We start from the raw sequence: 80,832 nt of genomic DNA on the forward strand, positions 1-80,832 counted from the left end.
CTTGTCCCTGCGGCCATCTCGGCGATCCTGAGAAGGAGTGCCTCTGCTCCCCTGTTTCAGTAGAGCGTTACCGCAACCGGATTTCAGGACCCCTGTGGGATCGGATGGATCTGCAGGTGTCAGTGACCCGCCCCGCATACAACGATCTTGTGGATTCTGCAAAAGTGCCTCCAGAAGGGGAGGAGAGTTCGGAGACCGTCTTGAACCGTGTGATCGAGGCCCGGAGGCGGCAGTGGCGTCGCAACCGGGCGCTATCACAGCGTCTGCCGCTGTTACAGATCCAACCGGCGGTCTGCAATGCCCACTTGGATGCGGGAGCGTTAAAAAAAGTTGCGGAACTTGACGGCGAAAGCGAGACATTGTTATCCCAGGCATACCGGCGTCTCGGACTGAGCGGCAGGGGGTTGCATCGCATCCTAAAGGTTGCCCGGACCATTGCCGACCTGGACAGCTCCGAGAGGATTGGCAAGATCCACTTGGCAGAGGCGTTGCGGTTTCGGCTGTAAGGGATCGAAGAAAGGGTCACTGCCCCACCGGAAAAAGAACAGATTCAGAATCTTTTGCAGGATTTAACCATTGTTTCGTCAAATTACGTCATTTAAGCAAAGAATGGTGGGGTGGTCGGGTATGGAAGAGAAAAACCTTGGCACTGCCGATTCAGCAATCGTTACATTACGTAAGCTGAGAAATCAGGTGTCTGGAGACGCCGAGTTAGCGCCGCTTTACACCGATGCATTGCTGGCCAAGAAGCGGGAACAGCGCCAGGCCTTGCGGGATGTTGCCGTTGCCGCCGCCAGGTTGGCCATGGATGTTCCTGAAAGCAAGGGCCAGTTCGTAACGATGAATATGCTAGATCTGGAGCGCTTGTGTGAGTCGCTCGTCGCTTTAAATCAGATTGATGAGGAACTGAACGCTGTCGGAGAAATGGAAGATTAGGCGGAATCAACCCCTCTGCCCCAAGCGGTAAAGAGGGGTTTTTTCATGACGAATTTTCCTATATATAATCGGAAAATGCGTTACGAGGACAAAAAGGAAATCTATCATTACAGTCGAATAAGTAGGCGATTTCATTGCCGATAAACATCCTATCCATACGCCGCAGCGCATCGCCTCCATGAAATCAACATGTTGTGAAGATGACCACAATTTTTCGGCGCTTTGCTTGACAGGGATTGGATAACCCGTTAATGTAGATATCGTTCGATGGTACGATTATCCAGACAGGTCAGGGAATCAGGGCGCCGGTGATGGAGAGGGGACGAGACCCATGACCCACCCTCCGGCTTTGACAGAGCGAGATAGTTGGATGGCTCTGTCCGCGCTGCCCGGTATCGGACCTCGGCGGTTTTACGCCCTCTTAGGGCATTTTGGCACGGCCCGCAACGCCTGGATGGCTGCTGATGAGCGCTGGGACGGTGTGGCCGGTCTAAGCCGGCAGGGTTGGGAGCGAACGTTGCAGGCGAGGCGACGCGCTGATCGGGTGACTGCGCTGTTGCGACGCCTTACCCAGGGTGACATCGCTGCCGTCCTCGTTACCGATGAACAATACCCCGCGCTGTTGCGCAATATCCCCGACCCGCCGCCCGTATTGTATGTGCGAGGAAAGCTTATGGCCGAGGATGAATCGGCCTTCGCCATCGTAGGCACCCGCAAGCCCTCCGCATACGGCGTGAAAGCCTGCGCTGCCATCGCCAGGGACCTGGCGCAACATAGACGGACGGTCGTCAGCGGCATGGCCCGCGGCATCGACGGAATCGCCCATCAAAGCGCCCTGGAGGCGGGGGGACGGACGATCGCCGTCCTAGCCGGCGGCGTCGACGTCATCTATCCGCCGGAACATGGCAAACTGGCCAGCCGTATCGTGGAACAGGGCGCTCTGGTAAGCGAATATCCGCCGGGGACGCGCCCCGAACCGGGCACTTTTCCGGCGCGCAACCGGATCATCTCGGGGCTCTCGAACGGTGTCATCGTTGTCGAGGCGGGGGAGAAGTCGGGTGCGTTGATCACCGCCGACCAGGCGTTAGAGCAGGGGCGCGATGTCTTTGCCGTGCCGGGGCCGATCACACTGCCGCAGAGCATGGGGACAAACCGTTTGATCCAGCAGGGCGCCAAGTTGATCATCACCGTCGAAGACATCCTCGATGAGGCCCAGCGTCAACTGAGCCTGCCCTTGTCAACGCATTCCGGGGCAGCACACCCTTCCGATGAACAGCTTTCGGAGAATTGCCTTTCGGCCGATCAGTCCGAGGCGGAGCGCCGGATCCTGGAAATCCTCGACTGGGAGCCGAGAAGCGCTGACGAGTTGGCCGCCCGGTTGGGCCTTTCCGGGTCGGAGGTGGCTGCGGCATTGACCCTGCTGGAATTGAAGGGACGCGTTCAAATGGAGCGGGGCGGCGGTTTTGTCGCCTGCTAGGTTATAATAGAACAAATGGATCCCGATTGAATGATCAGTATGGAATGGATCAGTTTTGATAGATAAGAGGTGACCTGGTTGTCCAACAAGGTGCTTGTCATCGTCGAATCGCCTGCCAAAGCGAAAACCATCAGCAAGTTTCTCGGCCGCCGCTACCAGGTGAAGGCCTCCATGGGCCATGTGCGCGATCTGCCCAAAAGCCAGTTTGGCGTCGATGTGGACGGGGGCTTCAATCCCAAGTACATCACCATCCGGGGCAAAGGAGAACTGTTAAAAGAACTCCGGACAGCCGCTAAAAAGTCGGACCAGATCCTGCTCGGGCCTGACCCGGATCGGGAGGGGGAAGCCATTGCCTGGCACCTGGCCCAAGTCCTTGGTGTCGACGAACATACACCCTGCCGCATCGAATTCAATGAGATCACCAAGTCGGCGATTCAAAACGCCGTCAAAAAGCCGCGGCCCATCGATACGAGCCGAGTGGAGGCCCAACAGGCCCGCCGTATCCTCGACCGGCTTGTCGGCTACAACCTCAGCCCCCTCCTCTGGCGCAAAATTCGCAAAGGCCTTTCCGCCGGACGGGTGCAGTCGGTGGCGGTGCGGCTGATCGGCGACAGGGAAGAGGAGATCAGCGATTTCACGCCTGAGGAGTACTGGTCCCTGACGGCGGAATTGAAAGCCGCCAAGGGGAACCTGCAGGCGCGGCTCGTCCGGCAGGATGAGAATAAGTTGGAGATCAAGAGCCGCGAAGAGATGGACCGGGTCCTGGGGGAACTGTCCGGGCAGGCCTTTGTCGTCAGCGAGGTCAAGCGGAAGGAAAAGCGCCGCAATCCGTCGCCGCCATTCACCACCAGTTCCTTGCAGCAGGAGGCCTATCGCAAACTCGGTTTTACGGCCCGCAAGACCATGATGATCGCCCAGCAATTGTATGAAGGCCTTGACCTGGGCAAAGAGGGCACCGTCGGTCTTGTCACCTACATCCGCACCGACTCGGTGCGCGTTTCCGACAGCGCCGTCGAAGAGGTCCGCCTGCACATCCAGACCCGTTTCGGCGCTGATTACCTGCCGGCAGAGCCGCGCGTCTACGAAAACAAGGGCAAAATCCAAAACGCCCACGAGGCGATCCGGCCCACCTCAGTAACCCGCGAACCGGAGACCTTGAAAGCGGTCGTGACCAACGACCAGTATAAATTATACAAATTGATCTATGAGCGCTTTGTTTCCAGCCAGATGAGTTCCGCCATCATGGATACGACGACGATCGAGATCAAGGCGGGAGCCTTCGGTTTCCGCGCCTCCGGCTCGGTGCTCAAGTTTCCCGGTTTCATGAAGGTCTACATCGAGGGGCGAGATGACGACAGCAAGGAAGAGGAGGGGTTGCTTCCCGAGGTGTCTGCCGAGGAAAAGCTGGACCTGCAGAAGATCGATCCGAAGCAGCATTTCACCCAGCCACCACCGCGCTACAGCGAAGCCACCCTCGTTCGGGCTTTGGAAGAACAGGGGATCGGCCGCCCCTCCACCTATGCGCCGATCATCGAGACCATCGTCGCCCGCGGTTATGTGGTCCGCGAGGATAAGCAGTTTTACCTGACCGAACTGGGCGAGGTCGTCGTCGATCTGCTGAAGGAGCATTTTCCCGACATCATTGATGTCGAATTTACGGCCGACATGGAAGCGAAGCTGGACGCCATCGAGGAAGGCGCCGCCGATTGGAAGCGCATCCTCCGTGATTTTTACGAACCCTTCCGGGAGACCCTGGAGGATGCCGAAGAGAAGATCGGCGAGATCGAGATCGCCGATGAGGTGACTGACCAACTGTGCGAAGTCTGCGGCGCCAACCTGGTCATCAAACAGGGGCGGTTTGGCCGCTTTTTGGCATGCCCCCGTTTCCCTGAATGCCGGTTCACCAAACCGCTGCTGGAGGAAATCGGTGTCCCCTGTCCCAAATGTGACGGCCATGTCGTCATCCGGCGAACAAAAAAAGGCCGCAAATTCTTCGGCTGCGCCAACTATCCTGAATGTGATTACGTCTCCTGGGAGCGGCCGACCAATGTGCCCTGTCCCCAGTGCGCCAAACCGCTGGTGCAAAAGGAGTCTAAAAAGTTGGGAACCCGCCGCGTCTGCACCACCGAGGGATGTGGCTATGAAGAGGCGGTCCCCGATGGGGAGAAGGGGGCTTCACCCGGATGGCCGGCTGGGGATCCCGACGAACAGGGGGAACCCGTTGAACGGCGTGAACTCACTGAACCCGGCGTGCCGGTGTAGCGAAGGACTGAATCATCCATAAGCGAAAATCGCAGAAGAACAGGTGACGATAGAGTGACAGTAACGATCATCGGGGCGGGGCTTGCCGGTGCAGAAGCAGCCTGGCAGATTGCCCGGCAGGGCGTGCCCGTCCAACTTTTCGAGATGCGCCCCACCGAGATGACGCCGGCCCACAAGACAGGCGATTTTGCCGAACTGGTCTGTTCCAACTCCTTGCGCGGGGCCGCTCTGGAGAACGCCGTCGGACTTTTAAAGGAAGAGATGCGCCGGCTCGGTTCGCTGATCATGGAAGCCGCCGATGCCCATGCGGTGCCTGCCGGCGGGGCGTTGGCCGTCGATCGGGAAGGCTTTTCCGCCTGTATCACGGAAAAGCTGGTCAACCATCCCCAGATCACCTTGCGCCGGGAGGAGATCCGGGAAATCCCCGCTGCCCGGCCCTTGATCATCGCGTCAGGCCCCTTGACCTCACCGGCCCTGTCCCAATCCATACAGGGTCTCACCGGCGAGGACTATTTCTACTTTTACGACGCCGCTGCGCCCATCGTCGACGCCGAATCGGTCGATCTGTCGGTGGCTTTCTGGGCCTCCCGTTATGACAAAGGCGACGCCGATTACCTCAACTGTCCCATGGATGAGAGTGAGTATGATCGGTTCTACGAAGCCCTCGTAACGGCTGAGGCCCATCCCCTAAAAGAGTTTGAAAAAGAGATCTACTTTGAGGGTTGCATGCCTGTCGAAGTGATGGCCAAAAGGGGAAAACAGACCCTCCTTTTCGGCCCCCTCAAACCGGTCGGCCTGACCGATCCGCGGACAGGCAGGCGCCCTTTTGCCGTCGTCCAGTTGCGCAAGGAGAATCGACAAGGGTCCATGTTCAATCTGGTCGGTTTTCAGACCCATCTCAAGTGGCCGGAACAGAAACGGGTCTTCCGCATGATCCCCGGATTGGAACAGGCGGAGTTCGTCCGCTACGGCGTCATGCACCGCAACACCTTCATCAACAGCCCCACGCTGTTGATGCCGACGTACCAACTCCGCAAGGATCCGTCTGTATTTTTCGCCGGCCAGATCACCGGGGTGGAAGGATATGTCGAATCAGCCGCCGCCGGTCTCGTGGCGGGATTAAACGCCGCCCGCCTCGTCCAGGGACGGACGCCGCTCCTATTCCCGCCGGAAACGGCTATCGGCGCTCTGTCGGCTTACATCACCACCGCCGAGGCCAAGCACTTTCAGCCGATGAACGTCACCTACGGACTTTTTCCTCCGTTGGTAGAAAAAGTGAAAGGCAAACGGCCCCGCCAGCAGGCCCATGCCCGCCGGGCGCTCGAGTCGTTGGAGCGGTTCATGGCGGAGAACCCTATTGCAAGCGAACCATAAAAAACGCCGGCAAAAGCAGTGAAAAGTCGGGTGAGACCATGGGTGAAAAAAACTGCGAGAAGGTCCAGAAGAGAGTCGATCAGGACAACAATCAGAATATCGCAGGGAACATCAATATTAGCGTCACTCAAAACACCCAGGAGCCAATCGCCGAATGGGACCGTTGGATCGATCGCTACCTGCGCCACCTCGCCGCCGAACGCAATCACTCCATCCACACCTGTGGCGCTTATGCCGGCGACTTGGCGCAACTGATCGAGCTGCTGGAACAGACCGGCTCCGGTGTGCCCCGTCTCCCTGAAGTAGCCGCCGATCGCCTGCGCCTCTGCATCACCCGCCTCTATGCAGTTGGGATGGAGCGATCGTCGCTGGCGCGAAAACTGGCCGCCTGGCGCGGCTTTTTTCGCTACCTGATACGGGAAGGCCAACTGACCAGCCACCCCATGAAACGGCTCAAGTCGCCCAAACTGGGCAGGCCGCTCCCTAAGACGCTAAGCGAATCGGAGGTTTCAGGCCTCCTCTCAGCTGCTGGGAGAACGGGCGATGAACCGTTGGCGTTGCGCAACCTGGCCATGGTGGAACTGTTTTACGCCTCTGGTTTGCGGGTGGCGGAACTGTGCGGGCTCGATCTGGGCAACGTCGACGCAAGCCTGGGCTATGTTCGCGTCCTTGGCAAGGGCGGAAAAGAACGGATCGTGCCTGTGGGAGAACAGGCGCTTGAGGCGATCAATCGCTACCTGAAGCAGGGACGGCCTGCGTTGGCCCGGCGGCAGCGCGAGGTGTCGCCGGCTCTCTTTTTAAACCACCGGGGACGGCGACTCAACGTGCGCGGCGCCCAGGACATCCTCTCCCGGATCACCGACGGCGCCGCATTACAGCGCGGGATCAGCCCCCACACGCTGCGACACACCTTCGCCACCCACCTGCTCGACGGCGGCGCCGACCTCCGTTCGGTGCAGGAGATGCTTGGCCATGCCAAACTTTCCACCACCCAAATTTATACCCATGTATCAGCCGAACGGCTGAAAGAGATATACCACAAAACCCATCCGCGGGCATAGGATCAATCGCGGGGTTGGAGAGGAGATGGGCCTGATGAAGATGATGGGAACGACAATCGTGGCGGTGAAACGGGGAAACCATGTGGCTGTTGCCGGTGACGGGCAGATCACCTTCGGCGATCGGACGATCATGAAAGCGACCGCCAAAAAGGTTCGTCGCCTCTATCAGGGAAAGGTCATCGCCGGCATCGCCGGCTCTGTCGCCGACGCCCTGACGTTACTAGATAAGTTGGAAAATAAAATCCAGGAGTTTCGCGGCAACCTGCTCCGCGCCTCTGTCGACCTGGCCAAGGAGTGGCGCACAGACCGATTCCTGCGCCGCCTGGAGGCGATGATTATCGCCGCCGACGCCGACCACCTGCTGGTCATCTCCGGCAATGGTGAGGTGATCGAACCTGATGATGGTGTCGTGGCCATCGGCTCCGGCGGACCCTACGCCCTGGCGGCAGCGCGCGCCCTGGCTCGCCACTCCGACCTGGCGCCGGGAGAGATCGCCCGGCAGGCGCTTGTCGTCGCTTCGGAGATCTGTGTCTTTACCAATGACCGAATCACCCTGGAAGAGATCGAAGGGACGGGTGAGAAATGACCGCCGTCAATCTGACACCGAAACATATCGTAGAAGAACTGGATCGCCATATCGTCGGCCAGCAGGCCGCCAAGAAAGCCGTAGCCATCGCGCTGCGCAACCGTTACCGCCGGCAGTTGCTGCCGGAAAACCTGCGCGATGAAGTGACCCCCAAAAACATCCTCATGATCGGGCCAACCGGGGTCGGCAAGACCGAGATCGCCCGACGCCTGGCCCGCCTCGTGCAGGCGCCCTTTATCAAGGTGGAAGCGACCAAATTTACAGAGGTAGGATATGTTGGTCGCGATGTGGAGTCGATGGTCCGCGATCTGGTGGAGACGGCCATCCGCATGGTCAAAGCGGAACGGATGGAGGAGGTTAAAACGCGGGCGGACCAGGAAGCGGAGGAACGCCTTGTCGAACTCCTTGTCCCACAACCGAAGGCCCCCAAAAACATGGCCAATCCCTTCGAAATGCTATTTGGAGGCGGGCAAGCAAACCAGCCGTCGCCCCCTTCCAATGATCCGGAATTGCGAGAAAAGCGGGCCATCATCCGCCAGAAGCTCAAACGTGTGGAATTGGAAGACGACTGGATTGAGATTGAAGTCGACGACAACGCCATGCCGCTCGGCGATATCTTTGCCGGCTCCGGGCTGGATGAGATGGGCGCCAACATCCAGAATATGCTGGGCCAGATCATCCCCCGGGGCAGGAAGAAACGGCGTGTCACCGTCCGTGAAGCTCGCCGGATCCTGGCGGTCCAGGAGGCGCAAAAGCTGATCGACATGGACGCCGTCACCCGTGAGGCCGTCGAGCGGGCCGAACAGTCCGGCATTATCTTCCTCGACGAGATCGACAAGATCGCATCGAGGGAAGGGGGGCAGGGACCCGATGTCTCCCGCGGCGGTGTGCAGCGCGATATCCTGCCCATCGTCGAAGGCTCCACCGTGATGACCAAATACGGTCCTGTCAAGACGGACCATGTCCTGTTCATCGCTGCCGGCGCCTTCCATGTGAGCAAGCCTTCCGACCTGATCCCAGAGTTGCAGGGAAGATTTCCCCTGCGTGTCGAACTGGAGGCGCTCAGCCAGCAGGACTTTCAGCGCATCCTCACAGAGCCGGAGGGTTCGTTGCTCAAACAGTATGTGGCGCTTCTATCGACAGAAGCGGTCGAACTGATCTTTAAGGAGGAAGCGATAGAAGCGATCGCCTCCATCGCCTATCGTGTCAATGCCCAGACAGAGAACATCGGCGCCCGCCGTTTGCACACCATCCTGGAGAAAGTCCTGGAGGATGTCTCCTTCGACGCCCCCGATCTTCTCGACAAAAAAGTAGTCATCGATAAGGAATATGTGGAATCCCGGCTAGAAGGAATCTTGCAGCGTGAAGATTTAAGTAGATATATTTTGTGAAAAGCGTTATAATAGACATCTAGATAGAATATTTCCGAATATTCGGCGTCATACACATCAAATAAGGGAGGTCTATTGGGGGAAAATGCGCACGCTGCTAGAAAAAACGCGTACAGTGAACCGTTTGATTCAAAAGTCTGCCGGGCATCCCGTCAACTTTGAAGAAATGGCCAAGATCACCAGCGAATTGATTAATGCCAACTGTTACATCATCGGCCGCCGCGGAAAAATCCTTGGCTTTAATTTCATGCCCCATTTTGCCTGTGACATCATGGCTGACATTGTCCACCATACGGAACGTTTCCCTGAAAGCTACAATCAGGATCTGCTCCGCATCAACGAAACACAGGCCAACTTTAGCCAGGTGTCGAACGCCTGTGTCTTCAACTATGGAGAAACGTGTTCTCATGGTCACAAACTCATGACCGTCACACCCATTCTGGGCGGCGGCCAGCGTCTCGGCACCCTCGTCCTGGCCAAATATAATGAGGAGTTTACCGATGAGGATCTGATCCTCGCCGAATATGCCGCTACCGTTGTCGGGATGGAGATCCTTCGGGCGAAGGCGGAGCGTATGGAAGAAGAGGCCCGCAAAAAAGCGGCCGTTCAGATCGCTATCGGCACCCTTTCCTACAGCGAACTGGAAGCGGTAGAACACATCTTCTCCGAACTGGAAGGGAACGAGGGCTTGCTGGTCGCCTCGAAGATCGCTGACCGCGTCGGCATCACCCGTTCCGTCATCGTCAACGCTTTGCGCAAGTTCGAGAGCGCCGGCGTGATCGAGTCCAAATCCTTGGGGATGAAGGGAACCTACATTCGCATCCTCAATGATAACTTAATGGAAGAACTGGAAAAACTGCGTCACTGATCAGATTTAATACGGTAAATTAATCCGGTTGCATAATTATTTGTACAATTTCAGATAAACAAGAAAAAATGAAGGCGCCTATTGGGTAAGCCTTCTTTTTTCGTTTTTTTTTTGCAGTGTTAGGAAAAGAGGATTTGTCAAAGGGACAGCGAAAATAGAGAGGCAGTATTGTGTGAGACCCCGGTGATGGATCGCCGGGATAAGTACGCCGTCCGCCGGAGGGCGGCATAGATCTGCGCCACGGAAGGCCCGATTTTTGCAGGATGAGGTGAAAGCATGGCAGGGTTTCTTGAAACGCCGATCCTTCGCAGTTTGGAAAAGGGGCTTGACGCGGCGTCGACGCGCCATCAGGTGATCGCCGACAACTTGGCCAACGTAGACACTCCCGGTTACAAACGAAAAGAGGTCCAATTTGAAGACGAACTGGCGGCAATCATCGACCGAGAGGCTTCCGGCATGACGGGAAAACGAACGGATCCCCGTCACATCCCGCTGAATAGGGGGACCGGCGACCTGTCGGCCCGGGTGGTCACGCAGGAAGGCGAGAGTTTCCGCAACGACGGCAACAACGTCGATGTGGACCGTGAGATGGCGCTGCTGGCGAAAAACTCACTCTGGTACAACGGCATGATCAACCAGATCTCCCATAAGTTATCGGGAATCAAAAACGTTCTTCAGGGGGTGCGGTAAGCGATGCGGTTTCTTTCCTCCATTGACACCAGCGCCTCCGGATTGACGGCCCAGCGTTTTCGCATGGACATCATCTCCAACAATCTAGCGAACGTGAATACGACGCGCACAGGAAACAGCGATGCTGACGGCGTGTTGCCCTATCGGCGCCAGATCCCGGTTTTCGCCGCTCGTCAAGCTGAAGCGGACAGCTTTGCTTCAGCCCTTTCGGCGGCGGAAGACAGGAGGAACGCAACGGGCGGAGGGGTCAGGGTCGTCTCTGTCGTCGAAGACGAATCTGCCTTTAAAACGGTCTATGATCCCCAGCACCCGGACGCGATCCGCACCGGTCCGCTGGCCGGCTATGTCCGCATGCCCAACGTCAACACCGTCACCGAGATGGTGGATATGATCTCGGCGACACGCGCATATGAAGCGAATGTCACCGCCGTAAACGCTGCCAAATCGATGGCGATGAAAGCCCTTGAAATCGGAAAAGGTTAACGGAGGCTCTAATTTCCGTAAAATTAGTACTATATACCTACACACTTTTTCTAAAATGTCTGCTATTATATCAATGGTTAAGGAGGCGGCCTGATGAACGGACTGCCCATTCGTTTTGACCAATTGCTTCCCTATCGCACCACCCTGGAAAAGGTGGAAAAACCCGCTGTTGGGGATAAGGTCTCGGAAGGGACGCCCAAGAGCTTTTCCGCTTTTTTACAAGGCGCCCTCAATCATGTCAACGACCTGCATAAGCAGGCTGATGCAGCCGCTGCCGATCTTGCCGCCGGCAAGCCGATTGATCTGCACCAAGTGGTCATCGCCTCAGAAAAAGCAGGGATTGCCACGCAGCTTACATTGCAAGTGCGCAACAAGGTGATGGAAGCCTATCAAGAAATCATGAGAATGCAAGTTTAATACAATGCGTATCAGATCACGGTGAAAGGCTGCTGAACAATGAGTGAATTGTTGGAACGGTTGCGCAGCCAATTGAGCGAATTGATGGGTCGTCTTTCCCGCCAGCAGAAACTGATTCTGGGAGGCTCCCTCGTTGCGATAATCGTATCACTGGTGGCGTTTGTCTATCTGGCTGGCCGTCCTGATTATGTCCCGCTTTTTCAAAACCTCGATCCTGCTGACGCGGGCGCCATCCAGGCCAAACTCAAAGAACAGAAAGTGAATTTCCAGGTTTCTGAAGACGGAAAAAGCATCCTGGTCCCCTCCAAGGACCAGGCCAGCCTTCGACTTGAATTGGCCAACTCCGGTCTGCCCAAGGGAACCGGCTGGGGCTTTGAGACCTTCAATGAGAGCCGGTTCGGGGAAACGGAGAAAGAAAAAGAGATCCGCCTGAAAATCGCCACAGAAACAGAACTGTCTAGGACCTTGCAAAACATCCCCGGCGTGGAGAACGCGCGGGTGATGATCGTTCCGGCGACGGATTCCCTGTTCAAAGGCAACGCCACCGACGCCACCGCGTCGGTTATGCTGATCTTGAAACCTTACGCCACGCTTGATGAAAAACAGATCCGTGGCATTGTTCATCTCGTATCTCGGAGCGTCAAGCAGTTAAAGCCGGAAAACGTCACCGTCGTCGATAATACGGGCAATGTCCTTTCGGAAGGCCTATTTACGGCCGGCGGATCCGTTAACTTGGATGGATTGGCGAAGACCCAAATGCAGGTGAAGAAGGACTTTGAGGCCAATCTGGAGCAGAAGGCGCAGGATATGCTGAACCGCGCCCTCGGCGCCGGGAACGCCGTCGTCAAAGTCAGCACGGAACTGGACTTTTCTCAGCAGGAAGTCAAGGATGTGAAACTCGGCAAACCGGTGCCCCTTTCCACCCGTGAAACGGAAGAAGCGGGACAAGGTTCTACTGGATCCGGAACGCCGGGCACGAGCGCCAACATCCCCACTCAGCAGGCCACGAACAACAACACGAGCAGCTATTCGAAAACTGATTCGATTGTCAACAACGAGATTCCGAAGACGGAGACCCATACCGTCACGCCGCCGGGCTCATCGTTGAAACGGCTCAGCGTATCGGTGATGGTGAACCGCACCCTGACGCCGGAAGAGACGCAGCAGTTGGAAAAGGCCGTCGCGCAGGCCGTCGGCATTCGCTATCCTATCCAGCCGCCTGCTGCCGGTCAACCTGACCGGGTGGAACAGATCAGCGTCCTTGGCATGGCTTTCGACCGGAGCGCCGTCGATGAAATGAACCGGATGGCGGAAGAAGAGAAAGCCTTCCAGCGCTACCTGATGATCGGCGGCGCCGTCCTTGCCCTTGCGCTGCTCGTCGTGGCCGGGTTGTTCGCCAGAAGGGCCTATCTCCGCCGCAAGCCCGCGCCAGCGCCGGAACCGCTCCCCTCGCTGGCCTTCGATACGTCCGTGCCCACGCCGCCTGTCCCTGAACTGAGCCCGGAAGAACTGGAAAAACTCGCCCTCCGGGAGAAGATCGAGGAACTGAGCGAAAGCGATCCCGAAGCGGTTGCCCGCCTGTTGAAAACATGGTTAGCGGACGAGTCGAGGTGATGTTGTGTCTGCCAAGTCAACGCTTTCCGGAAAACAAAAGGCCGCTGTGTTGCTGATCTCCCTCGGGCCGGAGAAATCCGCCAAGGTGTTCAAGCACCTCAAGGAAGAGGAGATCGAGCAGATGACCTTGGAGATCGCCAATATCCGCAAGGTCACTCCGGAACACCGCGATTCTGTCTTCGATGAATTTCATCAATTGTTCATGGCCTCGGAATATATCAATTCCGGGGGGATTGACTACGCTAAAGAGATCTTGGAGAAGGCCTTGGGACCCCAAAAGGCCATAGAAATCATCAATCGGTTGACCCAGTCGCTGCAGGTGCGGCCCTTCGAATTCGTGCGCCGCACCGATCCGGGCCAACTCCTCAACTTCATCCAATCAGAGCACTCTCAGACGATCGCCTTGATACTGGCCTACCTCAACCCGGAGCAGGCCTCTATCATCCTATCGGCCCTGCCGCCGGAGCGCCAGTCCGACATCGCCCGGCGGATCGCCCTCATGGACCGCACATCGCCGGAGGTCATCCGTGAGGTGGAGATGGTGTTGGAACGGAAGCTTTCCTCTCTCGTCTCCCAGGAACACACCAGCGCCGGCGGCATCGACACCGTGGTCGAGATGCTCAACCGCGTCGACCGAGGCACTGAAAAATCGATCATGGAGGCACTGGAGATCCAGGATCCGGAACTGGCCGAAGAGATCAAGAAACGCATGTTCGTCTTCGAAGACATCGTTATGCTCGACGACCGCTCTATCCAGCAGGTCATGCGGGAAGTGGATACGAAAGACCTGGCCCTGGCGCTCAAAGGTTCCAGCGACGAAGTGGTGCAGAAGATCTTCCGGAACGTATCCAAACGGGCCGGCGAGATGCTGCGTGAGGATATGGAATTCATGGGCCCCGTCCGACTGCGCGATGTGGAGGAGGCGCAACAGCGCATCGTCAACATCATCCGCAAGCTGGAAGAGGCCGGCGAGATCATCGTAGCCCGCGGCGGGGGGGACGAGTTGATTGTCTAGGGTCATCAAATCGGCTGCCTTTCGCGCTGAGTCGCCGAAGGTGCTGGAAGTGTTCCTTCCGATTTCCCCTGCCGGGCCGCTGTTGACAGAGGACACGCCGTCACCTCCTCTTGAACCGGAAGAGACGGTGGAAGCGCAGGCGGAACGGGTCCTAGAAGAGACCCGGATTGCAGTTCAGGAATTGATGATCCAAGCGAGAGAACAGGCGAACGCTATCATCGCCGAAGCCCACCACTCAGCCGCCGCAGTCGTCGCTGCGGCTGAGCAGGAAGGGGAGGCGATCCGGCGCCGCCATGCCGAGGAAGGGTACCAGTTTGGCGTCGCCCAAGGACTGGAAGCGGCTCGGCAGGAGGCGGAAGCCATCGTCGCCGAAGCCTGGCATGAAGCGGAAGCGGCGCGCCAGGCCAAAGCCGCCTATATCGAAAATATGGAATCAGAGATGGTGGAACTGGCCATCGCCATCGCGGAAAAGATCCTCGCTTATGAGATTGCCAACCGGCAGGATGTGGTGGTTCACATCGCCGCCAACGCCCTCAACAAGGTGCGCGATATGAGCGCCGTGATCCTCAAAGTCAACCCGCAGGATTATACGCTCATTCAATCGATCAAGCCGGAACTGACGGCCATGGTCAAAGGGTTGCGGACCTTGGCGGTGGAACAGGATGAGACGGTGTCGCTGGGCGGTTGCATCATTGAGACTAATCATGGTTATGTCGACGCGCGCATCGACGCCCAGTTGGAAGAGGTGCGCAGGGTGATCCGAGAAGTGATGCACGGGTAGGTGGAAGAGCATGCAAAAGTATCTGCAGGCGATACGAACCATGGACCCGGTGCGACTCAACGGAAAGGTGTCACAGGTGATCGGCCTGGTCATCCAGTCCGACGGCCCCAGCGCCAATTTAGGCGAGGTTTGCCTTGTCTCTACCCAGTCGGGAAAACAGCGTGTCCGTTCCGAGGTGGTCGGATTTCGCGAGCGCAAGACCCTGCTCATGCCCCTGGGAGAGATGGGCGGCATCGGTCCCGGGTCCCAGGTGCTGGCCACGGGAGACGTCTTAAAGGTGGCTGTGGGGGAAGCTTTGCTCGGACGCGTCCTGGACGGACTGGGCAACCCCATGGATGAAGGTGGTCCTATCGCCACGACCGGCGACTATCCCCTGACAGCGCCGCCGCCCAACCCGCTCAAACGCCAGCGCATCCACTAGGCGCTGCCGCTGGGCGTCAAGGCCCTCGACGGCCTCTTGACCTGCGGGCGCGGGCAACGACTCGGGATCTTTGCCGGATCGGGCGTCGGCAAGAGCACCCTGCTCGGCATGATCGCCCGCAATACAACAGCCGATATCAACGTTATCGGCCTCATCGGCGAGCGTGGCCGGGAGGTCCGTGAATTCATCGAAAAAGACCTGGGGCCGGAAGGTCTGGCCCGCTCTGTCGTTGTCGTCGCTACGTCAGACCAACCGGCGCTGGTGCGGTTGAAAGGCGCTTTTGTCGCCACCGCCATCGCCGAGTTTTTTCGGGACCTTGGCAAGGACGTCATTTTAATGATGGATTCTGTCACCCGTTTTGCTATGGCCCAGCGGGAAGTGGGCCTGGCTGTTGGCGAACCGCCGGCCACGCGCGGCTATACCCCCTCGGTTTTTGCCATGTTGCCCAAACTGCTGGAACGTTCCGGCACCTCAGAAAAAGGGACCATCACCGGTTTGTATACGGTGCTCGTCGACGGCGACGACATGAATGAACCGATCGCGGACGCCGTCCGAGGCATCCTCGACGGGCACATCGTTCTCTCCCGCGACCTGGCGGCACAGAACCATTACCCGGCCATCGACGTCCTGAGCAGCGTCAGCCGGGTGATGATTGAACTGGTGTCGAAGGAGCACCGCGACGTGGCGGCGCAACTGCGGAGCGTCCTCGCTACCTACCGGGAGGCTAAGGATCTCATCGACATCGGCGCATACCAAAAGGGCGCTAACCCCCAGATCGATTACTCGCTGAAGAAGATCGAGGCCTGCCGGGAATTTTTGAGACAGGATATTTTTGAGGCAATCCCCTTTGATGAAACCATCGGCAGGTTGCGGGATATCTTCGCCGCATGAAGCCATTTCGGTTTAAGCTGCAGACGGCCCTCGATCTAAAACTGCGGCAGGAAGATGTCTTGAAGGGCGAACTCCAGTGCCAGCAGGAGATTGTGCGACAAAAAGAGACTGAACTGGCAGCCGTGCGAGAAAAAATGGACGAAGCCGTCGAGAATATTCGGCCTCGTCCCGGGGCGCCATTTAATCTAGAGGAGCGACTGCTCTTCAACCAGTACTGGCTGCGTCTCAAGGCCCTCGAGGCGCGGCAGGAGTCGGAACTACAGCAGGAACAGACCAAACTGGCCGAGATCCGGCAGAAGTTGCTGGAGATGATGCGCGACCGCAAGGTGATGGAGCGATTGAAGGAAAAACACCTGGCTGATTACAAGAAGGCATTGTTGAGAGAAGAACAGAAACTGCTTGATGAAATGGCCCTCAACCGGTTTATTGGAAACAACGAATTTATGGAATAGGGGGGAGAGAGATGGCGGATCCAGGAGCGGCGCAGGGGGAGAAAAAAGGGATGTCCACGATGACGCTCTTTTTGCTTTTGGCCCTTCCGGTCGTATTGCTGGCCGGGCTTGCCGCCGCCCAGATGACCGGTCTCATCGACCTGTCTCCCCAATTGCGCAGCCTTCCGGTCATCGGTTCTTTCTTCCCGCAGAAGGATCCTGCGTCAGAGGGGTTCCAGCAGACACTGGAGGAGCACCGAATCGCCCAACTGCAAGCGGAAAAGGAGGCCCTCGACGCCAAGCTGGCCGAGATGCAGCAGGCAGCGGCAGCGACGCCTGCCGCCGCTCCCCAGGATGACGCCCTCAAACAGCAGAAAGCGGAGCTGGAAAAGCAGCTGAGCGCCCTAAAGGAACAGAGCGAAAAGGAAAAACAGGCCCAGGCCGATCTGGAAAAACTGTCGGAACGGCTGTCGGTGATGAAACCGGCGAGTGCCGCCAAGATCATGGAGAATCTGCCCGACGGCGTCGTCAATAAGCTGCTCAACGGGATGGATGTCGACAAGGCGGCCAAGATCACTGCCGCCCTCGACCCGGCGCGGGCCGCCCGGTTGACCATGGCATCCAGTGACGGCGATCTTGCGGCGCAGGAAAAGACCGATTCTGACTTGAAAAAAATCGAACTTACGAAGAGCAACTACCAGAACCTAGCGAAAACCATCGCTGCCATGAAAGCCGAAGACGCGGCCATGCTGATGGAGCAGTTGCCTGACGATGTGATCGCCGCCATTCTGCGGGAGATGAACCAGGATGCGGCCGGAAAAGTCTTGTCGGCCTTGACCTACACCAACCCGACGCGGGCGGCCCGCCTGGTCAACCTGATGGGAACCGCCGGCTAAACACTGGCTGAAACTTCCCAATGAACAGGGGCTGCTGAGGAAAGGGGGAATGCCGGAGAGAACACTTTCGGTCACAAAGATAACCCCGTTTTTTTTACTTCAGGAGGTGAATCAATGGCAGACCTATCCATCCTGAATGGCTTGGCACAAGTACCCAATTCGGCGCCTTCCGCTGGCGGCGGAACGACTGGAAAAACGGGAACGGCTAGCGCCCCCCCATCGGGGAAGGGATTTTCCGGTTACCTACAAGACAGCCTGTGCTTCTTGCCGCAGCCCCAAGCAAACCGGATGGGTCAACGACAATTCCTCTCCGGCAGCGCTGAAAGGCATTCCGACTGCATGCAGAATAGGGAGCGCGTCGAAGCCGGGCGGTTGGCCTTGCGGGACAGCAGAGCGACCGAAAGGAGCAGTCAACGGTCCCGGATCCAGCGCGACCATGACCAGGCTGGTAATGGCCTCGCCACGAAGGACAAGTCGGAACCGGTCATCGCCGATGGGGCAAAAGCGTCAGCGAGCAAGGCTGAATCCAAACCGAAGGAATCAGTAAAGGCAGAGGTGGCGCCTGTCGAGCGCCAGGTTGCAGAGAATGCAGCCGAATCGGAGGTCGCTGTGGACGCGGTGAATGCTCCAGTTATCCCCGTCGTTGCGCCGGTTCCGCAGGAAAATCGTTCTGAGGAAGCAAGCCTGCCCCTTGTCACTGTGACCGAGCTTCCCTCCCAGGAAACAGAGCTGAAGGACAATCCACCGACCCCGTCACTACTCGCCATGAATGCTCCGGAGCGACCTGTAGCCGGCGACGTCGAGGGGGAGCCCCAAGGGCAAGGTGCAACCAAGGCCTTTTCCGGTTTGGCGCTGACGGAAATGCCGGAAAAAACCGCGCAGTCTCAGGGGCAAACGGCGGCGCCGCTGATGCCGGACACCGTCGTCACCGAAGCAAAGACCCCTGCGTCCGAAACAAAGACCTCTTCCGCCCTATTGACGGTCCAGCCGAACCAACTGGCCCTCCTCGCCGGTTTACGCAAGGAAACAGCAGACCCCGCAGTCAGTCAAGGGGTTACGACGACCACCGACCCCCTTCCGGCAGGAGAACCGGCCCTTGTAGAAACGTCCACAGCAAGCCCTGTCGCGACGACCGCCCAGGGGAAAGGGGAAAACCCAGCCGGTTGGATGACCGGAGGTCAGAATCCAGGTCCCTTCGCCCAGACGGCGACCAAAGGAGGCGCAACCAACGAAGAGGCGCCCTTCCGTCTGCATGAGGCCCAGGGAGTCGGCAACCGGATGGCATCAAATTCAGAAGCTTTCTCCACTTCCGCCAAGCCAGCCATAAGCCGTGAAGCCGCAGCGGCCATGCGTTCCGACGTATTCCGCCAAATCGTGGTCAACAGCGAACTGCTCAAGAAGGCCGACACAAGCGAACTGCGCATTCAACTGAAACCGGAGTTCCTTGGCAAGCTGAACCTCAACCTTTCCGTCGAAAACGGCATCGTCTCTGTCCGCTTTGCCGCTGAAAATCCGCAGGTTCGGCAGATGCTGGAGTCCAACCTGAATCAACTAAAACAGTCCCTGGAGGAACAGGGGTTGCGTTTTGATCGCGTGGAGGTCGGCGTCAGTCAACAAGGTGCCGATTCACGCCACGGCGCCGGCGATTCTCGTCAATCATCGCCAGAGCGATGGGGAAGCGATAAGGGGACGCAAACAGGCGAAGGGGCAACCGTTACCGGCAATGCTGCAGCCGATTCCTTTGCAACCCGGGCCTACTACCGGGAGGACACAACGGTAGAGTTCCTGGCCTGACGGTCATCACAAAGGGGGGATCCACCGATGGCAAGCACGATCGATAACGTGGGCAGCGTCTATACCGCTCCGGCAGGGACGACGACGAAGAAGAGCAACAGTGAGCTGGGCAAGGATGATTTTCTCAAACTCCTCGTAACTCAGCTCCGCTACCAGGATCCGATGAAACCGATGGAAGACAAGGAGTTTATCGCCCAGATGGCGCAGTTCTCTTCACTCGAGCAGATGAAGAACATCGCTGATGGCTTTGAAAAATTCCAAACAACCCAAGGGAACGTCATGAGTAACCTTAACAACGTTCTCACAGGTTTCATTTCCGTCCAACAGCAGATGCAGGCCGATAACATGATTGTTTCAGCAGTCAGCTTTGTTGGCAAACATTTGGAGGCGACAGTACCTAAACTCGATGAAAAAGGAAATCCCGTGAAAGACCAGGACGGAGACATCGTCACGGAAAAAATCGCCGGCGACGTCACAGGTGTGAACATCAGCAACGGCTTGGCTGCGCTTCAAGTCCAATATGAGGTCAACGGCGAGAAGAAGACAAGGGACGTTCTCTTGAATGAGATCACAAAGGTAAGCCAAGTCGATTAAGCAAAATCGAAGACAGGGAGGGAGGTGGCGGCATTGGATAACCGAATCCTCTATCCCCAGCCGCTGATCCCCGGCGTCGGCAAGTCGAAGAACGGGTCGATTCACCAGCCGGTCGGCCAGCCCTCTGCTGATTCCTTCCAAAAGATCCTGGACCAAAAAACGCTCAAGTTCTCTTCCCATGCGTTGCAGCGGTTGTCCCAACGGAACATTTCCCTTGGAGAAGCCGAATTGGGCAAGCTGAATGAAGCCGTAGATAGGGTAGCGCGTAAAGGAGCGAAGGAATCACTGATCCTGATGAGGGATCTGGCGCTGGTTGTATCGGTCAAGAACCGCACCGTCATCACTGCCGTCGACGGAAACGCCATGAAGGATAATGTGTTCACAAACATTGACAGTGCTGTTGTCATTACGGAATAAGGGCTGGACCTCCAGGAGGAAGCCCAGGCTGCTGAACGATTGAGGCAGCCATCCGTTTCTACTATGCGAGGAGGTCGTTTACCCTATGATGCGATCCCTTTTCTCCGGTGTCACCGCGCTGCGCAACCACCAGACGCGCATGGATGTCATCGGCAACAACATCGCCAACGTCAACACCATCGGGTTTAAGAAGAGCCGCGTCACCTTTTCCGACGCCCTAAACCAGACCGTCCGCGGCGCCGCAGCGCCGCAAGGCGGACGGGGCGGCACCAACCCGATGCAGGTTGGCCTGGGCATGAACATCGCCACGATGGAGACGGTCTTTACGCCCACGAGCGTCCAGGGAACGGGCAAGAACTCCGACCTAGCCATCGACGGAGACGGTTTCTTCCTGCTCGATGACGGCGGATCCCAGTACTACACACGAGCCGGCAACTTCGATCTCGATACGGAGTACAACTTCATCCGCACCGACAACGGGATGAGGGCGATGGGCTATATCGCTGACGCTTCGGGAAAAATTGACGCCAGCAAAAGCCCCACCGCCATCCATCTTCGAGACAAACTGCAGATGCCGGCCCTAGCTACGAACCGGGTCTCCTTCAACAAAAACTTGAACAGCCTGCAGGCCAGTTCCCTGCCGATTCAGAAGTCGATCGAAATCTTCGATTCCAAAGGCGGCAAGCACAACCTGCTGTTGACCATGAAAAATGTCAGCAATGCCAGCGACCCCAACCACTGGGTCGTATCGGCTCGCATCACCACGGAAGACCCGACGACCCATGCGATCACGACGGCTGTGGGCTTTATTACGGGCTCCCTCTACTTCAGCAGCAACGGCACGTTCAAGCAATTCAGCGTAACGGGAAGGCAGGATTTCAGCTTCCCCGGATTGGGCGTCAACGTGATGACGGCCATGCCGACGGGCAACTACTCGGCCAAATATACCTTCCCCACAACCCAAAACGATTCCCGGTTCTACCTCGACCTGCATGCCATCACCCAGTTCTCTTCTGAGACGACTGTTGACAAACTGAGCCAGAACGGATATCAGGATGGCGCCTTGAAGACCTATGCCATCGACTCAGCCGGCGTGTTGACAGGCACCTTCACTAACGGCAAGAGCATGGCCTTGGCCCAGGTCTCTGTGACTACCTTCTCCAACCCGGCCGGCCTGCTGAAAACCGGTTCCAACCTCTATATCAAGACGAACAACTCCGGCGAGGCCAATACAGGCCAACCGGCTGTCGGCAGCCGGGGCGCCATCACCCCGGGCGCGCTGGAGATGTCCAACGTCGACTTGTCCCAGGAATTTACCGACATGATCACCACCCAGCGCGGCTTCCAGGCCAACAGCCGGATCATCTCCGTTTCCGACAGCATGCTGGAAGAACTGGTCAATTTGAAACGATAATCCATGACGGGCGGGGAGGTCCGATCAACCCGCCCGTTTCTTTTCATTGACAATGGGAGGCGGATCGATGATTACAGTCAGGCGCTTGAATCAAAGCGAACTGGTGATTAACGCGGAACTGATAGAACAAGTGGAAGCGACTCCTGATACCATCATCACCTTGACGACGGGAAAGAAGATCGTTGTATTGGAAGGGCTTGATGAAGTGGTTGATAAGGTGATCGCCTACCGCCGCGCCTGTCTCAACGCCCGCCCTGACGATAAAATCGATGATGCGCTGACAAAAAGAAGGACCTAGCGGGAAGAACTCGAATGAATGTATAATTAGGTGAGGTAGGGACAGATCTGTTCAATTTTTACCCTAGCCAAGGAAGGAGCGTTTTTCCGGAATGGCTGAAACCGAAAACGCGCCCAAAAAGAAACCGTTGAACATGAAGTTGATCATCATCGCCGTTGCCGTGCTGGTATCGGCGGCCATCATCGCTGTAGCCGTATTCAAGTTCTTCATCAGTCCGGACGCAGTATCGGACCACACGCCAAAGGCTTCCGCACCCAAGACGGTGGGGGTCCTTTTTGAGGCCGGCGACTTTACGACCAATCTGGCAGACCCCGGCGGGAAACGCTTCCTCAAAGCCAAGGTGATCCTTGAACTAAACGAGGAAAAAAAGGATGAGAAAAAGCTGGCTGAGTTGAAGGAACACCTCCCAGTCATCCGCGACCGGATCCTCTATATCCTCAGCGCCAAAACGGTGGAGGATTTCCAGGTTTCCGACAGCAAGGAAAAGGTCAAAAAAGACATTTTGGTCGCATTGAACAAACAGTTCGGCGCCGACAAGTTCCGCAACGTCTACTTCCAGGAACTTGTCTATCAATAAGTCCTGCCCGAAAGCAAGACGACTGATTTCAGGAGGTGTGAGGGTAGGACATGAGCGATATTCTGTCCCAGGCAGAGATTGACGCGCTTCTGGCCGCCCTCGCCAGCGGTCAGGTAACCCCCGAGGATGTCAAAGATGATTTGACCAGCAAGATCCGCGTTTACGACTTTAAGCGACCCAATAAATTCTCCAAAGACCAGATCCACACCTTACAAGTCATTTATGAAAACTTCTGCCGCAGTTTGACGACCTACCTGGCCGCCAACCTGCGCACACTCGTCCAGATATCGGTGCAATCCCTTGACCAATTGACCTACGAAGAATTTATCCGTTCCATTCCCAACCCGACCATTGTCAACATCTTCACTATGTCTCCGTTGAATGGCAACGGGATCATGGAGATCCACCCTAACATCGCCTTTGCTGTCATTGACCGCCTTTTTGGGGGAACAGGCAACCCGCCAGATAAGATTCGCGGTCTGACAGAAATCGAACAGTCCGTTTTTCAACGGACGACGCGGCGCATGCTGGACAGTTTTACCGAGGCATGGGACAACATCGCCCAGGTGAAAGCTCGCCTGGAGATGATCGAGACAAACCCGCAGTTTATTCAGATCGTCGCGCCCACCGAGATGGTCGTCGTCATCACCCTGGCTTGCAAAATCGGCGACGTCGAGGGCATGATCAATATCTGCCTGCCTTATATATTACTGGAACCGATCATCGGCAAGTTGAGCGCCCATTTTTGGTTTTCCAACGCGGCGAAAGAGCGCACGACAGAACAATTAGAGGCGCTGCGCAACCGCCTGGAACGGGCGCTGGTTCCCATCACCGTGCTGTTGGGACGCACCACCCTCAGCGTCTCTGAACTCCTGGACCTGCAACTGGGCGACGTGATTCAGTTGGACAATCGTACCGATTCCGAACTGGAAGTGCTCATCGGTCAGCGGGTCAAGTATCTGGCGCGTCCGGGCCTCTCCGGCTCCAAGCTGGGTATTCAGATCACAGCGACCTATGAAAAAGGAGTTGAGACAGATGATGAGTAGCGGCGTCCTTTCCCAGGAGGAAATCGATGCCCTGTTGAGAGGCGCCGACATCCCCAGTGAACCCACAACGTTGCAGGATGCAGCGGAACCGGAAGCTGATTTCAGTGAGCTGGAAAAGGATGTAATCGGCGAGATCGCCAATATCTCCATGGGAACGGCAGCGACGACACTGTCCACCTTATTGGGGAAAAAAGTCGACATTACGACGCCCCGTGTCTTCGTGACAACCAAAGCGGCGCTGCAAAAAGACTATCCCTCTCCCTTTGTCGTCGTCGATGTGACCTATACAGCCGGATTGGAAGGCAACAATGTGCTGATCATCCGCGAATCTGATGTGGCGATCATTGTCGATCTGATGATGGGTGGAGACGGCATGTCACCGCCGACGGAATTGAACGAGATCCACTTCAGCGCCATTTCGGAAGCGATGAACCAGATGATGGGTTCGGCATCCACCTCCATGGCCACCATGTTGCAAAAAAAGATCGATATATCACCGCCGATGCTGAACACCATTGACTTTGCCAATGAAAAGCTACCCCGTCCGGATATGGATCCTGTGATCAAAGTGTCCTTCCGGATGGTCATTGAGGGACTTGTCGACAGCGAGTTGATGCAGATTTACCCCATTCCCTTCGCGAAACAACTCGTTTCTGGGTTGATGGGGGATATGTCGTCTACTCCCGCGAGCCCGCCGGTGCAGCCGCAGGCGCCCCCCCCACCTCCGCCGCCCAGCACCCATTCGCCAGCCGCTCCGCCGCCTGCCGCTCCGCCACCGCAGGCCGCTTATCCTCCACCGGCTTCCCACCCTCCAATGGAACCGCCGATGGCGGCTGCTCCTCCGCCGGGTTATGGAAGCCCGCCGCCGGGATACGGCAGCCAACCGCCAGGGTATCCCCCTCCAGGGTACGGTTACCCGCCGCCGGGATACTACGGAGCGCCTCCTGGGGCGTATCCCTCACAGCCACCTGCCGCCGCCTATCCGCCGCAAGCGCCGCCTGTGCCGGTGCAGCCGGTCCAGTTTGCGCCCTTGCAGCCACAGCGCAGCGGAAAGGATACAACCAACCTCGGGTTGATCATGGATGTTCCCCTGCAAGTTACCGTCGAACTGGGGAAATCAAGAAAAACCATCCGGGATATCCTCGAACTCGGCCCCGGAGCGGTCATCGAACTTGACAAACTTGCCGGCGAGCCCGTCGATATCCTGGTCAACGGCAAGCTGATCGCCAAGGGAGAGGTTGTCGTCATCGATGAGAACTTCGGCGTGCGGATCACCGATATCGTAAGTCCCATCGAAAGGATAGGCAATTTACAATAAACGGAGGATGATTGAGAATGGGAAACCGGATTCTGATCGTAGATGATGCCGCTTTTATGCGCATGATGATCAAGGATATCCTGACAAAGAACGGATATCAGGTCGTCGGTGAAGCGGAAAACGGGGCTGTGGCCGTTGAAAAATGGAAGGAATTTCGTCCTGATTTGACCACTATGGACATCACCATGCCTGAAATGGACGGCATTAACGCTGTTCGCGCCATCCGCCAGGTCGATCCCAATGCCCGCGTCATCATGTGCAGCGCCATGGGTCAGCAGGCGATGGTCATCGATGCCATTCAAGCCGGCGCCAAGGACTTTATTGTAAAACCGTTCCAGCCGGATCGCGTTCTAGAGGCTGTTCGCAAGGCTTTAGGCTAAAGGTTGCTCAACAAGGCTCTCCTGAACAACAAGTGGGAGATGAGGATGAACTACAGTCGGCGTATTGGCCGCCGGATCATCGGCGGCCTGGTGTTTTTTGGGCTCCTTTTGTTCCTGCTGTCTCTTCCTGTGGTTGCGACGGCGGCGGAAGCGGCGCCGGGAAGCATCCTTGACCAGACCTATACGCAACGGAGCGAAACAGAACAAAAGCCTGGTCCTGTATCGACAGGCGACCTGCTCATTCGATTGTTCGGCACGCTGTTCCTGGTAGGGATCACCGGCTGGGTTGTCGTAAAGTTCTGGAAACGGAAACAACAGACCGCCGGACAGGGAAACTGGATGGCCGTATTGGACCAGGTTAGCCTGGCGCCGAACAAAAACCTCTTTGTCACCGATATCGCAGGAAAAGTCTTCGTCATCGGCGTTACCGACCATTCCATTCAACCGATCATGGAAATCACTGATGCCCAGGTCATCGAGGCGCTGCGGCAGGTGCAAGAGGAAGATCGCCAGGCGCCTCCGGCAGCATTGGGGCTCGATTTTCTCAGCGGCTTGCTGGGCAAGGGCAATCGCCAATCCGATTCAGAACCGTCCTTCCATGCGGAAATGACGAAACAGATTCAACGACTCAATGCGCTTCGAGAGAGAAGAAGAGAACCCGATAGGGAAGGGGAGGACAAGCTGTGAAGTCCTCGTATGGCCGAGGCTTCATTTTATTGGTCTCGTTATTGGTAATATTTACCTTGGCGACTCCTGCGCTGGCGGCGCCTTTGCAGATACCGACGGTCAGCTTCGGCGTCGAATCGACGCAAAGCCCGACAGAGGTTTCTTCGAGCCTGCAGATTCTCTTCCTATTGACCATCCTATCGCTGGCGCCGTCGATCCTGATCATGATGACCTGTTTCACCCGCATCATCGTCGTCCTCCACTTTACCCGGACAGCCCTTGCCTTGCAGACGATGCCGCCGAACCAAATTCTGATCGGTTTGACTTTATTTTTGACTTTTTTTATCATGGCGCCCACCTGGACAGCCATCAATAATCAGGCCTTGCAGCCTTACCTGGCCGGCAGTCTCTCACAAGAGCAGGCGCTGGAAAAGGCGTCCGATCCCTTGCGGGAGTTTATGTTGAAGCAGACCCGGGAAAAAGATCTGGCCTTATTCGTCAATATGTCAGATATGGAACAGCCGCAAACGTACCGGGACATCCCCACCAAGGTCGTGATTCCGGCATTCATTCTGAGTGAATTGAAGACAGCCTTTCAAATCGGGGCCGTCATCTACCTACCCTTTATTGTCATTGATATGATTGTCGGATCAGTGCTTATGTCGATGGGGATGATGATGCTGCCGCCGATGATGATCTCCCTGCCCTTTAAGGTGTTGGTCTTTGTGCTTGTGGACGGATGGTACCTCATCGTGCGCTCCCTGATCCTCAGCTACCAATGACGTTCGAAGAGGAGGATGGCCGTGACACCGGAACTGGTGATCCAGTTGGGGCGCGACGCCTTGACCGCCGTTTTGCTGATCTCTGCGCCTCTCCTGGGCGCCAGCTTGCTTGTGGGTCTGGTGATCAGCGTTTTTCAGGCGACCACTCAGATTCAGGAAGCGACGCTCACCTTTGTGCCGAAGATCATCGTCGTCCTAGTCGTTATTCTCCTCTTTGGCCCTTGGATGTTGGAGGCGATGATGAAATATGTCGATCAGATGCTGGGCTCTTTGAACACCTACACCTTCATTCGATAATTTCGGGAGAGGAAATAAACATTGGAAGCGGTCATCAACACAATGCTCAATCATTTGGATGTGCTGCTCCTGATGATGACACGGGTAGCCGGCATCATGGTCCTGGCGCCGGTCTTCAACTTTCCCGGCTTCAATAACCTGGCGAAGATCGGCCTTTCCTTCATGATCGCCCTGATCCTCTTTCTGGCCATGCCTGCCAGCGCCTTGCCGGTTCCCCCGCAGGATCTGTTCAGTTATGCCCTTGTCGTGGCGCAGGAGGTTTTGCTGGGCCTTGCCATCGGATTTATCATGCAACTCGTATTTGCGGCCATTTTGACAGCCGGTCAACTGATCGATATTCAACTCGGGTTCGGGATCGTCAATATCATCGATCCCCTCTGGGGCGCCCAGGTGCCCATGACCGGTGTATTTTTGCAGATCCTCGCCTTATTGATTTTTGTCATTTTTGACGGTCATCTCCTTTTGATTCAGGTGCTCGCTGACAGCTTTCGCATCCTGCCGGCTGCGGGCAGTCCCTTCAGCCTCGCCCTAGCAGGAAGCATTACCGACTTTATTGTCCGTCTCGTCTCCGGAGTGTTGTTGATCGGCGTCCAGTTGGCCATGCCGATCATCGGCATCATCCTGATCAACGACATCGCCTTGGGCCTAGTCTCACGGACGGTGCCGCAGATGAATCTGTTCGTCATCGGCATTCCCTTGAAAATCATTGTGGGCGTCACCTTCTTATGGATTACGCTCCCCTTTTATATCGATGGATTAAACCGCCTGTTCACCCTGAGCTTTACCCAAGTGTCCGATTTCCTGCGGATACTCAGCCCATAAAAAGCGTTTTGAAAAAGGCTTCTGAAAAAGAGGGATGAAGCCGATGTTGAAGTGGGATTTGCAGTGGTTTGCCGAAGAAAAAACAGAAAAACCAACTGCGAAACGTCGTTCAGAGGCGCGCAAAAAGGGCCAGGTTGCCCGTAGCCAGGAGATCAACACGGCGATTATCCTGCTGTTCGGTTTTCTGGCTTTGCGCTATCTCGGCGTTGAGACGATGGACGGCATGGAGCGCATGATGGTCTACTTGCTGGGGACAGTGACCTTGGAGGAAGTGACCCCGGTTAGGGTGATCACGACGGGCACAATCATCGCGATACGGACCATGCTGATGATTGCGCCTTTTATGCTGGCTGCAATGGCAGCTGGCCTCCTGGCCAGTTACCTGCAAGTAGGTTTTATGTTTTCCACAGAAGGATTGAAAATGAACTGGGGAAAACTGAATGTCATCGCCGGCCTGAAGAATATTTTTTCTAGTCGTTCTCTTGTGGAATTAGTCAAGTCCCTCCTTAAAGTATCGGTAATCGGCTATGTGGCTTTCTCGGCTGTGGTTAAACACCTGCAACTCTTTCCTAAACTCCTTGGCATGGATGTACAGGCGGCTCTTGTAGCCATTTCTACAGTCGCCTATGACGTAGGTTTTCGGGTGGCTGTTCTGCTGATCGTCATAGCTGCCTTAGACTACTGGTACCAATGGTATAAACATGAAGAATCATTGAAAATGTCGAAGCAGGAAGTCAAGGATGAGTTTAAACAGGCTGAAGGGGATCCCCAGATCAAAGGTAAGATCAAACAGCGTATGCGCGAAGCAGCGATGCGACGGATGATGCAGGAACTGCCCAAGGCGGACGTGGTAATCACGAACCCGACACACTTCGCTGTCGCGCTCAAATATGAAGGCGGGACCATGACTGCGCCTGTCGTTATCGCCAAAGGCCAGGATTATGTAGCTTTGAGGATCCGAGAAGCGGCTCAGGGTCATGGGATACCTTTAGTGGAAGATAAACCGCTGGCCCGGGCGCTGTACAGTTCCGTCGAAATCGGCCAAGAAATTCCCGCAGAGCTGTTCCAGGCGGTGGCAGAGGTCTTTGCCTTCGTCTTCCGATTGAAGAAAAAACGAGCGTGAGCCTTGACTTTGGAGAACCGTAAGGGAATGGAAAGGATGTGAATCCATGGCTGCGCCGCAGACCAAGAACGGCGCCATCAGTTATACCGATCTCGGTGTAGCCATCGCCATCTTGGCCACCGTGATCATGATGATCATCCCTTTGAATCCCATCTTTTTGGATATGTTGCTCATTTTCAACATCACCATCGCCATGCTGGTCCTCTTGGCTACCATGTTCGTGGAAGGCGCCCTGGAGATCTCCGTCTTTCCCACGTTGCTCTTAATCACAACCCTTTTACGGTTAGCCTTGAACGTCTCTTCGACACGGCTTGTCTTGTTGGAAGGCTATGCGGGACAGGTTATCGAACGTTTTGGCAATTTCGTTATTGGCAGCAGTCCAGTTGTTGGTGTCGTCGTTTTCATTATCTTAGTTATCATCCAATTCATGGTTATCACCAAAGGCGCTGAGCGGGTGGCCGAGGTGGCAGCCCGTTTCACCCTTGACGCGATGCCTGGCAAACAGATGGCTATCGACGCTGACCTGAACCAGGGCATGATCAACGAAGCAGAAGCAAAAAAGCGCCGGCGTGATATCCAGCGCGAAGCCGATTTTTACGGCGCCATGGATGGCGCCACCAAGTTCGTCAAGGGTGACGCCATCGCCGGCATCATCATCTTGATTGTCAACATCTTGGGCGGCTTTTTTATCGGGGTGCTGCAAAAGAACCTCTCCGTCGGCCAAGCGGCCATGAAGTACACGATTTTGACCGTCGGCGACGGCTTGGTGACACAGATCCCAGCGCTCCTCATCTCAACGGCCACCGGTATCATCGTCACCCGGGCTGCCTCTGATTCGAACCTGGGACAGGATCTAACCGGGCAACTGTTTGGTCGTCCCCGCATCCTCTATATCGGGGCAGGGGTGCTCGCGTTGCTGGGGGTCATTGGCCTCCCGCCTTTCCCGCTCTTTTCCATGAGCGCCTTTCTCGCCTTTCTCGGTTATCGGATGACCCGTGTCAAAGCAGCCACGGCTGTCGCCGAAATTGAGAAAGCCCAGGAGCAGGAGATCGAGGAGATCAAAAAACCGGAGAATGTCATCTCACTGCTCAATGTAGATCCCCTTGAACTGGAGATGGGCTATGCATTGATCCCCCTTGTCGATACCCAGCAGGGGGGAGACCTGCTTGACCGGGTCATCATGATCCGGCGTCAGTGCGCCCTGGAATTGGGACTCGTCGTTCCCCCCATCCGCCTGAGAGACAATATGCAACTGAAGCCTAACGCCTATTCCATCAAAATCAAAGGTGTCGAAGTGGCTGGCGGCGAACTGATGCCTGATCACTACCTGGCCATGGCACCCGGATTTGATGACGGTTCCGTACCGGGAATCGACACCAGGGAACCGGCTTTTGGACTTCCTGCCAAGTGGATCACCGCACAGATGCGCGATCAGGCTGAATTGGCCGGCTTCACCGTCGTCGATCCGCCGAGCGTCATCGCCACCCACCTGACAGAAGTGATCAAGACCCACGCCCATGAAATTCTCGGTCGCCAGGATGTGCAGACCCTGGTCGACCATGTCAAGCAGACCCACCCGGCCGTGGTGTCCGAATTGATCCCCGATCTCCTCAGCCTCGGCGACGTGCAGAAAATCCTGGCCGGATTGCTCAAGGAACGCGTTCCCATCCGTGACCTGGTCACCATCATGGAGACGATGGCCGACCATGCGCGCATCACCAAGGATCCCGATGTCTTGATCGAATACGCCCGCCAGGCTTTGGCCCGTCAAATCGTCAAACCCTATCTGGTTCCTGGCACCAACGAACTGGCGGTCATCTCTCTGGACCCTTCGCTGGAGAACCGGATCCGGGAAGCGATCCAGCAAACGGAACACGGCACCTACCTGGCCATCGATCCGATGGACGCCCAGCGGATACTTTCCTCCCTTTCTTCTGAGGTAGAGCGGGTATCCCAAATCGGCTATCAACCAGTAGTCCTCTGCGCACCCATTGTTCGCCTTTATTTCAAACGCCTGACTGAGCGAATTGTACCTCATCTGGTTGTTCTGTCTTATAATGAGATCAGCACCCAACTGCAAGTACAGACGATTGGGATGGTGAAGTAAGTCTTGCGGGTCAAACGATTCGTCGCGCCGACGGTGCAGGAAGCCATGAACAAAATGAAGCAGGAAATGGGCAAAGACGCCGTCATCCTCCACACCCGGAAGATCAAAGAGGGTGGCATCTTGGGACTCTTCTCCCGGGAGATGGTGGAAATCACCGGCGCGGTGGAAGACAGCACCGTCATCGCCCGGGAGGCTGCTCCACGTGAACCTGTCGGCCTTGCCAAAGCCAATGAGCCCCAGGGATTGCTACGATCCGGCGAACCATCTGGAAACGGCGAGCCCCTTAGGCTCCCACCGCTTGTTAACCCTTCCGGACCCTCCCGCGCCGGCGGTACCCTTCGCCCCATTGACGTGACGGCCGGCGCGGGGCATGCGCCTGGCGGGGACATCGCAAAAAAAGGTGAATCAGAAGGAAAAACCAGCCAGGGCGTCATAGACACAGAACTCAAACAGATGAAAATGTTGATGGGCGAGATCCTCGGACGACTGCACGAAGGGGACGCAAACCTTCCCGTCGACCTGCATACGGCCCACAAGCGACTGGTGGAAAATGAAGTCGATGAGACCTTGGCTCGCCAGATTATTCGGCAGATCTTTGAAAACAATGACGGCCAAAACGACTGGAACCCTGAGCGAGTGCGCCGGCTCGTGCTGGCCCAGTTGGAGTCCATTTTGGGACAACCTCAACCGATTTTTATACCCGAGTCTGGAAAAAGCCAGGAAGTGGTCATGATGGTCGGTCCTACCGGCGTAGGTAAGACAACGACCATCGCTAAACTGGCAGCCACCTTTTCCATCGTCAACCGGCGCAAAGTGGGATTAATCACAGCGGATACCTATCGGATCGCCGCAGTGGATCAGTTAAAGACCTTCGGCGACATCATCGGCGTTCCCGTTGATGTCGTCTTCACGCCCCAGGCGCTGCGTTCCGCCATCGAACGTCACAAGGACAAGGAACTGCTCTTGGTGGATACGGCAGGGCGGAGCCACAAAAACGACAGCCAATTGGAAGAACTGGCTGCCTATGTGGAACAGAGTCAACCGAGCCACACCATCCTGGTTCTATCGGCTACGACAAAATTCAAGGATTTGCTCCAAATTACCGAGGGCTTTTCCCGGATGAACATCGACCGCTACCTTTTTACTAAGCTTGATGAGACAAATCATTACGGTTCCATCCTGAATTTGATTCATAAAACAGGCAAACCGCTTTCCTACGTCACAACCGGGCAGAACGTGCCCGATGATATGGAGGTCGCCGACCCGAAAAAGCTGTCCAATCTGATCTATGGAGAGACGAACCAATGAAAGATCAAGCCGAAAAGCTGCGGATTATGATGAACAACATGCGGCAGACGACGGAACGGACAATTCGAGGCGACTCACCAGCGACACGGATGATCTGCGTATCAAGCGGAAAGGGGGGCGTCGGCAAGACCAACCTGACGCTGAATCTTGGTCTGGCCATGATCGATTATGGAATGCGGGTCATGATCCTTGACGCCGACATGGGTATGGCCAACATCGACGTGATCTTAGGGAAGGTGCCTCCTTACAACCTGTACCATGTGATCCGCGGGGAAAAGACACTCGATGAGGTGGTCTTTACTGGACCGAAAGGGATCCAGACCATTTCCGGCGGTTCAGGCGTTGCCGAACTGGCCGATTTAAGCGCCAAGGAATTGGATGACTTTATTTCCCGATTGTCAGTGATGGAGAGTACTGCCGACATTTTTCTAATCGATACGGGCGCCGGCATTTCCCGGAACGTTCTTTCCTATATATTCGCCGCCGATGAACTGCTGGTCGTCACCACCCCGGAGCCCACGGCCATCACCGACGCCTACGGCTTGATCAAGTCAGTCGACTCCTTGCAACGAGGCAAGCCGATTTCCGTGGTCATCAACCGGGTCGATGATGAAAAAGAGGGCGACATGGTGGCAAAAAAATTATCCATGGCTGTTCGCCAGTTTTTGCAGCGAGACATCTTGATTGTCGGCACGATTCCCGATGATCCATCGGTACCGAAAGCGGTCAAGTCTCAGATGCCCTTTTACTTGCAAAATGAACACTCCCCGGCATCTCTGGCCCTTTCGCGGTTGGCGGCAACCCTCTGCAGTCTGCCGGTCCGGCCCGAAACGGGAGGGGGGATCACCCGGTTGTTTCAACGGATGAAAAGCTTTTTTCGGTAAAGCAGGTCAGGCAGGAAAAAAACAAGCCTGCGTGGAAGAAAAACAAAGGGACGGCAGAATAGTCCGGGAGTGATCGTATGCCGCAGATCAAAGTATTGGTTGTCGACGATTCCGCATTCATGCGCAAAGTGATATCGGATATGATTGCTGCCGAACCGGGTATGGTCGTCGTGGGAACCGCGCGCAACGGGCAGGATGCCTTGGAAAAAATCGGCCAGTTGTCTCCTGATGTGCTCACCCTGGATGTGGAAATGCCTGTCATGGATGGCCTAACCACCTTGGAACGCATCATGGCCTCCCGACCAATGCCGGTTGTCATGCTGTCCAGTTTGACCCAGCAGGGCGCTGACGCCACCATGCAGGCGTTGCAAAAAGGGGCTGTCGATTTTGTCCCGAAACCATCGGGCGCCATCTCCCTGGATATCCACAAGGTCCGCCAGGAATTGATCGGCAAGTTAAAAGTAGCAGCCATCGCTAAAGTTCGAACTCGGGTGGTTGATTTCCGAACGTTGAAGCCACCGATTTCTCCGCCTTCGGCATCAACAACCCCATCGGTTCTACCCGCGCCGGTTCAGGTTCCAGCGCCAGTCGCTCGGGCCAAAACGCCTCCGGCGATGGGAACACAACGGCTAAACAAACTGGTGTTGCTCGGCACGTCCACTGGCGGTCCGAAGGCGCTCTACGAGGTCATCCCCAAACTCCCTGCTGATCTCGGCGCTGCTGTTCTCATCGTACAGCACATGCCTCCCGGTTTTACCCGCTCGCTGGCGGAGCGTCTTGACGCCGCATCGGTCCTGAAGGTAAAAGAGGCCCAGGACGGCGAAGAGATTCAGCCGGGTGTCGTGTATATCGCGCCGGGCGACTATCATTTCAAGGTGACCGTGGCGGAACAGCTAGGCGCTGGACGAACACTCCGGGTGAAGTTGACCCAGGAACCGCCGGTAGGCGGACATAGACCGGCTGTGGATGTGATGATGCTTTCCGTTGCCCAGCAATTCTGGTCTCATATGGTGGGAGTCATCTTGACTGGGATGGGTGGAGATGGAACGGAAGGAATGAAATTGATCAAGAGTCGCCAGGGCCGCACGATTGCGGAGGATGCCTCGACCTGTGTGGTTTTCGGGATGCCGAAAGTAGCCATCGAATCAGGTTGTGTTGACAAAGTGGTCCCCCTAACCGGCGTCGCCGATGAGATAGTAAAATCATTGCAGGACAGATAGTTCGGCAACTATGGAGGTGTGAAGAACGAGATGGATATGTCACAATACATGGACATGTTTATGGAAGAATCTCGAGAGCATCTACAGGCGCTCAACCAAAAGATACTGGAGTTAGAAGACAACCCACAGGACTTGGCGATTCTTGACGAGATCTTTCGTTCCGCCCATACCTTAAAGGGTATGTCAGCGACGATGGGCTTTGAGCGCATCGCTGAACTCACCCATGAGATGGAGAATGTCCTGTCTGTGCTTCGAGGATCCCAGGTGAACGTGAATACAGCCGTCGTCGATCTGCTTTTTCGTTGCCTCGACGCCCTGGAAAGCATGGTGGAAGTCATCAGCAGTGGTGAGGCAGGGAATACGGACATCTCAGAACTGGTTGCCCAACTGCGCAAGGCAGGTCAAGGTCAACTGGCCGATGTGGCCGCAGCGCCCAAAGTGAGAAAACCGGAGGCGGTTGGCGTGAGCGAACCGAAACAAATGGTCGAGGCGACCATTCCGGTCCTGGGTGGACCGGAAGTCCTCAACGCTTTCGAAATCAATCAGTACGATCTTACATTGCTCCATGAAGCACAGCGCAAACGTTTCAGCGCATACCATATTCAAGTGGAGTTGGCGCCTGGGTGTGTGATGAAATCCGCCCGGGCATACATGGTTTTTCGCAACCTGGAGGAAATCGGTGAAATCATCAAGTCAGTGCCCTCGGCCCAGGAATTGGAGGATGAAAAATTCGACATATCCTTCCAGGTGGTCATCGTCACTCGCCAGGACGAGGTGAGCGTCCGGAAGACCCTTGATTCCATCGCTGAAGTGCGTGTCAAGGCGATCACGCCGCTCAATATCGGCGATGTGCGCATCCAGGAAGGACAGGAAACCGACGTGGCTGCTCATTCAGAGAAAGAACAGGACGCCGTACTGGCGAATGATGCCGCCGCCTCCGGAAAAGCCCGTCCGGCCGCTGGTCCCGGGGCACAGGAAGTGCGCAAGACAAAGGGCAGCCAGACCGTTCGTGTTGATATCGAACGCCTTGACAACCTGATGAATCTCGTCGGTGAACTGGTCATCAACAAAACGCGCCTGGAACAGATCTCCACGACAAGCAACCTTACCGAATTGAATGAGACCATTGAGCATATCGACCGGATTACCACAGACCTGCAAAACGTAGTCATGAAGGTCCGCATGGTGCCCATCGAACAGGTCTTCAACCGCTTTCCCCGTATGGTCCGCGATCTGGCGAAGGAACTGGGGAAAGAGATCAACCTCATCGTCGAGGGCAAAGAGACAGAATTGGATCGCACCGTCATCGACGAAATCGGCGACCCTTTGGTCCATTTGATCCGCAACGCCATCGACCACGGCGTGGAAATGCCCGATATTCGTCGGCAAAAGGGAAAACCTGTCGAAGCGGTTGTCCGCCTGGTGGCCAAACACGAAGGGAACAACGTCATCATCGAAGTGGAAGACGACGGCAGGGGCATGGATCCGCAGGTGCTGCGGACCAAAGCGGTGCAAAAAGGACTGATCACCGCCAAAGAGGCGGAGCAGTTGGATGATCAAGGCGCACTCAACCTGATTTTCATGGCAGGCTTCTCAACAGCGGAAAAGGTGTCCGACGTGTCCGGCCGCGGCGTCGGTCTTGACGCTGTACGGACTAAGATCGAATCACTCAGCGGTTCAGTGGAGATCGAAACGAAACCGAATGCGGGAACTAAATTCAAAATCCGCCTGCCGCTGACCTTGGCCATCATCCAAGCCCTGCTGGTCAATGTGGGCGAGGAGATCTACGCCATCCCCCTTGGCACCATCGACGAAACGACGAGCATCATCCCCACGCAGATCAAAAACGTGCAGAGCCAGGAGGTTGTCCTGCTGCGCGGGAGCGTGCTTCCCCTGGTCCGTCTGGACAAAGTCCTCGAAGTGCCCAAAGCAGCCGAGGCGCCAGAAGAACTCTATGTGGTCGTCGTCCGCAAGGGGGAAAAGAAAGCCGGCCTGATCGTCGATTCCTTGATCGGACAACAGGAGATCGTCATCAAATCGCCTGGCAAGCTGCTGCAAGGCATCGGCGGCATTGCTGGAGCAGCGATCCTGGGCAACGGCCAGGTTTCTCTGATTCTCGACGTCGGCACACTGTTTTAGGAGGTGAGGGCCGTGGAAAAGAAGGATTTTTCCGATGAGCTTCAACTGGTCGCATTCGCCCTGGCTGGTGAAGAATATGCCGTCGACATCCATTACGTGCAAGAGATCAACCGATTACTGAACATCACCCGGGTGCCCAAAGCCCCCGTTTACGTGGAAGGCGTCATCAACCTGCGCGGGAATGTCGTTCCTGTGATTGACCTGCGGAAACGGTTCTCACTGCCGCCGCGGGAAACGACCGATCGGACCCGGATCATCATCGTCAAAGTCAAAGAAATCACCGTGGGCATCATCGTCGACGGTGTATCGGAAGTGACACGCATTCCTTCCACTGCTGTCGAACCGCCGCCCGGTCTATGTGGAAGCGTCGATCTTGATTTCATCCACGGTGTCGGCAAACTGGGTGAGCGACTGCTGATCCTCGTCAATCTTGAAAAGATCATCGATCTCGCCGCTGCGGAAGAGGGGTAAATCGCGGCAGGAATCGAAACATCGCTTGCTGCCCCATGAGCATCGGATCGTGCTCGTTCATGGCGGCTGCAGGTGTGAAGGGATGATGGAGGCATGCTGATCAAGGTGGGCATGGCCGACCTGAAGGCATCGAAGGCGCCAGACAACTTAATGACTTCAGGTCTTGGATCCTGCATTGGAATATGTTTGTATGATGCCGTTGCCAAAGTCGGAGGACTGGCCCATATCATGCTGCCTGCATCCACCCAGGCTCGTAGTTCCGAAAACAAGGCCAAATTTGCCGATACGGCGATCCCCGTCCTTTTGGAAGAGATGATCAAACTGGGCGCCGTGAAAAGCCGCTTGGTCGCGAAAATTGCCGGAGGCGCGCAAATGTTTTCCTTCCCTGGCGCCTCTGATGTGATGCGTATCGGCGAACGCAACGCCGAGGCTGTCGTTCAGCGACTGAAACAGGAAAACATCCCGCTCTTGGCCCGGGAGACGGGGGGCAATTTCGGACGAACCATTGAATTGGATACGATGACAGGCAAGTTGCACATTCGCACCATCGACCGTGGCGAAAAGGCGGTTTAGGGAGGAAGGACATTGGGGGGGGCAAAAATTTGGATACCTGTCGCCTTTGCCACATTCATCTGGCTGCTCACCGCCATCATTGCCCTCAGCGCCTCCGTTTCCTTGACGGCTCTTCTGATACGCAGTTTTAGCGCCGCCTTTGTTGTCGGCGCCCTGACTTTTGCTATCGTCTATTACCTTGATAGCATCCTCAAGGATCATGCAGACGAGAAGAATTCTTCTCGGCCAGGGGCTGAGGCGCCCAAGGGAAAATTGGTTGATGTCCAGGTTCCTTCGATGAACCCCTTTGTGCCTGGACAGATTGATGCGGATCTGGACCGGCTCCTGGCTGACGATCCGTCACGGGCTGCGGAAATCGTGCGGAAGATGCAGTTGGATGACTGACCGGACCCTATTCCAACAATCACTTCAGGACCGGGGTAGGTGGAGACGATAATTATACCGGCGAAAGACACTGCGAGAACAGGTCCCCTTTGGGCGTCTTACAAAGACCATAAGGATCCGGCGGCTCGCGAGGAACTGATCCTGATTTATGCCCCTCTGGTGAAGTTTGTCGCTGGCCGGTTAGCGATCAGCCTCCCACCCAATGTGGAGCGGGACGACCTGATCAGTTACGGTGTGTTTGGTCTCATGGATGCGATAGAGAAATTTGATTTGGCTCGGGGCTTGAAGTTTGAAACCTACGCGATCGCACGCATCCGCGGCTCCATACTGGACGGTCTGCGGGCGATGGATTGGGTGCCCGTATCGGTGCGACAAAAAACGCGGGAGTTGGAAAAAACCTACGCCGCATTGTCCCAACGGCTGGGTCGGGAGGCCACCGATGAGGAGGTTGCCCAGGCGCTGGGACTGAACCTGAATGAGTTTGCCAAACTGTTGCAGGATGTCCAAGCGACGACCATTATGTCCCTGGACGAATACTGGCTCACCGATTCGGACAAGGGAGATCCGGTCCGCCTGATCGATTCGCTGGCTGACGAGCAGGTGGAAGAACCGACATCCGCCTTGGAATTTGAAGAGACTCGTCTACTGCTCGCACAGGCTATCGACAAGCTTCCAGAGAAAGAACGCACGGTGATCGCCCTCTATTATTATGAGGGTCTAACATTGAAAGAGATCGGCGCTGTCATCGGCGTATCGGAGTCACGGATCTCCCAGTTGCATACGAAAGCCGTTTTACGATTGAGAGGCCAATTGGCGAGGCAAAAGAAGAAAATATTCTGAACGGGTTGACAAATTGGGTCCTCCGGAGGTGAGAGTGTGAGCGGTTCTAGCATGGATACTGTTCCGGACAATTCGTCTGTTTCCGAAAACCGTCATGGCTGCTTCCAAATCGAGTACCGTTCGGAGGGCGTTGTTCTCTCTGTCTTTCCGCCTGTCGGCAAGGGAAGAGCGGTAACTGTGGAGGAGGTCTTGCAGGAGGTAAAGGAACGGGAGATCCGCAACGCCGATGGGAAAGTCATCCGTACTGCGGTCTTTCGCATGGAACAAAACGTTGTCATCGCCGAACCTCAGCAAGAGATCATCCGTGACGGTCAGGTCAAGGTCGATATCGATCGCGATGGCATGCGGGCCTACTTGATCGTCTACCCCCCCCGTGGGGGGAAGGCCGTCACCCTTGAAGCAGCGAAAAAGGCTTTGGAGCAGGCTGGCGTCATCTATGGCATTGACGAAGAAAAAGTCAGCCACGCCCTTACGCATATCCAAACGGGTCAACGCGTCACCGTAGCCGTTGGGAAGCCTCCGGAGGACGGGAAAAACGCCAAGATTGATTATAAAGTGAATACAGATACCCGGATTCGGCCTGTCGAATTGGAAGATGGACGGGTCGATTTTTACAATTTAAATTTAATCCGCAACGTTCAACCCGGCGAAATCCTCGCCATCCGCACCCCACCGACAGAAGGCATTGCGGGGTCGACGGTGATGGGCAAGGAAATCCGGCCGCGAGCAGGCAAGGACATGCGCATCCCGGCTGGGAAGAACACACAGCTCAGCGAAGATGGATGCATCTTAATGGCAGGCACGGCGGGCCATGTCTATTTTAACGGAGAGAAGATCCAGGTTGATCCTGTTTTTGAACTCAAAGGCGATGTGGACTTTTCCTCAGGCAACCTGAACTTTCTTGGTTCTATTGTCATTCGCGGGTCTGTCACTTACGGTTTTCAGGTCAACTGTGAAGGCGACCTGGAAGTGGGAGGATCCATCGACGGCGGTGCTGTCACCGTTGGCGGGAGCCTCACCGTCCGTCAGGGGATTCAGGGCCAACAAAAATCGATCATCACCGTCAAAGGCAATGTGCTCACACGGTTCATTGAAAACGCCACCGTCAAAGCGGGAGGGGACATCGTCGTCGGTGAAGGAATCATGCACTCCTCCGTCGACGCAGGAAGAGGCGTCACTGTCGGCGGCAAGAAGGGACTTATCGTCGGCGGCCGGTGCCGCGCCGGAGAAGAGATCCACGCGAAAAACGTCGGTTCGCTTCACTCCACTGTGACGGAAATTGAGGTAGGCATTCGCCCCGAAAAACGGGCCGCCTATAATGAATTGGCCAAAAAACTAAACGACGCCTGCGTCAACTTGGATAAAACGGAAAAAGCCGTCAACGTATTGAAAGAGTGGGAAAAACGACAGGGACAACTTCCCATGGAGAAGCGCATGCTGCTCTGGAAGCTGACACAGGCTTATTCGCAACTGTACAAAGACGTAGAAGCCTTGTCATCAGAAAAAGCGGCCTTTGACGCTGAGTTTGAACAGGTCGCCAAAGGCCGCATCCGCGTAGCGGCCCGACTTTACCCGGGCGTCAACATCCGCATCGGTCAGTACACCACGCGCATCCGTGATCCCATCGATTTTACGACGGTCTATATTGATAATGGGGAATTCCGCTTCACACCCTACGCCTAGATTTTTGCGCCTATTCATGGTACGATGGGGGTGAACGCCGGTGACCATTCGTCCCGTCGACATGCAGGTGATCGTGCCCAAGGTGACAGAGGTGGGCAGGCTGCAACAGGTGCAACAGCAGGCTCAGGAACTGCAACAGCAGTTTGTGGCGCAACAGACACAGACGCAAGCTGAACACCGTCAAAAAACGGTGCAGCAATCGCCCCAGTCGGAAGAATCACGCATCGAGGACCGTCAACGATCGAAAGAGCGGCGACAGCCAAAAGGGGAACAGAAGGGAAAGCAGGAACGCGACGACAATCATGATGACGGTTCGCCCGCAGGAGATCCACTCCGGGGCAGGATGCTGGACATTACCATTTAGCAAGAAAACGGGGGATGATGAACTGTGGATTCCGGCACGCTGTTAACAGGGATTGGATGCATCTTGATGGGTGCCGGTCTGACATCGTCATTCATGCAGCGGCAAAATCAGCGGGAAAAGCTGGAGCAGGAGACCCTGCGCAAACAATTGGCTGAAGCCCGTCTGGTGAAAAGGGATATGGAGACGCTTCTGGCTGCGGCCATGCAGACAGGCGATGAAGTGGTAGATCAACTGAAAATAGAAGTAGAAGCGGCTCGCAGGTTGCTCGAAAGATTGGAGACCTTGTCGACCATGGCGGATGAGAGTGCCGAAACGGATGGGTCGTCTCTACGGACGGAAGTCCCCTTTTTGCAGACGGAAGTCCCTCCACTGCGGACCGAAATCCGGTCTCTGCCGACAGAAGTCCGATCTCTACGGGATAACAGAGGGTGTGACGCCTCTCAACAAAACGAATCTCCTACCCGGCGGGAGACTGTCTTGCCGGAAGCATCCGGCGCCGAGAAAGTCAAGCCCATTCGACCGGTCTACATCCAGGAATACCTGCAGCATCAGGGCGCCCGCGCCGCTGCGTCAAGCAGCCCCATGAGCAGGGCGGAAACACTGCTGAAATCGCTGGGAGAGGGCGATCCGCGCCACTGGAGCAAAAGCCAGCGCTATGATTTGATCCCCCAATTGCGACGGATCGGTCTAAATGATGGAGAAATCGCCCAACTGCTTTATCTCGGCAAGGGGGAAGTGCAGTTGGTAAGTGAACTTCGTAGGAGGGCATAAGAGGGTGAACCGCGGTTATACCCCCGGAGATAAGAGAACCTTTCCCGGTCGTCAACCTTTTTGGTCGAGAGACGGGAGGGTTCTCTTTGCTTTGGGTTTGCTCCTTTTCGGCTTTGGTCTCGTCTTGCAATCGTTTACAGGGACGGACAAGCCGGCGCAGACGACCCTTTCGGTCATAGATCCGCAGGGGGCTGAATCGGCTTCCCAGAAAGAGAGTACGCCGCAGGTCCAAAAGCAAAGGGATGCACAGGATGCCTCCATTGACGCGCCGCCTTCCCCTTCTAAAGGATCGCTAAGCGCCAAGCATGAACCGGTTAGCCTGACCATCACGGTCACCTCTGGCGACACCTCGGAGACGGTGGCCCAAAAACTGAAGGCCATCGGCGTCATCGCTGATGCGGAACGGTTCAATCGCTATCTGGTGGAAAACGGCTACGCCACACGGATCCAGGACGGAACCCTCTCCATGTCGGTTGGGTTGGCGGAAGAGGAAATCGCCAAACGCCTGGTCGGAATGCGATAAATATCGACTTTCTCTCTTGTCTTCTCCTATGCATCTATGGTATCATTCTTGATGGTGTATTAATTCCACACGGTTGATGACCCTTTCTCAGGTGCCCTGGCAACGGGGTGGGGGGAGGGGAATGAAGCAACCGGAGGGCAAAACCTGGAAGGAGGTGGATGTTGTGGCGGTTATTTCGATGAAGCAGTTGCTGGAAGCCGGTGTTCACTTCGGACACCAGACCCGGCGCTGGAACCCTAAAATGGCGCCCTACATCTTCACGGAGCGGAACGGTATCTATATCATCGACCTGCAGAAGACGGTTCGCAAAGTTGATGAAGCGTACAATTTCATCCGTGAAGTGGCGACCCAAGGGAAGAAAATCCTGTTTGTCGGCACCAAAAAGCAGGCGCAGGATTCCGTCAAGGAAGAGGCCGAGCGTTGCGGCATGTACTACGTGAACCAGCGCTGGCTGGGCGGTATGCTCACCAACTTCCAGACGATTCAAAAGCGCATCTCCCGTCTGCGCGAACTCGAAAAGATGGAAGCTGACGGCACCTTTGAAGTCCTGCCGAAGAAAGAAGTCTCCAAGCTTCTCCATGAGAAAGAGAAGCTCGAACGCTTCCTCGGCGGCATCAAGGACATGAAGGACCTGCCGGGCGCCATTTTCGTGATCGACCCGCGGAAAGAGCGCATTGCCGTTGCCGAAGCGCGTCGCCTGGGGATCCCCCTGGTCGGCATCGTCGACACAAACTGTGACCCCGACGAGATCGACTATGTGATTCCTGGCAACGACGATGCCATCCGCGCTGTCAAGCTCTTGACAGCCAAGATGGCCGACGCTGTGATGGAAGGCAACCAAGGACAATCGGACGCCCAGTAGTCGAAAGGGGGTGACCGGGGGAAACCCCGCTGTCACCCTTTTTTGATGCCGCCCCCCTTACATAGGCTTCTAAAGGCCGAAGCAAAGGGTTATACTACCCGAATGAGGTCATACGAATAGGAGGAGTTTCGAACATGGTTACTGCAGCCATGGTAAAAGAACTGCGTGAACGGACTGGCGCAGGGATGATGGAGTGCAAAAAAGCGCTGGGCCACACCGATGGGGATATGGAAAAGGCTGTTGCCTACCTGCGCGAACGGGGCCTGGCCGCCGCCGCCAAGAAAGCCAGCCGCGTCGCTGCCGAAGGTCTCGTCGAGTCCTACATCCACGGTGGCGGTCGCATCGGCGTTCTCGTCGAAGTGAACTGCGAAACCGACTTTGTGGCCAAGACCGACGACTACAAAGCCCTCTGCAAGGACATCGCCATGCAGATCGCTGCTGCCAAGCCTGAGTATGTCCGTCGCGAAGAGGTGCCGACTGAGCAGATCGAAAAAGAGAAAGAGATCCTGCGCAACCAAGCCCTCAACGAAGGCAAGCCCGAAAAGATTGTCGACAAGATGGTCGAGGGCCGTGTCGAGAAGTATTACAAAGAGATCTGCCTGCTCGAACAGCCCTTCATCAAAAACCCCGACGTGACCGTTCAGCAGATGATCACCGAAGCCGTGGCCAAGATTGGCGAGAACATCAACGTCCGCCGCTTCGTCCGCTTCGAACTGGGCGAAGGCCTGGCCAAGCGCCAAGATGACTTCGCTTCGGAAGTCATGGCCGAAATCAACAAGTAAGCGAGAAAAAAGCAATACGAAAAAAGGGGACACGTTGTGTTCTCTTTTTTATAAATGCGGTTTTTTCAGGGAAGAGGATTTTCTTTCCGTTTGTAGAAGGGATAAAGTGAAAAGGGGAGGTACGCCCCATTGGAGCCGAAATATAAACGGGTCGTCCTAAAACTGAGCGGGGAAGCGCTGGCCGGTACGAAGGGCTATGGCATCGACCCCGATGTGGTCAATTCCATCGCTGATCAGGTCCGCGATGTAAAACAGAAGTGCGACGTCGAACTGGCCATCGTCGTCGGCGGGGGAAACATCTGGCGCGGCGTTGCCGGTTCCGCCAAGGGCATGGATCGCGCCACAGCCGACTACATGGGGATGCTGGCGACGATCATGAACTCCCTGGCCCTACAGGACGCGCTGGAAAAGCGTGATGTCCATACGCGGGTGCAGACGGCCATTGAGATGCGCCAGGTTGCCGAACCCTACATCCGCCGGCGGGCGATGCGTCACCTGGAAAAGGGACGAGTCGTCATCTTTGCCGCCGGAACGGGGAACCCCTACTTCTCCACCGATACGACAGCGGCCCTGCGGGCGGCGGAGATCGAGGCCGATGTGATCCTCATGGCCAAGCGCGGCGTTGATGGCGTCTATGATTCGGATCCGCGGAAAAATCCGGATGCGAAAAAGATCGACGAACTCACCTACATTGATGTGCTCAACCAGGGACTTGGCGTGATGGATTCGACGGCTACGTCATTATGCATGGATAATCAGATCGCCCTGATCGTCTTCGGCTTGGAAACGCCGGGAAACATCGAACGCGCCATCATGGGAGAGGAAATCGGCACGGTGGTTGGGAGGAAGTAGCATGATCAACGAGATCAAAAAAGAGACGGAAGATAAGATGAAAAAGACGGTGGAGGCCCTGCGCAAGGAATACCAGCATATCCGCGCCGGCCGGGCCAACCCCGCCTTGCTGGAGAAGGTGACTGTCGAGTACTACGGCGCGCCGACGCCGGTGAACCAGTTGGCCAACATCGCGGCGCCGGAGGCGCGATTGCTGACGATCCAGCCCTGGGACAAATCTGTCCTGCCAGCCCTCGAAAAGGCGATTCTCAAATCGGATCTTGGTTTGACGCCGACCAGCGACGGTTCGGTGATCCGCTTGGTCATCCCCCAACTGACGCAGGAGCGGCGCAACGAGCTGGTGAAGACGGTGAAAAAACGAGCCGAGGAACACCGGGTCATCCTGCGCAACCTGCGGAGAGACGCCAACGAGGATGTGAAAGACCTGCAAAAGGAGCACATCATCTCCGAGGACGAGGGGAAGCGCGGCCAGGAGGAGATCCAAAAGCTGACCGACAAGTACATCAAAGAAGTGGACCAGGTGGCCGAGCGCAAAGAAGCGGAGATCATGGAAGTGTGATGACCGCCTTCTGGGACCTGGAACAATTGGAACGGGACCTGATCGGCGTGACGGTGGAAAAGGCCGGTCAGATACTGGGAGAAAGAGGCATTGACGCCGATTTTCAGCCTACCGGCCCAGAACCTGCTCTGGGCGATTCCGACACTTCGGACGTTCCGGGTGCTCCGGACGCTCCAGGTGCTCCGGTGCAACGGGTCATCCAAGTGCGTCCGGGACCATCTCGACTGCTCATTATCTATGGGCGCTTTCGCCGCTATCCATTCCATGGAGTCGACTAGACCCCCTCGGGGCCCCGAGGGGGTTCGTCACTCCCGGCTTTTTATAAAGATAGGGAACATATACGGGAGGGGTCTCTTTGCCACCATCGTTTTGGCCCTTTGGCCGATCAAAGGATGCCGAGCCGGAGCAGTCGCTGATCCAAAAAATTGACCCTCATCGTATACCCCAGCATGTGGCCATCATCATGGACGGCAATGGCCGGTGGGCGAAACGCAGGGGATTGCCGCGCGTCGCCGGGCACCGGGCGGGTGTGCAGTCTCTGCGCCGCGTCCTGGAGACCTGTGAGGAATTCGGTATCCGCTATCTTACCGTCTACGCCTTTTCGACGGAGAACTGGAAGCGCCCTGCCGACGAGGTGAACGCGCTCTTCGATTTGCTTGTCGAGTACCTGCAGCGGGAACTGGACACCCTCCATGACAAGGGGGTGCAGATTCGCGCCATCGGCAAAGTTTCCGAATTGCCTGAAAATCCCCGGAAAGAATTGGAGCGGGCTGTCCGCCATACGGCAAACAATGACAAACTGATCCTCAACGTGGCCCTGAACTACGGCGGACGGATCGAGATCGTCGAAGCGGTCAAGGCCATCGCCCGTCAGGCCCGTGATGGACAGATCGATCCCGAGCGCATCGATGAGGCGTTCCTGAACCGGCACCTCTACACGGCCGATGTGCCTGATCCCGATCTGTTGATCCGGCCATCGGGTGAACTGCGGCTCTCCAATTTCCTGCTCTGGCAGTCGGCCTATACGGAGATCTGGGTCACACCCACCCTCTGGCCTGATTTTGGGCGGAAAGAGATGATCCAGGCGCTCGTCGATTACCAGGGACGGGACCGGCGCTTTGGTGGAGTCAAAGTCTAGGAGGAGCTTCCTGCATGCTCTGGAAACGCGTCGTCAGCGCCCTCGTCGGCGTACCGCTCCTGGTCGCTGTCGTTTGGGCCGGCGGGTGGGCCATGACAGCCGCTGTGATGGTGCTTGCCGTCGGCGGCTTTTATGAATACCTGCAGATGGTCCGGCGGATGGAGGCGGAGCCGCCTGCCTGGTTGGGGTATGCCCTCTCTGTAGCGCTTGTCTTGGCTGCCCATTTCGGCGGTGCGCCGATCCCGGCGATCGTAGCCGCTGCCGGGATTGCCTTTCTGCTCCAACTTGTTCTGGCTTTTCCGAAGGCGAGGCCGGCCGATGGGGCCTTGGCATTCACCGGCGCCTTTGTCATCGCCTGGCTCCTGGGCCACCTGATCCTGTTGCGCAGTCTGCCCAGCGGCGTCGAGGCGGTGTTGATCGCCTTTTTTCTGACCTGGGCCACCGACACGGGCGCCTACTTCGCCGGCCGTTCCCTTGGGAAGCGCCCCTTGGCGGCCCGTGTCAGCCCAAAGAAGACCCTGGAAGGTTCCCTGGGCGGACTGCTTGCAGCGGCGCTCGTCGGTGTCATCCTCGGTCCACGATGGTTTCCCGCTACCTCATGGGTGATTTGGCTGCCCTTTTCCCTGGTCGTCTCCGCTCTGGGTCAACTGGGCGACCTGGCCGAATCGGCCCTGAAACGGATCGCCGGGGTGAAGGATTCGGGGAATCTGATCCCTGGACACGGCGGCGTCCTCGACCGCTTCGACAGCATCCTCTGGACGGCGCCGGCAACCTATTACTTTTTGCGATTCATTGAGGAGTATCTGCGATGAACGACTGGCAACACTGGCTGGGCCATTTCCTTCGCCTGGCCGCCGTCGCCCTCTTTATCGGGCTCGCCTATTTCGTCATCCAATACGCACTCCCCCTGACGGTGGAGGTTTTCCGCCGTCTGGGCGTCTACCTGTTGCCTTTTTTACTGGGGGCGATGATCGCCCTGCTCATTGAACCGGTCGTTGAGTTTCTGACGAAGAAGACGGGCCTCTCTCGAACGTTGACCACCTTTGTGACGCTGCTGCTCTTTCTCGGTCTCGTCAGTGTCGGCCTGGTCGTCGTTATCAGCCGCCTCGTCGTTGAGATGGTCACCATCGCATCGAGCCTGCCGTCGCCTCAGTTTCTGACGAACGCCTTTACGGAATGGACCAAGGCGGTGGCGCCTTATTACGAGCTGATCCATTCGTCGCCGGAGATTTACACGACAGTGGAGCGGATCGCCGGCGAGGGCGTCGTGGCCGTAAAAAATATGGCTGTTTCCGGGTCAAACTATCTCTTAGACATGATCACGTCGCTCCCGTCCTTTTTCACGATCCTGGCCTTCAGCCTGGTGGCCAGCTACTTCTTCAGCCGCGACAAAGGGGCCATCCTGCAGTTGGTCTACAACGTCGTGCCCAACGATCGGGCCGCCCAGGTCCGCCAGGTCATCCTGGAACTTGGCGACGCCTTTGTCGGCTTTGTTCGCGCCCAGGTGATCCTCGTTTCCATCACTGGCTTGTTGACGATCATCGGGCTCTATCTCTTGGACAATGAATATGCCTTTACCATCGGGATCCTTACGGGGATCATGGACCTGCTGCCGATCCTGGGGCCCGGTCTCGTCTTCTTGCCCTGGATTATCTGGGAACTGCTCACCGGCCAGTTTCCGGCAGCAGCCAATCTGAGCATCCTCTACGGCATCCTGGTGCTCAACCGCCAGTTTATTGAACCGAAGGTGGTTGCCGATTCCATCGGCCTGCACCCCTTAGCCACCTTGACCGCCCTCTATGTGGGCTTAAAGGCTTTCGGGGTGATCGGGGTCATCATCGGTCCGACAATTGTGCTGCTGCTCGTATCGATGCACCGGGCAGGGGTTTTCAAGAATTTCCGAACGAGGTGAACGGCTTGAACAAAGGGATCGCCATCCTGGGGTCGACAGGCTCCATCGGTCGACAGACGCTGGAGGTCGTCGATCGGAGTGAAGGTCGCTTGACTGTGCAGGCCCTGGCCGCCGGCAGCAACTGGAAAGAATTGCTTGCTCAGATCGAGATCTACCGGCCGCGTCTGGCGGCAATGATGGAAACAGAGGCGGCTGAGCGGCTCGCCGAGGCGCTTCGGGAACGGGAGTTGTCCATCCCCGTCGTGACCGGTGAGGCGGGGCTGGCTGAAGCGGCTTGCCTGCCCGAGGTGGATACGGTCGTCACCGCCGTCAGCGGCGCCATCGGCTTGGGGCCGACGATGGCGGCCATTGAGGCGGGAAAAGAGATCGCCCTGGCGAACAAGGAGACCCTCGTCGCCGCCGGCCCGCTTGTCATGGCGGCGGCGCGCCGCCGCGAGGTGGCCATCCTGCCTGTCGACAGTGAGCACTCGGCCATCTTCCAGTGCTTGCAAGGCCAGGACCGCCGCTTGGCGCGCCTGATCCTGACGGCCTCGGGCGGACCCTTCCGGGACAAAAGCCTAGAAGAGTTGCATCAGGTCACGCCGGAAGACGCACTCCGCCATCCCAACTGGCGCATGGGTCCCAAGATCACCATCGACTCGGCCTCGCTGATGAACAAGGGGCTGGAGGTGATCGAGGCGCGCTGGCTCTTTGACATCGATTTTGACGACATCGAGGTGCTCGTCCATCCTCAGAGCATCGTCCACTCCATGGTTGAGTTTGCCGACGGCTCCTTCCTCGGTCAGATGGGCCTGCCCGACATGCGGCTGCCCATCCAGTACGCCCTCACGTACCCGGAGCGGTGGCAAACCGGCTGGCCGCGCCTCGACTTTACGAAGACGGCGGCGCTGACCTTCCGGCGGCCTGATCTGGAGCGGTTCCCGTCATTGGAACTTGCGCTCACGGCTGGGCGGACAGGCGGATCCCTGCCTGCCGTCATGAACGCCGCCAATGAGGTGGCTGTCCACGCCTTTTTGGACCACCGGATCGGCTTCATGGATATCCCCCGCATCGTCCGGGAGGCGATGGAGGCCCATGAATGGCAGAAGGAGCCGGACCTGCCGGCGATCCGCCAGGCCGACGCGTGGGCCCGGCGCTTTGTGGCGGAACAGGTAGGAAAGGGAAGGGAGGTTTCCGCTTGATCACATTCCTGGCCTCGGTCTTCGTGTTCGGGTTGATGATTTTCTTCCATGAACTGGGGCACTTCGCCGTCGCCAAGGCGGTCGGCGTCCGGGTTCTGGAATTCAGCATCGGCATGGGTCCGCGGCTGTTCGGCTTGCGCCGGGGGGCCACCCTCTACGCGTTGCGCCTGCTGCCCGTCGGCGGTTTCGTGCGCATGGCCGGCATGGAGCCCGGCGAAGACGGCCAGTTTCCGGCGGCAACGTCCGATCCGGGAAACTTCAACAACAAGACGGTGCTGCAACGGGCGGCGGTGATCTTCGCCGGTTCTTTCATGAACTTCATCCTGGCGTTCCTGCTGTTCATCTACATCTACACCATCATCGGCGTGCCGACCTACTCCAACGTCATCGGCGACGTCCTGGCAGGCAAACCGGCCCAAACGGCCGGCATCCGGCCAGGTGATCGCATCGTCGCTGTCGACGGCAAAGCGACCGCGAACTGGGCGGAACTGATCCAGGAGATCCATCCCCGGGGCGGTCAGGAACTGACCCTCACCGTGGAGAGCCAGGGCGCGGTCCGCGATGTCAAAGTCGTTCCGGCTGTTGAGCCCGAGCGCAACGTCGGTCAGATCGGGATCACCGTCGATGACAAGTCGGTCTATCACGAGAAAAAGGGACTGTTCACATCGCTGAAGCTCGGTATCGCCAACACCGTCGCCATCACCACCATGATCCTGCAGTCGATCTTTCAGATGATCACCGGCGCCGCGCCAGCTGAGGTGGGCGGGCCCGTGATGATCGTCAGCGAGATCGGCAAGGCGGCGCAGGTGGGGCTGATGCCCCTCTTGATGCTGGCGTCCGTGCTCTCGATCAACCTGGGCTTGCTAAACCTCTTTCCCATCCCCGCCTTGGATGGCAGCCGGCTTGTTTTCCTCGGCCTCGAGGCACTGCGCGGTCGCCCCATCGATCCGGCCAAGGAGAGCATGATCCACATGATCGGCTTTGCCCTCTTGATCGGGTTGATGCTGCTCATCGCCTACAAAGACGTGCTGAAACTGTTGGGAGGGGGGTAAGCCGATGGAAATTGCACTGCCTCGCCGGAAGACCCGCCGCATCTATGTCGGGACCGTTCCTATCGGCGACGGGGCGCCTGTGTCGGTCCAGTCCATGTGCAACACGGACACCCGCGACGCAGCCGCCACGCTCGATCAGATCAACCGCCTTGCCGCCGCCGGTTGCGAGATCATCCGGGTGGCCGTCCCTGACGCCCAGGCTGTTGACGCCTTGCCCGCCATCGTAAACGGGTCGCCCGTTCCGGTCATCGCTGACATCCACTTCAACCACAGATTGGCCATCGGCGCTTTGAAGTCCGGTGTGCAAGGCCTGCGGCTTAACCCCGGCAATATCGGCGGCGCCGAGAACGTGCGGGAGGTGCTGGCCGCCGCCCGGGAACGGCAGGTCCCCATCCGCATCGGCGTTAACGCCGGTTCGCTGGAAAAAGGGCTTTTGGAAAAATACGGTGGCGTCACCCCGGAAGCCATGGTGGAAAGCGCCCTCGGCCACATCCGTCTGCTCGAAGACGAGAACTACCCCTGGATGAAGATCTCCCTCAAGGCCTCCTCGGTGCCGCTGATGCTGGCGGCCTACCGGTCGCTGGCTGAAAAGGTAGACTACCCGCTGCACATCGGCGTCACTGAAGCGGGAACGGTGCGCTCCGGCATCATCAAGTCAGCCGCCGGCATCGGCGCCCTCCTCGCCCAGGGGATCGGCGATACCTTGCGCGTCTCCCTGACGGGCGATCCCCTGCCGGAGGTCCGCACCGGCTGGGAGATCCTCAAGTCGCTGGGTTTGCGGAAACGCGGTCCTGAGTTGATCTCCTGCCCGACCTGCGGCCGTTGCCAGGTGAACCTGACTGCCGTCGCCGAGGCGGTCGAGACGGCGCTGGAGAAGGAGACGAGGCCGATCAAGGTCGCTGTCATGGGATGTGTCGTCAACGGCCCCGGCGAGGCGCGCGAGGCCGATGTGGGCATCGCCGGGGGCAACGACTGCGGCCTCATCTTCCGCAAAGGCGAAATCGTCCGCAAGGTCTCCCAGGCCGAGATGGTGGAGGCCCTGCTGGAGGAGATCGGGAAGTTGCCGGCGGAGTAGCGCCTTCTTTGTTCTTGTCCGCCTCGCCATTCACAATGGAATCTATTATCGTGCAAATGACATGTCAAGTTGACAAATGAAACGACGTGTGAAATCACGTGTGAAATCTGCGCGTGAAAGGCCGAGGAAATGGCAAAACTATCGATTAAGTCTTGTACGCCTTGATCAAAGTTGCCTGCAATGCGGCATCGCATAGCGGATAGGCAGTGTAAGCATGCCGATGCGCGGTCAAAGCAAAGACAAAAACCAAAAATGTAATACATAAAAAAGAGAACCGTCTCCAGAAATACTGTGGAGTGTGACGACACCGTGCGCATGTCGCAACTTTTTGCCCCCACTTTGCGGGAAACACCGGCTGAAGCTGAAGTCATCAGCCATCAACTGTTGCTGCGGGCCGGCTTCATCCGCCGATCCTCGGCCGGCGTGTACCACTACCTCCCGCTGGGACACCGGGTGCTCCAGCGGATCATGGCTATCGTCCGTGAGGAGATGAACGCCGCCGGCGGACAGGAACTGCTGATGCCGATCATCCAGCCGGCGGAGATCTGGCTCCAGTCGGGCCGCTGGCACGTCTACGGCGACGAACTTTTCCGCCTGAAAGACCGGCACCAGCGCGATTTCTGCCTCAGCCCAACCCATGAGGAGAGCATCACCGATCTGGTCAAAAACAACGTCTCCTCCTACCGGGACCTGCCGATGCTGCTTTATCACATCACCAACAAGTACCGCGACGAGCGCCGCCCCCGTTTCGGCCTCATGCGGGGCCGCGAGTTCATCATGAAGGACCTCTACTCCTTCGACCGCGATGAAGCGGGTTTGCATGAATCCTACATGAAGATGTACCAGGCCTATATGAACATATTCCGCCGCTGCGGCCTCACCTTCCGGCCCGTCGAGGCCGATCCGGGCGCCATTGGCGGCACCGGCGGCTCCCATGAGTTCATGGTTCTCGCCGAATCGGGCGAGGCGGAGATCGTCTACTGTGACGCCTGTGATTACGCGGCCAACACGGAAAAGGCCGAGTGCAAGCCCCAGGTGACGGCGGGCCTGCCGCCGCTGCCGGCGGAGCAGGTGGCCACGCCGGGTCAAAAAACCATCGAAGAGATCTGCAACTTCCTCAAGGTTGCCCCGGCTGACACGATCAAGACCATGATCTTCCGCGCCGACGATGACCTCGTCATGGCGCTGATCCGCGGCGACCGGGAGATCAACGAGGTCAAGTTGAAAAACCTCCTTGATTGCCTCGATCTCCGCATGGCCACCGAGGAAGAATGCCGAGAGGTCAGCCCCGGCGGCGCCGGTTACCTCGGCCCCGTCGGCATCAAGGACATCCCCATCTACGCCGACCCTGAGGTGATGGCCTTGACGCGGGCCGTCGCCGGCGCCAATGCGCCGGACGCCCACCTGATCCATGTATGCCCCGGAAGGGACTTCACCGTCAAAGCGACGGCCGACCTGCGCCTCGTCCAGGTAGGAGAACCCTGTCCCCAGTGCGGCGCTCCCCTGAAAAAGGCCCGCGGCATCGAGGTGGGGCAGGTCTTCAAACTGGGCACCAAGTACTCGAAAGCCCTGAATTGCACCTTCCTCGACGAAAAAGGCCAGGAGAACCTGATGGTGATGGGCTGCTACGGCGTCGGCGTCAGCCGCACCATGGCGGCCGCCATCGAGCAGAACCACGATGGGAACGGCATCGTCTGGCCCATGGCCATCGCCCCCTTCCAGGTCCTCGTCGTGCCCGTCTCGAACAAAGACGCCGCCCAGATGGAGGCCGCCGAGGCCATCTACAAGGAACTGAACGCCAAGGGCATCGACGCATTGCTCGACGACCGTGCCGAACGGGCCGGCGTCAAGTTCAAGGACGCCGACCTGATCGGCATCCCCGTCCGCATCACCGTCGGCAACAAGCTGGCCAGTGACGGCGTGGTGGAGGTCAAACTGCGCCGGGGCGGCGAGCAGTTCACTGCGCCCCGGGAGGACGTGGTTGCCCAGGTGCAGGCGCTGATCCGGGAGCAAATGGAAGCGACGGCTGGATAAATGACAAGACTCGCTGCTCAATGAAGGGCTGCTTTTCAAAGCACCCTGGCCCGGCGGTATTACTGACCAAGAGGTGAAGCCTTTGTCTCTCTCCGTGATCATTCCGGCTTATAATGAGGAACGCACTGTGGCCGACGTCGTTCGAGCCGCCCTTGCATCTCCTTATCGGGATGACGTGATCGTCATCAATGACGGCTCGGAGGATCAAACGGCAGCACAGGCGCAGGCGGCCGGCGCCCGGGTGCTCGAACTTCCCGAAAACAGAGGCAAGGGCGCCGCCATGAAGGCTGGCGCCCTTGCCGCCTATTATCCGGCGTTGCTTTTTCTTGACGCCGACCTGATCGGCCTCCGACCGGAACACCTCGTCCACCTGGCTACACCTCTGTTAGAAAACAAGGCAGACATGACTGTCGGCATCTTTGAACAGGGTCGCTCGACGACTGACCTTGCCCAACTGGTGGCGCCCTACCTGTCAGGACAGCGGGCGATCAGAAAAGAGATCCTTCTGGATGTGTACGCATTGGCCGATACCCGCTATGGCGTGGAGGTCGCCTTAACCCGGCATTTTCGGGACCGTCCCCACCTGCGCAGCCAAGCGGTCTTCCTGTCCGGGCTGACACACCGGATGAAGGAAGAAAAGCTTGGGCTGGTCGAGGGATTCAAGGCGCGGATGAAGATGTACTGGGAGGTCGGTTCGGTTATCCTGGATCGCGAGCCCAGGGACTAACGGAAAAGGGCGAACTGGAACCATTCGATTCCTCTTTCAGTAAATGCAATAAAAATGATCATCAGAAAGGGAGAGAAGGTATTTAGGCCTTCTCTTTTTTTACGTCTCCGTCCGGGGTCCACAAACTTTCGTCAGATAGCGCAGACAGCGGCATTCGGACAAAGGCCATCCGGACATCCTTTTGCAGGTTCTTTGTCTTCTTTACCGCCCTTCCACGTAAGCTGTATTAAAGGGAACTTAACAACCCCGGCCCAGGAGGAGGCGCCGGCCATGTGGAAATCATCGATTCAGTAAATTTTTTAAAAAGGAACAGCACATGAAGGGGTGACCGGCGAGAGGAAGGCAGCGAGACAACCGGCGCGGGGGCGCACAGGAAAAACCAACAGGGAAAGGCGGCTGGCACATTGGAAGATCTAAAGATCTACATCCTCGACACCAACGTGCTTCTGCAGGACCCCGAAGCGATTTTCGGGTTTCATGATAACGATGTGGTGATTCCGGCGGCTGTCATCGAAGAGTTGGACGGAAAAAAGAGATTCCAGGACGAGATCGGGCGCAGCGCCCGCCTGGCTTCCCGGCTGCTCGACGGGATGCGTGAGAGAGGATTTCTCCATGTAGGGGTTCCACTTCCCGATGGCGGTGCCTTGCGGGTGGAACTCAACCATCGCGACCTGTCCGGTTTTCCCGAGGCCTTTCAACCGGCCACCAACGACAACCGCATCCTCTCTGTCGCCTTCAATTTGAAAAAAGAAGAGGCGCTCAGGGGCGGCAAGGGGAGACCGGTGATCATCGTCTCAAATGACGCCATCGTGCGCATCAAGGCCGATGTGCTTGGCATCGAAGCCCAGGAATACAAACGGGACCGTGTGGCCTATGACCGCGATCTCTACATGGGTTTTCGCGAATTGACCGTGCCGGCCTGGCTGATCGACCGGCTTTACAAGGAACAGTCGATCGATCCCGAGGAAGAGGCGCTGCTGGCCGGCATCCCCTGGTGTCCCCATGAGTACGCCATCCTGCGTGATGCCCTGGGATCGAGCCGTTCCGCCATCGCCCAAGTCAGCGGTGATCGCCGGCAGATGGCGCTGGTGCCGCCAGCCACCGCCTCCGTCTGGGGCGTGACCCCCCGCAACGTGCAGCAGAAGATGGCCCTGCGCCTGCTGCTGGACGACAACATCCCCCTTGTGACCATCTGCGGCAAGGCTGGCACCGGCAAGACGCTGCTGGCGCTGGCCTCCGCCCTCCATAAAACGATGGACGAGGAACGCTATAAAAAGATCCTCGTGTCCAAGCCGGTCGTGCCGATGGGCCGGGACATGGGCGCACTCCCCGGCGAAATCGACGACAAGCTGCGTCCGTGGATGCAGCCCATTTACGATAATCTGGAATTCCTGCTCGGCTCCAAGAGCGACATGATGAAAGATATCCTGGAGGAGTACGGGACCATCCAGGTGGAAGCCCTGTCCTATATCCGGGGCCGCAGCATCCCCAAGCAGTTCATCATCATCGACGAGGCCCAGAACCTCTCCAAACACGAGATCAAGACCATCGTCTCCCGCGTGGGCGAGAACAGCAAGATCGTCGTCATGGGCGACCCACAGCAGATCGACGCGCCCTATCTGGACGAAACGAACAACGGCCTCGTCTACCTGGTGGAAAAATTCAAGCACCAGGAGGCGGCCGGCCATGTGGTGCTCACCAAGGGCGAACGGTCGCGGCTGGCCCAGTTGGCGGCAGACCTGTTATAGCCGGGCAGGCGGTGGTGCTCTTACAACCCCGCCTTGAGCGAAGGTTGACAACATGGTAAAATCGAGGAAAAGGGGTGGCCCTGGGGGGCCACCTGTTTTATGCGGCGATTGAATTTCTGCAATTGCTGAGAACAATGGAGAAACATAAAGACATGATGACAGATAAAGCGCATGAACAAACAGACGTCCTGATCCTGTCGGTCGAGGCCGGAACCGGTCATGGCCGGGCGGCGCAGGCCGTTGCCAGAGCGCTGGAGGGTCGCGGCATGACCGCCCGGATCGAGGATGCCTTCGCCTTCGGGCCCCACTGGGTCTTTGCCTCGGTCATCGGCGCCTACCTTCGGGTGCTGGAACTGGCGCCGTCCCTTTACCGCTTTCTCTATCATTCGGCAGCTAGGCCCAAGGCCGGCTTTTTGGGACAACAACTGATGACAGCCTACCTGGAGGCATTTATCGGCGAGGGAATGGCCGACTTGATCCGCCGGAGCCAGCCGAAGGCGATCCTTTGCACCCATCCGTTTCCGATGGGGGTGCTCTGCCGCTTCCAGGAAAAAGGGTGGTTGAAGCAGCCCTTGGCCGGCGTGGTCACCGATTTCTGCATCCATCCCTTCTGGGCTTTTCCTGGCGTCCACCGCTACTACGTGGCCGGAGAGGCGCTTCTGGACGAACTGGCTTCCTACGGTTTGGATCGGGAGCGGGGACAGGTGACCGGCATCCCTATCGATCAATCCTTTCAGCAAGCCGCCCGTTTGTCCCGCAGCGAGGCAGAGGCGCAATTGGGCCTTTCACCGTCAGGGAGACGGCTGCTCGTCATGGGAGGCGGGCTCGGTCTCGGTCCCGTTGAAGACTGGGTCCGCGGGCTGCTCAGGGCGTCCCTGGCTGACACGCAGATCGTCGTCATCGCCGGTCGCAACGAGGACCTGGAGACGCGCCTCCGGACGATCATCGCGCCGCCGGAACGGCTCGTCGTCCTGGGTTTCACCAACCGGGTGCCGGCGCTGATGGCCTGCAGCGACCTGTTCATCACCAAACCGGGCGGCCTCTCTTCGTCGGAGGCGCTCGCCATGGGCCTGCCGCAAATCCTCTTCCCGCCCCTGCCCGGCCATGAGGAGGTCAACCAGCGCTTCCTCATCCGTCACCAGAGCGCCTGGGAGGTTAAAGAAGGGGAGCTTGTCGCCCAGGTCGAGGCGATCCTATCCGATGAGAAGGAACTGGAAGCGCGCCGGGAGGCGGCTCGCCGACTGGGCAACGTCTTCGCCGCCGATGCGGTGGCCGCCGATGTGGCGAAGCTGATCGGCTGAACCATAAATTACATTGCGATAATAGGCGGCAACAACTTGCCGCACAGCCCCTGTTGAACATGCCGCCATAGACGGATCACATACCCTGACAGCAAGGTTTTTTCGTAAGACACGACTGTATTTCGGTATTGGGGGAACTCAAGTGGCCACAATGCCTGACATCCTTTTGCCTGGCGCAAATTCGCCCGGCTCATCCGGTCCAGTGGGGACGGGCGCAGGCGCAATCGGTTTACAGGGGAAAAATCCGGCGCCGGCGCTTGCGCCCTTTTCTGTCTGCCGCGTCACCGTACAGCGGCAAAAGGCCGCCTGGACCATCGTCGCGCGGGCCTGCCAACCCTGGAACGATGACGATCTACGGGCTTTTCGCGACAAGATTCACGCAACCGTTCCCGGGCTCCGGGAACTGTCCGTACATATCGAATGCCCCTTGGATGAACCGCAGCAACTGGTCGACTCCTACTGGGATTGCCTGGTCCGCGCCGCCGTGCCCGAAAGCCGCCCCGGCGTGCGCAAAGCCTTGATAAAAGCGCAACCCCGCCTGCGCAGCGACGGCCTCGTCCTTACCGTCGACCCGGCCCAGGCCAACTGGCTGCGCAGCCGCCGCGTCGACCGCGACTTGGCCGAGACAGCCGACCGCCTCTTCGGCGTCCGCATTCCCGTCATATTGGAAGAGGCGGAACCGCAGATGAACGACGAATACCTGCTCGCCCAGGAGGAGGAGGAAAAGCGCCTCCTGGCCGAGCAGTTCAGGGCTGCGGCGGAGGCCAACGGAAACGGCGGCGGCGGAGCGAATGGCGGCAACGGCGGGACCGGCGGCGGAGGGAGCGGGGCAGGGGATAAAGGGTCCGCCCCGGCCGGCGAGATCTACGGCAAAGCCATCGGCGACACGGCCTTCATGCCGATCCGGGACATCCAGGACGAGGAGAAGAGCGTCATCATCGAGGGCCGCGTCTTCGGATTGGAGACGCGGGACCTGAAATCGGGCCGCCGCCTCGTCACCTTCAACGTGACCGACGAGTCAGACTCGATCACCGTCAAGGTCTTCGAGGGCGAAAAAGAAAACATCACCGAGGACGGCCGCCTCAAAGACGGCGCCTGGGTGAAGGTGCGCGGCTCCGTGCAACTCGACAAATGGCAGCAGGAACTGACCGTGCTGGCCCGCGACATCAACGGCCACAAAGCGGTCATCCGGCCGGACAACGCCGCCGAGAAGCGCGTGGAGCTCCATGCCCACACCAAGATGAGTTCCATGGACGGCCTCGTCTCCGCCAAAGACCTGGTCGCGCGGGCCGCCCACTGGGGCCACCCGGCCATCGCCATCACCGACCACGGCGTCGTCCAGGCTTTCCCGGAAGCCTTCGAGGTGGGCCGCAAGCTCAAGATCAAGGTCATCTACGGCGTCGAGGGCTACCTCGTCGAGGAGATGCCGGCGCCAAGCGGCGAAAAACTCAAGTCCTGGCACATCATCATCCTCGTCAAAAACATGACGGGCCTGAAAAACCTCTACAAGCTGATCACCAAGTCTCACCTGGAGTACTATGAGCGGCGTCCCCGCATTCCCCGCAAGCTCCTGGAGGAGCACCGCGAGGGCCTGATCCTGGGCAGCGCCTGCGAGGCCGGCGAACTGTTTAAGGCCATGCTGCAAGGCGCCGGTGACGACGAACTGAAGCGGATCGCCGCTTTTTACGACTACCTGGAGATCCAGCCCATCGGAAACAACCTCTTTTTATATAAAAAAGGGGAGGTGCCTACCGAAGAGGCCCTCCGCAATTTCAACCGGCGCGTCCTGCGCATCGCCGACGAGGTCGACAAGCCCATCGTGGCCACCGGGGACGTGCACTTCTTGGAGCCCCGCGACGAGTGCTACCGGCGCATCCTCATGGCCGGCAAGGGCTTTGCCGACGCCGACGACCAGGCGCCCCTCTACCTGCGCACGACCGATGAGATGCTGGCCGAATTCCGCTACCTCGGCGAGGCCGACGCCAAGCGCTGTGTCATCGACAACCCGCGCCTCATCGCCGACATGGTCGAGGAGATCAAGCCGATCCCCGACGAGTTTTTCCCGCCCATCATCGACGGCGCCGAGGACCAAATCCGCGAGATGACGGAAGGGACGGCGGCGGAACTCTACGGTGACCCGCTGCCCGAGGTGGTCCGCAAGCGCGTCGACAAGGAACTGCACTCGATCATCTCCAACGGCTTCTCCGTCCTCTATCTCATCGCCCAGAAGTTGGTGAAAAAGTCCAACGACGACGGCTACCTCGTCGGTTCCCGGGGCTCTGTCGGCTCCTCCCTGGTGGCCACCTTCACCGGCATCACCGAAGTGAACCCGCTGCCGCCCCATTACCGCTGCGGCCACTGCAAGCACTCCGCGTTCATCATGGACGGCTCCATCGGCTGCGGCGCCGACCTGCCCGATAAAAACTGCCCCCAATGCGGCCAGCCGCTGATCAAAGACGGCCACGACATCCCCTTCGAGACCTTCTTGGGCTTCGAAGGCGACAAGGTGCCTGATATCGACTTGAACTTCTCCGGCGAGTACCAGCCGCGCGCCCACAAGTTCACGGAAGAACTCTTCGGCAAGGATTACGTCTTCCGGGCCGGCACCATCGCCACCATCGCCGAGCGGACCGCCTACGGCTTCGTCAAAAACTATATGGACGAAAAAAAGATCCCCGCCCGCGGCGCCGAACTGAGCCGTCTCGTCGGCGGTTGCACCGGCGTCAAGCGGACGACAGGGCAGCACCCCGGCGGCCTGATGGTCGTGCCCCGCGACGGCGACATCCATGACTTCACACCCCTCCAGCGCCCGGCCGACGACACCAAGTCAGAGACGATCACGACCCACTTCGATTACCACTCCATATCGAGCCGCCTCGTCAAGCTGGACATCCTCGGCCACGACGACCCGACGGTGATCAAGATGCTCGAAGACCTGACGGGCGTCAACGCCAAGGGGATCCCGCTGGACGACGCCAAGACGATGTCCCTCTTTTGCAGCCCCGACGCCCTCGGTGTCACGCCCGAGCAGATCCGCTCCAACACCGGCACCTACGGCATCCCCGAGTTCGGCACCAAGTTCGTCCGCCAGATGCTGGAGGACACGAAGCCGAAGACCTTCTCCGACCTGGTCCGCATCTCCGGCTTCTCCCACGGCACCGACGTGTGGCTGAACAACGCCCAGGACCTGATCAAGAGCGGCACCTGCAAGACCGGCGAGGCCATCTCCACCCGCGACGACATCATGATCTACCTCATGTACCAGGGCCTGCCGCCGAAAAAAGCATTCTCGATCATGGAGGGCGTCCGGAAGGGCAAGGGTGTCAAGCCCGATGACGAGCAACTGATGCGGGACAACAAGGTGCCCGAGTGGTACATCGAGTCCTGTAAAAGGATCAAATACATGTTCCCGAAGGCCCACGCCGTCGCCTATGTGACGATGGCCTTCCGCATCGCCTGGTTCAAGGTCTACTACCCGGAAGCCTTCTACGCCTCCTTCTTCACCGTCCGGGCCGACGAATTCGACGCCGACCTGATCTGCCAGGGCTCGGCCCATGTGCGCCGGACCATCGAGGAGATCGAGCGCAAGGGGAACGAAGCCACCGCCAAGGAAAAGAACCTGCAAACGATCCTCGAACTGGCCCTGGAGATGTACGAGCGGGGCATCCACATGCAGCGGGTGAACCTGGACCGCTCCCACGCCGCCAGGTTCATCATCGAACCGGAAGGCCTCCTGCCGCCCATCGGCGGCCTCCCCGGCGTCGGCGTCACCGCCGCGCAAAACATCATGGCCGCCCGGGAGGAAGGGCCGTTTTCGTCGATTGAGGACCTGCGCGTGCGGAGTCGGGTGAGTAAGACGGTGATCGAAGCATTGCAGAAGCATGGGACCTTGGATGGGATGTGTGAGACGGATCAGATGTCACTCTTCTGATAAGTTTTCTTGTTCATCTTGTCGAAGTTTAAAAACCCCGCAAACCCAGTAAAGAATCAGGTGTTGCGGGGTTTTTGCTGTTTTCACGCGAACAGAAAGAACGTCTGCTTAGTTCACGGAAAACTAGCGTGTTCGGAAAGTCTCATTAGATGAGCGTGAGATAAATACCGAGAGACGATATACAAAGTAGCGGGCCAAAGATCCGATTAAGCGGCGTTGACGAATAACAACTACGCTTTTTAGGATAAACTAAACTATCCCAGCAGGCGCTGAGACTTCTTTCAAACCCGCCATAGCGATTCACGCACGAAAAAGCCCCGTCAGTCCTTATCGGAGGGCGGGGCTTTTTGCGTTTAAAAGGATCGTGGCTGGACTAAAAAGACAGGTTTAGGAGACAACCGAAAGCCAAGGAGTTCAATCCGCCTCTGGGGACTTCGAAAATGCCGTTTTTGAGGACGGCAAAATAAATGCCTTGGGAGTTGGGTACTTTTGTAAAGATTTTCGTCAAATATTGGTTGAAAGGGGAATTCCAATGAGTTACTATAAATACACTAAAGTACCTAAGGAGGATTGAAGGTGCCTTACATATCAAGTTTCTTGTACGCCGAAGATAGCGTTCAGCTTCCTGGACAGCCGCTTAACATCGTAAACCCCCAAATCGTATTAAGGCCTATGTTTGTGCCAGGTATGTTTTCATTTACGATCGTTTTCGGTATTTCAGAGGTGGTTGTTACCGAAGCGCATACACTAAGATGCATCTTTTGTGGTCCAGAGGGAGAAGTTGTTCTTGATACGGGCGCTTTTGACGTTCCCGTTCAACCAGATGCAATTAAAAGGAAAGACGATCCGATTGAAACCCAAGCACTAATGGTAAACATGAACTTTCGCAATGTACCGTTTAAGTGTGAAGGAAGATACAACACACAGGTCTTTTTGGATGGGACCAATATAGGTAATGTACCGGTTATGGTGAGGGGAAACGAACGTGCTTTCGGCAAGTAAATCCTTTTTAGACAGAGGTGCTCATGAATTAACCTTTGAAATAGACGGTTTTTATGAACAAGACAATGTGTTAAAAAAAACATCTTTGAGCGTACAAAACGCAATAGGATGGTTGAGTGAGCCGGTAAAAAAGTTTTTAGCAACTGGAGTAGCCCTAATTTGTGTATATGATGCCTCTGCAATGTCAAATTCAATACAAAAAAGTGTAATTATTCATTGTGATCAAGATGAGCAAGGAAGCCGTGTTACTAGTCGGTTGAACATTTACGACCAAATTAATTGCTTCCATCAAAACACATTTGTGGAAGGAGGGGATCTTCTTTATCAAAAAGATGTGCTAATTCCTGCAGAAGCAGTTTTGACAGCTAAGAAAATAGGATATAATGTAAGTGACAACAATCACGAGTCGATGGTTTCATTTTCTTTTCCTGTCGAAACTAAAGCAGAGTTAGAGGGGGATATGATATGAAATTAACTGACCCCCATAGTCAAAAGAAGCCAATTAAATTGGGCAATGTGAAAGTAAATTATCGCGGAGACTACCCGTCGAAATTTAATGATTTTTTGATTGATGATATTTTCGATTCTGTTACTACCAAACCAGAACCAATTAAAACCATAAAGCCTAGACGCATTAACGTTATCGACAGAGCATAATTACAAGGCGGGGTGGGATTTGAGTGAACTGGTACAATGAAATACCTTCTTCAACCCCTCTGGCGCAAGGGGATATCTTATTTTCTTGTTCGATTTACAAACCAAAATTTGTTAGCATAAATAAGGAGAACATCGAGGAGTCGGAAGTAGAACTAGATCTATATAGACAGAACGTTGTTATCCTTAGTCAAGCTTGTGATTTGGAACAGGGAAAACTTAACGAAATATTGGTAGCATCGGTTTACGATATACAAACTCTACCTATTCGTATTAAAAAAGACGCGACAAAGGAAGAAATAATAAACCAGAGATGGAGTACTGTAAAAGAAATACTTTCGGATAAAAGACCTAATTTTTATATAATGGGTAAACACGATAGTGAAAACCAAAAACTACATACAACATATTTAATTGTTGATTTTTCTACATTGTTTACAATACCGTTGACTGTTTTGGATGTAATACGGGAAATTCATGGCCCGAGATTACAACTTAATGTGCCTCATAGAGAATTACTTAACCAGAAATATGCCGGTTTTATATCAAGAATTGGTATTCCAAAAAATGATTCCCTTAATGAGGATGAGATAAAAGCGTTAATCAAGGGAATTTGATTACAGGAACTTACAAACCCCGCCCTCATCCCAAGGCGCGGGGTTTTACATGCCCTGTAATTAGAGCGAATGTTCTAATTAACCCCATTATACGGTTGATCGAGATTATTGATGTGGTGGAATGCTAGAATCCCCGCCTTCCTGAAAGAAAGCGGGGACTGGCTGTTTAAACGCAGTTTTTTGCCTCTAATTAAGTCAAGAGGCCGCATCATTCCTCATGATTCACGGATTCATAATGCTCCCCGGATTCCCCATCATGCCGATTCGTAAAACACTCCCAGGTCAAGTCCGCAATGTACTGATAAGGGATCGTGCCATTGCCGGCGCCTAAAGCGCATTTGTACCCCCAAATGTTTCCCCAACTGTTCCGGAAGATGAAGTAGCCGCCGCCGGGGTAGCTGCTGTCGTCCTGATAGCCGGCGAGGCAGATGGCGTGGCCGCCGATGGAGGGCTCCTGGGGGAGGGGCAGGGTGACAGCGCCGGAGAGCCAACAGGCCTGAGACTTTACCCAACTGGCGTAGGCAGGAATGGAGACGCCCACCAGGTTGCCGTCGGCAAGCGATTTTTTGATCGAAATCACATCGGTGGGTTTCAGCGCCGTCCATTGCAGTTTGTAAGGCGCTGCCGCCTCATCAACGCCAGGCGGGCTGCTGGCCGGCGCTTGTTCGGGATTGTAGGGCCACTGTGACTCCAGGCATTGTCCGTATTCAGCCACCGCTTGTGTCGTGTACTTCAGGTAGGTGCCGTTCATGGAGGGCTTGCCGTCCAACTGTTTGGCGTACCAGTAGGCATACTCTTGGGAGAAGCTTTCCGTGTTTCCGGTGCAATAGTCGTGGATTTCACTCGTCACGAAGGCGCAGCAGGTGTTCCGTACGCCTTGGTTATACACGGGGGGCAACTTGTCTAAGAGGTTGACCGACACAGGCAGGCTGGGTTCGTGAACGATCCGCTTGAATAGTTTCATCCCCGAGAAGTGTGTGGACGAGGGTTGCAAAGCCCCGTGGATCGTCGGGTGATCGACAAGGGTGGTCAAGGTGGCGTGAAGGCTGGCGTCTATGTTGGCGGCGGCTTCGTGAATCAGTTGTTTCAGATCCTCGCCGTAACGTTGCAAGTGGTCGGCCAAGAGGGAGCGCAGTTCGGGGATTGCGTGCAGGGAGATCAACTGCTCCAGACTGTGGACGCCGAGGGAATGTAGATCCTCTTTTTGGTCTGTTGTCAGAGAAGCCAATTGGTGGAGGTTTTTTAAAAACGCCATGAGATCCTCCTTTACCATCTCAAAATGTTTGATAAGAAAAGCCGAGAATAAAACCTTCATGACCAGTCTGGTCACAAGCCAATTACACAAAAAGATGATGTAAATGGCTTTCCATAAAAAACGGCCATGAACAGCCAGGTCGCAGGCATGATGAATAAGGCTTTTCATAAAAAAAGCATAAATCAGATCCAGGCAAAGTGAATGCGCTTTTTAGCGCCAAAATGAACCCATTAGCGCCGAGCGCATTGAATGTTCACGAAGATACCAGTATCCTTCCAGGTAAAAGGCTTACCAAAAGATTCTGAAGACAAAAGATTCGGATTCGGAAGAGCGGAATCATCCTCCATTCCGAAAAAATCGGTTCATACTTTTCGATTATGGGGCGAGGTATCGATGACGACTGCAACAGCCATCCAGGAAAGCGACCTGAATCAAGCCGCCGGACCTCGCGTGTTGCTCTTTTTTTTACAACGCCTTCTGTTCCGGCGATCCTACGAGTTCATCGAGCCCTTGGGGTTGATGACCTTGGCGGCCTATATCGAGGAGAGAGGGTACCGGCCAGGGGTCTTTTCCGGCACGGTGACAGAGGGAGCGGCGCTGCTGGAACGGGAGATGGAGCGCCGGCTCGTGGCAGCCGTCGGCCTGTACTGCGACTTTGAGAATCGTTCCGTTGTAGAGCCTTTTTGCCGTTGGATCAAGGATCGGTGGGGCCTCCCCGTGGTCGTCGGCGGCCCGCAGGCTGTGGCGCTCCATGAAGACTTCCTGTCCCAATCGGGATGTGACGCTGTCGCTATCGGCGAGGGCGAGGCCACATTGCAGGAACTGTTGGATTGCCTGATCAGGGGACAAGGCGCTTTGGGCGATATCGACGGCATTGCCTATTTGGATGATCATGGGTGTCTCGTCCGTACGCCGGAGAGGCGCTTGATCGCGCATTTGGATGAGTTGCCCTATCCGCGAATGGCCCACTCCTTGACGGGGGTGAAAAACAACCTTTCGATCCTCTCGGGGAGAGGCTGCCCCTTTCAATGCGCTTTTTGTTATGAGGGCGGCAAGCAGGTGCGACTGCGCAGCGTCGACCACGTCATGGGCGAGATTCGCCATGGCCTGCGGGAGAATCCCCATGTCCGGTACATCTGGTTCGCTGACGACACCTTCACCTTGCAGCGGGAGCGAACGGCGCACTTTTGTCGGGAATTAGCGGAATTGCGCAAAGAATATGATTTCGTATGGTTCTGTGAAGGTCATCCCAGCACCTTGGTGCGCTCGCCCGGCCTGATCGACGAGATGGTCGAGGCGGGGTTGGCGCGGATGCAAATCGGCATTGAGACAGGCTCTGCGCGCTTGATGGATACCTACAACAAGCGCACCACCCCGGAGCAGATCGAGGCGGTGGTGCGCCGTTGCCGGGACGCCGGACTGAAACAACTGTGCGGCAATATCATCATCGGAGGCGCTCACGAAACGGACGAAAGCCTGGCGGAAACATGGGCCTATGTCGATAAGCTGTTGACCCTCGCGCCGGGGATGCTCGATATCTCTTTGACCCTCTTCATGCCTTTTCCGGAGACGGCCATCACCCGTTGTCCCAAACAGTTCGGCATGACGGTGCTCGATGGAGAGGCGCTCACATCGGTGGGCGACTATCCGGTGGCCCATACGGAGGCGATGGATCTGCCGGCCATCGCCATGGCCAGGAAGGATTTTCAGTTGAAGGTCCTTCACCGCATGCGCGAGCTGTTGGCTCAGGGACGAGTTTCCCACCAGGCGATTTTGGACCACTACCGCCTGCACGCGGTCTACGGCATCTCCAGTGTCTGGCATGAGACCATCTATGCTAAACAGCCCTTCCTCCACCGGAGGTACACCATGCTGGCCCGAACGTCTGCCCGAACGTCAGCGGAAATACCGCCGGGCGAATGGACCCGCTGGCGTCCTCAACGGGTGTTTTCCTTGTGGAACGCGATTGCCTGGGAGAAGGGCTACCCCGAGGTATTGGGAGAGGTGCTGTCCCCGTTGGAGTATCACTTGCTCCTCCACTGCAGCGGCAAGCTCCAAGTGGGGCAGTTGACCGGTGTGGCGCTGGAGCAGTTTCCCGGACGATATGACAGCCGTGAAGAAGCGGAAGCGTTGATCCAAAAAGTCCTCCGATCCTTTGAGGAGAAGCACTGGCTGGTGTTCCATCCTGACTGATTCCCCGCAAGGATCGTGACTGACTCCCGGCAAGGCAAGACGAAGGAGAGGAATCATGGACGGCAGGGTTTTGCTCTTGAGTGTCCACCGCCTGACCTATGACGCGCTCAGTCTCGATATGGAGCCGCCTGGCCTGTTGATCCTGGCCGCCTTTCTGGAGACCAAGGGATATGACGCCCTCGTGTGCCAAGGCGAACCTGCCGGTGTTCGCGCATTTTTAGCCGAGCAGGCCGCGAGCGGCCCCGTGCTCGCCGTGGGATTTTACTGCGATTATGAAAACCAGGTCGAAGTGGCCGCCTTGGGCGCAGAGGTTCACCACAATTACGGTTGGCCGGTGATCCTCGGGGGACCGCAGGTGGGCGGCTTGGACGAAGCGTACCTGCGACAGTCCTGCGCGCTGGCTGCGGTGGCCGGAGAGGGGGAAGTCGTCCTCTGGCAGTTGCTCGATTGCCTCACCGGCCAAGGCGGCGACTGGCGCTCCCTCGAGGGCGTCATCTATGTCGATGAAACGGGTCAACTGCGGCACAACGGGCTGGCGCCCATGATCCAGGACCTCGATGAATTGCCTTCGCCGGCTTATCACCGCTGGGTGAACAAGCCCTTTCGCAAAAAAGCCTACGTCATGGGCGGCCGGGGTTGCCCCTATAACTGCGCTTTTTGCCATGAGGGCAGCCTTTCTCGGACGCTCCGCGTTCGCAGCGTCGACAAAGTGATGGCCGATGTGGAGACCCTTTTGGCCTTGGAGCCCCATATCAATTACATCATCTTCGCCGATGACACCTTCACCGTCTCGCCGCAGCGGATGACCGACTTTTGCCGGCGAATAGCCAAGTTGCGGGAGAGCCGGGATTTTGTCTGGTACTGTGAAGGCCATGTCAAGCTTCTCTATCGCTGGCCGGATATGATGCAGGAAATGGCGGCGGCCGGCATGGTCCGGTTGCAGGTGGGGATTGAGTCGGGGGTTCAGCGGTTGCTGGACCTATACGGCAAAAAAACCACCCTGCCGGAGATCGAGGCGGTCATCCAGGCGGCCTACGAGGCGGGGGTCCACCAGATGACCGGTTTCTTTATCAACGGCGGTCCCTTTGAAGACCCCGAAATCGTCGCCCAGAACAAAGCCTTTTGCGAACGGCTGCTGCATCTTGCTCCCGGCATGATCGAACTGGGGCCGAGCGCGCTGATCCCCTACCCGGAGACGGATATCGCCCGCCGGCCGGATCATTACGGTTTGCGCATCCTGGACAGGCGGGGATGGACGAGCTTTGGCGATTATCCCGTCACGGAAACGGCGGCGATGACGCGGGAAGCGATCGCAAAAGCTCAGAGAGAACTGGTCGAACATGGCATACATACGATGCGGCAGTTGTTCCAAGCGGGCAAGATCCCCCATCAGCGGATTTTGGATTGTTTCAAAGACTTGCGCTATGGCGTCGTCTCTGTCTGGCACAAAGCGGTGTACAGCGAGGCGCCCTTTGTGGCCGGCTATTACACCCTGATGGCTCGCGACGCCGTTCGCCGCTCGGCGGACATTGCGCCAGGGGAACTGCCGGGCTGGCGTCCCCAGCGGATCATGGAGATGTGGCTCGATGTGGATTTCTCCCAAGGCTATCCGCGCATCGGCAGAGAGGTCCTCTCGCCCTTGGAGTTTGAATTGTTGCGCCACAGCACAGGCAAGTTGACGCTGGCCCAGGTGCTGGATCGGGTCTATGACCGCTTCCGTGAACGCTTTGATCACCGGGAGGAATTTGACGGGACGGCCATGGGGCTGCTCAGAGGTTTTGAAAAGCGTTACTGGTTGGCCTATGCGCCTTTTTGAGCAGGGGCGAAAGGGCGCGATGCGCCCGCGCGCAGTCAATTGGGGGAATCGCTTTGAGTGATCGGAAAACAGTGCTGCTTTTGCATGTGCAGCGGGTTATCGCAGGTTCTTCCGCCGGGGTGAGCAGTTACTTGGGCCTTTTTTACCTGGCCGGGATGCTGGAACGCAGCGGTTATGCGCCCTGGGTGTTCCATGGCAAAGCCCATCAAGTTCCCGAGGTCCTGGAGCGGGAAAAAGCCAAAGGGCCGATCAGCGCAGTGGGACTTGCCTGCGATTATGAGAACCGCACCGCCGTAGAGGGTCTCTGCCGGTGGGCAAAAGCGAACCTCGACTGTCCGGTCATCGTCGGCGGTCCCCAGGCGCCGGGGCTTTCGGAAGATTTTTTCCTTCGCTCCCGCTGTGATTATGTCGTCGTCGGCGAAGCGGAAGAAACGCTGCCGGAACTGTTGGACTGCCTGCTGCGGGGGAAGGGGACTGTCGAGGAGATCCATGGCGTTGTCTGGCTTGACGAGGCCGGAAAGCTTCGGAAATCACCGCCTCGTGAGCCTGTTGCCGACCTGGATCGCCTGCCTTTTCCCGCCTATCATCGCTCCCTTCATCGAGAGGCGGAATACGGGCAGACCCTGTTCACCGGACGAGGTTGCCCCTTCTCCTGCGCCTTTTGTTACCAGAGCAACCACCAGCGACGGGTTCGCTTGCGGGCGATGAAACAGGTGATGGCGGAGATCCGGAGCAATCTCGAACAGAACCGGCGTCTGAAATACATCATCGTCAGCGATGACACCTTCACACTTTACCCGGAACGGGTCGACGCCTTTTGCCGGGGGATGGACGACATCCGCCAAAACCGGGACTTGGTCTGGTACTGTGAGGGCCACGTCAAACTGCTGGCCCGTTGGCCCGAGATGTTGCAACGGATGGCGCAGTCGGGCCTGGTTCGCTTGCAGATCGGCATCGAGACGGGCGATCAGGCGGTGTTGGACCTTTACGGCAAGCAGGTGACGGTCGATGAGATTGTCCGAGTCGCGCAACAGGCCGTTGAGGCCGGCATCCCCCAACTGGCGGCCAACCTGATCATCGGCGGTCCCCTCGAGGGGAATGGGGAGACGCTGGAGCGCACCGCAGCCCTGGCCGAGCGTTTGCTCACCGTGGCGCCGGGGGTCATCGATATCAGCACCGGTTTTCTCCGTCCCTATCCGGGCACGGCCATCGCTCGTACACCGGGGAGTTTCGGTCTGGAGATTCACGATCCCGACGGGAGCAAGTCTGTTGACGATTTTCCGCTGATCACGCCGGAAGGGATGACGCTGGAGGAAGTGGTTTCGGCCCGGCTGCGCATCAGCCACCATATCGTTCGTGTCATGGGTAGGTTGCTCCGGGAAGGGAAAGTCGCTGACGGAACCATCCTTTCCCAGTATCGACTCGCCGAGCGCTATGGCATCACCAGTGTCTGGTACACGGAGTTCTTCTCCAAGGATCCCTGCTTGCATGAGTACTTCCGCCTCTTGGCAAAGGGGGCGGCGCGCGCCATCGAGGATGTGCCTCCAGAGGAAAAGCCCTTCTGGCGGCCCCAACGGACGATGGAAATCCATAACACCGTCACCTTCGACGCCGGATACCCGCGTATCGGTGACTATGTGTTTTCACCGTTGGAATTTGAGCTTCTGCTGCGCTGCACGGCCAAAGCGACTTATCAAGAGGTGATGGACAGCCTTTTCAGGGGTTTCGGCGACCGTTACGACGACCGGGAAGATTTTGACGAAACGGTGGAGCGGATTTGGCGGGAGTATGACCGACGGCGATGGGTGGTCTTCTGCCGGCGATAAACCGGTGTCAACGACATGGGAAAGGAGGTGATAACATGAGCAAACAAGATGCGGAAGCCCTGGTTGCGAAAATCAACAATTCCCCCGATCTGATCAACTCTTTCGCCGATGCGAACCACGAAGAAGCCTTTCTCGCCGCCGCCAAAAAGCTGGGCTACGATGTGACGATGGAGGAATTCAAGGCTGCCACGGCTGCCTATCAGGCGCAAGCCCCCGTGTCCGGCGACGGCCCTGACCAAGGTGTCGGTTTGACCTTCGTCGGCATCGACTACGCCTTTGTCGGCGTCAAAACCTCCAGCGGCTGATCCTGTTGAAGGCCAAGGACGAGAAGACGGAGCCGGAATGATTCCGGCTCCGTCTTTTCCCAGCGCCATCCCGTGCGCCATCCTCGGCGTCATCCTATCATGCCGGTTGGGTGGTGAACGAAATGCCCGGCGGGCTCATCTTCCAGTACGCCCCTGAGGCGGGAAATGGAATGTCCCTGTGAAGGGAAAGGAGTAGTAACGATGGAACAAGGCCGGTTCGAACAAGGCAAGACAGAAAGGCGGGAAAGGGGGGAGAGACTGGAAAGGCGAGAAAGCGGGCAAAAGCCTGTTCGGGGACGGATCATGCTCCTGTACATGCAACGGCTAGGGGTCGGGAATCTCCATGAAATCACGGAGCCGCTCGGTTTAGGTTGCCTGGCCGCTTTTGTCGAAGAAAGGGGTTATGCCGCGCAGGTCTACTCGGGCCCGCTTCATGATGCCTGGGAGGCGGTCCAGGCGGAGATGGGGCAGAACGGGTTGGATGCCCTGGGTCTTTATTGCGATTTTGAAAACCAGTCTGCCGTGGAGAGTTTCTCCCGCAAGGTGAAGGAAATTTGGCCGATCCGGGTTTTTATCGGCGGTCCGCAAGCGGTGGCGTTGGGCAAAGGGTTCGTCATGCGCTCCCGCTGTGACGGGGTGGTGCGCGGCGAAGGGGAGCATCCCCTGCACCGACTGTTAGAGTTTTTCCTCCACGGTGAGGGGTCCCTGAAGGAGATTCCCGGACTTGCTTACGTCGACACACAGGGAGAATGGGCGAGCAATCCGCCGGGGCCCCCCTTGAGGGACTTGGACCGTCTGCCGATCTTGAAGTCTTGGGAGGCCCGCACATCGCGCCGCAACAGCAAAAACCTGGCCGTTCTCTCAGGGAGGGGATGTCCCTTTCATTGCGCTTTTTGCTACGAAGGAAGTGTGCCCGGCAAAGTGCGCCTGCGGTCAGTGGACCATGTGATCGGCGAAATCCGCCAGGCCCTGGCGCACCGGCCATCGATCCGGTACATCTGGTTCGCCGATGACACCTTTACCCTCGACCCCCGGCGGATGGCCGAGTTCAGCCGCGCCTTGACGGAGTTGAGAAAAGAACATGACTTTGTCTGGTTTTGCGAATGCCACCCCAGCACCTTGATCCGATGGCCGGACATGCTGGAGATGATGATCGAAGCCGGACTCGTTCGCATGCAGATCGGCATCGAGTCCGGTTCTGCCGAGGTCCTCGCCCTCTACCGCAAGCAGGCGGGGAAAGAGGAGATCGAGAAGGTCGTCCGCCTGGCCATGGAGAAGGGCCTGCCCCAACTGACGGGCAATATCATTGTCGGCGGCGCCGCTGAAAGCAGGGAGACCTTCGAAGATACGAAGCGTTTTGCCCAAGGCTTGTTGGAATTGGGGCCAGGCATGGTGGATATCACATCTACCTTTTTTATTCCCTTGCCGAATACGGCGATCTCCGAAGACCCCGGAGCCTTTGGGTTGCGCCTATTAGACAGAGAGTGCCTGACTTCCATCGGCGATATCGCCGTCGTGGAGACGGAAAGCCTGACGCGCTGGGAGATCACGGCCATGCGCATGGAGTTTACCCGTCATGTGCTGACCGTGATGAATGGGCTGTATTCGGAAGGGAAAATCCCCGAGGAGCGGGTTGCCCTCGATTTTCGATTAAAGGACTTGTACGGCATCGAGAGCAACTGGCTGCAGTTGATCTACCGGAGGCAAATACAGCCCAATCATGACGATCTCGTTTCAAACATAGCGAAAAACCCTTTCGAGCGTAATTATTCCACCATGCTGGACCGTGGCGCAGCCCGTCCGTCGACAGCGATTTCTCCGGAGGAACTCGATCACTGGCGTCCCCAGCGTGTGATCGAGCTTTGGACTGTTGTAGACGAAAGCCGGGGCTACCCGCAGATCGGCGGGTATGTCTTATCGCCCCTGGAATATGCCTTGCTCCTCTACGCCACCGGGAAATTGACTCGAAAAGAGGCCTTGGAGCGGGTCTACGAGCAGTTTGGAGACCGCTTTGACGGGGTTGACGATTTCAATGCGGTGGCCGGAAAAATTCTGCTTTCCTTTGAAGAGCGCTATTGGCTGGTCTATGCGCCGCTCTAATGGCTGCGGCTTGCCAGGGCGAACCCGGCGATCGCTCGATTCTCACGGAGGTGACCAAATTGGCGGCCTACGACCTCTTGCTTGTCAACGCGCACCGGGAGTACAAGGCATCGGTGGCAGGGGACATCAACATCGGCATCAACCTGTTGACGGTCTTTTTACGGGAAAAAGGATACCGGGTGAACCTGTTTCGCGGCTTTGCCCATGAGGCGGAGGAGTGGATCGGGGCAACCATGGCCCAAGGGGGCGCCCGCAGCATCGGCTTTTATTGTGACTATGAAAACATCACCTTGGTGACGAGTTTTTCCCGGATGGTCAAGGCGCAGTGGGGGATCCCCGTCTTTGTGGGCGGCCCCCAGGCGACAGGCATCGATGAGGATTTTCTCACGCAATCGGGCTGTGATGCTGTCGTGCGCGGCGATGGGGAGTATGCCCTCCTGGAATTGTTGAGGGATTATCTGGGAGGGGCGCGCAAACGTGAGGAGATCGAGGGTCTGACCTTTCTCGACGGGGAGGGGCGGCTGATCATCACGCCGGATCGGCAAGTCATCGAAGATTTAGACGCCCTGCCCTGGCCTGATTTCCGGTTGGAGCAGGATCACGACACATGGAACGTCATCCCCATCATGACGGGCCGAGGCTGCCCTTACCGCTGCGCCTTCTGTTATGAGGGATACAACAGCCAGTTGGTGCGCTTTCGCAGTGTGCAAAACGTGCTGGACGAGATCGCCGCCCATCTGGAGCGCCATCGCCAGTGCAGGTATATTTCCTTCATTGATGATACCTTTACCCTACAACCGGAGCGGGTCGAGGCCTTTTGCCGCGGTCTGGCGGAAATGCGGAAACAGCGGGACTTCGTCTGGTTCTGCGAGGGTCATGTTCAGACCTTGCACAAATGGCCCCATGTCATGAAGCAGATGGCTGACGCCGGTCTGGTCAAGCTGTTTATCGGCATCGAATCGGGATCGGACAAGGTGTTGGGCTGCTACCGCAAACAGACGAATCGCAGGATGATCGAAGAGGTGGTCCGGGAGGCCGTGAAGGTCGGCATACCGCAGATCACCGGAAATATCATTGTCGGCGGCCCATTGGAGAGCGCCGAAACGCTAGAAGAGGATTTTGACTTGATCCGCCGGTTGTCCGAGGCCGCCCCCGGCCGGTTTGAGTCTGTGGGATTCTTCCTGATGCCCTTTCCCAATACGGCGATCACCCGCGAGCCGGCGCGTTTTGGCATCCGCTTCCTGCGAGAGCGGGAGGCCCATGCCTTAGAAGACATTCCGCTGTCTGAGACAGATGAGATTCCCTGGACGGAGATGTTCAAGGCGCGCAATCAGTTGAACCGGCGCATCGTCGATAGGATGCATCGGTTGTATGGGCAGGGCGAGGTGCCCCACGAAACCATCCTGACCATCTATCGATTGTTTTATCAGTACAGGGTGTACTCGCGCTGGCTGATGAATATCTTCAGCGCCTATCCGATCAAGCACCGCTATTATCAACTGCTGGCGCAGGCGGGGGCGCGCCGTTCCGCGGAGATTCCCTCGGGAGAGTTGCATCGCTGGCATCCGCAGCGGGTGTTCCATTTATGGAGTACCCTTTCCTATACACAGGGGTATCCGCAGTTGGATGGCTTTGTCTTGTCGCCGCTGGAACATGAACTGCTCCAGTTGTGCAGCGGCAAACTGACCCGGGGCGAGGTAGTAGACCGGGGATACGAGGTTTTCGGCGAACGGTTCGAAAACCGAGACGACTTTGAGACCATGGCTGATCTCATCCTGCGCAGTTTTGAAGAACGCTTTTGGATGATCTATGCCCCTATGTAATCTTGCCGCGAAAGGAGATCAGCCATGAAGCGGCCCTACATCCTGCTGCTGTATGTCCAGCGGATGATCTACAAGCGCACCTTTGAATTTTTGGATAACCTGGGGCTGATGACCCTTGCCGCCTACCTGGAGGAACGAGGCTACAAGGCGCGGGTTTTTACGGGCATCACCACCGATGCGATGGCCTGCTTCCAAAAGGAGTGGCGAAGCGCTCGTCCCGATGTTGTCGGTTTTTATTGCGACTATGACAATCAATCGTCGGTGGAGGCCATGAGCCGCCATCTGCGGGAGCGGTTTGGCGTCCCCGTGGTGGTGGGCGGCCCCCAGGCGATCCACCTCGGGCGAGAGTTCTTGGAGCGTTCCCAATGCAGCTTCCTCGTCCGGGGGGACGGAGAAGAGCCCTTATACGAGATTATGGAATGGATGCGCCATGGTCAAGGAAGCCTGGACACGATCCGAGGGGTTTTGTATCTCGATGAGGCCGGAAAACTGGTGGAGACGGGAGCGCGGCCCTTGCTGACCGATCTGGATCGACTGCCCTTTCCCCGAACGGCCCACCTGCTAGGCAGGGACGCAAAATACAACCTGTCTGTGCTGTCGGCGCGGGGCTGTCCCTTCCGCTGCGCCTTCTGCTATGAGGGGGGCAATACGAAAAACCTGCGCATGCGCCGGGTGGAGACGGTGGTGGAGGAGATCCGCCTGGGTTTGGAGGAAAACCCGCAGGTAAAGTATGTATGGTTCGTCGATGACACCTTCACGGTCAATGCGGACCGGACGGCTCATTTTTGCGAAGCCTTGGCAGCGTTGCGCCAGAGATGGGACTTTGTATGGTTTTGTGAGGGTCACGCCGCAGTCCTTGCCCGGCATCCTCAGTTGATACCGATGATGGTGGAAGCGGGGATGGCCCGCATGCAGATCGGTATGGAATCGGGATGGCAGCCCGCCTTGGAAGCCTATGGCAAGCAGGCCACCGTCGACCAGATAGAGGAGGTGGTCCGGCGCTGTTACGAGGCGTCGCTGCCACAGTTGGCGGGCAATTTTATCATCGGCGGCGCCCATGATTCGGAGGTCACCCTGGAGATGACGGCGGCTTATGCGGAGGGACTGCACCGCATGGCGCCGGGGATGCTCGATCTGTCGACGACCTTCGTGATTCCCCTGCCGAACACGGCCATCACAAACTGCCCCGCAAGGTTCAGACTCACCCTCATTGACGCCGAGTCCTATACATCATTGGAGGATTATCCCGTAACGGAAACGGCGCATCTGTCGGTGAACGAGGTCAGCCGATGGCGATACCGGTTCGTCCAAAGGAACTTCGATACAATGAAGGAACTGTTCGCGAGCGGGCAGGTGCCCCATGGGCGCATCCGCCAACACTTTACCTTGGCCCACCGCTACGGCGTGACCAGCACTTGGTTCAAATTCGCTTTTAACAAGGACCCTTTGACGAATGCCTATTACTCTCTCTTGACAACGGGCAAAGCGAAGGAGTGGAACGACCTTTCCAGGGGCGAAAGGGAGATGGCTTACCCCAGTCGTGTCTTTGATCTGGACGAAGCCCTCCAATGGTTCGAAGGCCGGCCGGTCTTGGAAGGTCGAATGCTGACGCCACTGGAATACGAGTTGCTTCAGTTATGCGGCGGTACGTTGTGTTGCTGTCATATTGCGGGGTTGTTAGCAGAACGACACCCCAAAGGAATGATCGAGGGGCACAGTCTCCGGCGCCTCTTCGAGGAGTTTGCGCAACGCCATTGGATCGTCTTTTTACCTGAGTAAAAAGGGGCCTGCTTTTCGAACTCGTTCCGAGTAATTTCCAAAGGCATAGGGAATACTCACCTAACGAGTTCGTCTTTTTGGAGGTCCCCCATGTCGATCGAAAAAATAATCGAAGCCGCCGCCTGGTTGGTCATGACTGTGGCCCTGATTATGTTCGTCTCGAAGGAAAAGCTGCGAGACTCCATCGTGATTTTTTTCTTTAAACAGTTTATCACATGGTTATTCGGCATCCTGGTCGTACAGTGGAACATGATCGTCTATCCTGTACGCTTATTCGCGAATGCCATTCAAACCAGCTTTACTTTCGAATTCTACATTTACCCCGGTCTCTGTGTGTTGTTCAACCTATACTATCCGGAACATGGCAGCTTAATCAGAAAAGCAATTCATTACTTTGTCTATACCACGGGTATTACGATATTCGAGGCATTCCTGCAAAAGTATACAAACCTCATCAAGTACATTCACTGGGGCTGGCATTGGAGTTGGATCACATTATTCCTGACCTTTTTGGCTTCCCGCTACTTCTACCGGTGGTTTCGAGGCGATTTTACCAGCAAGGCTGTGCCCGTGTCTGAGCATCCTAGACCCAGGAGGTGAACGGGATGCAAGACGAAAAACGCCCCCAACTCATCGCCGGTGAAGCAGGCGACAGTTTGGAGGCGACCTTGGACGCGCAGACGGCGATTCCCTGGGAAATGCAGAAGGGCTGGTACGATCTCCTCGCTCAGATCGCGAAAAAGGACGGAGAGAGTTGAGACACACCGGAAAGAGATTTCCAGAAAGACAGCTAGGGCGATGCCCGGCTTTTTTTCATTTTCCGATTAGAGAATGTGATGGAGAATGATTGCTGAGCAAACACTTTTAGAAGGATAGGGGAAAGAATTGGCGAAAATAAGTAAAGACAATGGTTAACTTAGTCACATATAGGGTTACCTGAATCGCCGTCAACCGGGTAAATACAGGGGGATTGAGGATGAGCACTTTTACACGCCTTCAGGCAGATAATTTTTCCGCTTTTGATAATATTGACCTATCTTTTTCCCCGGGGATTAATGTATTTATAGGTAGAAATGGCACTGGAAAAACCCATATTATGAAGGCTTTATACGCTGCTGGAGCTATTACCGGTAAACTTGAAAGGTTCCTCGCTATTTAGTGTGGGTTGGCAATAGTAGAGATGTTAAAATGGCAGTATGAACAACACTGATTTATTTCAATTAGCCCTCGGCTTAACACCACCCTGGTATGTGTCTGAAACCCGATTTAATGCCGAGGTACAAGAACTCCATATTACCATTGACTTCCTGCCGGGGAGTGAATTTGCTTGCACGGCTTGTGCTGAAGCCGGATGCAAAGTCCACGATTCAAAGGAAAGGGTTTGGCGACATCTGAATTTCTTTCAGCACAAAACCTTTATTCATGCGCGTGTACCCCGAACAAAATGCCCGCGATGCGGGAAAGTTCATCAGGTATCCGTACCTTGGAGTCGTCCGGGAAGCGGATTTACTTTGCTTTTTGAGGCCTATGTCATGACACTCGTCAGAGAAATGCCTGTTAGGTCGGCTGCTCGCATCGTTCATGAGCATGATTCGCTACTCTGGAGAATCCTGCATCATTACGTTCACAAAGCACGCCGAAGAGAAGACCTGTCTACAGTTGAAAAGATTAGCGTCGACGAAACGGCCCGAGCGAAAGGTCATAAGTACGTGTCGCTAATCATGGACGCTGTGTCTAGACGGGTGATTTTTGCTACAGAGGGAAAAGGCGCCGATGTGTTGCCGAAGTTTATCGAAGACCTTCAATCTCACGGTGGTTGTTCCGAGAACATCACCGATGTTTGTATGGATATGTCCCCTGCCTTTATTTCAGGGGTGGAAAAGCATCTTCCAGAATCCGCGATCACCTTTGACAAATTCCATGTCATCAAGCTACTAAACGAAGCTGTGGATCAAGTTCGTAGAGAAGAACAAAAAACGATGCCGGAATTAAAAGGAAATCGCTATATCTGGCTAAAAAATAAAAAGAACTTAACGATGAAGCAAAAAGCAGTCATGGACGATGTGCTTTCACAACGACACTCGAAAACGGCTCGGGCCTATCAGCTTAGACTCACCTTTCAGGAAATGTACGAAAAAGATCCAATGGACGCACCGATGTTTCTCAAAAAGTGGTACTTCTGGGCAACCCATAGTCGGTTAGAACCCATAAAAACAGTCGCGTACACCATGAAGCGACACTACACAGGAATCCTGCGGTGGTTTGTCTCTAACATTACTAATGGATTGCACGAAGGGATCAATAGTTTAATTCAGGCAGCCAAGCGTAAAGCCCGAGGATATCGTTCCGTTCGCAACTTCATTGCCATTATATACCTTGTAGCTGGTGGTTTAGATATAAGCGTAGCTCCAGCTAGGAGTTGATACATTTTCAGCAACCGAATTTTTACCCACACAAAACAGCGAAGAGCCACTTGAAAGCTATATCGATAAAATGATTAGAATCTTCCTACCATATGAATATAGAATTGGTAGATTGGTGCGCAGAAATAATAAGTCTACCCGAGCTAGAATAGTATTATCCTCCGAAAAGGAACAAATTAGCCTTTCCTTTAGCAATCATTCAAAGAATACGCCGATTGATTTAAATGAAGAAAAGTGGAAAAAGAATAAAATTAAATGCGCCTATATTCCAGTGAAAGAAATGTTGGCGAATGCGCCGGGGTTTCGTTCGCTTTACTCGGAACGACTGATCCATTTTGAAGAAGTGTATTCCGACATCATCGACCGCGCCTATTTGCCGCCAAAAAGAGGACCTTTGGAAGAGAACCGGGCGAATCTGCTCAAAAAATTGGAAAATGTATTAGCTGGAAACGTTATTACAAAAGGAGAGACTTTTTTCTTAAATAACGATCAAGGTATGTTGGAGTTTACCCTGCTTGCAGAAGGATTGCGGAAGTTAGCGCTACTTTGGCTTCTGATACAAAACGAAACATTGCTGAAAGGTTCCGTGATATTTTGGGATGAACCAGAGGCGAATTTAAATCCACAAATGGTACGGGTTGTCGTTGAGATTTTAATTGAACTCCAACGATCTGGTGTACAGGTGTTTGTAGCGACCCATGATTATGTGACGCTCAAGGAGTTTGAGTTGCAACGAACAAAGGAAGATAAAATCCTTTACCATTCATTTTTCCGAAAGGACGAGCGAGGATCGGTCTACGTATCTACTACCAGCGACTACCATCTTCTCGATGAAAACGCGATTTTGGACAAATATTTGGATCTCTATGACCGGGAGGTTCAAAAGTCTCTAGGGGGAGAACCTGATTGATTATAAGGGAAGTACAGTTAGAATTTGACTTTACCGGCGCTTTGTCTGTCGAAAAACTAGACGAGCCTGGGCAGGAACATCCCAAAAAAATGAAATTTGTGGATTTTGTGGTAGAAACCGCTGATACTATATATCTAATTGAGGTTAAGGACCCTAGCAACACAAATACTCCGCCGAAAGAACTGACGAGGTATGTGAAAATACTACGAAGCAATGAGTTGGTCGATGATATATTGGTTCCAAAGTGCCGTGACAGCTACACGTATTTACATTTGATGGATAGAGATAATAAAAAATTTATATATATCGTACTCATTGCTCTTGAACGTTTGAATATAGATACATCACTATTGCCCGCAGTGACATCCAGACTGTCTGCCCGATTGAAAAGGGAAGGACATAAACCATGGAAACGAACGTACATATCAAGTTGTCAAATATTAGATTGCGAGCGGTGGAATAAATTAATGCCCTATAAGGTAAGACGGGTTGTAGAACGGAACTTTTCCTGAATAAACAGAAACCGCCTGGTTAAAGGGCGGTTTTGTTTTCTACACAAGCTAAGTTTGGAATCAAACCCCTATAG

77 protein-coding genes and 1 pseudogene are annotated in these 80,832 nt (G+C 56.4%); 77 read left to right on the forward strand and 1 reads right to left on the reverse strand.

The window, feature by feature from the left end; genetic code table 11:
* The 65 genes and pseudogenes from GTO91_RS12400 to GTO91_RS12720 all read left to right on the forward strand — a co-directional run.
* Window positions 1–506 (forward strand): magnesium chelatase subunit ChlI family protein (locus GTO91_RS12400; RefSeq protein ID WP_161259047.1); only part of this gene is annotated, 506 nt, incomplete at its 5' end.
* A gap of 121 nt (window positions 507–627) precedes the next feature.
* Window positions 628–936, forward strand: a complete 309-nt coding sequence (locus GTO91_RS12405; RefSeq protein WP_161259048.1) for a hypothetical protein — start codon at window positions 628–630, stop codon at window positions 934–936.
* Window positions 937–1,267: 331 nt separating this feature from the next.
* Complete coding sequence (gene dprA, locus GTO91_RS12410; RefSeq protein WP_207709024.1) at window positions 1,268–2,413, forward strand: DNA-processing protein DprA; 1,146 nt, start codon at window positions 1,268–1,270, stop codon at window positions 2,411–2,413.
* A 78-nt stretch (window positions 2,414–2,491) separates the two neighbouring features.
* Window positions 2,492–4,675: a type I DNA topoisomerase gene (gene topA, locus GTO91_RS12415; RefSeq protein WP_161259049.1), complete on the forward strand. Its 2,184-nt coding sequence runs from the start codon at window positions 2,492–2,494 to the stop codon at window positions 4,673–4,675.
* Between the two features lie 54 nt (window positions 4,676–4,729).
* Window positions 4,730–6,049: a methylenetetrahydrofolate--tRNA-(uracil(54)-C(5))-methyltransferase (FADH(2)-oxidizing) TrmFO gene (gene trmFO / locus GTO91_RS12420; protein WP_161259050.1), complete on the forward strand. Its 1,320-nt coding sequence runs from the start codon at window positions 4,730–4,732 to the stop codon at window positions 6,047–6,049.
* A 38-nt stretch (window positions 6,050–6,087) separates the two neighbouring features.
* On the forward strand, window positions 6,088–7,110 hold the full coding sequence (gene xerC / locus GTO91_RS12425) for a tyrosine recombinase XerC (RefSeq protein ID WP_161259051.1): 1,023 nt from the start codon (window positions 6,088–6,090) through the stop codon (window positions 7,108–7,110).
* Window positions 7,111–7,135: 25 nt separating this feature from the next.
* Complete coding sequence (gene hslV, locus GTO91_RS12430; RefSeq protein WP_328793805.1) at window positions 7,136–7,696, forward strand: ATP-dependent protease subunit HslV; 561 nt, start codon at window positions 7,136–7,138, stop codon at window positions 7,694–7,696.
* Complete coding sequence (gene hslU / locus GTO91_RS12435) at window positions 7,693–9,087, forward strand: ATP-dependent protease ATPase subunit HslU (protein ID WP_161259052.1); 1,395 nt, start codon at window positions 7,693–7,695, stop codon at window positions 9,085–9,087. Before hslV ends, hslU begins: the two co-directional genes overlap by 4 nt.
* 85 nt (window positions 9,088–9,172) lie before the next feature.
* Window positions 9,173–9,955 (forward strand): GTP-sensing pleiotropic transcriptional regulator CodY, encoded by a 783-nt coding sequence (codY, locus tag GTO91_RS12440; RefSeq protein ID WP_161259053.1) that lies wholly within the window; start codon window positions 9,173–9,175, stop codon window positions 9,953–9,955.
* Window positions 9,956–10,231: 276 nt separating this feature from the next.
* The gene (gene flgB / locus GTO91_RS12445; protein WP_161259054.1) at window positions 10,232–10,645 is read left to right on the forward strand and encodes a flagellar basal body rod protein FlgB; all 414 of its coding nucleotides are present in this window, start codon (window positions 10,232–10,234) and stop codon (window positions 10,643–10,645) included.
* Between the two features lie 3 nt (window positions 10,646–10,648).
* Window positions 10,649–11,128, forward strand: coding sequence for a flagellar basal body rod protein FlgC (flgC, locus tag GTO91_RS12450; RefSeq protein WP_161259055.1), 480 nt, complete (start codon window positions 10,649–10,651; stop codon window positions 11,126–11,128).
* Window positions 11,129–11,221: 93 nt separating this feature from the next.
* Complete coding sequence (fliE, locus tag GTO91_RS12455) at window positions 11,222–11,545, forward strand: flagellar hook-basal body complex protein FliE (protein ID WP_161259056.1); 324 nt, start codon at window positions 11,222–11,224, stop codon at window positions 11,543–11,545.
* Window positions 11,546–11,584: 39 nt separating this feature from the next.
* A complete protein-coding gene (fliF, locus tag GTO91_RS12460; RefSeq protein WP_161259057.1) occupies window positions 11,585–13,159 on the forward strand; it encodes a flagellar basal-body MS-ring/collar protein FliF in 1,575 nt (524 codons plus the stop codon).
* 4 nt (window positions 13,160–13,163) lie between these two features.
* Window positions 13,164–14,174 (forward strand): flagellar motor switch protein FliG, encoded by a 1,011-nt coding sequence (gene fliG / locus GTO91_RS12465; RefSeq protein ID WP_161259058.1) that lies wholly within the window; start codon window positions 13,164–13,166, stop codon window positions 14,172–14,174.
* Complete coding sequence (locus GTO91_RS12470; RefSeq protein WP_161259059.1) at window positions 14,167–14,955, forward strand: FliH/SctL family protein; 789 nt, start codon at window positions 14,167–14,169, stop codon at window positions 14,953–14,955. The genes fliG and GTO91_RS12470 overlap by 8 nt, the downstream gene beginning before the upstream one ends.
* Before the next feature lie 10 nt (window positions 14,956–14,965).
* Window positions 14,966–16,267 (forward strand): annotated as a pseudogene (gene fliI, locus GTO91_RS12475) (flagellar protein export ATPase FliI).
* Window positions 16,264–16,719 carry a flagellar export protein FliJ gene (gene fliJ / locus GTO91_RS12480; RefSeq protein WP_161259060.1) on the forward strand — a complete coding sequence of 152 codons (456 nt, stop codon included), beginning with the start codon at window positions 16,264–16,266 and terminating at the stop codon, window positions 16,717–16,719. The pseudogene fliI and the gene fliJ overlap by 4 nt, the downstream one beginning before the upstream one ends.
* Window positions 16,720–16,730: 11 nt before the next feature.
* Window positions 16,731–17,594, forward strand: coding sequence for a magnesium transporter MgtE N-terminal domain-containing protein (locus tag GTO91_RS12485; protein ID WP_161259061.1), 864 nt, complete (start codon window positions 16,731–16,733; stop codon window positions 17,592–17,594).
* 114 nt (window positions 17,595–17,708) lie between these two features.
* Window positions 17,709–19,388 carry a flagellar hook-length control protein FliK gene (locus GTO91_RS12490; protein ID WP_161259062.1) on the forward strand — a complete coding sequence of 560 codons (1,680 nt, stop codon included), beginning with the start codon at window positions 17,709–17,711 and terminating at the stop codon, window positions 19,386–19,388.
* A gap of 27 nt (window positions 19,389–19,415) precedes the next feature.
* Window positions 19,416–19,982: a flagellar hook capping FlgD N-terminal domain-containing protein gene (locus GTO91_RS17855; protein WP_207709026.1), complete on the forward strand. Its 567-nt coding sequence runs from the start codon at window positions 19,416–19,418 to the stop codon at window positions 19,980–19,982.
* 24 nt (window positions 19,983–20,006) lie between these two features.
* Window positions 20,007–20,399, forward strand: coding sequence for a TIGR02530 family flagellar biosynthesis protein (locus tag GTO91_RS12500; RefSeq protein ID WP_328793806.1), 393 nt, complete (start codon window positions 20,007–20,009; stop codon window positions 20,397–20,399).
* A gap of 85 nt (window positions 20,400–20,484) precedes the next feature.
* The gene (locus tag GTO91_RS12505; RefSeq protein ID WP_161259064.1) at window positions 20,485–21,813 is read left to right on the forward strand and encodes a flagellar hook protein FlgE; all 1,329 of its coding nucleotides are present in this window, start codon (window positions 20,485–20,487) and stop codon (window positions 21,811–21,813) included.
* A gap of 67 nt (window positions 21,814–21,880) precedes the next feature.
* The gene (locus GTO91_RS12510) at window positions 21,881–22,111 is read left to right on the forward strand and encodes a flagellar FlbD family protein (RefSeq protein WP_161259065.1); all 231 of its coding nucleotides are present in this window, start codon (window positions 21,881–21,883) and stop codon (window positions 22,109–22,111) included.
* Between the two features lie 91 nt (window positions 22,112–22,202).
* Window positions 22,203–22,688: a flagellar basal body-associated FliL family protein gene (locus tag GTO91_RS12515; protein ID WP_161259066.1), complete on the forward strand. Its 486-nt coding sequence runs from the start codon at window positions 22,203–22,205 to the stop codon at window positions 22,686–22,688.
* 50 nt (window positions 22,689–22,738) lie between these two features.
* A complete protein-coding gene (gene fliM, locus GTO91_RS12520) occupies window positions 22,739–23,734 on the forward strand; it encodes a flagellar motor switch protein FliM (RefSeq protein WP_161259067.1) in 996 nt (331 codons plus the stop codon).
* The gene (gene fliY, locus GTO91_RS12525) at window positions 23,727–25,052 is read left to right on the forward strand and encodes a flagellar motor switch phosphatase FliY (protein ID WP_161259116.1); all 1,326 of its coding nucleotides are present in this window, start codon (window positions 23,727–23,729) and stop codon (window positions 25,050–25,052) included. The genes fliM and fliY overlap by 8 nt, the downstream gene beginning before the upstream one ends.
* A gap of 17 nt (window positions 25,053–25,069) precedes the next feature.
* Complete coding sequence (locus GTO91_RS12530) at window positions 25,070–25,432, forward strand: response regulator (protein ID WP_161259068.1); 363 nt, start codon at window positions 25,070–25,072, stop codon at window positions 25,430–25,432.
* A 45-nt stretch (window positions 25,433–25,477) separates the two neighbouring features.
* Window positions 25,478–26,119, forward strand: a complete 642-nt coding sequence (locus tag GTO91_RS12535) for a FliO/MopB family protein (RefSeq protein WP_161259069.1) — start codon at window positions 25,478–25,480, stop codon at window positions 26,117–26,119.
* Between the two features lie 56 nt (window positions 26,120–26,175).
* On the forward strand, window positions 26,176–26,880 hold the full coding sequence (gene fliP, locus GTO91_RS12540) for a flagellar type III secretion system pore protein FliP (RefSeq protein WP_407929525.1): 705 nt from the start codon (window positions 26,176–26,178) through the stop codon (window positions 26,878–26,880).
* A gap of 21 nt (window positions 26,881–26,901) precedes the next feature.
* A complete protein-coding gene (gene fliQ / locus GTO91_RS12545) occupies window positions 26,902–27,177 on the forward strand; it encodes a flagellar biosynthesis protein FliQ (RefSeq protein ID WP_161259070.1) in 276 nt (91 codons plus the stop codon).
* Window positions 27,178–27,198: 21 nt separating this feature from the next.
* A complete protein-coding gene (fliR, locus tag GTO91_RS12550) occupies window positions 27,199–27,999 on the forward strand; it encodes a flagellar biosynthetic protein FliR (protein WP_161259071.1) in 801 nt (266 codons plus the stop codon).
* A 43-nt stretch (window positions 28,000–28,042) separates the two neighbouring features.
* Window positions 28,043–29,122, forward strand: coding sequence for a flagellar biosynthesis protein FlhB (gene flhB, locus GTO91_RS12555; protein WP_235919580.1), 1,080 nt, complete (start codon window positions 28,043–28,045; stop codon window positions 29,120–29,122).
* A 46-nt stretch (window positions 29,123–29,168) separates the two neighbouring features.
* Entirely contained in the window at window positions 29,169–31,229 is a 2,061-nt protein-coding gene (gene flhA / locus GTO91_RS12560) for a flagellar biosynthesis protein FlhA (protein ID WP_161259073.1), read from the forward strand.
* Between the two features lie 3 nt (window positions 31,230–31,232).
* The gene (gene flhF / locus GTO91_RS12565) at window positions 31,233–32,537 is read left to right on the forward strand and encodes a flagellar biosynthesis protein FlhF (protein ID WP_161259074.1); all 1,305 of its coding nucleotides are present in this window, start codon (window positions 31,233–31,235) and stop codon (window positions 32,535–32,537) included.
* Complete coding sequence (locus GTO91_RS12570; RefSeq protein ID WP_161259075.1) at window positions 32,534–33,421, forward strand: MinD/ParA family protein; 888 nt, start codon at window positions 32,534–32,536, stop codon at window positions 33,419–33,421. Before flhF ends, GTO91_RS12570 begins: the two co-directional genes overlap by 4 nt.
* 77 nt (window positions 33,422–33,498) lie before the next feature.
* A complete protein-coding gene (locus GTO91_RS12575) occupies window positions 33,499–34,641 on the forward strand; it encodes a protein-glutamate methylesterase/protein-glutamine glutaminase (protein WP_161259076.1) in 1,143 nt (380 codons plus the stop codon).
* Between the two features lie 30 nt (window positions 34,642–34,671).
* Window positions 34,672–36,780 carry a chemotaxis protein CheA gene (locus GTO91_RS12580; RefSeq protein WP_161259077.1) on the forward strand — a complete coding sequence of 703 codons (2,109 nt, stop codon included), beginning with the start codon at window positions 34,672–34,674 and terminating at the stop codon, window positions 36,778–36,780.
* Between the two features lie 12 nt (window positions 36,781–36,792).
* A complete protein-coding gene (locus GTO91_RS12585; RefSeq protein ID WP_161259078.1) occupies window positions 36,793–37,251 on the forward strand; it encodes a chemotaxis protein CheW in 459 nt (152 codons plus the stop codon).
* A 93-nt stretch (window positions 37,252–37,344) separates the two neighbouring features.
* Window positions 37,345–37,824: a chemotaxis protein CheD gene (locus tag GTO91_RS12590; protein WP_161259079.1), complete on the forward strand. Its 480-nt coding sequence runs from the start codon at window positions 37,345–37,347 to the stop codon at window positions 37,822–37,824.
* 12 nt (window positions 37,825–37,836) lie between these two features.
* Window positions 37,837–38,208 carry a hypothetical protein gene (locus GTO91_RS12595; RefSeq protein ID WP_161259080.1) on the forward strand — a complete coding sequence of 124 codons (372 nt, stop codon included), beginning with the start codon at window positions 37,837–37,839 and terminating at the stop codon, window positions 38,206–38,208.
* A gap of 39 nt (window positions 38,209–38,247) precedes the next feature.
* Window positions 38,248–39,048, forward strand: a complete 801-nt coding sequence (gene whiG / locus GTO91_RS12600) for an RNA polymerase sigma factor WhiG (protein WP_161259081.1) — start codon at window positions 38,248–38,250, stop codon at window positions 39,046–39,048.
* 36 nt (window positions 39,049–39,084) lie between these two features.
* Complete coding sequence (locus tag GTO91_RS12605) at window positions 39,085–40,731, forward strand: DUF342 domain-containing protein (protein ID WP_161259082.1); 1,647 nt, start codon at window positions 39,085–39,087, stop codon at window positions 40,729–40,731.
* Between the two features lie 40 nt (window positions 40,732–40,771).
* Complete coding sequence (locus tag GTO91_RS12610) at window positions 40,772–41,095, forward strand: hypothetical protein (RefSeq protein ID WP_161259083.1); 324 nt, start codon at window positions 40,772–40,774, stop codon at window positions 41,093–41,095.
* A 66-nt stretch (window positions 41,096–41,161) separates the two neighbouring features.
* The gene (locus GTO91_RS12615) at window positions 41,162–41,866 is read left to right on the forward strand and encodes a hypothetical protein (RefSeq protein WP_161259084.1); all 705 of its coding nucleotides are present in this window, start codon (window positions 41,162–41,164) and stop codon (window positions 41,864–41,866) included.
* A 91-nt stretch (window positions 41,867–41,957) separates the two neighbouring features.
* Complete coding sequence (locus GTO91_RS12620) at window positions 41,958–42,389, forward strand: endolytic transglycosylase MltG (protein ID WP_161259085.1); 432 nt, start codon at window positions 41,958–41,960, stop codon at window positions 42,387–42,389.
* A gap of 163 nt (window positions 42,390–42,552) precedes the next feature.
* Window positions 42,553–43,251, forward strand: a complete 699-nt coding sequence (gene rpsB / locus GTO91_RS12625) for a 30S ribosomal protein S2 (protein ID WP_161259118.1) — start codon at window positions 42,553–42,555, stop codon at window positions 43,249–43,251.
* A gap of 134 nt (window positions 43,252–43,385) precedes the next feature.
* On the forward strand, window positions 43,386–44,033 hold the full coding sequence (gene tsf, locus GTO91_RS12630) for a translation elongation factor Ts (RefSeq protein WP_161259086.1): 648 nt from the start codon (window positions 43,386–43,388) through the stop codon (window positions 44,031–44,033).
* 129 nt (window positions 44,034–44,162) lie between these two features.
* Window positions 44,163–44,885: a UMP kinase gene (pyrH, locus tag GTO91_RS12635; protein ID WP_161259087.1), complete on the forward strand. Its 723-nt coding sequence runs from the start codon at window positions 44,163–44,165 to the stop codon at window positions 44,883–44,885.
* A gap of 1 nt (window position 44,886) precedes the next feature.
* Window positions 44,887–45,444 (forward strand): ribosome recycling factor, encoded by a 558-nt coding sequence (gene frr / locus GTO91_RS12640; protein ID WP_161259088.1) that lies wholly within the window; start codon window positions 44,887–44,889, stop codon window positions 45,442–45,444.
* Entirely contained in the window at window positions 45,444–45,722 is a 279-nt protein-coding gene (locus GTO91_RS12645; protein ID WP_161259089.1) for a hypothetical protein, read from the forward strand. Before frr ends, GTO91_RS12645 begins: the two co-directional genes overlap by 1 nt.
* 77 nt (window positions 45,723–45,799) lie before the next feature.
* Window positions 45,800–46,582 (forward strand): isoprenyl transferase, encoded by a 783-nt coding sequence (locus tag GTO91_RS12650; RefSeq protein ID WP_161259090.1) that lies wholly within the window; start codon window positions 45,800–45,802, stop codon window positions 46,580–46,582.
* A gap of 14 nt (window positions 46,583–46,596) precedes the next feature.
* Entirely contained in the window at window positions 46,597–47,394 is a 798-nt protein-coding gene (locus GTO91_RS12655; RefSeq protein ID WP_161259091.1) for a phosphatidate cytidylyltransferase, read from the forward strand.
* Window positions 47,391–48,494, forward strand: a complete 1,104-nt coding sequence (gene ytvI, locus GTO91_RS12660; RefSeq protein ID WP_161259092.1) for a sporulation integral membrane protein YtvI — start codon at window positions 47,391–47,393, stop codon at window positions 48,492–48,494. The genes GTO91_RS12655 and ytvI overlap by 4 nt, the downstream gene beginning before the upstream one ends.
* A gap of 5 nt (window positions 48,495–48,499) precedes the next feature.
* Window positions 48,500–49,675, forward strand: a complete 1,176-nt coding sequence (locus tag GTO91_RS12665; protein WP_161259093.1) for a 1-deoxy-D-xylulose-5-phosphate reductoisomerase — start codon at window positions 48,500–48,502, stop codon at window positions 49,673–49,675.
* A complete protein-coding gene (rseP, locus tag GTO91_RS12670) occupies window positions 49,672–50,727 on the forward strand; it encodes an RIP metalloprotease RseP (RefSeq protein WP_161259094.1) in 1,056 nt (351 codons plus the stop codon). The genes GTO91_RS12665 and rseP overlap by 4 nt, the downstream gene beginning before the upstream one ends.
* 4 nt (window positions 50,728–50,731) lie before the next feature.
* Window positions 50,732–51,802 (forward strand): flavodoxin-dependent (E)-4-hydroxy-3-methylbut-2-enyl-diphosphate synthase, encoded by a 1,071-nt coding sequence (ispG, locus tag GTO91_RS12675; protein WP_170294233.1) that lies wholly within the window; start codon window positions 50,732–50,734, stop codon window positions 51,800–51,802.
* A gap of 309 nt (window positions 51,803–52,111) precedes the next feature.
* Entirely contained in the window at window positions 52,112–53,836 is a 1,725-nt protein-coding gene (locus tag GTO91_RS12680; RefSeq protein WP_161259095.1) for a proline--tRNA ligase, read from the forward strand.
* Window positions 53,837–53,909: 73 nt separating this feature from the next.
* Window positions 53,910–54,563 (forward strand): glycosyltransferase family 2 protein, encoded by a 654-nt coding sequence (locus tag GTO91_RS12685; protein WP_328793808.1) that lies wholly within the window; start codon window positions 53,910–53,912, stop codon window positions 54,561–54,563.
* A 404-nt stretch (window positions 54,564–54,967) separates the two neighbouring features.
* Window positions 54,968–56,311 (forward strand): PhoH family protein, encoded by a 1,344-nt coding sequence (locus GTO91_RS12690; protein ID WP_161259096.1) that lies wholly within the window; start codon window positions 54,968–54,970, stop codon window positions 56,309–56,311.
* Window positions 56,312–56,463: 152 nt separating this feature from the next.
* Window positions 56,464–57,612: an MGDG synthase family glycosyltransferase gene (locus GTO91_RS12695; protein WP_161259097.1), complete on the forward strand. Its 1,149-nt coding sequence runs from the start codon at window positions 56,464–56,466 to the stop codon at window positions 57,610–57,612.
* Between the two features lie 151 nt (window positions 57,613–57,763).
* Window positions 57,764–61,543, forward strand: coding sequence for a PolC-type DNA polymerase III (locus tag GTO91_RS12700; RefSeq protein ID WP_161259121.1), 3,780 nt, complete (start codon window positions 57,764–57,766; stop codon window positions 61,541–61,543).
* A gap of 576 nt (window positions 61,544–62,119) precedes the next feature.
* On the forward strand, window positions 62,120–62,545 hold the full coding sequence (locus GTO91_RS12705) for a DUF6941 family protein (protein WP_161259098.1): 426 nt from the start codon (window positions 62,120–62,122) through the stop codon (window positions 62,543–62,545).
* Window positions 62,529–63,014, forward strand: coding sequence for a hypothetical protein (locus GTO91_RS12710; RefSeq protein WP_161259099.1), 486 nt, complete (start codon window positions 62,529–62,531; stop codon window positions 63,012–63,014). The genes GTO91_RS12705 and GTO91_RS12710 overlap by 17 nt, the downstream gene beginning before the upstream one ends.
* Window positions 63,011–63,202, forward strand: a complete 192-nt coding sequence (locus GTO91_RS12715; protein ID WP_161259100.1) for a hypothetical protein — start codon at window positions 63,011–63,013, stop codon at window positions 63,200–63,202. The genes GTO91_RS12710 and GTO91_RS12715 overlap by 4 nt, the downstream gene beginning before the upstream one ends.
* Window positions 63,203–63,225: 23 nt before the next feature.
* Window positions 63,226–63,816: a hypothetical protein gene (locus tag GTO91_RS12720; protein ID WP_161259101.1), complete on the forward strand. Its 591-nt coding sequence runs from the start codon at window positions 63,226–63,228 to the stop codon at window positions 63,814–63,816.
* A gap of 208 nt (window positions 63,817–64,024) precedes the next feature.
* Here the strand turns inward: GTO91_RS12720 and GTO91_RS12725 are convergent, their stop codons facing one another.
* On the reverse strand, window positions 64,025–65,071 hold the full coding sequence (locus GTO91_RS12725) for a C1 family peptidase (RefSeq protein ID WP_161259102.1): 1,047 nt from the start codon (window positions 65,069–65,071) through the stop codon (window positions 64,025–64,027).
* Window positions 65,072–65,464: 393 nt separating this feature from the next.
* Between GTO91_RS12725 and GTO91_RS12730 the strand changes: the two genes are divergently transcribed.
* From GTO91_RS12730 to GTO91_RS12785, 12 genes are all read left to right on the forward strand, one after another.
* The gene (locus tag GTO91_RS12730; RefSeq protein ID WP_161259103.1) at window positions 65,465–67,264 is read left to right on the forward strand and encodes a B12-binding domain-containing radical SAM protein; all 1,800 of its coding nucleotides are present in this window, start codon (window positions 65,465–65,467) and stop codon (window positions 67,262–67,264) included.
* A gap of 55 nt (window positions 67,265–67,319) precedes the next feature.
* Window positions 67,320–69,080, forward strand: a complete 1,761-nt coding sequence (locus GTO91_RS12735) for a B12-binding domain-containing radical SAM protein (protein ID WP_161259104.1) — start codon at window positions 67,320–67,322, stop codon at window positions 69,078–69,080.
* A 53-nt stretch (window positions 69,081–69,133) separates the two neighbouring features.
* A complete protein-coding gene (locus GTO91_RS12740; RefSeq protein ID WP_161259105.1) occupies window positions 69,134–70,906 on the forward strand; it encodes a B12-binding domain-containing radical SAM protein in 1,773 nt (590 codons plus the stop codon).
* Window positions 70,907–70,941: 35 nt separating this feature from the next.
* On the forward strand, window positions 70,942–71,211 hold the full coding sequence (locus tag GTO91_RS12745) for a Nif11-like leader peptide family natural product precursor (protein ID WP_161259106.1): 270 nt from the start codon (window positions 70,942–70,944) through the stop codon (window positions 71,209–71,211).
* 201 nt (window positions 71,212–71,412) lie between these two features.
* Window positions 71,413–73,311, forward strand: a complete 1,899-nt coding sequence (locus GTO91_RS12750) for a B12-binding domain-containing radical SAM protein (protein ID WP_161259107.1) — start codon at window positions 71,413–71,415, stop codon at window positions 73,309–73,311.
* Window positions 73,312–73,370: 59 nt separating this feature from the next.
* Window positions 73,371–75,134 (forward strand): B12-binding domain-containing radical SAM protein, encoded by a 1,764-nt coding sequence (locus tag GTO91_RS12755; RefSeq protein WP_161259108.1) that lies wholly within the window; start codon window positions 73,371–73,373, stop codon window positions 75,132–75,134.
* Between the two features lie 24 nt (window positions 75,135–75,158).
* Entirely contained in the window at window positions 75,159–76,913 is a 1,755-nt protein-coding gene (locus GTO91_RS12760; RefSeq protein ID WP_161259109.1) for a B12-binding domain-containing radical SAM protein, read from the forward strand.
* Between the two features lie 90 nt (window positions 76,914–77,003).
* Complete coding sequence (locus GTO91_RS12765) at window positions 77,004–77,513, forward strand: CBO0543 family protein (protein WP_161259110.1); 510 nt, start codon at window positions 77,004–77,006, stop codon at window positions 77,511–77,513.
* A 5-nt stretch (window positions 77,514–77,518) separates the two neighbouring features.
* Window positions 77,519–77,671, forward strand: a complete 153-nt coding sequence (locus tag GTO91_RS12770; protein WP_161259111.1) for a hypothetical protein — start codon at window positions 77,519–77,521, stop codon at window positions 77,669–77,671.
* A gap of 218 nt (window positions 77,672–77,889) precedes the next feature.
* Window positions 77,890–78,072, forward strand: coding sequence for an AAA family ATPase (locus GTO91_RS12775; RefSeq protein WP_235919581.1), 183 nt, complete (start codon window positions 77,890–77,892; stop codon window positions 78,070–78,072).
* Window positions 78,073–78,109: 37 nt separating this feature from the next.
* Window positions 78,110–79,336, forward strand: a complete 1,227-nt coding sequence (locus tag GTO91_RS12780) for an ISL3 family transposase (protein ID WP_161259112.1) — start codon at window positions 78,110–78,112, stop codon at window positions 79,334–79,336.
* Between the two features lie 70 nt (window positions 79,337–79,406).
* Window positions 79,407–80,246: an AAA family ATPase gene (locus GTO91_RS12785; protein ID WP_161259113.1), complete on the forward strand. Its 840-nt coding sequence runs from the start codon at window positions 79,407–79,409 to the stop codon at window positions 80,244–80,246.
* Window positions 80,247–80,832 lie beyond the last annotated feature (586 nt).

This window comes from Heliomicrobium undosum (genome assembly GCF_009877425.1).
GTDB classification, from domain to species: domain Bacteria; phylum Bacillota; class Desulfitobacteriia; order Heliobacteriales; family Heliobacteriaceae; genus Heliomicrobium; species Heliomicrobium undosum.

What these genes read in the sequence shown, in the direction of transcription:
- GTO91_RS12405 (WP_161259048.1), top strand. Translation starts at nt 628, where the DNA reads ATGGAAGAGAAAAACCTTGGCACTGCCGATTCAGCAATCGTTACATTA.
- dprA (WP_207709024.1), top strand. Translation starts at nt 1,268, where the DNA reads ATGACCCACCCTCCGGCTTTGACAGAGCGAGATAGTTGGATGGCTCTG.
- xerC (WP_161259051.1), top strand. Translation starts at nt 6,088, where the DNA reads ATGGGTGAAAAAAACTGCGAGAAGGTCCAGAAGAGAGTCGATCAGGAC.
- hslV (WP_328793805.1), top strand. Translation starts at nt 7,136, where the DNA reads ATGGGCCTGATGAAGATGATGGGAACGACAATCGTGGCGGTGAAACGG.
- hslU (WP_161259052.1), top strand. Translation starts at nt 7,693, where the DNA reads ATGACCGCCGTCAATCTGACACCGAAACATATCGTAGAAGAACTGGAT.
- codY (WP_161259053.1), top strand. Translation starts at nt 9,173, where the DNA reads ATGCGCACGCTGCTAGAAAAAACGCGTACAGTGAACCGTTTGATTCAA.
- flgB (WP_161259054.1), top strand. Translation starts at nt 10,232, where the DNA reads ATGGCAGGGTTTCTTGAAACGCCGATCCTTCGCAGTTTGGAAAAGGGG.
- flgC (WP_161259055.1), top strand. Translation starts at nt 10,649, where the DNA reads ATGCGGTTTCTTTCCTCCATTGACACCAGCGCCTCCGGATTGACGGCC.
- fliE (WP_161259056.1), top strand. Translation starts at nt 11,222, where the DNA reads ATGAACGGACTGCCCATTCGTTTTGACCAATTGCTTCCCTATCGCACC.
- fliF (WP_161259057.1), top strand. Translation starts at nt 11,585, where the DNA reads ATGAGTGAATTGTTGGAACGGTTGCGCAGCCAATTGAGCGAATTGATG.
- fliJ (WP_161259060.1), top strand. Translation starts at nt 16,264, where the DNA reads ATGAAGCCATTTCGGTTTAAGCTGCAGACGGCCCTCGATCTAAAACTG.
- GTO91_RS12485 (WP_161259061.1), top strand. Translation starts at nt 16,731, where the DNA reads ATGGCGGATCCAGGAGCGGCGCAGGGGGAGAAAAAAGGGATGTCCACG.
- GTO91_RS12490 (WP_161259062.1), top strand. Translation starts at nt 17,709, where the DNA reads ATGGCAGACCTATCCATCCTGAATGGCTTGGCACAAGTACCCAATTCG.
- GTO91_RS17855 (WP_207709026.1), top strand. Translation starts at nt 19,416, where the DNA reads ATGGCAAGCACGATCGATAACGTGGGCAGCGTCTATACCGCTCCGGCA.
- GTO91_RS12505 (WP_161259064.1), top strand. Translation starts at nt 20,485, where the DNA reads ATGATGCGATCCCTTTTCTCCGGTGTCACCGCGCTGCGCAACCACCAG.
- GTO91_RS12510 (WP_161259065.1), top strand. Translation starts at nt 21,881, where the DNA reads ATGATTACAGTCAGGCGCTTGAATCAAAGCGAACTGGTGATTAACGCG.
- GTO91_RS12515 (WP_161259066.1), top strand. Translation starts at nt 22,203, where the DNA reads ATGGCTGAAACCGAAAACGCGCCCAAAAAGAAACCGTTGAACATGAAG.
- fliM (WP_161259067.1), top strand. Translation starts at nt 22,739, where the DNA reads ATGAGCGATATTCTGTCCCAGGCAGAGATTGACGCGCTTCTGGCCGCC.
- fliY (WP_161259116.1), top strand. Translation starts at nt 23,727, where the DNA reads ATGAGTAGCGGCGTCCTTTCCCAGGAGGAAATCGATGCCCTGTTGAGA.
- GTO91_RS12530 (WP_161259068.1), top strand. Translation starts at nt 25,070, where the DNA reads ATGGGAAACCGGATTCTGATCGTAGATGATGCCGCTTTTATGCGCATG.
- GTO91_RS12535 (WP_161259069.1), top strand. Translation starts at nt 25,478, where the DNA reads ATGAACTACAGTCGGCGTATTGGCCGCCGGATCATCGGCGGCCTGGTG.
- flhB (WP_235919580.1), top strand. Translation starts at nt 28,043, where the DNA reads ATGTTGAAGTGGGATTTGCAGTGGTTTGCCGAAGAAAAAACAGAAAAA.
- flhA (WP_161259073.1), top strand. Translation starts at nt 29,169, where the DNA reads ATGGCTGCGCCGCAGACCAAGAACGGCGCCATCAGTTATACCGATCTC.
- GTO91_RS12570 (WP_161259075.1), top strand. Translation starts at nt 32,534, where the DNA reads ATGAAAGATCAAGCCGAAAAGCTGCGGATTATGATGAACAACATGCGG.
- GTO91_RS12575 (WP_161259076.1), top strand. Translation starts at nt 33,499, where the DNA reads ATGCCGCAGATCAAAGTATTGGTTGTCGACGATTCCGCATTCATGCGC.
- GTO91_RS12580 (WP_161259077.1), top strand. Translation starts at nt 34,672, where the DNA reads ATGGATATGTCACAATACATGGACATGTTTATGGAAGAATCTCGAGAG.
- GTO91_RS12590 (WP_161259079.1), top strand. Translation starts at nt 37,345, where the DNA reads ATGCTGATCAAGGTGGGCATGGCCGACCTGAAGGCATCGAAGGCGCCA.
- GTO91_RS12615 (WP_161259084.1), top strand. Translation starts at nt 41,162, where the DNA reads ATGGGTGCCGGTCTGACATCGTCATTCATGCAGCGGCAAAATCAGCGG.
- tsf (WP_161259086.1), top strand. Translation starts at nt 43,386, where the DNA reads ATGGTTACTGCAGCCATGGTAAAAGAACTGCGTGAACGGACTGGCGCA.
- frr (WP_161259088.1), top strand. Translation starts at nt 44,887, where the DNA reads ATGATCAACGAGATCAAAAAAGAGACGGAAGATAAGATGAAAAAGACG.
- GTO91_RS12645 (WP_161259089.1), top strand. Translation starts at nt 45,444, where the DNA reads ATGACCGCCTTCTGGGACCTGGAACAATTGGAACGGGACCTGATCGGC.
- GTO91_RS12655 (WP_161259091.1), top strand. Translation starts at nt 46,597, where the DNA reads ATGCTCTGGAAACGCGTCGTCAGCGCCCTCGTCGGCGTACCGCTCCTG.
- ytvI (WP_161259092.1), top strand. Translation starts at nt 47,391, where the DNA reads ATGAACGACTGGCAACACTGGCTGGGCCATTTCCTTCGCCTGGCCGCC.
- ispG (WP_170294233.1), top strand. Translation starts at nt 50,732, where the DNA reads ATGGAAATTGCACTGCCTCGCCGGAAGACCCGCCGCATCTATGTCGGG.
- GTO91_RS12695 (WP_161259097.1), top strand. Translation starts at nt 56,464, where the DNA reads ATGATGACAGATAAAGCGCATGAACAAACAGACGTCCTGATCCTGTCG.
- GTO91_RS12700 (WP_161259121.1), top strand. Translation starts at nt 57,764, where the DNA reads ATGCCTGACATCCTTTTGCCTGGCGCAAATTCGCCCGGCTCATCCGGT.
- GTO91_RS12715 (WP_161259100.1), top strand. Translation starts at nt 63,011, where the DNA reads ATGAAATTAACTGACCCCCATAGTCAAAAGAAGCCAATTAAATTGGGC.
- GTO91_RS12725 (WP_161259102.1), bottom strand. Translation starts at nt 65,071, where the DNA reads ATGGCGTTTTTAAAAAACCTCCACCAATTGGCTTCTCTGACAACAGAC.
- GTO91_RS12730 (WP_161259103.1), top strand. Translation starts at nt 65,465, where the DNA reads ATGACGACTGCAACAGCCATCCAGGAAAGCGACCTGAATCAAGCCGCC.
- GTO91_RS12735 (WP_161259104.1), top strand. Translation starts at nt 67,320, where the DNA reads ATGGACGGCAGGGTTTTGCTCTTGAGTGTCCACCGCCTGACCTATGAC.
- GTO91_RS12745 (WP_161259106.1), top strand. Translation starts at nt 70,942, where the DNA reads ATGAGCAAACAAGATGCGGAAGCCCTGGTTGCGAAAATCAACAATTCC.
- GTO91_RS12750 (WP_161259107.1), top strand. Translation starts at nt 71,413, where the DNA reads ATGGAACAAGGCCGGTTCGAACAAGGCAAGACAGAAAGGCGGGAAAGG.
- GTO91_RS12760 (WP_161259109.1), top strand. Translation starts at nt 75,159, where the DNA reads ATGAAGCGGCCCTACATCCTGCTGCTGTATGTCCAGCGGATGATCTAC.
- GTO91_RS12765 (WP_161259110.1), top strand. Translation starts at nt 77,004, where the DNA reads ATGTCGATCGAAAAAATAATCGAAGCCGCCGCCTGGTTGGTCATGACT.
- GTO91_RS12770 (WP_161259111.1), top strand. Translation starts at nt 77,519, where the DNA reads ATGCAAGACGAAAAACGCCCCCAACTCATCGCCGGTGAAGCAGGCGAC.
- GTO91_RS12775 (WP_235919581.1), top strand. Translation starts at nt 77,890, where the DNA reads ATGAGCACTTTTACACGCCTTCAGGCAGATAATTTTTCCGCTTTTGAT.
- GTO91_RS12780 (WP_161259112.1), top strand. Translation starts at nt 78,110, where the DNA reads ATGAACAACACTGATTTATTTCAATTAGCCCTCGGCTTAACACCACCC.
- GTO91_RS12785 (WP_161259113.1), top strand. Translation starts at nt 79,407, where the DNA reads ATGATTAGAATCTTCCTACCATATGAATATAGAATTGGTAGATTGGTG.